General features: G+C 48.3%; 79 protein-coding genes and 2 rRNA genes (2 of these 81 only partly in view). 50 read left to right on the top strand and 31 right to left on the bottom strand.

The features are described 5' to 3' along the window. Positions 1-2,319: ribosomal RNA gene (locus ACO08K_RS15240) — 23S ribosomal RNA — on the top strand (it extends 414 nt beyond the left edge of the window). Between the two features lie 237 nt (positions 2,320-2,556). After that, a 5S ribosomal RNA gene (gene rrf, locus ACO08K_RS15235) occupies positions 2,557-2,667 on the top strand. A gap of 465 nt (positions 2,668-3,132) precedes the next feature. Here the strand turns inward: rrf and ACO08K_RS15230 are convergent. Further along, positions 3,133-3,780, bottom strand: a complete 648-nt coding sequence (locus ACO08K_RS15230; protein WP_421797265.1) for an MBL fold metallo-hydrolase — start codon at positions 3,778-3,780, stop codon at positions 3,133-3,135. Between the two features lie 159 nt (positions 3,781-3,939). Here ACO08K_RS15230 and ACO08K_RS15225 point away from each other — a divergent pair, with 159 nt between their 5' ends. Beyond that, positions 3,940-7,482: a hypothetical protein gene (locus ACO08K_RS15225; RefSeq protein WP_421797264.1), complete on the top strand. Its 3,543-nt coding sequence runs from the start codon at positions 3,940-3,942 to the stop codon at positions 7,480-7,482. 148 nt (positions 7,483-7,630) lie between these two features. Here ACO08K_RS15225 and ACO08K_RS15220 read toward each other — a convergent pair whose 3' ends face one another. Both ACO08K_RS15220 and ACO08K_RS15215 read right to left on the bottom strand, forming a co-directional pair. Beyond that, positions 7,631-8,782 (bottom strand): methionine aminotransferase, encoded by a 1,152-nt coding sequence (locus ACO08K_RS15220; RefSeq protein ID WP_421797263.1) that lies wholly within the window; start codon positions 8,780-8,782, stop codon positions 7,631-7,633. Positions 8,783-8,856: 74 nt separating this feature from the next. Next, entirely contained in the window at positions 8,857-9,099 is a 243-nt protein-coding gene (locus tag ACO08K_RS15215; RefSeq protein ID WP_421797262.1) for a 4a-hydroxytetrahydrobiopterin dehydratase, read from the bottom strand. 133 nt (positions 9,100-9,232) lie between these two features. Here ACO08K_RS15215 and mtaB point away from each other — a divergent pair, with 133 nt between their 5' ends. The 3 genes from mtaB to ACO08K_RS15200 all read left to right on the top strand — a co-directional run bounded on the left by mtaB (position 9,233) and on the right by ACO08K_RS15200 (position 12,545). Further along, positions 9,233-10,573: a tRNA (N(6)-L-threonylcarbamoyladenosine(37)-C(2))-methylthiotransferase MtaB gene (gene mtaB, locus ACO08K_RS15210; protein ID WP_421797261.1), complete on the top strand. Its 1,341-nt coding sequence runs from the start codon at positions 9,233-9,235 to the stop codon at positions 10,571-10,573. A 266-nt stretch (positions 10,574-10,839) separates the two neighbouring features. Further along, positions 10,840-11,940 (top strand): lytic transglycosylase domain-containing protein, encoded by a 1,101-nt coding sequence (locus ACO08K_RS15205; RefSeq protein ID WP_421797260.1) that lies wholly within the window; start codon positions 10,840-10,842, stop codon positions 11,938-11,940. A 101-nt stretch (positions 11,941-12,041) separates the two neighbouring features. Continuing rightward, positions 12,042-12,545, top strand: a complete 504-nt coding sequence (locus tag ACO08K_RS15200) for a DUF2911 domain-containing protein (RefSeq protein ID WP_421797259.1) — start codon at positions 12,042-12,044, stop codon at positions 12,543-12,545. A 65-nt stretch (positions 12,546-12,610) separates the two neighbouring features. On the opposite strand, the gene uvrB is transcribed toward ACO08K_RS15200, so the two are convergent. The 3 genes from uvrB to ACO08K_RS15185 all read right to left on the bottom strand — a co-directional run bounded on the left by uvrB (position 12,611) and on the right by ACO08K_RS15185 (position 17,512). Further along, positions 12,611-14,632, bottom strand: coding sequence for an excinuclease ABC subunit UvrB (uvrB, locus tag ACO08K_RS15195; RefSeq protein WP_421797258.1), 2,022 nt, complete (start codon positions 14,630-14,632; stop codon positions 12,611-12,613). Between the two features lie 82 nt (positions 14,633-14,714). Further along, positions 14,715-16,373: an adenylate/guanylate cyclase domain-containing protein gene (locus tag ACO08K_RS15190; protein ID WP_421797257.1), complete on the bottom strand. Its 1,659-nt coding sequence runs from the start codon at positions 16,371-16,373 to the stop codon at positions 14,715-14,717. A gap of 140 nt (positions 16,374-16,513) precedes the next feature. Continuing rightward, positions 16,514-17,512 (bottom strand): glycosyltransferase family 2 protein, encoded by a 999-nt coding sequence (locus ACO08K_RS15185; protein WP_421797256.1) that lies wholly within the window; start codon positions 17,510-17,512, stop codon positions 16,514-16,516. Between the two features lie 272 nt (positions 17,513-17,784). Here ACO08K_RS15185 and atpD point away from each other — a divergent pair, with 272 nt between their 5' ends. The 4 genes from atpD (at position 17,785) to ACO08K_RS15165 (ending at position 20,958) form a co-directional block, all read left to right on the top strand. Then, positions 17,785-19,290 carry a F0F1 ATP synthase subunit beta gene (gene atpD, locus ACO08K_RS15180; protein ID WP_421797255.1) on the top strand — a complete coding sequence of 502 codons (1,506 nt, stop codon included), beginning with the start codon at positions 17,785-17,787 and terminating at the stop codon, positions 19,288-19,290. Positions 19,291-19,409: 119 nt separating this feature from the next. Beyond that, positions 19,410-19,715, top strand: coding sequence for a FoF1 ATP synthase subunit delta/epsilon (locus ACO08K_RS15175; protein WP_421797254.1), 306 nt, complete (start codon positions 19,410-19,412; stop codon positions 19,713-19,715). A 172-nt stretch (positions 19,716-19,887) separates the two neighbouring features. Further along, complete coding sequence (locus ACO08K_RS15170; protein WP_421797253.1) at positions 19,888-20,511, top strand: GyrI-like domain-containing protein; 624 nt, start codon at positions 19,888-19,890, stop codon at positions 20,509-20,511. A gap of 9 nt (positions 20,512-20,520) precedes the next feature. Beyond that, entirely contained in the window at positions 20,521-20,958 is a 438-nt protein-coding gene (locus tag ACO08K_RS15165) for a DUF1801 domain-containing protein (RefSeq protein ID WP_421797252.1), read from the top strand. Here ACO08K_RS15165 and ACO08K_RS15160 read toward each other — a convergent pair whose 3' ends face one another. Beyond that, a complete protein-coding gene (locus ACO08K_RS15160; RefSeq protein ID WP_421797251.1) occupies positions 20,959-21,969 on the bottom strand; it encodes a helix-turn-helix domain-containing protein in 1,011 nt (336 codons plus the stop codon). It lies immediately after the preceding gene. An 87-nt stretch (positions 21,970-22,056) separates the two neighbouring features. Between ACO08K_RS15160 and ACO08K_RS15155 the strand changes: the two genes are divergently transcribed. Continuing rightward, on the top strand, positions 22,057-22,782 hold the full coding sequence (locus ACO08K_RS15155; protein WP_421797250.1) for a hypothetical protein: 726 nt from the start codon (positions 22,057-22,059) through the stop codon (positions 22,780-22,782). Positions 22,783-22,790: 8 nt separating this feature from the next. Here ACO08K_RS15155 and ACO08K_RS15150 read toward each other — a convergent pair whose 3' ends face one another. Beyond that, a complete protein-coding gene (locus ACO08K_RS15150) occupies positions 22,791-23,753 on the bottom strand; it encodes a PQQ-dependent sugar dehydrogenase (protein ID WP_421797249.1) in 963 nt (320 codons plus the stop codon). Then, positions 23,720-23,944 carry a hypothetical protein gene (locus ACO08K_RS15145; protein ID WP_421797248.1) on the bottom strand — a complete coding sequence of 75 codons (225 nt, stop codon included), beginning with the start codon at positions 23,942-23,944 and terminating at the stop codon, positions 23,720-23,722. The genes ACO08K_RS15150 and ACO08K_RS15145 overlap by 34 nt, the downstream gene beginning before the upstream one ends. 228 nt (positions 23,945-24,172) lie before the next feature. Between ACO08K_RS15145 and scpA the strand changes: the two genes are divergently transcribed. The 10 genes from scpA to ACO08K_RS15095 all read left to right on the top strand — a co-directional run bounded on the left by scpA (position 24,173) and on the right by ACO08K_RS15095 (position 40,451). After that, on the top strand, positions 24,173-26,311 hold the full coding sequence (scpA, locus tag ACO08K_RS15140) for a methylmalonyl-CoA mutase (protein ID WP_421797247.1): 2,139 nt from the start codon (positions 24,173-24,175) through the stop codon (positions 26,309-26,311). 147 nt (positions 26,312-26,458) lie between these two features. Further along, positions 26,459-27,736: an erythromycin esterase family protein gene (locus ACO08K_RS15135; RefSeq protein WP_421797246.1), complete on the top strand. Its 1,278-nt coding sequence runs from the start codon at positions 26,459-26,461 to the stop codon at positions 27,734-27,736. A 45-nt stretch (positions 27,737-27,781) separates the two neighbouring features. After that, positions 27,782-29,677 carry a heparinase II/III domain-containing protein gene (locus ACO08K_RS15130; RefSeq protein ID WP_421797245.1) on the top strand — a complete coding sequence of 632 codons (1,896 nt, stop codon included), beginning with the start codon at positions 27,782-27,784 and terminating at the stop codon, positions 29,675-29,677. A gap of 272 nt (positions 29,678-29,949) precedes the next feature. Continuing rightward, a complete protein-coding gene (locus ACO08K_RS15125; protein ID WP_421797244.1) occupies positions 29,950-32,799 on the top strand; it encodes a glycosyl hydrolase in 2,850 nt (949 codons plus the stop codon). 66 nt (positions 32,800-32,865) lie between these two features. Next, complete coding sequence (gene madL / locus ACO08K_RS15120) at positions 32,866-33,228, top strand: malonate transporter subunit MadL (RefSeq protein ID WP_421797243.1); 363 nt, start codon at positions 32,866-32,868, stop codon at positions 33,226-33,228. Between the two features lie 3 nt (positions 33,229-33,231). After that, positions 33,232-33,993 (top strand): malonate transporter subunit MadM, encoded by a 762-nt coding sequence (gene madM / locus ACO08K_RS15115; RefSeq protein WP_421797242.1) that lies wholly within the window; start codon positions 33,232-33,234, stop codon positions 33,991-33,993. Between the two features lie 174 nt (positions 33,994-34,167). Then, entirely contained in the window at positions 34,168-35,748 is a 1,581-nt protein-coding gene (locus ACO08K_RS15110) for a peptide chain release factor 3 (RefSeq protein ID WP_421797241.1), read from the top strand. Between the two features lie 81 nt (positions 35,749-35,829). Beyond that, positions 35,830-37,182, top strand: coding sequence for an alpha-L-fucosidase (locus ACO08K_RS15105; RefSeq protein ID WP_421797240.1), 1,353 nt, complete (start codon positions 35,830-35,832; stop codon positions 37,180-37,182). Positions 37,183-37,265: 83 nt separating this feature from the next. After that, positions 37,266-38,897: a M28 family peptidase gene (locus tag ACO08K_RS15100; protein ID WP_421797239.1), complete on the top strand. Its 1,632-nt coding sequence runs from the start codon at positions 37,266-37,268 to the stop codon at positions 38,895-38,897. A 27-nt stretch (positions 38,898-38,924) separates the two neighbouring features. Then, entirely contained in the window at positions 38,925-40,451 is a 1,527-nt protein-coding gene (locus ACO08K_RS15095; RefSeq protein WP_421797238.1) for a serine hydrolase, read from the top strand. Between the two features lie 67 nt (positions 40,452-40,518). On the opposite strand, the gene ACO08K_RS15090 is transcribed toward ACO08K_RS15095, so the two are convergent. Together ACO08K_RS15090 and xerD are read right to left on the bottom strand one after the other, a co-directional pair. Beyond that, positions 40,519-40,770: a GlsB/YeaQ/YmgE family stress response membrane protein gene (locus ACO08K_RS15090; protein WP_421797237.1), complete on the bottom strand. Its 252-nt coding sequence runs from the start codon at positions 40,768-40,770 to the stop codon at positions 40,519-40,521. A gap of 132 nt (positions 40,771-40,902) precedes the next feature. Next, positions 40,903-41,823 carry a site-specific tyrosine recombinase XerD gene (xerD, locus tag ACO08K_RS15085; RefSeq protein WP_421797236.1) on the bottom strand — a complete coding sequence of 307 codons (921 nt, stop codon included), beginning with the start codon at positions 41,821-41,823 and terminating at the stop codon, positions 40,903-40,905. Positions 41,824-42,029: 206 nt separating this feature from the next. On the opposite strand from xerD, the gene ACO08K_RS15080 reads away from it, so the two are divergent. The 15 genes from ACO08K_RS15080 (at position 42,030) to ACO08K_RS15010 (ending at position 62,673) form a co-directional block, all read left to right on the top strand. After that, positions 42,030-42,563 (top strand): RNA polymerase sigma factor, encoded by a 534-nt coding sequence (locus tag ACO08K_RS15080; protein WP_421797235.1) that lies wholly within the window; start codon positions 42,030-42,032, stop codon positions 42,561-42,563. A 240-nt stretch (positions 42,564-42,803) separates the two neighbouring features. Continuing rightward, entirely contained in the window at positions 42,804-44,555 is a 1,752-nt protein-coding gene (locus ACO08K_RS15075) for a peptidase domain-containing ABC transporter (RefSeq protein WP_421797234.1), read from the top strand. 99 nt (positions 44,556-44,654) lie between these two features. Then, positions 44,655-46,034, top strand: a complete 1,380-nt coding sequence (locus ACO08K_RS15070) for an HlyD family secretion protein (protein ID WP_421797233.1) — start codon at positions 44,655-44,657, stop codon at positions 46,032-46,034. Between the two features lies 1 nt (position 46,035). Beyond that, a complete protein-coding gene (locus ACO08K_RS15065) occupies positions 46,036-47,475 on the top strand; it encodes a TolC family protein (RefSeq protein ID WP_421797232.1) in 1,440 nt (479 codons plus the stop codon). A gap of 93 nt (positions 47,476-47,568) precedes the next feature. Beyond that, a complete protein-coding gene (locus ACO08K_RS15060; RefSeq protein WP_421797231.1) occupies positions 47,569-47,940 on the top strand; it encodes a BlaI/MecI/CopY family transcriptional regulator in 372 nt (123 codons plus the stop codon). A 202-nt stretch (positions 47,941-48,142) separates the two neighbouring features. After that, positions 48,143-50,401 carry a TonB family protein gene (locus tag ACO08K_RS15055; protein ID WP_421797230.1) on the top strand — a complete coding sequence of 753 codons (2,259 nt, stop codon included), beginning with the start codon at positions 48,143-48,145 and terminating at the stop codon, positions 50,399-50,401. 187 nt (positions 50,402-50,588) lie between these two features. Continuing rightward, positions 50,589-51,362 carry an alpha/beta fold hydrolase gene (locus ACO08K_RS15050; RefSeq protein ID WP_421798315.1) on the top strand — a complete coding sequence of 258 codons (774 nt, stop codon included), beginning with the start codon at positions 50,589-50,591 and terminating at the stop codon, positions 51,360-51,362. Between the two features lie 40 nt (positions 51,363-51,402). Beyond that, positions 51,403-52,518, top strand: coding sequence for a TonB family protein (locus ACO08K_RS15045; protein WP_421797229.1), 1,116 nt, complete (start codon positions 51,403-51,405; stop codon positions 52,516-52,518). Positions 52,519-52,569: 51 nt separating this feature from the next. Next, positions 52,570-53,373: an energy transducer TonB gene (locus ACO08K_RS15040; RefSeq protein ID WP_421797228.1), complete on the top strand. Its 804-nt coding sequence runs from the start codon at positions 52,570-52,572 to the stop codon at positions 53,371-53,373. A gap of 101 nt (positions 53,374-53,474) precedes the next feature. Continuing rightward, complete coding sequence (locus ACO08K_RS15035) at positions 53,475-55,100, top strand: glycerol-3-phosphate dehydrogenase/oxidase (RefSeq protein WP_421797227.1); 1,626 nt, start codon at positions 53,475-53,477, stop codon at positions 55,098-55,100. 215 nt (positions 55,101-55,315) lie between these two features. Continuing rightward, positions 55,316-55,804 carry a (2Fe-2S)-binding protein gene (locus ACO08K_RS15030; RefSeq protein ID WP_421797226.1) on the top strand — a complete coding sequence of 163 codons (489 nt, stop codon included), beginning with the start codon at positions 55,316-55,318 and terminating at the stop codon, positions 55,802-55,804. After that, complete coding sequence (locus ACO08K_RS15025) at positions 55,801-58,170, top strand: xanthine dehydrogenase family protein molybdopterin-binding subunit (protein WP_421797225.1); 2,370 nt, start codon at positions 55,801-55,803, stop codon at positions 58,168-58,170. The genes ACO08K_RS15030 and ACO08K_RS15025 overlap by 4 nt, the downstream gene beginning before the upstream one ends. 10 nt (positions 58,171-58,180) lie before the next feature. Beyond that, entirely contained in the window at positions 58,181-59,035 is an 855-nt protein-coding gene (locus ACO08K_RS15020; protein ID WP_421797224.1) for an FAD binding domain-containing protein, read from the top strand. A gap of 181 nt (positions 59,036-59,216) precedes the next feature. Further along, complete coding sequence (locus tag ACO08K_RS15015; RefSeq protein ID WP_421797223.1) at positions 59,217-61,919, top strand: histidine kinase; 2,703 nt, start codon at positions 59,217-59,219, stop codon at positions 61,917-61,919. Positions 61,920-61,926: 7 nt separating this feature from the next. Further along, positions 61,927-62,673 (top strand): LytR/AlgR family response regulator transcription factor, encoded by a 747-nt coding sequence (locus ACO08K_RS15010; protein ID WP_421797222.1) that lies wholly within the window; start codon positions 61,927-61,929, stop codon positions 62,671-62,673. 111 nt (positions 62,674-62,784) lie between these two features. Here ACO08K_RS15010 and ACO08K_RS15005 read toward each other — a convergent pair whose 3' ends face one another. The 11 genes from ACO08K_RS15005 to ACO08K_RS14955 all read right to left on the bottom strand — a co-directional run bounded on the left by ACO08K_RS15005 (position 62,785) and on the right by ACO08K_RS14955 (position 72,771). Continuing rightward, on the bottom strand, positions 62,785-63,672 hold the full coding sequence (locus ACO08K_RS15005; protein ID WP_421797221.1) for a hypothetical protein: 888 nt from the start codon (positions 63,670-63,672) through the stop codon (positions 62,785-62,787). 59 nt (positions 63,673-63,731) lie between these two features. After that, positions 63,732-64,127 carry an ACT domain-containing protein gene (locus tag ACO08K_RS15000; RefSeq protein ID WP_421797220.1) on the bottom strand — a complete coding sequence of 132 codons (396 nt, stop codon included), beginning with the start codon at positions 64,125-64,127 and terminating at the stop codon, positions 63,732-63,734. Positions 64,128-64,188: 61 nt separating this feature from the next. Beyond that, positions 64,189-64,485, bottom strand: a complete 297-nt coding sequence (locus ACO08K_RS14995) for an SCP2 sterol-binding domain-containing protein (RefSeq protein WP_421797219.1) — start codon at positions 64,483-64,485, stop codon at positions 64,189-64,191. Positions 64,486-64,551: 66 nt separating this feature from the next. Beyond that, positions 64,552-66,306 carry a BatD family protein gene (locus ACO08K_RS14990; RefSeq protein WP_421797218.1) on the bottom strand — a complete coding sequence of 585 codons (1,755 nt, stop codon included), beginning with the start codon at positions 66,304-66,306 and terminating at the stop codon, positions 64,552-64,554. A 5-nt stretch (positions 66,307-66,311) separates the two neighbouring features. Continuing rightward, complete coding sequence (locus ACO08K_RS14985; RefSeq protein ID WP_421797217.1) at positions 66,312-66,863, bottom strand: BatD family protein; 552 nt, start codon at positions 66,861-66,863, stop codon at positions 66,312-66,314. Positions 66,864-66,960: 97 nt separating this feature from the next. Then, positions 66,961-67,680 carry a tetratricopeptide repeat protein gene (locus ACO08K_RS14980; RefSeq protein ID WP_421797216.1) on the bottom strand — a complete coding sequence of 240 codons (720 nt, stop codon included), beginning with the start codon at positions 67,678-67,680 and terminating at the stop codon, positions 66,961-66,963. Continuing rightward, complete coding sequence (locus ACO08K_RS14975) at positions 67,677-68,729, bottom strand: VWA domain-containing protein (protein WP_421797215.1); 1,053 nt, start codon at positions 68,727-68,729, stop codon at positions 67,677-67,679. Before ACO08K_RS14975 ends, ACO08K_RS14980 begins: the two co-directional genes overlap by 4 nt. Positions 68,730-68,820: 91 nt before the next feature. Beyond that, the gene (locus tag ACO08K_RS14970; RefSeq protein ID WP_421797214.1) at positions 68,821-69,807 is read right to left on the bottom strand and encodes a vWA domain-containing protein; all 987 of its coding nucleotides are present in this window, start codon (positions 69,805-69,807) and stop codon (positions 68,821-68,823) included. 53 nt (positions 69,808-69,860) lie between these two features. Next, entirely contained in the window at positions 69,861-70,817 is a 957-nt protein-coding gene (locus tag ACO08K_RS14965; protein ID WP_421797213.1) for a hypothetical protein, read from the bottom strand. After that, positions 70,814-71,686 carry a DUF58 domain-containing protein gene (locus ACO08K_RS14960; RefSeq protein ID WP_421797212.1) on the bottom strand — a complete coding sequence of 291 codons (873 nt, stop codon included), beginning with the start codon at positions 71,684-71,686 and terminating at the stop codon, positions 70,814-70,816. The genes ACO08K_RS14965 and ACO08K_RS14960 overlap by 4 nt, the downstream gene beginning before the upstream one ends. An 86-nt stretch (positions 71,687-71,772) precedes the next feature. Continuing rightward, positions 71,773-72,771: an AAA family ATPase gene (locus ACO08K_RS14955; RefSeq protein ID WP_421797211.1), complete on the bottom strand. Its 999-nt coding sequence runs from the start codon at positions 72,769-72,771 to the stop codon at positions 71,773-71,775. 294 nt (positions 72,772-73,065) lie between these two features. Between ACO08K_RS14955 and ACO08K_RS14950 the strand changes: the two genes are divergently transcribed. The 4 genes from ACO08K_RS14950 to ACO08K_RS14935 all read left to right on the top strand — a co-directional run bounded on the left by ACO08K_RS14950 (position 73,066) and on the right by ACO08K_RS14935 (position 77,499). Further along, the gene (locus tag ACO08K_RS14950) at positions 73,066-74,424 is read left to right on the top strand and encodes a carboxypeptidase-like regulatory domain-containing protein (protein ID WP_421797210.1); all 1,359 of its coding nucleotides are present in this window, start codon (positions 73,066-73,068) and stop codon (positions 74,422-74,424) included. Positions 74,425-74,457: 33 nt separating this feature from the next. After that, the gene (locus tag ACO08K_RS14945; RefSeq protein WP_421797209.1) at positions 74,458-75,843 is read left to right on the top strand and encodes a carboxypeptidase-like regulatory domain-containing protein; all 1,386 of its coding nucleotides are present in this window, start codon (positions 74,458-74,460) and stop codon (positions 75,841-75,843) included. Positions 75,844-75,845: 2 nt separating this feature from the next. Continuing rightward, positions 75,846-76,457, top strand: a complete 612-nt coding sequence (locus tag ACO08K_RS14940; RefSeq protein WP_421797208.1) for a hypothetical protein — start codon at positions 75,846-75,848, stop codon at positions 76,455-76,457. 106 nt (positions 76,458-76,563) lie between these two features. Then, positions 76,564-77,499 carry a hypothetical protein gene (locus ACO08K_RS14935; protein WP_421797207.1) on the top strand — a complete coding sequence of 312 codons (936 nt, stop codon included), beginning with the start codon at positions 76,564-76,566 and terminating at the stop codon, positions 77,497-77,499. 2 nt (positions 77,500-77,501) lie between these two features. On the opposite strand, the gene ACO08K_RS14930 is transcribed toward ACO08K_RS14935, so the two are convergent. After that, positions 77,502-79,211, bottom strand: coding sequence for a GMC oxidoreductase (locus ACO08K_RS14930; protein ID WP_421797206.1), 1,710 nt, complete (start codon positions 79,209-79,211; stop codon positions 77,502-77,504). A 308-nt stretch (positions 79,212-79,519) separates the two neighbouring features. On the opposite strand from ACO08K_RS14930, the gene atpB reads away from it, so the two are divergent. The 6 genes from atpB to atpG all read left to right on the top strand — a co-directional run bounded on the left by atpB (position 79,520) and on the right by atpG (position 85,188). Beyond that, the gene (gene atpB, locus ACO08K_RS14925) at positions 79,520-80,761 is read left to right on the top strand and encodes a F0F1 ATP synthase subunit A (protein ID WP_421797205.1); all 1,242 of its coding nucleotides are present in this window, start codon (positions 79,520-79,522) and stop codon (positions 80,759-80,761) included. Positions 80,762-80,855: 94 nt separating this feature from the next. Continuing rightward, positions 80,856-81,050 carry an ATP synthase F0 subunit C gene (gene atpE, locus ACO08K_RS14920; protein WP_013765656.1) on the top strand — a complete coding sequence of 65 codons (195 nt, stop codon included), beginning with the start codon at positions 80,856-80,858 and terminating at the stop codon, positions 81,048-81,050. Positions 81,051-81,359: 309 nt separating this feature from the next. Next, positions 81,360-81,881, top strand: coding sequence for a F0F1 ATP synthase subunit B (locus tag ACO08K_RS14915; protein ID WP_421797204.1), 522 nt, complete (start codon positions 81,360-81,362; stop codon positions 81,879-81,881). A 102-nt stretch (positions 81,882-81,983) separates the two neighbouring features. Then, a complete protein-coding gene (gene atpH, locus ACO08K_RS14910; protein ID WP_421797203.1) occupies positions 81,984-82,553 on the top strand; it encodes an ATP synthase F1 subunit delta in 570 nt (189 codons plus the stop codon). 130 nt (positions 82,554-82,683) lie between these two features. Then, positions 82,684-84,285 (top strand): F0F1 ATP synthase subunit alpha, encoded by a 1,602-nt coding sequence (gene atpA / locus ACO08K_RS14905; protein ID WP_421797202.1) that lies wholly within the window; start codon positions 82,684-82,686, stop codon positions 84,283-84,285. Between the two features lie 6 nt (positions 84,286-84,291). Further along, positions 84,292-85,188, top strand: coding sequence for an ATP synthase F1 subunit gamma (gene atpG / locus ACO08K_RS14900; RefSeq protein ID WP_421797201.1), 897 nt, complete (start codon positions 84,292-84,294; stop codon positions 85,186-85,188). 77 nt (positions 85,189-85,265) lie between these two features. Here atpG and ACO08K_RS14895 read toward each other — a convergent pair whose 3' ends face one another. The 7 genes from ACO08K_RS14895 to ACO08K_RS14865 all read right to left on the bottom strand — a co-directional run bounded on the left by ACO08K_RS14895 (position 85,266) and on the right by ACO08K_RS14865 (position 93,964). Next, positions 85,266-85,862: a Crp/Fnr family transcriptional regulator gene (locus ACO08K_RS14895; protein WP_421797200.1), complete on the bottom strand. Its 597-nt coding sequence runs from the start codon at positions 85,860-85,862 to the stop codon at positions 85,266-85,268. Positions 85,863-86,018: 156 nt separating this feature from the next. Continuing rightward, positions 86,019-86,984, bottom strand: coding sequence for an NAD(P)-dependent alcohol dehydrogenase (locus ACO08K_RS14890; protein WP_421797199.1), 966 nt, complete (start codon positions 86,982-86,984; stop codon positions 86,019-86,021). Positions 86,985-87,067: 83 nt separating this feature from the next. Continuing rightward, positions 87,068-89,506 carry a TonB-dependent receptor gene (locus ACO08K_RS14885; RefSeq protein WP_421797198.1) on the bottom strand — a complete coding sequence of 813 codons (2,439 nt, stop codon included), beginning with the start codon at positions 89,504-89,506 and terminating at the stop codon, positions 87,068-87,070. Positions 89,507-89,754: 248 nt separating this feature from the next. After that, positions 89,755-92,136, bottom strand: coding sequence for an ABC transporter permease (locus tag ACO08K_RS14880; protein ID WP_421797197.1), 2,382 nt, complete (start codon positions 92,134-92,136; stop codon positions 89,755-89,757). A gap of 178 nt (positions 92,137-92,314) precedes the next feature. Then, complete coding sequence (locus ACO08K_RS14875; RefSeq protein WP_421797196.1) at positions 92,315-92,764, bottom strand: hypothetical protein; 450 nt, start codon at positions 92,762-92,764, stop codon at positions 92,315-92,317. A 57-nt stretch (positions 92,765-92,821) separates the two neighbouring features. Beyond that, positions 92,822-93,625 carry an ATP-grasp domain-containing protein gene (locus tag ACO08K_RS14870; protein ID WP_421797195.1) on the bottom strand — a complete coding sequence of 268 codons (804 nt, stop codon included), beginning with the start codon at positions 93,623-93,625 and terminating at the stop codon, positions 92,822-92,824. A 156-nt stretch (positions 93,626-93,781) separates the two neighbouring features. After that, positions 93,782-93,964, bottom strand: a complete 183-nt coding sequence (locus ACO08K_RS14865; protein WP_421798331.1) for a hypothetical protein — start codon at positions 93,962-93,964, stop codon at positions 93,782-93,784. A 131-nt stretch (positions 93,965-94,095) separates the two neighbouring features. On the opposite strand from ACO08K_RS14865, the gene ACO08K_RS14860 reads away from it, so the two are divergent. From ACO08K_RS14860 to ACO08K_RS14845, 4 genes are all read left to right on the top strand, one after another. Then, positions 94,096-94,551 (top strand): type II toxin-antitoxin system VapC family toxin, encoded by a 456-nt coding sequence (locus ACO08K_RS14860; RefSeq protein ID WP_421797194.1) that lies wholly within the window; start codon positions 94,096-94,098, stop codon positions 94,549-94,551. A 124-nt stretch (positions 94,552-94,675) separates the two neighbouring features. Continuing rightward, positions 94,676-96,271 (top strand): GDSL-type esterase/lipase family protein, encoded by a 1,596-nt coding sequence (locus tag ACO08K_RS14855; protein WP_421797193.1) that lies wholly within the window; start codon positions 94,676-94,678, stop codon positions 96,269-96,271. After that, the gene (locus tag ACO08K_RS14850; protein WP_421797192.1) at positions 96,258-98,006 is read left to right on the top strand and encodes an MBOAT family O-acyltransferase; all 1,749 of its coding nucleotides are present in this window, start codon (positions 96,258-96,260) and stop codon (positions 98,004-98,006) included. The genes ACO08K_RS14855 and ACO08K_RS14850 overlap by 14 nt, the downstream gene beginning before the upstream one ends. A gap of 113 nt (positions 98,007-98,119) precedes the next feature. Further along, positions 98,120-98,677, top strand: coding sequence for a dihydrofolate reductase family protein (locus tag ACO08K_RS14845; RefSeq protein WP_421797191.1), 558 nt, complete (start codon positions 98,120-98,122; stop codon positions 98,675-98,677). Between the two features lie 121 nt (positions 98,678-98,798). Here the strand turns inward: ACO08K_RS14845 and ACO08K_RS14840 are convergent, their stop codons facing one another. After that, positions 98,799-99,072, bottom strand: the 3' portion of a protein-coding gene (locus ACO08K_RS14840) for an RNA ligase (ATP) (protein ID WP_421797190.1). Its footprint extends 728 nt past the window's final position; the window shows 274 of its 1,002 coding nt (coding positions 729-1,002); the start codon falls outside the window, past its right edge; the stop codon is at positions 98,799-98,801.

Genomic DNA, 99,072 nt, shown 5'->3' with positions numbered 1-99,072 from the left:
GATAGTGAACCAGTACCGTGAGGGAAAGGTGAAAAGAACCGCAAGCAGCGGAGTGAAAAGACCCTGAAACCGTATGTCTACAAGCGGTCGGAGCGTAAAAGCGACGGCGTGCCTTTTGCATAATGATCCTACGAGTTATTCCTTACTAGCAAGTTTAAGTGCTTAAGGCACGGAGGCGTAGCGAAAGCGAGTCTGAATAGGGCGCTCAGCTAGTAGGGATAGACGCGAAACCGAGTGATCTACCCATGGGCAGGTTGAAGGTGAGATAGTCTCTCACTGGAGGACCGAACCGGTAAACGTTGAAAAGTTTTCGGATGACCTGTGGGTAGGGGTGAAAGGCTAATCAAACTCGGAGATAGCTCGTACTCCCCGAAATGCATTTAGGTGCAGCGTTGGGAAGAGTATTGCGGAGGTAGAGCTACCAATAGGGCTAGGGGGCTTCACCGCCTACCAACCCCTGATGAACTCCGAATGCCGTAATATTGCACCAGCAGTGAGGCTACGGGTGCGAAGGTCCGTGGCCAAGAGGGGAACAACCCAGACCATCAGCTAAGGTCCCTAAATTTGAGCTAAGTTGGATAAACGAGGTGGGGATGCTATGACAGCTAGGATGTTTGCTTGGAAGCAGCAATTCATTTAAAGAGTGCGTAACAGCTCACTAGTCGAGCGTTCCTGCGCGGAAAATGAACGGGCATCAAGCTCAATACCGAAGCTATGGACTCTACGGAGTGGTAGGGGAGCATTCCAGTTGCGGCGAAGGTCAAGCGCGAGCTTGGGTGGAGCGGCTGGAAAAGAAAATGTAGGAATGAGTAACGAAAAAATGGGTGAGATACCCATTCGCCGTAAGACTAAGGGTTCCTCGTTCGATGTTAATCAGAACAGGGTTAGCCGGGTCCTAAGGAGCAGCCGAGAGGCGAATCTGATGGCAATCTGGTAAAAATTCCAGAGCTTGCATACACTAAAAAGGGGACGGGGTTGAGGAGATTGCACGTACTGACGGAATAGTGCGTTGAGCGGAAGCCTCTGGCTGAAGCGAGCGATTGAATGAGCCTCCAAGAAAAGCCGAAGTATGCAACCCGTACCGTAAACCGACACAGGTAGTCGAGGAGAGTATCCTAAGGCGCTCGAGTGAACCACGGTTAAGGAACTAGGCAAATTAGCCCCGTAACTTCGGGAGAAGGGGCACCACGAGAGTGGTCGCAGTGAAGAGGTCCAGGCGACTGTTTAGCAAAAACACAGGACTCTGCCAAATCGAAAGATGAAGTATAGGGTCTGACACCTGCCCGGTGCCGGAAGGTTAAGGAAGGGGCTTAGGGGTAACTCGAAGGTCTTGACTGAAGCCCCGGTAAACGGCGGCCGTAACTATAACGGTCCTAAGGTAGCGAAATTCCTTGTCGGGTAAGTTCCGACCTGCACGAATGGTGTAACGATCTGGACACTGTCTCAACCGTGAGCTCGGTGAAATTGAAGTATCGGTGAAGATGCCGGTTACCCGCAACGGGACGGAAAGACCCCGTGAACCTTTACTACAACTTCACGTTGGGTTTGAGCATAAGATGTGTAGGATAGGTGGGAGGCTATGAAGTGATCACGCTAGTGGTTGTGGAGCCGTCCTTGAAATACCACCCTTCTTATGCTTAGATTCTAACCGCAGGGACAGCGTGTGGTGGGTAGTTTGACTGGGGTGGTCGCCTCCAAAAGAGTAACGGAGGCTCGCAAAGGTACCCTCAGCATGGTTGGTAATCATGCGAAGAGCGTATGAGTATAAGGGTGCTTGACTGAGAGACGGACGCGTCGAACAGGGACGAAAGTCGGCTCAAGTGATCCGGTGGTTCCGCATGGAAGGGCCATCGCTCAAAGGATAAAAGGTACTCCGGGGATAACAGGCTGATCTCCCCCAAGAGCTCACATCGACGGGGAGGTTTGGCACCTCGATGTCGGCTCGTCACATCCTGGGGCTGGAGAAGGTCCCAAGGGTTGGGCTGTTCGCCCATTAAAGTGGCACGCGAGCTGGGTTCAGAACGTCGCAAGACAGTTCGGTCCCTATCTGTTGCGGGCGTTGGAATATTGAGGAGATCTGGCTCCAGTACGAGAGGACCGGGTTGGACGAACCTCTAGTGTACCAGTTGTACTGCCAAGTGCACCGCTGGGTAGCTATGTTCGGAACGGATAAGCACTGAAAGCATCTAAGTGCGAAGTCGACTCCAAGATGAGTATTCCTTATTAGGGTCGTGGGAGACTACCACGTTGATAGGCTACAGGTCGAAGTGTGGTAACATACGCAGCCGAGTAGTACTAATTACCCGAAAGCTTCTTATGTGAAGAAGAATGGATGGGAGTGGGTGTCAAAGCTCACTCCCGTGAACAACCTAGAGTGCCTATTCTAAAAGAAATTCTACTTCTACCCAATTGTCATGAAAATACAAAGGGGCTTCAACGCAGGTTGAGGTCAGCAATGATGAAAGTCTGGAAATGCATTGATGAACTATATTTTAGGGATTGTGACCTAGGATTCGTCAATCGACATTCGAAACAATCGTCATTCACCAAAGACTTGTTGGTGGTTATAGCGAGCGGGTTCCACCTCTTCCCATTCCGAACAGAGAAGTTAAGCCGCTCAGCGCTGATGGTACTGCCCTTGGGTGGGAGAGTAGGTCGCTGCCAACTCAATACAACACATACAGCCTCATTCGTTAACTCGGATGGGGCTTTTGTGTGTCTGGGACTGACCAACAACACACCCTGTCCAACACCCAACCCAACCGGAAAAGACGCACGGCCGTGCGTCTCTACAAGGCCCACAATCTCACAATCCACCTAACCACGGAGTGGTTTAATCTTGCATAGCCGCGGTCGTCCGCGGACAAAAGTCGGAGCAAGGCGTCCCAACCACGGCAGTGGTTGAACTGACTAGCAAAAATGGTTCAACCGCTCCCGCGGTTGTGGAACAAGCCCGTAACTGAAAAATCCCCGGACGACCGGGGCTATTCTGAATTCAATCGCTCCGCGATTGGCAGGGTCTTGAAAGTGAGGAAGATAGGACTGTTCTTGGGTAATGAATCTTTCCCCCAACTCATAGAATGATAACTTGATCTTTTCATTTGTCCCGCAACCTGCGGCACAATTCATCCCCTACTCCCCCACCAAAAATGGATTCCCTCCCCTCTCCGCTCCAATCGTCGTCGCCACGCCATGCCCGGAATACACCTTCACCTCATCCGGCAGTACCATCAATTTTTCCCGAATGTTTTTCATCAAGGTTTGGTAATTCCCGCCGGGTAAGTCGTAGCGCCCGATGCTGTTTTTGAACAAAACATCGCCCGAGAGTACAAAACGATCCTTTTCGCAGTAAAAAGAAAGGCTAGCTGGGGAGTGACCGGGCGTAAAAATGGCTTTGAGCTTGGTTTCCCCAAACTCAATCACATCACCCGCCGTGAGAAACTTGCCAATGGCAGGCGAAGGCTCAGGATAAGGAATTTGGTACATCGAGGCCACCTGCACCCCAGTATCGAGCACCACCTGTTCGCCCTGGTGGGCTTCTAGTACCAGGTTAAAAGTAGTCGAGATAAAGTGATTGCCCAAAATATGGTCGATGTGGCAATGCGTATTGATTAGGCGGACCGGGCGCAACTCCAGGCGGTGGATCGTTTCCAAGAGCTCGGCTTTTTCATCGGGGAACAAGCAGCCGGGATCCACTACTATACATTCCTTCGTATCATCATAGACAACGTACGTGTTTTCCTGGAAAGGATTGAACGTAAGCTGGATAACATTTGCCATCCTTTTATTAATTTAGATTGTACATTTTCACAAAAATGGCTAATTTGAGAGGTATGTTATGGAGAATCGGGTAGATTATTTTTTTTATCTGGTTTTTTCTGCTCAAAATGAACTGAATGTGGCACGATTATGTCATATTCTAAGCAAAATAAGTAGTGTATGATCAAGCGACTTTACCTCTTGTGTTTGATGGGAGTTGTGCTGTTCAGTGTGGGCGCATTGGCACAGAGTAGCAACCAAGTCAAATTTGGCAAGAACCGCGTCCAATACCATAAAGACTTCGATGAATGGTCGCAGTACGAAAGCGACAATTTCTTTGTGTACTATTACGGTAAGTCGCGCAATGCCGCCCATAAGGTCGTACAAATGGCGGAGTACGACTTCGACGAGATCCAGGCTCTCCTGGAGCATCGTATGAACGAAAAGCTCCAGATCATCGTGTACGCGGACGCGACCGACGTGAAACAGAGCAACATCGGTTCGGAGGACTTGTTTGTGAGTAGCAACAACCAAACCAAGGTTTCGGGCACTACCATCTTTGTCTATTTCGATGGCAACCACCAACACCTGCGTGAGCAAGTGCGCGAAGGCATCGCAGCGGTTTACCTCAATACCATGTTGTTTGGAGCCAACATCCAGGAGATTGTGCAAAATGCAGTAATGCTAAATTTGCCCAATTGGTTCAAAGAAGGTCTAGTAGCCTACGCTGGCCAAACCTGGAACGTAGAACGCGACAACGAACTGCGCAACATCCTACTCAGCCGCCGCTACAAAAAATTCGAACGTTTTGCCGATGATTTCCCCCGCCTGGCTGGACAATCCATGTGGTATTTCATCAGCGAAAAATATGGCCGCCCAGCGGTGTCCAACCTCTTGTACCTCACCCGCATCAACCGCAGTGTAGAAAGTGGGTTCTTGTACGTCATGGATCAATCTTTCCAGTCGGTAGTACAAGAATGGGATCAGTTTTACCGCAGCCGCTACGAAGGAGACCTCAAAGGCCGCCAAAACCCCCAGGCAACCCAAATCGTTACCCTGAAAAAACGCAAGGAACAATTACCTCTGACTCAACTCAAACTCAGTCCTGATGGCAACAAGGTCGCTTATGTGCTCAATGACATGGGGCGCGCCAACGTTTACATCTACGACTTACAACAGAAGAAAAAAACCAAAATTTTTAAGGAAGGTTACCGCAATGCTCTCCAGGCTACCGATTTTAATTACCCCTTGATCGCCTGGAATCCAACCGGGCAACAACTGACCATTTTATACGAGCGCCGGGATAACCTGAAACTGGCCAACTACGATGTCTACAAAAAGAAAATCACCACCGAGCTGCTTTCTGAGCAATACCAAAGGGTTTACAGCCTCGATTTTGTCGACAACTTTACCCTCCTCTTTTCAGCGGAAGTGAGTGGTCAATCCGATATTTTCCTCTATACCCCACGTACCCGCCAAAGCCAGCGCATCACCGCCGACATTTATGACGACCTGGATGCTGCGGTGGTCAATGTCCGGAATCGCAAAGGTATCCTCTTTACCTCCAATCGCCCAGACATCTTCCTGCGCAACATCAAGCCGGATAGTATCTTGCCCGTGGCCTCCCTGGATGTGTTTTATTATGACCTCAAGGGAGAAATCAAGGAGTTTGTACGGGTGACGAACACTCCCTTGGCCAGTGAACGTTTTCCGATGCAGGTGGATAGCACTTATTTTTCGTATCTGAGTGATCGGCACGGCATCTACAATCGTGAATCGGGTTTTTTAGAAACTTTCGTACGCGAATATCTACAGCATATTTATTTAAAAGACGGTACCGAACTGGTGTGGCCAATGGATTCATCAGTGGCTAAATTGGATTCAACCCAAATTGACTCCGTACAGGTACGTCCCGTGATCCGGGAACGTGCGATTACCCACATCGAAACCAATTACCCCTACCACATCAGCCAGCAGCACAGCGCACCACAAAGTGGAAAATTGGTGGAATCTTATGCGGCATTGGGACGTCGATCTTTTTACACCAACCGACTGACACCTACCAATTCCAGTGCTCCAGCTACCACCGCCTTCAGAGCACGGGAAAAACAAATGGAAGACTTGATTTTTGTAAAAGATACGGCTTCCACTCCAGGTATGCCAGTGTTGACAAATGGGGTGCCCGTGCGACCAATTCTGGTAGATACCCCAAAGGTAGAGATTGTGGTTAAAGCACCACCCAAAGATACAACCACCAAAACGAACCAGGAGGAATTGTACTTGTTTCAAAGCGAGTTTGGAAATCCTCCTCCCACTAATTCCGTAGCCGAGAAAAAACCGGAAGAAACGCCTGCTGTCACTACTGAACCAGCGACCACTCCCCCACCCGCAACAACTCGGCCCAGCGAAACCCTGGCGCCGGTAAACGGTATGAGTTTCCCATTGAAAATGGCCACGAACCGCAAAGTGTACATCCTCAACCCAACCCGGGCTATCCCCTATCGTTTGCAGTTCCGTTCCGATTTTGTGACCTCACAAATGGACAACTCGCTGCTCTTTGAAGGCATGGAAAGTACAGCTGCCAATCCGGATGGATACCAGTTACCTCCTCCAGGAATTTTGCTCAAGGCAAATGTCAAGGATCTTTTTGAAGACTATGAATTTGAAGGCGGTATTCGGATTCCAACTACCTTCAATGGTGCGGAATACTTCGTGACCTTCAACAATAAAAAACACCGCCTGGATCAAACCTACGCGGTCTACATGCGCAATACGCGCTTCAACGACCAGAGCCCAACTTTGGTGCCCCGTCGACGGGAGTACAATATTCTGCTGGGGCAATACGGCATCCGCTACCCACTCGATGTTTTCCGCAGCATCAGAGCCACCACTACCCTACGGCGCGACCGCATGGTACAACTGGCAACCGATCGTGCTACCTATAATGTGCCTGATCAAACCAGCCAACGCATTGGATTGCGCATGGAATACGTGTTTGACAACACCGTTGATATTGCCCTCAACTTGCGTACGGGTACCCGTTATCGAGTCTTTGCGGAAGCCCAAAAGAAATTCTCGGTTGGTGATGAATCCAATTTTGACATTAATTTCAATAAAGGCTTCATGACCGTGCTGGGTGCCGACTTTAGGCATTACCAACGCATTTTGCGCCATTCGATTTTGGCAGGGCGTTTTGCGGCGGGTACCTCCTTCGGTTCGGAGCGGATCCTTTACTTCCTGGGTGGAATGGACAACTGGCTTTTCCCTCAGCAAAACAACGATATTCCTGTACCTAGCGGCAATTTTGCTTTCCAAACCCTGGCGGCCAACCTGCGCGGGTTCCCCATCAACATCCGCAATGGTAGCTCCTTTGCACTGGTGAATACCGAATTGAGGGTGCCATTGTTCCGCTACATCTCGCGTCGCATTCAGTCACCATTGTTCAAGAATTTTCAGGTGGTTGGCTTCTTCGACATTGGTACTGCCTGGGAAGGCAAAACACCTTACCGCGAGGACAACCCATTGAATACTTCAAAATTCCCCGATGGGCCTTTCATCACAACTACGGTTAATTATTTCCGGGATCCGTTGGTGGCAGGTTATGGTTTTGGAGCGCGGACGACGCTGTTTGGGTATTTCATTCGGGCGGATTATGCCTGGGGAATTGAAACGCAGCAGATCCAGAAGCCGAAGTTGTATTTGTCCTTTGGATTGGACTTTTAATCTGAGGTGATACTATGGTTTCTAAAGTTTCTTAGGTGGTGAAAAAGAAAAAAACCTGCGTAGCAAGGGCTTCTTTCACCACCTGAGAAACCTAAGGCACTTAAGGAATCACCTAAGCTAAGAAGGGACGAAATGAATTGGATAGACCTCAAATCTTTCCGATCTCCCGCAATAGCTTTGCCGCTCTTTCCAAAGTCTCTTCTTTTTTTGCAAAACAGAAACGAATGATCTTCTCATCCCGCTTGCTGTGGTAGAATACAGAAACGGGAATTGCCGCAACACCGTACTCCATGGTCAGGCGCCGACAAAAATCCACATCGGGCTCGGTGCTGATCTGGCTATAATCACAGAGTTGGAAATAAGAACCTTCACTCAACAGTGGGCGAAACAGCGAACCCTCGATGGCGTCGAGGAAAAAATCTCTTTTATGGGTAAAAAAAGTACCTAGGCCCAGGTACTCGTGGGGGTCCTCCAGAAAATCCGCCAAGGCATATTGCATGGGGGTATTGATCGAAAAAACATTAAACTGGTGCACCTTGCGAAACTCAGCCGTAAGCGCAGGCGGGGCAACGCAGTAGCCTATTCTCCATCCAGTATTGTGGAAAGTTTTGCCAAAAGAATATACAGCTAAAGCCCGTTCACGCAAAGCTGGGTAACGCAAAACGCTTTGATGTTCGTGGCCATCGTACACCATGTGTTCGTATACCTCGTCGCTGAGAATGATGATGTCGCTGCTGCTCACCAGTTTTTCCAGGGCCTGCATATCGGCTGGCTTCAGAATTTTTCCGATTGGGTTTTGGGGCGTGTTGATGATGATCATGCGGGTCTTCATGCTGATCAAACGCATCAGGCGGTCCCAGTCGATGGTGTAGTCGGGAGCACTGAGCTCAAAGGATTTTGTCATGCCGCCGAATAGCTCAATGCTGGGGCGGTAAGAGTCATAGGCGGGTTCAAAAATGATGACTTCATCACCCGGGCTTACCAGTGCGCCAATAGCCGTGAAAATACCTTCAGTGGCCCCACAAGTAATGGTGATCTCCTTATCCGGGTCAATTTTCACCCCGTACAGGCCATCAATTTTTTCAGCAATGCGCTGGCGCAAAATCGGTACACCCGCCATAGGGGCATACTGATTGTAACCCTGACGCATGTAGTGGGCCACCAACTCGTTTAAACGTTGGGAGGACGGAAAATCCGGAAAACCCTGCGCAAGATTAATGGCCCCGTGTTCTTGCGCCAGGGCAGACATAACCGTAAAGATGGTGGTGCCTACGCCCGGTAATTTAGATGACACAATCATGGCAGTAAAGCTACTCAATGTCGGGCAATCTCAGTATGGTTTGGGCATGATTTATTCTGATTCTAATTACTATGTTATTGATAACGTGTCAAAACCCGATCAATCGCCTTTGCCAGGTCCCGATCCTTATCCGTCACAATATCGCCTGCATCGTGGGTGCTTAGATTGATCTCGACCCGATTCCAGACATTGGTCCATAACGGGTGGTGTTCGTGCTTTTCAGCTAACATTGCCACTTCAGTCATAAACGCGAAGGCTTGGCTAAAATCTTTAAAATGAAAGGTTGCTGAGAGTTGATTGTCTTTTTCTGTCCACATGATAAGGATGATTTCCTTGTATAAAGGTTTGCGCTTGAAAAAGTTCAACTCATGCAGCGCATTGTTTGTGCTATAAAGGAGAAAGGCTTATCTTTGCCCCCTGTTTTTCATCAAGTTAAAGCAAGAGTGCAGCATGGCCACGCCGAGAACAGTCGCATTTTATACATTGGGATGTAAATTGAACTACTCCGAGACTTCCTCGATTGCCCGTTTGTTTGAAGGAGCGGGTTATACCGAGGTAGAATTTGAGCAGGGTGCCGATGTGTATGTGATCAATACTTGTTCCGTGACCGATTTTGCGGATCGCAAGTGCCGCAAAGTGGTGCGCCAGGCCCTACGCCATTCCTCGCAGGCCTTTGTAGTGGTGGTGGGTTGTTATGCCCAACTCAAACCCGAGGAAATTGCTGAAATTCCCGGCGTTGATCTGGTGCTGGGGGCTGCTGAAAAATTCCGCATTCTGGATTTTATCGATACGCTTTCGAAAGCGCCCGGTAAGGGGATGGTTCACGCAGGGGAAGTCCGAGAGGCCCGTAATTTTGTCGATGCCTTTTCCTTTGGCGACCGCACCCGTTCTTTCCTCAAGGTGCAGGATGGCTGCAATTACAAATGTTCTTTTTGCACCATTCCCCAAGCACGGGGTGCCAGTCGTAGTGACAAGGTGGAAAACGTGGTTGCCAATGCCTGGAAAATTGCCGAGATGGGCGTTAAGGAAATTGTGCTCACCGGGGTGAACATCGGCGATTTTGGCAATGGAACCGAGGTGATCGAAGGAACTGCACCCAAGAAGGAAGCAATGTTCATCGACTTGATCAAGGAACTGGACAAAGTGGAAGGCATCAGCCGCTTTCGGATTTCTTCGATTGAACCCAATTTGTGCACCGACGAAATCATTGATTTTGTTGCAGGCTCACAACGTTTTGCGCCCCATTTGCACATGCCTCTCCAATCGGGCAACAACCAGCAACTGCGGCTGATGCGTCGTCGTTATACCCGGGAGTTGTACGCTGAGCGGGTTGCACGCATCAAACAACAAATGCCGCATGCCTGTATTGGGGTGGATGTCATTGTGGGCTTTCCTGGTGAAACGAACGAAGACTTCTTGGAAACCTATCATTTCCTCAACGATTTGGATATTTCCTACCTACATGTCTTCACTTATTCTGAACGGGCCAATACTCCTGCTGCAGAAATGGAAGGGGTGGTCCCGGTCAATGTACGACGGGAGCGCAATGAGATGTTGGGCATTTTGAGTGAAAAAAAGCGGCGGCATTTTTACGAGCAGCACCTTGGGCAAAATCGCCCGGTTTTGTTTGAAGTCCACAAAGACAAAAACTTGATGGCGGGTTTTACTGACAATTACATCAAGATAGAAGCACCCTTGCAAGTTGAATTGTTAAATCAGGTCTTAAGCGTTGATTTACAAAAAATTAACCGTGAAGGTATTGTGGAAATTGGACTTGAGATACTAGCCTGATTTTTCAATCATTTTTATATCGTTAAATTAACTTATTTCGACTTACATAAATCACAGGTTTCATGCACTTTTCTCGTTGCACAAAGAATTATGTGGAAAACTTTTTCCTAAGACGTTGACTACAAGAGTTTTATTTTTAAGTTAAATAGCCTATCTTTACCTTAAGCTTTTGAAATTAGACTATTTACCTACCTACGGCGCTTCTGCCATTGTTACAATTCCAAGTATTTCGAACATATTTCAAACACCAGCAAACTTTCATTCCCATGAACACCACTTGCCCCCGAGGAGTATACCAACTCCTTCTAGTACCCTGTTTGGCCATTAGTTTCACATGCCCTGCTAACGCCAATTCTGATTACGATTTTTTGAAGATTCACCCTGCCGCTGCCACAATTTTTCAGCGCGACAATTTGCCGAATCTGGCGCTTACCAACACACACTCTCTGGCCTATGTAAAAATGTACGCTGCCCATGGAAAGGCGCATACCGCTGCAATGTTAGGCCGTGGCATGTATTATTTCCCCATTTTTGAGCGGCACTTAAGCGCTCAGCAAATGCCATTGGAGTTGAAATACCTTTCTATGGTGGAATCTGAACTGCGGACTGATGTGGAATCGCCAAGTGGAGCAATAGGTCTATGGCAATTTATGTCCCCTACGGCTCGGCACTATGGTTTACGCCAGAATGATTGGCGCGACGAGCGGCGCGACCCCGAAGCGGCTACCTTGGCTGCAGTGACCTACCTCAAAGATTTGTATGCCGAATTTGGCAATTGGGAGTTGGTCATCGGCGCTTACAATTGTGGCTCTGGACGTATGCACAGGGCTATACGCCGGGCAAAATCCACCGACTTTGCCCTGGTGCGCAAACATTTGCCCGAGCAAACACAATCCTATCTGGCCAAGTTTTATGCAGCCGCCTATATCTCCAACTTTTTTGAAGATTACCAAATTGCCCCAAAAATTCCTACAGCACTGAATGGAGGCACCCGCAGCATCGAAGTGAAAGAGGTAAATTCCTTTGCTCAATTGTCGCGCATTTGCCGCTTACCCATCAGCAAAATCAAGCGCCTCAATCCGCAATACCTCCAAGGCGCCTGGCCCGATGGAGTAGGGAGCATCTGGATGGTGCTGCCGGAAGAACCTGCGCGGCGTTACCTGGCTCATTTTAACCGGATGCCTCAACGAATTGATGTTTTGCCAGAGGAAGCTTTACATGAAGATTCGGCTTATTTGCCAATTACCGAGCCATACCGCATCCTGAATTCAATTTTGGTGGATTTAGGGGGGCGTCAGCCAGCTAAGGAACAAAGCCAAGGGACTCGCAGATATTACTCAAAATATTTCTTGCGCGGAGAAGCGTAAACTTGAACAAACTTGATCGTGTTTTGATAAGGCATACCAAAAAGATTTTGTACATCTTTGTGAACAACTAGTTTTGTATCACATCAAACCAAATCAAAGACATGAAAAAGATTTTTTTGTTACTCAGCTTATCCATGATCGGTTTATTGGCCCATGCTCAGGAGAATAAACCAGCAGCCAGCCCAGCAGCTAAAGCCAGTGCAACGATTAAAGGTAAAACCGTCACCGTTGAATACAGCCAACCTTCGGTGAAAGGACGTGAAATTTGGGGCAAACTGGTGCCCTATGGCCAGGTATGGCGTACGGGGGCCAACGCCAGTACGTCTATTGAATTTTCTGCGGATGTAATGGTACAAGGAAAGGCAGTGCCTAAAGGAAAATATGCCCTATTCACCATTCCTAATGCTGATCAATGGACCATCATCATCAATAAAACCATCGCCTGGGGTGCCTATACTTACAAGGAGGCAGATGATGTGATCAGGGTAAATGTACCTGTTAAAAAATCCAAAGCTTTCACTGAACAAATGACCATTGGAGTTTCCAAAAAAGGGGTTGTTTCAGTGATGTGGGCAGATGTGCAGGTAGATTTCAAGGTGAAATAAATTATCCTGTTGGGGCGGCCCTATGTGGTCGCCCATCGTGTAGGGGCAACCACATAGGGTTGCCCCTACACGGTTTTTAATTTTTCCCGCAAGGCAAACAAATCATCCCGCAATTGCGCCGCTGTAATAAAATCCAATTCTTTGGCGGCCTGTTTCATCTTGCGTTCGGTTTCTTGAGCCAGTTTTTCCAATTGATCCCGCGTCATATAACTCACCAAGGGATCTGCAGCTATGGTTACCGTTTCGGGTTCGATGTAAGCCTGGGTCGTTTTGCCCCTTACATCGAGAATGGAACGTTGGTTGAGGATTTCTTCTTTTGATTTAAACACCGTTTTGGGTGTAATGCCTCGCTCTTCGTTGTAAGACATTTGAATGGCACGGCGGCGAACCGTTTCATCAATGGTACGTTGCATGGAATCGGTGATTTTGTCAGCATAAAAAATCACCAGCCCATTTGAATTCCGGGCAGCTCGGCCAGCAGTTTGGGTCAATGAGCGGTCGTTGCGCAAAAAACCTTCCTTGTCCGCATCCAGAATGGCTACCAGAGATACCTCGGGTAAGTCCAAACCTTCCCGCAAAAGGTTAACCCCGATCAGCACATCAAAACCGCCTAGGCGCAAGTCGCGCAAAATTTCCACCCGTTCCATGGTGTCCACTTCGGAGTGGATATAGCGTACCTTGATATTGAGTTTGGAAAGGTATTTGGTCAGTTCCTCAGCCATCCGTTTGGTCAGGGTGGTAACGAGAACCCGTTCATCTTTTTCGATGCGCTGTTGAATTTCCTCCAACAAATCATCAATTTGATTGAGGCTGGGACGCACCTCGATAGGCGGATCCAGTAAGCCTGTTGGGCGAATCAATTGCTCCACTAGTACACCGCCCGTTTGTTCCAACTCATAATCGCCAGGCGTAGCGCTGACGTAAATGACCTGGTTAATGAGGCCTTCAAATTCGGTAAAATTAAGTGGACGGTTGTCCATTGCAGAGGGGAGTCGAAAACCGTGTTCCACCAGGCTGAGCTTGCGCGCCCGGTCTCCACCATACATACCCCTTAGCTGTGGAATGGTGACGTGGCTTTCGTCAATCACCAACAAATAATCATCCGGGAAATAATCCAATAAACAGAAGGGGCGAGTGCCCACGGTACGTCCGTCAAAAAAGCGCGAATAATTTTCAACCCCGTTGCAATAGCCCAATTCCTTGATCATTTCCAGGTCAAAACTGGTGCGCTCGTGGATGCGTTTGGCTTCCAGGATGCGGCTTTCCCGTTCGAAGAATCGCTCCTGATCGTGCAATTCATCCTCAATCTGGCGGATGATCATGCCCAATCTTTCTTTGGGAGCAATGTAGAGGTTGGCGGGAAAAATGGCTGCGGTGCTCATTTTTTCAATACGTTTGCCCGTTTCCACCTCGATCATTTCGATTTCGTCGATCTCGTCGCCAAAAAACTGAATCCGATAGCCGTAATCTACGTAGGGTAAATTGATGTCCACGGTATCGCCGCGCACACGGAAAGTGGCGCGTTTGAACTCTATCTCTGTCCGGGAATAAAGGCTTTCTACCAATTTGTACAAAAAGGCATTGCGGGAAATGACCTGTCCCTTTTGGATGCGAATGATCCCTGTTTTGTAATCTTCCGGGTTGCCCATACCATAGATGCAGGAAACCGAAGCGACAATGATGATGTCGCGCCGCCCGGAAAGCAAGTTGGAGGTAGCCCGTAAGCGTAGCTTATCCACCTGCTCGTTGATTTGTAAGTCTTTTTCGATGTAGGTATCACTCACCGAGAGGTAAGCTTCGGGCTGGTAATAGTCGTAATAAGAAACAAAGTATTCCACGGCGTTGTCAGGGAAAAAGTCCTGCAATTCGCCATACAATTGCGCGGTGAGGGTTTTGTTGTGGGTCAGCACCAGCGTTGGGCGATCCACATTGGCAATCACATTGGCTATGGTGAAGGTTTTACCTGAACCCGTTACGCCTAAAAGGACCTGGGCTCTTTCACCTCTGTTCAATCTATTGGTTAATTCAGCAATGGCTACGGGCTGATCGCCAGTCGGGGAGTATTTGGAAACGAGTTGGAATGACATCTTGTAAGCTGCGTTTGAAAGAGCATAAAAATACAAAAAGTTTTGATCATTCCAAACTCGTTTTTAGTGCTTTTGCAAGCGCTTATGCAGCACCTACGGTGCTTGCTTTTTTATTCACATAGTACATGTCCAATTCTCCTTTGTTCTTGGCGGGCATTTTACCCCGATAATTGCAATCGTAGCGGTAACGGATCAGGTTATAGGTATCTTGCGAAACATTCACCTGCCCGGCTTCACTGTTGGCTTCGATGCGGGAAGCGAGGTTAACGGTATCGCCCCAGATGTCGTAGGCAAATTTTACATCCCCTACCACTCCGGCTACAACAGGCCCGGTGTGCAGCCCGATGCGGGCTTCAAAATAAGGTTTACCTTGTTTGATGCGCAACTCTTTGTATTCTTCCAGGTAAGACTGCATGTCGAGGGCCGCCTGAACTAGATTGTTCGGTAATCCTTTGCGTTCGGATAAACCAGACGCACACATATAGGCATCCCCAATGGTTTTGATTTTTTCAATGTCGGGATACTGCTTGGTGATGTGGTCAAAAGCTTTGAAACATTTGTCCAGTTCTTCTACCAATTCTTCTGGTGCCAGTTGCTCCGCTATCTTGGTAAAATTGACGAAGTCTGAAAAAAGTACAGTAACCTGGTCAAAACGGCGGGCTTTGGCTTTGCCGTTGGCTTTGAGCTCATCGGCAATGTTTTTGGGCAGGATGTTGAGCAAGAGTTCCTCGTTGCGCAATTTCTCCTGTTCAATGATTTTGTTCTTTTCGGCGAGGGTTCTTTCGCTGCGTTGCTTGGCTTTGAAGCGACCAAAAAGTAACATTGAGAGCAGCAAGAAAAATGCTGCGGCCAGCCCACTCAATTGGATGAATTTGGTTTGCGCCGCTACTTCGTTTTTGCGTTTCTCAGCTTCCAGTTTGGCAACGGTGATAATGGCTTCTTTTTCGGCCAATACCAGTTCCTGTTCCAGTTTTTCCCGCGAAAGTTGTTTTACTTCCGCTTCTTTAGCTTTTGCAGCGTCTTCAGCTTGAACTTTGGCTTTGGAGATGGTCTGAATATCTTCCTCTTTGCGGGTAATCACTTCCTCCGCCATCAGGTTTTTTTCTTCCAGCTTTTCGTTGGATTCTGCCAGTTTTTCTTTTTCGGTACTCAACTGGTTTTTTTCCGCAGAAAGATCGGCGAGGCGGCCCTGGATTTGGCTGATCTGGGCTTCCAGATTGCGTTTTTCTCGTTCGAGAGAGGAGCGCTGGGAGTTGTACTTGTTTTCCAGGTCACTCATGTTGTAGCCTTTGGAGTTCACAAACCTGAAAGCTTCGCTGGTGTGTTTAAAAGCGTCATCGTACTCACGATTTTTGGCGTAATATGCGCTCAATTTCTCGGTGCTTCTGGCTAACATATCCAGATCATTGGCTTCTTTGGCGAAATTAATAGCATATTTCATGTACACCCTGAAATTGGCCATGTCCTTCTTGCGCTCGGCAATGGTGGCGATTAAGTAGTTGCTGGCCGCTGCTTGAACCTTATTGCCGCTACTGGCGGATTCTCTAGCTGCAGCCTTGGCATAACTCAAGGCTTTTTCCACATCACTGGTCAAATAAGCATTAGCCAATTGTTGGTTGAGGGTGATTTTTTCCTGCACATTGGTCGTTTCCTGGAGCTGCTTTTCCAGTTCTGGGATCGACTGGGCCCAGATCATGTTGAGGGAAAAAAGGATGAGCAGACCTATTACACTATATTTCATGGTCAAGTGACAATTTTTTGAACTACAAGATAACTCTAAAAAGCACGATTTAGTATTTTTTTCATGCGTTTTCAGACAGCAAAGCTTATGTAATAAGGCGATATTGGTTAAAATGTTACAGTTTGAATGGCTATTTCACCCTAACAAAACCAGAAATAATCCAATCCTGGCTTAAGTCCTAATTCATCTAGCAAGGCTTTGATCGCGATTTGATCAGCGGGTGCACTTACCGAAATGATGATTTGCATCGGCCCCAACTCTTTTAACTTGGACTCCTTCTCCATGATTACCCCATAAATTTGGTGCCCCCACTTGCGGGGATTATCACATACCCAGCGGAACTTCACTTTGGCCTCGTTGAGCATGGTCGCAAAAGCTTTCCCCCTCGGCCCAGCACCCCAGAGCACCAATTCGCGAGTGGGGTCATGATCCAGGGCCAGAAACCAGGGTAGCTTCACGCGGAAGTACTTCTGCATGTCGTACGCTTCATTCATGCGGGTGGTACGGTCTTCGTGGTCACGCCAGTAGAGTAGCACTTCGGGCACGGTATGGGGTTGGAGGCCTATTTGTCGAAAGCGAAAGATCAGGTCGTAATCTTCGGGTTTGATGTTGGGTTCAAAGGCACCCGCACGTAGTAAGTCCTCGCGGTATACCAACCAGCAAGGGGCTGGAATCGGGCAATCGCGGTAAATTTCTTCCCATTGCCTGCCTTCCAAATTGACCTTGTTGATCCATTCGCCGTAGCGGGCGTAGCCTTCGCCCAATTGGGCATCGGAGAAATATTTGACCAAACCCGTAGTCAAATGCCCGGGACCATTTGCGACCAGCAAACTGTACATGCGCTCCAGTTTTTGCGGAGCCATAATGTCGTCGGCATCCATGCGGGTGATGAGGGCACCAGTACTTTGCTCCAGAGCCAGGCGTAACGCGGGGATCACGCCCTTCTCGGGATTGCGCAATGGGCGGATGCGTGCATCCCGCTCTTGGTAGGCTGCCAGAATTTGCGGAGTACTATCCGTAGATTGATCATCAATGGCGAGCAGTTCCCAATCTATATAAGTTTGAGCCAAAATGCTGTCCAAACACTCTGCCAAATAACGTTCTTCATTGAAAATCGGCAACAGGATACTGATACGCATGGTATATTGAATGGTTGAGGGAGGCACAAAAGTAATGGAGCTGGTGTAAAATGACAAAAATTATATTTTGCCAGACACCTTTGAATGAAATTTAAGTCCAACATCCATTCCTGAGGCAAAAAAAAGAACGGGAAGCAAGCCTTTTTACCATCTGAAAAAAGATTTCAATAGTATAACTGTTAAATTTTCTTTTGATTATCAGTTCTAAAGCCTAACTTTGCCGCGATTTTGAAGCATCGGAATCAATTAATCTTCAAACTGTTGATATAGTTATGGCAAATATCGGTCACGTCAAGCAGATCATTGGACCCGTAGTAGACGTATCCTTTGCCAACGAGACTCTTCCAGAGATCTTCAACGCATTGGAAATCAAGCGCTCGAATGGTGATGTACTTGTTTTGGAAGTACAACAACACTTGGGTGAAGACAGTGTTCGCGCAATTGCAATGGATTCCACGGACGGTCTTACCCGTGGCACAGAGGTAGTCGACACCGGTCGCGCTATCGCAATGCCCGTTGGTGAAGGCATCCGCGGTCGTTTGTTCAACGTAGTAGGTCAAGCAATTGATGGTATTCCTCAGCCAGACGGCAGCCAGGTTTATCCTATCCACCGCAAGCCACCTGCTTACGAAGACTTGTCTACGACCAAAGAAATCCTGTATACGGGTATCAAGGTTATCGACTTGATCGAGCCATACATGAAAGGTGGTAAAATTGGTCTCTTTGGTGGTGCGGGTGTAGGTAAAACCGTATTGATCCAGGAGTTGATCAACAACATTGCCAAGGGATACGATGGTATCTCCGTATTTGCAGGTGTGGGCGAGCGTACTCGCGAAGGGAACGACTTGATGCGTGAAATGTTGGAAGCCGGTATCATCAATTACGGCGAAAAGTTCATGCACTCCATGGAAGAAGGTGGTTGGGACCTCAGCGGCGTAAGCACTGAAGACCTGAAAAAATCCAAAGCAACCTTCGTTTTTGGTCAGATGAACGAACCACCAGGTGCACGTGCACGGGTGGCGCTTTCTGGTTTGACCATTGCAGAATACTACCGCGACGGTGACCTCAGTGATCCTACTGGTGGCCGCGATATCCTTTTCTTTATCGACAACATCTTCCGCTTTACTCAAGCTGGTTCGGAAGTATCCGCACTTTTGGGCCGGATGCCTTCAGCGGTAGGTTATCAGCCTACGCTGGCTACCGAGATGGGTTTGATGCAAGAACGGATTACTTCTACCCGCCGTGGTTCCATTACCTCCGTACAGGCGGTATACGTACCTGCGGACGACTTGACTGACCCTGCGCCAGCAACTACCTTTGCGCACTTGGATGCCACTACGGTATTGAGTCGTAAAATTGCTTCCCTGGGTATCTATCCTGCGGTGGATCCTCTCGATTCTACTTCTCGTATCCTCGACCCTCGGGTGATTGGCGACGAGCACTACAATACTGCTCAACGGGTGAAAAACCTGCTGCAGCGCTACAACGAATTGCAAGACATCATCGCCATCCTCGGGATGGAAGAATTGTCGGACGAAGACAAGTTGGTCGTATTCCGTGCGCGGAAAGTACAACGTTTCTTGTCCCAGCCATTCCACGTTGCTGAGCAATTTACAGGCTTGAAAGGTGTATTGGTTCCAATCGAAGAAACCATCCGTGGCTTCAACATGATCATGGACGGCGAAGTAGACCAATATCCTGAATCTGCTTTCAACCTCAAAGGTACCATCGATGATGCCATTGAGGCGGGTAAGAAAATGTTGGCGGAAGCCGCTTAATATTGAGTTGAGAAGTTGAGGAGTTGAGAAGTTGAGCATCCGGTCGCTGAGCGGAGCCGAAGCGCTGGGTGCTCAACTTCTCAACTTTCTCAACCCCTCAACTCCTCAACTCCTCAACTATGAATATTACCGTACTTACTCCTGATCGCGAAATTTTCGCAGGTCCGATCAAATCGGTAAAAGTGCCGGGTGTAAAAGGGGAATTTCAGATCCTGCAAAACCACGCCCCGATCGTGTCTGCTTTGTCGGCTGGCAAAGTGACGATTGTAACGGGTGCTGGCGACTACCGTTTTTACGACCTGGGCAAAAAAGAACAGGTGGAAGACAGTCAGGCTGAGCGCAAGATTGTTTTTCAGGTAGAATCCGGTTTTGTTGAAGTGCTGAACAATGAGGTTTCACTGCTGCTTGAAGGCGTGAAAGCTTAATACGATAAATAATCTGCCGAAAGGTGGGTTATTATTTTGCTGAGTTTTTTAGAGGAGGGTAGTCCGGCATTCGGGCTACCCTCTTTTGGTTTTTGGTGCTGTTTTTAGATGTAGACTGCCATAAGGTTGTCAGTAGCTTGTGTTTAATTTGTAGCATCAAATGCCTGAAGTTATGGAAAAACTGGATTTAAGCAAACAATTCAAAAGCTATTACACGGCCAAAACTCAACCAACAATCGCCCAGATCGAAGCTGCGCAATTCCTCTCCATCCCCGGTCAGGGCGATCCGGATGACGCTGATTTTAGCGCCAACATTCAAGCTTTGTACACTACTGCTTATGCCCTCAAATTTGCCTACAAACAAAAAGGGCTGGATTTCGCAGTAGCCAAACTGGAAGGTTTATGGTGGTTTGATGAAAAAAAATACGCCCGATTGTCTATGATCGAATCGGTACAAAAAGTGCCACGCAAAGCCTGGGAATACCGCTTGCTCATTCGTATGCCTGAATACGTTACAGCTGTGGAGGTGGAACAGGCCATTCAAACTACGGTAACTAAAAAACAAGTGGATAGAGCTCATAATATCAGCCTGCACCAGCTGAACGAAGGCAAAGTAGTCCAAATGTTACACGTTGGCCCTTTTGCTACAGAAATTGAGACCCTGTTGGAAATGGGGAAATTTATGGAAGCAAATCAAATGGCCCGGAATGGCTTGCACCACGAAATTTACCTTTCAGACTTTCGCAAAACTGCCCCCGAAAAACTAAAAACCATTTTGCGCGAGCCTGTTAAATAAGTACACTCTATGCCTAAACCTAGTGGGAAAACCAAAATGCAAAACGTAAACTTCCACTCCATTGAGGAGTTTTTGGCCTTTTTGCCACCAGATGAATTGGAAGTAGTGGAGTTTTTGCGCCAACTCATTTACGATTGTATTCCGGATGTGGGCGAAAAACTGAGCTACAACGTTCCGTATTTCAAGCGGCACAAAACCATCTGCTTTATTTGGCCGGGCTCGGTCTTATGGGGTAAAAAACAAAGTTATACAGGTGTAAGATTAGGCTTCGCCCAAGGGCATTTGTTGACGGATGAAATGGGTTACCTAAAATTGGAAGGGCGAAAACAAGTGGCCTGGCGGGATTTTGAGCGGATAGAAGACATTGATGTAGAGTTGTTGCAGGCGTACGTGTACGAGGCCGTAGTGCTGGATGAGGAATTGTCGAGGGTGAAGCGTAAACCATAATCAGCTCTTGGCCATCTCTCCCGGATTCACTCCCGTCCAGCGTTTAAAAGCCCGCCGAAACGCACCAGGGTCGGTATAGCCCAACATGTATGCAATTTCATTGGCTGTGAACTGTTTGCGTTTCACCAGGCCAATGGCCATTTCGGAGCGCAGCTCTTCGATGATTTGTTGAAAAGTAAAACCTTCGGTTTGTAGCTTGCGCTGTAAGGAACGCTCCGCCATCCCTAGTTTTTTAGCCACTTCTGACAAACTTGGTGCTTGCTGCTGAAAATTGTCCATGATCACTTTTCTAATCATGGCTACCACATTGGTACTGCCTTGCTGGTGGCGTTCGATGTACTCTTTGGCCAATTGTTCAAAGAGCCTAAGCAATTCTGCGTTATAGCCTACTACGGGCAATTTTACGTCAGCCCATTTTAAAACGATGCTGTTTCTGGCTTGTTTGGTCCGCAAATCTTTGCCCAGGATGCGCTGGTAAGTTGGCAAGTGTTCTGGCGCAATTGAATAGCTGAAGGTGGTATACAGCGGTGTGATTTTTCGACCAGTTAACATCTGCGCGACATGTAATAAACCGGACATGGATATCTCGATTGAATGCCGGGCAGATTCGGGGTAATGTAGCCAATACGCTTCGGTAGGTGCAAATTCTATCTCAAATTCATGCGGGTGAGGATGCATGTGGTAATAGTACATTTCAGAAAAAGCCAGATTAAAACGGGCTACATTGTTAAAAGCCATTTCTAGATTAGGGCTGCTTTGCATGAGGTGCCCAACTAAACCCAGGGCCATTTCACTGCTCAACTCTCCACACAACAGACCGATGATGGGGTTGCTACTGAGTTCCTGCGCAATATCCCATACCACCCCCCCAAGATGCCAATCTACCATCAAATCACTTTGTTCGTATTCGGCAGGACTGAGTTGTAATCTTTTCCAAAACTCCCTGGGATTCGCCCCGAAGTGCTCGGAGCAAAAAACGATGTTTCGGATAATGCTCATTCTTACACGCATGGCAGCCAAAGCCTGTTTTTTGGCGCAAAATGCACGGTGGACTTTAGCTGTATTCCTGCAACTTTGCTCCAACAAATGTGAATGAAAATGAAACCTATACAAAACTATACAAAAAACCTGGGACTATTGACCCTACTGGCTGGCATTCTTGCCTTCAATTGCAATATTCTGTTGGCCATTGGGGTCAATTTTAATTTTGACAGTTTTGCCCAACCAGCTTTGATTTTCCAGGATTTGCAAAAATGCCAGGTCACTTATTTTCGCTGGGGTATGATCGCCGATATTTGGGGGTATTATTTGTTGTTCATTCCAGCAATGCTCCATTTTTATGACAAAATTGAATCGCCTTGGCGCAAGGTGATTGTGCTTAGCGGCCTAGCTTATGCTATTGTAGGGGCCATTGGTGCGGCGATTCTGGCAGCAACGGGTACCGAAGCACTGCGCGATTTTTTAAAGGCAACAGCAGCCGATCAGGCGCTGTACAAAAACAACTTCCTTGTAGTGTACAGCATCGTGAACAACGGCATCTGGAATTTGCTGGAAATGGGGCTTTTAGGGGTGTTTATGTTGGGGATAGCCTCCTTGTTTCGTCGCCAAAATAAAGTGCTGTATGGTTTGACAATTTTATTGGGAGTAAGTGGCATCATTGACTCCATTGGCAATACCCTTGAGTTGCATTGGCTGGCCGAAATTGGGCTGAATCTTTATCTGTTGTTTTGGCCAATCTGGGCCATCTGGATCGGCTTGAACTGGGTGTGTGAGCATAAGAGAGTTATATCACACCAAGGTAATCCGGTAGGGGCAATCACGTAGGATTGCCCCTAAGGGTGGCTGATGCGGTAAATGACATCAGCATAATCGTCGGATACCAACATGGAACCATCGGGTAAAAACTCCAGGTCAACGGGCCGACCCCAAACATCCTGGGTATCCTGATTGAGCCAACCTTCGGCAAAGGGCTTGTAACTGGTGGCCTGGCCTTGGGCATTTAAAGTGACCATCATGATGCGGTAGCCATTCTTTTTGCTGCGATTCCAGGAGCCGTGCTCGGCCAGCAGGATTTGTTTTTTATAAGCTTCGGGAAACATTTTACCCGTATAAAACTCCACACCTAGCGGAGCCACGTGCGCGCCAAGCTTTTGAGCTGGAGCCGTAAAATCACTACAAGGGCGTTTGGCGCCAAATTCAGGGTCGGCTACATCACCCTGATGGCAATAAGGGTAACCAAAGTGCATGCCATCGCGATTGGCGTGGTTGAGCTCGCAGGAGGGCACATCATCGCCCAACATATCGCGGCCATTGTCCGTGAACCACAATTCTTGATTGTCGGGATGCCAGGTGAAACCCACCGTATTGCGTACGCCACGTTGCACTATTTCTACTTTTTTGGTCTCCAGATCCAGGCGGGTGATGGAATTGTAAATGTCTTCTTTTGATTCACAAATATTACAAGGTGCGCCTACAGGGACATACAATTTACCATCGGGGCCAAAGGCAATGTACTTCCAACCGTGGTGTTTTTCGGTTGGATATTGATCGTATACCACTACCGGTTGAGGCGGATTGGCCAGGAACTCTTCAATGTTTTCCAATTTCAAAATGCGGCTAACTTCGGCGATGTACAAATCGCCATCGCGCAGTGCGACCCCATTGGGCATGTTGAGGCCAGAGGCCAGGGTATACATTTTATCGACCCGGAAGTCACCATCGGTATCTTTGAGTGCGTACACATCACCTTTGTCGCGAGTGCCTACAAAAAGCGTACCATTGGGCGAAAGGCACATGGAGCGGGCGTTTTGACATTTTCGGCGTAAATCTCAATCTTAAAACCCTCGGGGAGTTTGATGCTGCTCAGTGGGAGTTTAGAAGCCGGCGTGTTGTTCAGGATTTTTGGGGGTGGTGGATTAAAATTGCCACAGGCACTAAGCATGATCAATATTAAGGCACTAAGGATGAGGTTGCGGGAGGCTTGCATGGCTGATGGATTTTGTGTAATGAAGATAGAACAAATGTGGCGGACTAAAGATCAGAGAAAATAATTTATGCTTGTTTGGAAAAACATTAGGGTAAGGCATAAAATGCCTCAGATTCTAAACAAATGTTTCCCTCGTCTGCAAAAAGTCACCCCCTCCCAATTCATTCCCTTACTTTGCTTTCCCCTTAAAATAGCTTAATTTGCCACTTGAATCATTAACCCAGCCCTATGGCGCGCCCTGACTTTCACAATATACCACTTGACCTCAACCTGGGAGGAGCCAATCCCCCTGAGGAAGGTACTGAACCCTGGCAAAGCCCGGAAAAAATAGCCGTTAAATCCGCCTATGAGCCCTCAGATTTGGCGAAGGTAGAGCACTTGCGCTACGCAGCAGGTATTCCACCCTTTTTGCGCGGCCCTTATGCCAGTATGTACACCATTCGTCCCTGGACCATCCGCCAATACGCGGGCTTTTCTACTGCCGAAGAAAGCAATGCCTTTTACCGCCGGAACCTGGCCCAAGGCCAAAAAGGACTCTCCGTAGCCTTCGACCTGGCCACTCACCGCGGCTACGATTCCGATCACGAGCGGGTACAAGGTGACGTAGGCAAAGCGGGGGTTGCCATCGATTCGGTAGAGGACATGAAAATCCTTTTTGACCAAATCCCCTTGGCAGACATGTCGGTTTCCATGACCATGAATGGCGCGGTGATTCCCATCATGGCCTTTTACATCGTGGCTGCCGAAGAACAAGGGGTTAGCCCGGCTCAACTGAGTGGTACGATCCAAAACGACATCCTGAAAGAGTTCATGGTGCGCAATACCTACATCTATCCACCTGAACCCTCCATGCGCATCATTGCAGATGTGTTTGCCTATACTGCGCAGCACATGCCCAAGTTCAACTCCATTTCCATCAGTGGTTACCACATGCAAGAGGCAGGAGCGCCCGCCGATCTGGAACTAGCCTATACCCTGGCCGACGGCTGGGAGTACCTGCGCACGGGCGTGAAGGCTGGACTTGATGTGGACGATTTTGCGCCACGTTTGTCTTTCTTTTGGGCCATCGGCATGAATCACTTTATGGAAATTGCCAAACTACGTGCCGGGCGACTGTTGTGGTCCAAAATAGTGCAACAGTTCAATCCCAAAGACCCGAAATCTATGGCCTTGCGCACGCATTGCCAAACATCCGGCTGGAGCCTCACTGAGCAAGATCCGTTCAACAACGTGGGACGCACCACCATCGAGGCCTTGGCAGCAGCCTTAGGCGGCACGCAATCATTGCATACCAACTCCCTGGACGAAGCCATCGCCTTACCTACCGATTTTTCAGCCAAAATTGCCCGCGACACCCAAATTTACCTGCAAAAAGAAACCGACATCTGCAAAGCTGTCGACCCCTGGGCAGGCAGCTACTATGTGGAATACCTCACGGATCAACTAGTGAAGCGCGCCTGGACTTTGATTGAAGAAGTAGAGGAACTGGGCGGCATGGCCAAAGCGATTGAAGAAGGCCTGCCCAAATTGCGCATCGAAGAAGCCGCCGCGCGCAAACAAGCCCGCATCGATAGTGGCAAAGACCAAATCGTCGGGATGAATGTTTTCCGTCTGGAACAGGAAGCACCTATAGATACACTGGAAATAGACAATGGAGCTGTGCGGGATGCCCAAATTCGCCGTCTGCAGGAAACAAAAAGCAAACGGGATGAAGCTGCCTGTCAAGCTGCTTTGCAAGCCTTGAAACATGGTGCAAAAACTGGCGAAGGCAATCTGCTCGCACTGGCCATCACCTGCGCCCGCCTGCGGGCTACCCTGGGCGAGATTTCGAGTGCTATGGAAGCTGTTTTTGGGCGCTACACACCTGTAACTCGAGCCATCTCCGGCGTGTACAGCAGCGAAGCCAAAAGTGACCTCGATTTCCATGAAGCCCAAGAGCTGGCCGATCAATTCGCCGAGCTGGAAGGTCGTCGACCTCGCATCATGATTGCCAAATTGGGCCAAGATGGCCACGATCGCGGCGCCAAAGTAATTGCCAGCAGTTTTGCTGACCTGGGTTTCGATGTGGACATTGGCCCCTTGTTCCAAACCCCGGCAGAAGCTGCCCGACAAGCAGTAGAAAACGACGTACACATCCTGGGCATCTCCTCCCTGGCAGCAGGTCACAAAACCCTGGTGCCTCAAACCCTCGCCGAACTGGCTAAACTAGGTCGCGACGACATCATGGTGGTGGTTGGTGGGGTAATTCCGGCACAGGATTACGCCTTTTTGTACGAACAAGGGGTGGTAGGGGTATTTGGCCCTGGTACAAAAATTTCGAAAGCAGCTGCGGCCTTGCTGAAGTTGTTGATGGAAATGGTGGCGTAAGGTTGAGGAGTTGAAAAGTTGAGGAGTTTAGATCGGTCGCTGAGCGGAGTCGAAGCGTCGATCTAAACTCCTCAACTTTTCAACTCCTCAACCTCCATCTTTCACAATTCTCCATTTTGTCCTATATTTCCGGAAAATGAACACCAAATGATGCGTCTTTTCCTCTCCCTTGGTCTGCTCTTGTTTTTTATCCTGCCCCAATTGTCTTGCCAACGCGCTGGCCAGGAGTTCAATTGGTTGAAAAAAAACAGCATTCCCATTGCCAGTGTTGATGGAAATGACTTCAGCGATTTGGCTTTTTTGAAGGAAAAACTCAAAGATGTACGCCTGGTACAAATCGGAGAAAGTTCGCACGGTGCCGCCGAATTTTACCAGCTCAAAACCCGCCTGGTTGAGTACCTGCACCAGGAAATGAGCTTCGATGTGCTGGTCATCGAAGGCGGTTTTGGTGACATCAACCTGGCCTGGTTGAATCAGGAAGAGCAGGATGCCAAGGGTTTGATGTACAACTCCGTGTTTGGAAACTTTCGTTGTGAAGAAATGTTGCCACTTTTTGAATACGCCAAAACGGAGGCCAGAGGGGATCATCCACTTGCCTTGGCCGGTCCCGACTGCCAGTCCTCCGCCAATTATTTCAACAATTTCCTGATCGATTTCCTGCGCAAGTACGACACCGAACTGTCCCGCGATGTGGAGTACAATTTTATGACTACGTCCCTCCTCTACGGCCTCATTCCCGACAGCACCCAACTCATGCCAGCGATTAAGACCAACGAGCGGGTCATCAATCGGGTTTTGGATTTTTTGGAAAACAAGGAGGCTAAAATCCGGGAAGATTTTCCTCAAAAGCCACTTCTGGTTGCCTTCACCCGTCGGACTCTGGAAAACTACCTGGAATACTGGGCACTCGACTACCGCGCCATCCGCCTCCAGCAACAGTTCGCCTTACGCGATCGCATTATGGCCGAAAACCTGATGTGGCTCGCCGATGTGGCTTACCCCAACAAAAAAATCATCTACTGGGCGCACAATGCCCATATCGGCACCGAAAGCAATTCGGTCGACATCTTTGGCAAAGCCCTCAAAATGCAGGGCAACTACGTCTCCGATCGTTTTGGCAAAGAGGTGTACAACATCGGCTTGTACGCCAGCAGTGGCGAGCTCTATCGCCACTGGATGCGCGATGTGCAGCCCTTCAAAGACGACAGCATCGGGGGAATTGGTGAACGTTTTGCCCGCTTGCCCAAAGCAATCAACTTCCTGGAGTTGCGCGGGCAGCAGCCGGGCAAGGGCAAGGATTGGTTGTTCAAACCGATTCCGGCTTTTGAGTTGGAAAGTGGGGGGAAGATTCGGTTTACGCCGACCAAGAAGTATGATGCGGTGATAGTGGTGAAGAAGGTGAAGGGGCCGAAGTATTTTGAGTGATTTTGATTCCTTATTTCTATCCTTATTTCCTATAAACAAACTGACATGAAACCATTCTTCTCGCCCTCCATTTTTTTCTCCATTATTCTGGCCAGCGTACTTTCCTTGAACACCGCCTTTTTCTGGTCGCCAAGCCCCAACACCACTACTCCTGGACCAAAGCTGGAAAACCCCATGTCTGTACAATACCTGAAAGAAAAGCTGCGCAAAAAAAGCCCCCGACTGGTGTTGAACGCAGAAATTGAAAAAGACCTCAAAAAGAAGATCGAATCTGACCCCGTTATCAAAAACATGTACCAGGCCATTCGCCTCAATGCTCAAAAGATTACCACTGCGCCCTTGCTCGAACGTGTAATGGAAGGTCGGCGTTTGTTGGCCGTTTCCCGCGAAATGTTGTACCGGATCAACATGCTAGGCATGACCTACCGCCTGGAAAAAGACCCGGCCATCCTCAAACGCATCAACGAAGAGGTACTGGCCGGGTGCAACTTCTCGGACTGGAACCCCTCACATTACCTGGATGTGGCTGAAATGTCCCTGGCCATTGCCTTTGCCCTGGATTGGGCGGGCGAAGATTTGCCCAAAACAACCGTGGCCCTGGCCAAAACAGCCCTCATCGAAAAGGGCATCAAACCCAGCTACAACAAAGAAGGCAATACCGGTTGGGTAAACGGCACCAACAACTGGAACCAAGTCTGCCATGGTGGAATGATTGCCGCGGCGATTGTGATTGCCGAACAAGATCCTGAACTCGCCGCCCAAACCATCCACCGCGCTTTGGAAGGCATGCCCCACGCCCTGGACGAATACGGCCCCGATGGCGTATACCCGGAAGGTGCAACCTATTGGGGTTATGGGACCAGTTTTAGTGTAGTCACGGCGGCCATGTTTGAAAGTGCTTTCGGTACCGATTTTGGCTTGTCAAAATACCCTGCTTTTATTGAAAGTGCCACCTACAAAGTACTCAATGTGGCACCATCTGGCTGGTATTACAACTTTGCCGATTGTGGCGATAAGCGGGGTGAGAATGGTGATGTCACCCTGGCTTGGTTTGCTGCAAAAACAGGGAACAAGGTGTTTTTTGAAAAAGAACGTTTTTTGCGCCCAGCCGAAAAAATGGGCAAATTGGGTCGCCTAGAAGGGGCTGGTTTGGTCTGGTTGTCGCAGTACAAAGAAGCCCAGGACGTCAAAGTGCCCGAGGCCTGGAGCGGCAAGGGCTCCAACCCCATCGTCATTTTTAAAAGCGGCCCAAGCGACCCCCACCAATACTATTTTGGTGGAAAAGGTGGCCGCGGTACCGTCAACCATGGTAATATGGACGGTGGTTCCTTTGTTTTTGAACTGAATGGCGTCCGTTGGGTGGTAGACCCTGGCAATCAGGAGTACCACGAATTGGAAAAAACGGGGTTTGACCTCTGGGGGCGCTGTCAAACCTGCCAACGCTGGAAGCTACTCACTAAAAACAACTACGGTCACAGCACCTTAACTGTCAACGATTCCCTACACATTACTGATGGTCTGGCGACCATTGCGGATTTCAAACCTGGAGCCAACCCTGAAGCCACCATTGAAATGAGCCCTACTTTTGCCGGGCAGCTAAAAAGTGCCCAACGCAGATTCGTAAAAGATGGCCCCCAATCTTTACTCATCCAAGACCAAATTGAAACCATTCCCGCCACCAAAATGGTCACCTGGCAATTGATGACCACCGCTGATGTTGAGCTCACCAAAGGAGGTGCCCTATTGAACCAGGATGGTAAAAAATTGAAACTGGAAAACCTTTCTCATCCTGAGATCAGTGTTTCGGTTATTTCCCTGTATCCGGCACCGTTGGAGCTTGATCGGCAGATTCCTGGATTGAAGCGGCTCGAATTGCGGATACCAGCTTATTTGTTCAAGGGGGGTAAAGGGAAAATTGGGGTTCGACTGGTAGGCCAGTGATATAAATATTTAGCGTAACATACTGAATGAGTAACTCCTAATGTGTTCCTTAGGTTTCTAAGGTGTCTGAGGTGGTGAAAAAGAAAAAAGGCCTGCGAAGCAGGGCGAAATATTATTTCAACACCTCAGACACCTTAGAAACACCAAAGAAATCCCTATCAAAAACCTTTAAAATTTAGAATGTCGAACAGTTTAAAATTGCTTCCTACTCACTCTTCCCAATTTATTTCGAACTTCGACACGATTTTTTCCAAGCACCAATTCCATCTTCTATGCGCGTCCTTTCCACTCTCCTTTGTCTGCTCTTTTTGGCAATGGGTTATGCCCAAGCCCCCCAAAGCCCCTTATCCCCTACCGACTTCCTCACTCCCCCCCAACGCTACGGCATCCGCTGCTGGTGGTGGTGGCTGAACGGTAACGTCACCAAGGCGGCCATCTCCCGCGATTTGGCTGAAATGAAAGCCAAAGGTTTCAGTGGTGCCTGCATTTTTGATGCCGGTGGTGCCGAGCAGCGCGGCAATGCCCAGGTGCCCGAAGGCCCAATGTTTGGCAGCCGGGACTGGCGCGACCTGTACCTGCACGCCATCAATGAAGCCGAAAAACATGGCCTGGTGATGTCGCTCAGCATTCAAAGTGGCTGGAATTTGGGTGGTCCCGACATCACGCCTGAAGAAGCCGCCAAACAGGTGGTTTTTTCTGAAACCAAAGTACAAGGCGGCACCCGCATCCAACAAACTTTGGCTCAGCCGCCCAGTAGGTACGATTACTACCGCGATATTGTGGTTTTGGCCATTCCCTATAAAGAAACCAAAGAGCGCCAGCCCATCCGCGATTTTGCCAATAAAGCCGCCACCAGGGAAGTAGGCTGGTCGGTACCCGAAACCCGACCCCTGTTGACCGACATTCCCGGCACTCCCGGTGAAGAAGATGCCGCCCTGAAACAAGTCCTGAACCTCAATACCTATTTCAAAGATGGCCAATTGGACTGGGTAGCTCCGCCTGGGGACTGGACGGTCATTCGCCTCGGGTACTCCCCCACCGACGCCCACGTTTCGACCTCCAGCGGCAAATGGCAGGGCCGGGTGATGGACTACATGAGTGCCAAACATTTCAACCGCTACTGGGACACCCACGTGGAACCCCTCCTGCAAATGATCGGCGATCGGGCTGGCAAAACCCTCAAATACCTGCAAACCGACAGCTTTGAAGCCGGAGGCATGAACTGGACGGATGGTTTTGAAGCTGAGTTCAAAAAACGCCGGGGTTATGATCCCATTCCATACCTACCGGTGTTGGCGGGCAAAATCATCGAAAGCCGCGAGGTCAGCAATCGCTTTTTGAACGACTTGCGCAAAACCCTGGGTGACTGCATTTCGGACAATCACTACCGCGTTTTTGCCGAACGTGCCAAAAAATACGGCATGGGCATCCAGCCCGAATCTGCAGGGCCACACGCGGGCCCATTTGACGGCCTCAAAAACTACAGCCATTCTGAAATCATGATGAGCGAATTTTGGTCGCCTTCTCCCCACCGCTCCAAACACATCGACCGCTTTTTTGTCAAACAAGCCGCCAGCGCAGCCAAAATTTTTGACAAAAAACTAGTGGGTGCCGAATCCTTTACCACCATCGGCCCACACTGGAATGACGTGATCTGGGCCGACATGAAACCCAGCGCGGATCATGAGTACTGCGCCGGATTGAACCTCGTTTACCTGCATACCTTCACCTGCTCACCACGCGCGATGGGACTACCCGGGCAGGAGTACTTCGCAGGCACCCATTTCAACCCCAATGTGACCTGGTGGCATTACTCCGGGTCATTCATTCAATACCTGAGTCGTTGCCAAATGATGTTGCAACAGGGGCGTTCGGTAGCCGATGTGTTGTACTACTACGGCGACCACATCCCCAACCTGGGGCGCTACAAGGAGGACGACCCCGCTGGTGCCCTGCCCGACTACGATTACGACCTCATCAACGAGGATAAACTCTTGGCCCTGGCCGTAAAAAATGGGCGGATCATCCTACCCCATGGGGTGAGTTACCGGGTGCTGGTATTGCCCAATCACCAGATTTTGTCCCTGGTAGCTTTGAAAAAAGTGCAGGCGTTGGTCTTGGCTGGGGCTACAGTGATTGGCACACCGCCATTGAGCACCGCCAGTTTAATGGGTGGGGCGACTGCCGAAAAAGAACGGGCGCTGATTGTGCTCAACCTGTGGGGCAAGGCTCCGGCAGCGGTAGGAATGCGCAGCGTAGGCAGCGGCAAAGTGATTTGGGGCAAAACGGCAAAAGAGGTTTTGAATGTTACCCTCGCACCCGATTGCGCCTTTGTGCAAAAACCCGAGGGCAAAATTTACGATTACATCCACAGGCAAGTTGGAGCGGAAGATGTTTATTTCATCAGCAGCCAAAATCCAGTGAGTACTCAAGTGACCGCTGCCTTCCGTATGCAGGGCAAACAACCCGAACTGTGGGACGCGGTGACAGGAGAAGTCCGACCAGCCAGCACTTTTTACCAAAAGGAAGGCAAAACCTTTGTACCACTGGATTTTGGACCCAATGGTTCCATTTTTGTTGTTTTCCGCAAAGCGCTACCTGCGGGAAGCACCGCCGCTTCCAAATCTCCAAACTACCTCAATTACCGCGCAATCGACACCCTGAAAACCCGCTGGCGAGTACTCTTCGACCCCGAATACGGCCCACAGGAAATGCAACTGGATTCCCTGATCAGCTGGACCGCGCGCCCCGAACCGGGCATCAAATATTTCTCTGGTGCCGCCATGTACCGCACCAATTTTGATGTGGCGGACCTGAATGGGCAGTTGTTTCTCGATCTGGGTGCGGTAAAAGATGTGGGCATTGCCCATGTCAAAGTGAATGGGAAGGATATGGGGGTCTTGTGGTGCCCTCCTTTCCGGGTTCCGGTAACGGGTTTGTTGAAGGCCAAAGGCAATGAACTGGAAGTAATGGTGGTGAATTCCTGGCGCAATCGCCTGGTGGGCGACCGCGGCAAACCCCAAAATGAACGCATCACCAAAACGAATGTAACGATCCGGCCGGAGTGGCAGCTGTTGGACTCCGGTTTATTGGGGCCGGTACGCCTGATGAAAGGTGAATAAAATAATGGATGGGAATAGGGCAATTTCAAGGGTTTAGTCCTATTTTCCCATCCAAATTTCATCGTCATGCTCATTAGAGGAGTTGCACTACTTGCAGCCTGTTATGTCATCGGACAACTAATCGGAGAAACCCTGGGGCGCTTGCTCCGCATCGATGCCAATGTCGGCGGCGTTGGTTTCGCAATGCTCTTGCTCATTTTATCTCAAAACTGGCTGGAACAACGCGGGCGTTTTCACCTGGAAATGCAGGAAGGTGTGGTGTTTTGGAGTAAAATGTACTTGCCTGTCATCGTGGCCATGTCGGCTACGCAGAACGCCAAACTTGCCTTGTCGAGTGGATTGGTGGCGCTATTGGCCGGAATCGTGCCCGTACTTGTATGTCTGGCTACCATGCCTCTGATCTCCAAACTCAACCCCAAACCCGAATAAACGATGGAATACATTACTACAGTTTTGGTCAAAAATAGCCTCATTGTGGCGTTTTTGCTGACGGGTTTGCTGATGATTGCGGCAGAGTATTTGTCCAAAATTTTGACGAATAAAAAAATCCCTGGCTCGGCCATTGCCATTTTTAGTGGGCTGGTCCTGGCTTATTTTGCCGGAGTAGCAACGGGTGGCAGCAAAGGGATTGCCGATATCAAAGTTTTGTCGGGTTTTGAACTGATGGGTGGGGCGATGTTCCGCGACTTTACCATTGTTTCTACGGCGATGGGGGTTAGTTTTGGCATCATCAAAAAAACGGGTTTGGCAGGGGTGGTTTCGCTTCTGATTGGAGTGATATTGTCCTTTTTTGCGGGGGCACTGATTGCTATTGCGATGGGGTATCAGGATGCTGCGAGCATCACCACCATTGGCGCCGGAGCCTGTACATTTGTGGTGGGGCCGGTGACTGGTACGGCGGTTGGAGCGGCTTCGGATGTGGTCGCAATCAGCATTGCCGCAGGAGTAGTGAAGTCTATTTTGGTAACGATTGGTACCCCTTTGATCGCTCGTTTCATTGGACTGAATTCGCCCCAGGCAGCGATGATTTACGGTGGTTTGATGGGTACGACGAGTGGAGTAGCCGCCGGACTAGGTGCTACAGATCCAAAACTGGTGCCTTATGGGGCGATGACGGCCACGTTTTATACGGGATTGGGGTGTTTGTTATGCCCTTCGGCACTGTTTTTATTGGTAAAAGTGTTTTTCCCTTAACTCCACAATACTTTGACGCAAAAAATTACTTCCCGATTTTTTTAGAGGCTTTTGAATAGGAAGCTCACTTGAAATGAAGCGTTCGACTTCCTAATCAAAAGCCAAATCGGGAAGTTAATTTTTCTGCGGTACTCGCCTATTTTTATTACTTTTGCGCTCCGAAAATCGTTGTGCATGAGTTTTGTAGAAGAATTAAAAAAGCGCCGCACTTTTGGCATCATCAGTCACCCGGATGCCGGTAAAACTACGCTGACCGAAAAATTGCTGCTCTTCGGGGGAGCCATTCAGGTAGCTGGTGCGGTGAAGTCCAACAAAATCAAAAAAGCGGCCACTTCCGACTTCATGGAAATTGAGCGGCAACGGGGTATCTCCGTGGCCACTTCTGTGATGGCCTTCGATTATCGCGGCCTTAAAATCAACATTCTGGATACCCCCGGTCACGAAGACTTTGCGGAAGACACCTACCGCACCCTTACTGCCGTGGATAGCGTGATTGTGGTCATCGACGTGGCCAAAGGTGTGGAGCCCCAAACCGAAAAACTCGTGCGGGTCTGCCGCATGCGTAACACCCCCATCATCGTGTTCATCAACAAGTTGGACCGCGAAGGGAAAGAAGCTTTTGACCTGCTGGACGAGGTGGAGTCCAAACTCGGTCTGAGTGTAACCCCCTTGAGCTGGCCCATTGGCATGGGTAGCCGCTTCAAAGGGGTGTACAGCATTTACGAAAAAAACCTGATTCTCTTTCAGCCCCACGGCAAGCAGGAGGAAGAAGAAGTCATCAGCATCACCAATCTAGATGACCAAAGACTGGACAAAGAAGTAGGCGCGGATATGGCCAAAACCTTGCGCGAAGAAACCGAAGTCATTCAGGATTTGTACCCTGAATTTGACCAGGAGTACTACCTCGCCGGAGAACTTTCACCGGTATTTTTTGGCTCGGCGGTCAACAACTTTGGGGTGCGTGAATTGCTGGATTGTTTTGTAGAAATTGCTCCCGAGCCGCTGCCCCGCGAAACCGAAGAGCGCCCCGTCAACCCAGCCGAAGATCAATTCAGTGGATTTATTTTTAAAATCCACGCCAATATGGACCCCAACCACCGCGACCGGATTGCCTTTTTGCGCATCTGTTCCGGCAAGTTTGAGCGCAATACCAACTACCTGCATGTTCGCCAGAACAAAAAGATGAAGTTTGCGAACCCCACTTCCTTTATGGCAGCCAAAAAAACGGTCATCGACGAGGCTTTCCCCGGCGACGTGATTGGGTTGTACGATTCCGGGAACTTCAAAATTGGCGATGCACTGACCAATGGCGAAGTGCTACACTTCAAGGGTATTCCCAGTTTTTCTCCCGAGCAATTCCGCTTTGTCAACAACGCCGACCCACTCAAAACCAAACAATTGGCAAAAGGACTGGATCAGCTCATGGACGAAGGGGTGGCGCAAATGTTCACCCGTGATACCGACGGGCGACGCATCATTGGCACGGTAGGCGCCCTACAATTTGAAGTCATCCAGTACCGTCTGGAACATGAATATGGGGCCAAAGTGACCTATGAACCCGCCTCGCTGCGCAAAGCTTGCTGGATTTCCTGTCCCGATGAAGTGGCCTTGAAAGAATTTATCGCCCGCCGCAAAAAAGACCTGGCTCACGATACCGAAGGTAAATTGGTCTTTATGGCCGAGTCGGAATGGTCCTTGAAGATGGTACAGGAGAACCACCCGAAGGTGCAATTTCACTTTACGAGTGAGTTTTAGAATTGCTTTAGGTTTAAGCGCTTGTTGAAATGTTTATTTTGCAGCCCAAACACTTCAACAAACGTTTAAACCAAATTATTCATGGTCCACAAGTTTCTTTGTTTCGCTCTGATGCTGTTGGGCAGCCAGGCCTTCGCCCAAAACCTGCCCAAACCCAGCCCGGCCCAGCTCGCCTGGCAACAACTGGAAACCACCGCTTTCCTGCACTTTACCGTCAACACCTACACCGACAAGGAATGGGGTGATGGCACCGAAAGCCCCAGCATTTTCAACCCAGTCAAATTTGACGCCAATCAATGGGTCAGTGCGCTCAAAGCTGGGGGCTTCAAAATGTGCATCATCACCGCCAAGCACCACGATGGTTTCTGCCTTTGGCCTTCCAAATACACGGACCACTCTGTCAAAAACAGCCCCTGGAAAAACGGCCAGGGCGACATCGTCAAAGAAGTGGCCGACGCCTGTCGAGCCCAAGGCCTCAAGTTTGGTTTTTACCTCTCCCCCTGGGACCAGCATGAAAAAACCTACGGCACGAATCAATACAATGATTTTTATAAAAACCAGTTGCGCGAATTGTTGAGCAATTATGGTGTAGTACATGAGGTGTGGTTTGACGGCGCCAGGGGGCCAAATGCCAAAGACATGCAATACGATTTCAAAGGCTTTTGGAGTCTGGTAAAAGAACTTCAACCTCAGGCCGTGTGTTTCTCGGATGCAGGTCCTGGTGTACGATGGGTAGGCAATGAGTCGGGCAATGCGGGCGAAACTTGCTGGTCGACCATCAGCACCACGGGCATGGCACCTGGCGTAGCAGACTCCAAATACCTCAACACTGGTGATGAAAAAGGCACAGAATGGATCCCTGCTGAAACAGATGTATCCATTCGTCCAGGTTGGTTTTATCACCCCAAAGAAGATGATAAAGTGCGTTCACCCCAAAACCTGGTGAACCTGTACTACCAATCCGTTGGCCGCAACAGCCTGTTGCTCCTCAACGTGCCACCCAACCGCGAAGGGCTGCTTTGCCCGCAGGATGTAGCTGCCATCGCGGAATTTCGCAACATCCTGAACGAGACCTTCAAAACCAATCTCGCCAAATCCGGCAAAAACAAAAAACTGGTCGACAACAAACTCAGCACCTGGATCAACGCTCCGGAAAAAGCGGTCATCGAAATCAATTTGCCCAAAGCAGTTGCTTTCGACCGTTTTATGGTGCAAGAAAACATCGCCGAAGGCCAGCGCATCGCCGAAGCTCAACTGGAATATTGGGATGGCAGCAGCTGGAAGTTGATCAAAAACTTCACGACGGTGGGGTACAAACGGCTCTTGCGTTTTGAAGTGGTTACTGCCTCCAAATTGCGGCTGACGGTATTGCGGGCTCTTGCGCCTGCACAAATTGCGGAGGTAGGCGTGTACAAGGCCTCGATGAAGGAATAGTAAAAAGCCCCATATTAGGCACTAGTCAGTCGATTCATTCGGCATTTTTCGTTACCTTACCCTCGCTCAAAACCACATAAAACATGATTCACCGTAGCCTGAGTATTTTACTGAGTAGCCTGCTGGTTACCGCCTGTTTGGGCCAAAGCAGTTTGCCCAAACACTTGAAAAAACCGCTGGACAAAGTATCCGCAGAGGCCCTCAAAAGCCACATCGCCTACTTGGCCGACAACCGCATGAAGGGCCGTTTGCCGGGTACCCCTGAATTTGATTTGGCTGGCCAATACGTGGAGGCTGAATTCAAAAAACTGGGTCTGGAACCCGCTGGCGAAAATGGTACTTACCGCCAAAAAGTAGTCATCCGTACCGCCAAAACCATCCCGGAGCAAAACAGCATCCATTACCATTCTGCCACCCAGCATATGGATTTGGAATATGGCAAGGACTACACCGTGCAAGCTGATTTCAATGTGGCTCGGAATCAGATCGAAGCCCCCTTGGTTTTTGCTGGCTATGGCATTTCAGCTCCCAAACTCAAGCACGATGACTATGCAGGCCTGGATGTAAAAGGTAAAATTGTGATCCTGCTCAGTCGGGTGCCAGAAAACAAGTTTGGCAGCACTGAAACCGCCCACCTGGCTACTAATCGTGCTAAAGTTGATATGGCCTACAAGCAAGGCGCAGTGGGTGTTTTTGTCCTTCCTTCACCCACGGTAGGTGGCCCGCAAGGTGGCCCTGGATCGGTGCGTGGGGTGGTATTGCCCAACGGAAAAGCCGAAGGCAGGGGAGTCAATCCCTACCCTTCAATCAAAGTGGTAGGGACTTTGACCTGGACGGGTTTGGGTAAATTGATGGGTAAACCCGAATTGAGCAGCCGTGAATTGGCCGCTTTGTTGTACAACCCCAGCGCACCAGTGGTCATTCCTGGTACCGCCCGCATCCAAACAGGTACGGTATACGAACACCTGGAAAGTTTTAACGTAGTAGGCAAAATTCCAGGCTCCGATCCGGTACTCAAGGACGAATACGTGGTGCACACCGCTCATCTCGATCACGTCGGGATTGGCCGTCCGGTCAATGGGGACTCCATTTACAACGGCGCCCACGACAACGCATCGGGAGTAGCCAGTTTGCTGGAAATTGCCAAAACCTACCAGAACCTGAAAAAAGAACGCCCCAAACGTTCGGTACTGATTGTAATGGTTACTGGTGAAGAAATGGGCTTGCTGGGTTCCACCTATTTTGCCAATAACCCAACAGTGCCGAAGGAAAAAATCGTGGCGGATGTGAATACCGATATGCCGACTATCCTGGCCCCCTTGTTGGGCGTAGTGCCACTTGGTGCAGAACATTCCACATTGATGGCTACAGTGCAAAAGGCGGCAGGCTATCTGGGTCTGGAAGTGATGCAGGATCATATGCCAACTGAAGTACGTTTTGTGCGCAGCGACCAGTACAGTTTTGTCTTGCAAGGTATTCCAGCGCTGCACATCAAATATGGCCTCAAAACCAGTGACCCTAATTTTGATCTGGATGGTTTGATCAAGGATTTTACCAAAAACAACTACCACAAACCATCGGATGAGCTCAATGAGTCTTTCAATTTTGAAGCGGGCCGCACCTATGTTAAACTCAATTTTTTGATCAGTTACCTGGTTGCCAATGCAACAGAACGTCCGACTTGGAAGCCTGAGAGTATTTTTGCCACCAATTAATTGCTATCCTTATAAAGTATAGAAGCCATGCATAAAATCACTATGCTGCTCCTGGTGCTTTTCCACACCTTGCTGGCTTGCGCCCAAGTGGATGTAACTGCACTGGATCAATATTTTCAACAAGCCCAAAAAGACTGGAACGTACCTGGATTGTCAATTGCTGTAGTAAAAGATGGCAAAGTGGTGCTGGCCAAAGGTTATGGCGTTTTGGAGAAAGGCAAAACCACCAAAGCGGACGAAAACAGCCTGTATGCCATTGCCTCCAATACCAAAGCTTTTGTCTCAGCCTCCATCGGCATCCTGGTCGAAGAAGGAAAACTCAATTGGGATGACCCTGTGCAAAAATACCTGCCCTATTTTGAACTCTATGACCCTTACGTCAGCAAACGTACTACTGTGCGTGACCTGCTCTGCCACCGGGTGGGTTTGGGCACTTACAGCGGCGATGCCATTTGGTACAAAACGAATTACAACGCTGAGGGGGTAGTCAAACGAGTCAAATATTTGCCCTCTGCTTACGAATTTCGGGCGGGTTACGGATATACGAACCTGATGTTTATTGCTGCGGGTGAAGTGATCCGGGCCGCGAGTGGTCAGCCTTGGGATGTGTTTGTGAAAGAACGCATTTTCAAGCCCCTTGGCATGGCGCGTAGCCAAACCAGCACCAGCGCTCTGAGTAACCTGAGCAATGTAGCCATGCCGCACAAGAGCATCTATGGCCCCGCTGAGCCGATTCCGTATGCAGGTTGGGACAACATGGGCGCCGCCGGAGGCATCATCTCCAGCGTGAGCGACATGGCCAAATGGCTGAACTTACAACTCAATCAAGGGAAATACGAAGGCAAAACCATCTTCAGCGCCCAAACGCAGGAAACCTTCTGGACGATGCACAATAGCTTTCGGGTTTCGGCAGCCCAAAAACAACGCTATTTCAAACGGCATTTTTCGGGCTATGCTCTGGGCTGGAGCATTGCCGACTATGGCGGCAGGGTAGTATTGTCACACGGTGGCGGCTACGATGGCATGTACTCTCAGGTGATGATGGTGCCCGAAGAAAAGCTGGGCATCGTGGTGCTCACCAATAGTATGACCGGGATCAGCCCCAATCTCTGTCAATACGTGGTGGATCGTTACCTGAACTTGCCGCTGAAAGACTGGAGCAAGGAGGGTATTCCCGGTGAATTGCAACACCAAGCCGAGCGTCGCAAAATGGTAGAAACCCGCAAAGCAGCGCAGGTTAAAAACACTTCACCTGGCTTGCCCGCGAGCGCACTGATTGGCCAATACCATGACCCCTTGTACGGTACGCTTGAAGTGAAATTGGGGGCCAATCAACAGTTGGAATTACACTTCCCGCACGGCCCACAATTGGATGCGGTACTCAGCCATTGGCACTACGATACTTACGAAATCAAATGGAAGCAGAACCACGCCTGGTACGATTTTGGCACGCTGCAATTTGTGACGGATAACAATCGGAAGGTGGTCGGCATTGAATTTGATGTGCCGAATGAGGATATCTTTTTTGAGGAGATACACGCGAAAAAACAATGACATCGTACGGGCGGCCCTACGTGGCCGCCCATTTTGCGGGGGCGATCACTTAGGATCGCCCCTACCATTATCGTCCTCTAAACAATCCTGCCACAAAAAGCAGCACAACTGCCCCAATGACCGATTGAATGATGGTATTCACGGTAGCGCTACCGACATTTAAAGAAATGTTGAGCAAGCCCAATACCCAGCCGCCAACAAAAGAACCGACAATACCCAGAATAATGTTCCATAAAAGGCCGAAGCCGCCGCCTTTCATGATTTGGCCAGCCAACCAGCCAGAAACGGCACCGATAATGAGAATGTAAATGATGGTCATAAGGAATTGGTTTTTTTGATGATTGAAATCTAAGTGCGACAAAAAAAGAACATTTATTTTTGCCTCACTACTAAGGACTGAATTGTGCTTCAAGATAATAGAATTCTCTTTACCACCAATAATGAAGTGCTTTTAATGTTGTTTGTTCCTCGGATGGTACCTCAATACTGTCTCCCGTAAATAATCCGTATCCAGATGTGTATAAATCTCCGTTGTCAAAATCGACTCGTGCCCCAGCATATCCTGGATCGCCTTCAAGTCTGCCCCGCCTTCCAATAAATGCGTCGCAAAGGAATGCCGAAAAGTATGTGGGCTCACTTCCTGCGCAATTTCCGCCAGGGCGGCCGCTTCTTTGACAATCAAAAAAACCATCACCCGACTCAGCCTGGCCCCACGTCGATTGAGGAAAACGTAGTTTTCGTGCCCTTTTTTAATGCTGGGCATTTGCAGGCGCACACTATCCAGGTAAAAGCGCAGGTGTTTGATGGCATCGGCGCCGATGGGAATGATCCGTTCCTTGTTGCCTTTACCGATGATGCGAATGAACTCAATATCCAGAAACAGGTTGGACAGGCGCAAATCACACAACTCGCTCACCCGCAGTCCGCAGGCGTATAAGAGTTCCAGGATGGCGCGATTGCGCAAGCCAAGGGGCGTACTCAAATCAATGGTAGCCAGCATGGCCTGTATTTCTTCGTAACTCAATACGGATGGAATCGCACGTTGCAGTCTTGGCCCTTCCAATAAAGCGGTAGGGTCATTCAGAACACCCCCTTCCAACAGGAGGTATTTGTAAAAAGTTTTGAGCGCCGAAATCAAGCGTGCCTGCGAGGGGGCACTGAGCCCCAGGTCGTTCAGCGACATCAGAAACTGAAACAAATCCTCCGTTTGTATTTCGCTGGGGGGCACCTTCCGATCCTGCAAAAGCAAGTATTCCGCCAATTTCCCCAGATCGCGTTTATAGGCTTCAATGGTATTGGGCGATAAACTTCGTTCCAACAGCAAGAAGGCTTCAAAGCCACGAATCCAGGGAGACCATAATTTATTTTCCATTGGGATAAAGGTAAAACGAGTGTGGTGAAAACGACTACTCCAATGGCTCTTTTTTATTTGGCTCAAAATCAGCTCTTTGTAATTACAGTAATGTTTTTGTTTAATTTTTTTCTAAAAAAACTTCCACAAAGACTTGCACAATGAACAAGGAGCAGCTATCTTTGTTGATAGTAATACTATTATTTAAAGTAGTAAAAACTCAAGCCATGTCCACGATCGAATTTTCAACTCAGTTTGACCGTTTGCGCAGAACGTTGTTCTCCTTTGCCCTTAACCTGACCAAGGACGAAGAATCCGCCCGTGATTTGGTGCAAGAAACTGCATTTAAAGCTTTTAAATATCGGGATCGGTACGAACCCCAGACCAATTTGCGCGCCTGGCTGATGACCATTATGCGCAATTCTTTCATCAACGAGTACCGCAAGCGCAAGCGCCGCCAAACGCTCAATGACAATACATCCAACGATTACCTCCTGGATTCAGGCCATCAATCAGTGAGCAATCAGGGTGAATCTACTGTAATGCAGGAGGAAATCATTAAGGTGGTAAACACCCTGGAGGACTGGGTGCGCATTCCCTTCCTGATGCATTTCCAAGGATTTAAGTACGAGGAAATTGCCGATGAACTGGAGGTGCCGCTGGGTACCATCAAAAGTAGGATTTTCTTTGCCCGCCAAAAATTGCAGGCGCAAATGCGGAGATTGTATACTGCTAAACAAATTGAGGATATTTTGAGTTAAGTAACGCAGCTAAATTAACTCCCTGTTTTGAGTTTTGAATAGGAAATCGAGTGGTTCATCTCAAGTGAGCTTTCTATTCAAAACCCAAAACCGGGAAGCAATTTTTTGCGTTATAATCAAGGGGCGATAAAAAATAAGTGCTCATTTTGCCCCACTGCTAAATAAAAAAATAATCAAGTTTTTTTGCTCGATCACACGCGTGGTAAGCATTGTGACCTTAATCTAAAAATTTAAATGTGAATGGCTGGTAACTCCAATATCCATCCTCTAAAGCGTTTTTTCCAATTGTTACGGCTAGACCGCAAAGACATCTACTACATTTACCTCAATTCCATCTTTGCTGGTCTGATTGGCCTGATTCTCCCCCTGGGGGTACAGGCGATCATTGGGTTCATCAGCGGTGGAGATTTTTCGGCGGCGCTTTGGATTTTGATCGCCGTAGTCACCATGGGCACCGCCCTGACAGGCATCATCAAAATAATGCAAATTACCATCACCGAAACCCTACAACGACGGGTTTTTGTGCGCAGTTCTTTTGATTTTTCATTCCGTTTGCCCCGCTTGAAGGTGGATTCGCTGACGCGTTTTTATCCCCCGGAGCTAGTGAATCGATTTTTTGATACCTTAAATTTACAGAAGGGCCTCCCTAAAATATTGATTGACTTTTCAGAAGCGATTTTGAACATCATTTTTGGAGTCATTCTAATGGCCTTTTATCATTCATTCTTTGCTTTTTTTGGGGTATTTCTTGCCCTCCTGCTTTTTTTGGTCTATCGTTTTACGGGGCCAAGGGGCTTGTCTACCAGTTTGAGCGAATCCAAGTACAAATATGAGGTGGTATATTGGTTGGAGGAGATGGCTCGTTCCCTGAGTACCTTCAAAATGGCGGGTTATTCGCCCTATCCGCTGCGCCGTACCGATGGACTGGTCACCAAATACCTCGACAATCGTGCCGAGCACTTCAAAATTTTACGCTTTCAATACGGGGTCATCGTTGGATTCAAGGTAATCATTACTTTTGCCCTCCTGGCTTTGGGCAGTTACTTGGTCATCAACAACCAAATGACCATTGGCCAATTCGTAGCTGCTGAAATTGTGGTCATCATTGTAATTAGCAACGTAGAAAAACTGATCCTCACGATGGAGGTAATTTACGACGTGCTGACCGCATTAGACAAATTGGGCTTTGTGACCGATTTGCCAGTAGAAAAACCGGATGGCCTGCGGTTTCATCAAATTGACCGCCACAACCAACCTCTACACTTGCAGGTTGAAAACCTCAGTTTCAGGTTTGAAGATTCTGATAAACAAACCCTCTCCGGCGTAACCTTCGAAGTAAAGCCCGGCGAAAGGGTCTGTATTGCTGGCACGCAGAGTTCAGGAAAAAGCACCCTGTTGCAACTCATTGCAGGACTTTATTCCGAGTTTGAAGGGAGCCTTGCCTACAATGGCTTTCCCCTCAAAAGCCTGGACTTGTGTAGCCTGCGTGGCAGCATCGGGGACTACATCAACGAATCCAATATTTTTAAGGGTTCAATCCTCGAAAACATCAACCTGGGTAACCCCGATACTCCACTCGAAGACATCGTTGGGTTGGCAGAAGAGCTGGGCATTGCGGCTTACATCCGCAACCTCCCTCATGGTTATGACACGCAGTTGTTGCCCGAAGGGCGCAACATTCCACATACCATACGCACCAAGCTCATTCTACTTCGCTCGGTGGTTACCAAGCCCAAATTGCTCCTTGCCGAAGACTTTTTCAAAAGCTTGGAATCAAAAGACCGCGACTTCATCGCTTCCTTCATCACACGCCGCGATGCGCCCTGGACGCTGTTGGCTGTATCCACCGATCCGGTAGTCGCCACACAATGCGACCGCATCCTACTGATGGAGAATGGTCAGATTGTCGCTGAAGGCACCTGGAATTCGCTGCAGGGCCATCCGCTGTTTGAATCGACTTTCCGGAGTAAAGAAATTGAATTATTGGGTTGAGAAGGTTGAGGCTTCCGCGGTGATCTGGTCACTGAGCGAAGCCGAAGTGCACAGATCACTGCGGAAGCCTCAACCTTCTCAACCCCTCAACTAAAGACCATGCTCAACATATCACCAGATTCAATCTCTCATCAAATTCCTCAGGACAAGTACAAGTCCTTTGAAAAAACTTCACTCTCCAGTGCCAACGTGATGTTTGCGCGTTGGATGGGCGGACTTTTTATTGCGGCCATAATCTTTTTATTCTTACCCTGGACCCAAAACATCCAATCCAAAGGTAAGGTCACTACTCTGCGGCCAGAACACCGCCCTCAAACCGTACAATCCACCATTGCCGGGCAAATTGAACGCTGGTATGTGCGAGAGGGGGATACCATCAGCAAAGGGGACACTATCTTGCACTTAACGGAAATCAAATCCGACTATTTCGACCCACAAATTGTGGAACGCACCCAAAAGCAGGTCAATGCCAAAACAGGCTCCATTGGCGCTTACCAACGCAAGGCCAATGCCCTTAGTGAGCAAATCAGCGCTTATCAGGAAGAACTGATCCAAAAGCGCAACCAACTGCAGAACAAGGTGCAGCAATCCCGACTCAAAATCATCACCGATAGCATCGCCTTTCGACGGGCTATACTGGATGACTCCATTGCAAGGGTGCAACTCGCCCGTACCGATGCCTTGTACAGGGAGGGCATCAAGCCGCGCACCGAGGTAGAAGACAAACGCTTCAAAGTACAAGAAACCGAGGCCAAAGTGGTGGATGCGCGCAACAAGGTGAACATCGCCCGCCAGGAGCTGCAAATCGTGCGCACAGAATTACGGCAGGTGATGGCTGAAACTGCCCAAAAAATTGCCAAAGCCGAGTCGGACATTGCCAGCGCACTATCCGAACAATTCTCTACCGAAGCAGACGTCAGCAAACTCTCGATCCAGGTAGAAAACTACCGCCAGCGCAATGCCTTTTACTATGTGCTGGCACCTCAGGATGGGGTGGTAGCGAAAGCGCTGCAGGCCGGGATTGGTGAAAACATCAAAGAAGGCGAAGCCATCCTCAGTATTTTACCCAAACAGTATACCCTGGCGGTGGAAATGTATGTCAAACCCTTGGATTATCCTCTGGTCAACCTGGGCCAGGAAGTACGCTTTTTGTTTGATGGCTGGCCCGCCATCGTTTTTTCAGGTTGGCCGGGTTTTTCTTTCGGGACGTTTAAAGGTAAGATCGTTGCCATTGACAACATCATTAGTGACAATGGTAAGTACCGCATTTTAATCGCTCCCGACGAGAGGGATGGAAAAAAATGGCCCACAGCCTTGCGCCCAGGCTCGGGTGCTCAAGGCATTGCCCTTTTGCAAAATGTACCTTTGTGGTACGAATTGTGGCGTCAGCTCAATGGTTTCCCGCCCAATTATTACCAAAAGGAAGAAGGGAAATCGGAAGAACCCAAATTGAAGGCACCTGTTAAGAGCTTAAAATAAAATGAGACCTTATTTGACTTTGTGTGTTTTGTTGGTGGTTATGGGACCATTGTATGGAGCTCAAAATGATACGGTTCCTGTATTGCCCTTTAGCCAATTTTTAGGCAATATCAAACAAGAGCACCCCATTGCCCGGAATGCTGACTTGTTGCTTCGCCAGGCGGAAGCCCAAGTTCGCCAGGCGCGTGGAGCTTTTGATCCCAAGCTGTTTTCTGACTGGCAGCAAAAATCCTTTGACGGAACCCGATACTACCGAATTGGAGAGGTGGGTGCCAAAGTTACCACTCAATGGGGCGTGGAATTCAAAGGTGCTTTTAACAGTGCCGGGGGCACTTATTTGAATGCTGAAAATAGACTCCCTGACCCTGGTCAGGCTGTGTTGGGGCTCACCGTGCCTCTACTAAATGGCCTGTTGTTTGATGGCAATCGGGCTGGTCTGCAAAATGCGCAATTGGATCGGGAGGGCCTGGCCGCAGAGCGACAGGGTTTGTTCAACGACTTACTTCTGCAAGCGGGTATTACCTACATAAATTGGGCCATTGCCTACAACCAGTGGCGCGTTACGGAGCAAGCGTACCAACTATCGCTGACCCGCTTTCGGGGGATTCGAGCCAGTTATTTTTTGGGAGACAAACCAGGCGTGGATACCATCGAAACCTTTACCCAGGTGCAAAACTGGCAGCTGGAACTCAATGATGCCTTGGTTACTTACCGCAACGCCACTTTGAGCATGCAGGCTTTGCAGTGGAATCAGGGGCGAGCTCCCGCGATCGGTGAAAGCTGGAATTGGCAGCCCGTTCCTTTGCAGGATGTGGTGCAATTGCCCAGCCTGCCACTTGATTCTTTCACTCAACAACTGGCCCTTCAACACCCAGATTTACGGGTTCTCCAGGTTGATTTGCGCCAACTGGAGGTCGACCGCCGCCTGGCCGCTGAGCAATTCAAGCCGCGTTTGGATGTGAGTTACAATTTCCTTGGCCGGGGTTTTGACTTTACTGCTCCTACCAAAGAAGATCCGAGCTTGACGCTGACTGAAGCGCTGGGAACCAACTTCAAGTGGGGGCTCAATTTTTCTTTTCCCCTTTTCCTGCGCAAAGAGCGGGGTAAAATGGAATTGGTACAAATCAAACAACAACAAACCAGCAATAAACTGGAGCAAAAACGGATTGAAATCGAAAATAAAGTCCGTGGGTATTACAACGACTTGGAAAACAGCCGCAATCAAATCCAACGCTACCAGGTACTGCTGCGCAATTTGCAAACCTTGCTCCAGGCCGAACAACGCAAGTTTGAAGTAGGGGAGAGTTCGATTTTTTTGATCAATAGCCGCGAGCAAAAATTGATTGAAACCCAATTGAAATTCAACAAATTACAAGGAGAGTTTGCGAAAGATTTACTGTCGGTATATTGGTCAGCCGGGCAATTGAACCGTGTATTTTAATCTATAACTAAAAAATACGTCAAAAAAGTAGACCTAATAGTTGTTTAACTAAAAAATACGTTATACATTTGAACCAACAAGTTTATTATCGATATGAAACAGTTGACCAAAGCCGAAGAAGAATTGATGCAGATCATGTGGGATTTGGGCCCTTGCACCGTTGCCGCCATGCGTGACTATATTGCCGGGCAGGAAGGCCAGGAAAAACCCCCCCACAGTACTGTTTCGACCATCGTGCGCATTTTGGAAGAAAAAGGATTTGTGGGCCACAAGGCTTATGGTCGCACCTATGAGTATTTCCCCTTGGTTTCCAAAGATCAATACGGCAAACAAAGTTTGAACAAGTTGGTCAATGACTATTTCGCTGGCTCTACCCTGGATCTCGTTTCGTTTTTGGTCAAAGAAAAGAATCTGGGCATCAAAGATTTATCCGACTTAATGGAGGTGTTGGATACCGACGAATAATCGTACACCAAAATACATGCCTTGTGCATCTATTCATTTGGCTGCGATTGCAAGCCCAGGATAACTATGTCCCTTAGGAATTGAACCGGGAAATTTTTTGTTGATCTTTTAGGGCGAAAAAATAAGTGTTCATTTTGCCAAAGGATTAGATAAGTAAACGCTTCATTTAAAGTGTCTTATCTAATCCTTTGGCTCAAGAAAAATGAACACTTATTTTGCCCAATATACACCGATCATCGCGATGAACTACCTACTCAAAGTCGCCATTTGCTGGCTGGTATTTTATGTGTTGTACCGCTTGATTTTGGAAAAAACGACCTTTTTCAAACTCAATCGAGCCTATTTATTGATCACCCTACTGTTGGGGCTGGTGGTGCCCATGGTGCGCATTTCCCTGGGTGCCCCAGCCGACCCAATTGAGGACAGCAATTGGCTACCTGAAGTGGTAGTCCGGGCCAACAACCTGGTCAACCAGCCCTACACCCTGCCCGAAATCACCATCCAGGTGCCGACCAGCGCGGCCTGGGACATCTGGCCCTGGTTGTATTGGGGGGGCGTAGCTTACTGTTTATTGCGCTTTTTGGTGGGGCTGTTTCAATTGTACCGCATTTATCGTTGGGGAAACAAACAAGCGATGGGCAAGTATACCCTGGTGTACAGTGAGGAGGTGAAAGCACCGTTTTCCTTTATGCGTTGCCTGTTTTGGCCCGCCGAACTTGAAGATGAAAACCTCGAACGCGAGTACATGTTGCGCCACGAGGAAACCCATATCCTGCAATACCACACGCTGGACGTACTGTTCAGCGAAATCATCAAAGCCATTTGTTGGTTCAACCCATTGGCTTACCGCTATTCCCAGGCATTAAGAGACGTGCACGAATATTTGGCCGATGCGGCGGTGCTTCAAAACGCCAACCGCAAACAATACGGCCACCTCTTGATCAGGCAATCCTTGTCCGGACCTTCGATTGCCCTCGTAAACCATTTTTCTACATCTCAACTCAAAAAACGTATTCACATGATGATGCGCAAAAAAACAGAGGGCCGGGCACAATTGCGCTATGCGCTAAGCTTGCCGCTGCTGGTTGGACTGGGCTTTTTGTTTGCCCAAATCAACATTGAGGCCCAAGTGCCCACCACTTCGCAAAATTCCACCCTGCCACCGCCGCCGCCCATGATGGTGCCAACTGTGGTTGAAAAAGGTAAGGTAGAACAACCCATTCACAGCAACCTGTCCAAGGAAGTGGTGATTCGTAGAGACACCATACCCAACTCGGTCAAAGAAGTGGTAGTAACGGGTTATCCATTCAAAGCCATTCCTGAGAAAGCAATTGTAGTGGAAGGTTTTCCCTTGCAACCCAATCAGGTGAAAGAAGTAGTGGTTCAAGGATATGCCTTAAATCCCCAAGCTCCTCAAGAAGTTGTAGTTGCTGGCTATCCATCCAGAGCCAATACTGCGAAAGAGCTCGTAGTCGTAGGTTACCCTTCCCGGCGAGACTCCGTCCCAGCTACCGTTTTTAAAATAGTAGAAAAAATGCCAGAGTATCCCGGTGGTATGGATGATTTGATTAAGTTTTTATCACAAAACGTGCGTTACCCGGAAGCAGCTAAGAAAGAAAACATCCAGGGCATGGTCGTGGTACAATTCATCATCGATAAGGATGGTACGATCAGAGATCCTCATGTTGTACAGGGTATCGGTGGTGGTGCCAATGAAGAAGCACTGCGGGTAGTGAAGATGATGCCCAAATGGAAGCCCGGCCTGCAGAAAGGACAGGCCGTAAATGTACAGTTCAACCTGCCGATCCGCTTTATGTTGGAAGGTGAAGCCGCTGATAAAAAGGGTGAAGCAACCAAAGAGGTTTTCAAGGTAGTGGATCGGATGCCTGCTTATGAGGATGGCCAGGAAGGCTTACTTCAATTTCTGGCAAAAAACATCAAATACCCCACAGTTGCCAAAGAAAATGGCGTAGAAGGGATGGTCGTTGTACAATTTATCATTGAAACAGATGGCCGAGTAAGCGGAGCAAAGGTGGTAAAGGGCATTGGAGCTGGTTGTGATGAGGAAGCCCTGCGTGTTGTCCAACTTACCCGCTGGACACCTGGTATGCAGAACAATAAGGTCGTCCCTGTCCAATTCAACCTCCCCATTCGTTTTAAATTGGAGGATAAGAAGCCTACCTTATTGCCTACCAACACAAATCTCCTCAAAGTGCAGGATTTCAAAGCCTCGCCCAACCCCAGCAAAGGGCTCTTCAACCTGAGCTTCCGTGCGGAGGGTAAGGCAACCAACATTGAAGTATACAATATGGCCGGACAGCGGGTTTACCAGCAGTCGCTCACCAAGTTTGACGGTACCTACAATGGTCAAATCGACCTGAGCAAAGAGCCCAAAGGGGAGTACCTGCTGCGGATTACTCAAGGTAGCGAGCAATACAGCCAGAAGGTGTTGAAGCAATAAATAAAGCTTTCAGAAATAGCGAAATGAGGCAATTATTTTCCCTCCAATCAAAGCAAATGTAGTATGAAAATAGTTGCCTCATTTTTACTCTGCCTGTTGGCGCTGGCGACCCAGACACAAACAAAATTGGTCCGAGTTAAGGGGCACCAATACCAGGTTTATACCAAAGGTTTTGAATTAAAAAAAAATATCGGTACCCACCATCATTTTTGAAAACGGCATGGGAATGGGGCTGGGTACCTGGGATACGGTGATTGACGAAATCGCAAAATACGCCCCCGTTTTTGCCTATGATCGTGCAGGCATCGGCCAATCCGACAAAGTTTACCAACTGCCTACCGCTCAGTTGGTTTCCCAAAATTTAAAAGCCATTCTGGATACCTTACACATTGACCCGCCTTACCTGTTGGTCGGGCATTCGATGGGGGGCTTGTACAGCCGCGCATTTGCCGGGTATTATCCACAGTACGTAGTGGGCCTGGTGATGTTGGACCCGGCAGATTTTACCGAAACCAAAGCCGATTGGAACAACATTTTTCGAAGCATCGGGGTGCCTGAAAAGAAGATTGATGAAATGTTGTATGCGCGTTTGTACAAACCCGCCACCACTGTCGATTCCGTACGCTACGGCCCCTGGAGTGAAGCGCAGGTTCTGGGCGAGTTGAGGCGAACAGATTTTGCAGAAATCAAAAACTTGCCCCTGCCCAATGTCCCTATTTATTTTTTCATGGGCGGCAAATTTGAAGTCCCTTTAGATCGGCGCAGTAAGGATTTTGATCAGGAGGCCTTCTTCCATGCACGCACCAATGTGAACATGGAGCGTTGGCGAAAATTCATCTATCAATCCAGCAAAGGTGGTTCGCTCATCTACTTATCACAATGTGGGCACTTTATTCATCGCGACGATCCTAAAGCATTTATTGCGCATATAAAATTTTTACTGGACAGTTTGAAGGGTTAAAAAATCGTTTATCTTTGGGTTAATAACAAAACTGTGCCCAATGAAAAATAATGCTAACCCACAGCGTAAACCTTGGTTTCTTTTAACCCTAAGCCTGTTTGTTTTTCAGCTAAGTCTCGCTTTGGCGCAAACTGATCCTTTGGCCACAGTAGACGAAATACCCACTTTCCCAGGTGGAATACCTGCCTTAAAAAAATACCTTGATACAAATCTTGATTTTCCCCTGGTTGCTGATCTTGCCGAAGAGCGCCTGGTTATTGTGGAGTTTGTCGTCAACGCAGATGGTAAAGTCCTTGAACCCAAAATAATCTGGGGACAAAATGACACTGCAAGCATAGCAGCGAAAAAGTTGATCAATGCCATGCCAAAATGGTTCCCAGGTCTAAATGATGATTTGCCTGTCTCGACCTGGGTTCGATTGCCAATCACTTATTATCGCCCGGTAATTAAGGGTAGAATCCAGAGCGATCACGCTCAAATCAGTAGCGAAATCCGCCAATCCCTCTATTTCGATATCGATTTTCCGGGAGCCGTAACAAAGGCTACTTTCCCAGGAGGCGCTTCAGGGCTAAAGGCCTATCTGGCTGAAAACTTGGAATATCCAAAAATTGCTAAAGAAAATGGCGTGTTTGGTTCAGTTTTGGTTCGGTTTACGGTTAGCAAGAATGGAACACCAGAAAACTTTTTAGTGGAGCGAGGGATAGGAGCAGGTTGTGATGAAGAAGCCATCCGCCTCTTAAAAATGATGCCTAAATGGAAACCTGCCACTTTGGATGGGGAGCCGATTGCGGCCAAACAAATGATCTACGTACCATTTAAGTTGGAAGAAGATGAATTTGCTGATGTGTATAAAGTGGTTGATGAAATGCCTTCTTTTCCAGATGGGCAAGCAGCATTGTTGCGCTATTTAGCAGAAAACATCAACTACCCTACAGATGCTAAGGAAAAGGAGGTTCAAGGCATGGTAGTGATTGGTTTCATTGTTGAAAAAGATGGGAGCCTTTCACATTTTAAAGTGATCAGAGGATTCAACAAATCTTGTGATGAAGAAGCCTTACGCGTAATGTCGCTCATGCCGGCGTGGATACCTGGCAAATTAAAAGGACAAGCAGTTCGTGTCTTTTTCAACTTGCCCATTCGGTTTAAATTGGAATAAGAGAAGATCAGCGGACCATAATTGATTTTGAAACTAAATAACTGTTACAATATGGAACACCTAATGCAACCACAGCAGCCAAATTCAGGCATATTTGCCAACTGGAAACGCAAAGCCTTTCAGGTTTGTTTGTTGCTGTTTTTTGTGCCGTTCAATCTAAGCGCAAAAGCAAGTCCTTATCAAGATTCCATTCCTGGAGAAATTTACCGCAAAGTGGATCAACTTCCCGAATTCTCGGGGGGAAAGGAAGCGCTTTTGAAATTTTTAGCCCAGAACCTGAAGATGCCATACACTGACGCTGATCGCAAAGTCTTTGGGCAGGTAATGGTGAAATTTGTAGTCTTTAAAGATGGCACAGTTGGGAATGTCGGCATCATAAAAGGCCTGGCACCAGCCGCAGATGAGGAAGCTACACGCGTAGTTAAAGCCATGCCAAAATGGGTCCCCGGCAAGCTCAAAGGAACAGACGTCAATGTAGAGATGGGCTTGCCCATTCGTTTTGATTATGTAGCCATAGCAACCCTAGAGAAAGACAAACTCATTTGTGATGGAGTAGAAAAAGCAGCCAGATTTCCAGGGGAGGACCAAGCTTTATTTCGCTACATGGCCCAGAATATCAAATACCCAGAATTGGCTAAATACCATAAGACCCAAGGAAATGTAATGGTTCAATTTTTTATTGAAAAAGATGGCAGCATTACACACCCAGAGATCACCAGCGGACTTGCAGATGGTTTAAACGAAGAGGTGATTCGGATGCTCAATAAGATGCCCAAATGGGAGCCATCTTTGCTCAATGGAGAACCAGTGAGAACTTTTGTTCGAGAGTTTGCCGTGATTTTCCGCATTATGTGATGGAGTTATACCGTTGATTTTTCTTATGGAATTAAGCTCTTTGCACTGAAGAACCAGATTTTCCAGAATAATCCCTAACTTCGGCCAAACTGCCGAACCAAGTGAATCGCGTTCAACATCTGCACAAACTCCAAACGGAATCATTCGACATCTGCATCATTGGCGCGGGCGCTTCGGGCGCTGGATGTGCGCTGGATGCAGCCCTGCGTGGCTTCAAAGTCGCCTTGATTGAAAAAGACGACTTTGCTGCCGCCACATCTTCCAAGTCGACCAAACTCATCCATGGTGGCGTTCGTTACCTGGAGCAAGCCGTCAATAATTTTGATCTGGCCCAACTCAAACAAGTGCGCCACGGATTGGAGGAGCGTCATATCGTGATCCAGAACGCCCCCTTCTTGGCTCATCCTCTACCCCTACTCACCCCTTGTTATTCCTGGGTGGAAGGCTGTTATTACGCCATTGGCCTGCGCGTATACGATGCCTTTGCCAAAGGCGACAGCATGCCCAAAAGTCGCTGGATCAGCAAAAAGGAGGTTTTGCAACGCGCCAAAGGCCTTAGCCCAAAATTGCACAGTGCAGTTTTGTACTACGATGGCCAACTAGACGACGCCCGCTATTGCATGCTCCTCGCCAAAACAGCGGCAGAAAAAGGAACCACCCTAGCCAACCACCTGCCTCTGCTCGGTTTTGAAAAAGACGAGCAAGGCAAACTCCTGGCTGCCCGGGTGCAGGATGAGTTGAGCGGCGAGCAATTTTCCATTCGCGCCCGTTTGTTCATCAATTGTACCGGGGCCCACGCCGATTTTGTACGCCAACAGGCCAATTTAGACCTGTCCGCTCGGATTATTCCCAGCAAAGGAGTCCACGCCGTTTTGCCACTTGAAACCTTGGGCAGCGCGGAAACGGCATTACTGATCCCTAAAACCACCGATGGCCGGGTCATTTTTGCCATCCCCTGGGAAAACAAACTTCTGTTGGGCACAACGGACACGCCTTACCAAAGTGAAGAAGAACCCCTTCTGGAGCGAGATGAAAGCGAGTTTTTAATCGAGAACCTGAATCGTTACCTAGATAAACCAATTGGTGTAGAGCAGGTTAAAGCAGGTTTTGGAGGCCTTCGCCCCTTGATCGCCTCTGACCCCAGCCGCTCCACCAAAGCCCTGGTGCGCGACCACGAAGTGGAATGGGACGCCCAGTCTGGATTACTCAGCCTCCTGGGCGGGAAATGGACCACTTACCGCCTGATGGCCGCCGATACGATTGATGAGGCTTGCCAACATTTGGCCAGCGAAGCAACTTGCCGCACCGCAGAACAACGGCTTGCTGGCGCGGAAGGTTACGACCCCCACGCCTGGCCAAACTGGGCCAGCCAGTTTGGTCTTGATGCTGATGTTTGTGAACACCTTTCCCTCAAATACGGCAGCCGCGCCATCCAGGTTCTGGAACTGTTGAGTGAAAATACTGCCTGGCGCAGCCGCTTGCACCCCGCTTATCCTTTTATCCAGGCAGAAGTAATTTACCAGGCTCGCGCCGAAATGGCCGTGAATCCCCGGGACGTGCTGGCCCGACGCCTGCGCCTGGAAGTATTGGATTGGGCAGCAACGAAAGAAGTGACTCCGCAGGTTGCACAATTGTTGGGTCGGGAATTCGGCTGGACGGAGGGTCAGGTTCAAAATTTGGCGAAGGAATACATTGATTTGATAACTGGTTTTCAGGCGAAAATTTAAATAACGGTTTATAACCTCTCTCCACCTTAGACCCATTCTAAATAACTCCCAAATATTCCGCCTTTCTTGCATTTTCCCAAAAAAATCACTTGATTTGGCAACCCGACGAAATAAAATTCTCGTATCTCCTTTTTGTTAAAGAGATACTCTTCTTTTGACAGGATCTTCTGTAGACTGAGATTACCATTTTCGCAAGACACAAATTACCATAACCTATGTCAGTAAAAATTTCAGTAAGCATTAACGGGAAAAAATACACCAGTGAGGTTGAACCTCGCCAGTTGCTGGTGTACCACCTCCGTGAAGCTTTGGGACTTACCGGATCGCACGTAGGCTGCGATACCAGTAGTTGCGGAGCTTGTACGGTACTGGTGGACGGCCAGGCCGTAAAATCCTGTACCACCCTGGCCGCACAGGTCGACGGGTGTAGTGTGACGACGGTGGAGGGCCTGGCCAAAAACGGCAGCCTGCACCCCATTCAGGAAGGTTTTAAAGAAGAACATGGTTTGCAGTGTGGGTTTTGTACCCCGGGCATGATCATGGCCGCCGCCGATTTGTTGCAAAACAATCCCGATCCATCCGAAACCGAAATCCGGCACGCACTCGAAGGCAATTTCTGCCGTTGCACCGGGTACCACAACATTGTCCGCTCGATTCAGTGGGCCGCTAAAAAATTAAAAGAAACCAACGCAGCAGTACTATGACATACATCGGTCAATCCGTAAAGCGCGTTGAAGACAAGCGCTTTACCACGGGCAAAGGCAAATACACCGACGACATCAAACTCGTTGGCATGACCCACGCCCATATCGTGCGCAGCCCTTATGCCCACGCCATCATCAAAAGCATCGATATTGACACGGCCTTGGCTCACCCTGGGGTAGTTGCGATCTTTACAGGCAAAGACATTGCCGCCGCTGGCATCAACGGGGTTCCCGCTGGTTGGCAGGTCAATTTCAAAGACGGCACCACCATGAAGGAGCCGCCCCACCCCCTCTTGGTGGCCGATCGGGTCAAACACGTGGGTGACGGGGTTGCCGTGGTGATCGCGGAAGACCTGGCTACTGCCCGCGACGCCGCCGACCTCATCGAAATCGACTACGAGGTACTACCAGCCGTGACCAACCCAGCCGAGGCTGTCAAGGCCGGAGCACCACAGGTACACGACAATGCCCCCAATAACATTTGTTTTGACTGGGAATTGGGCAACCCCAAGGCGGAAGTGGATGCTGCCATTGCTGCATCGCACCACGTAACCCGCCTGGATTTGATCAACCAACGGATGGCCCCCAACGCCATCGAACCGCGCTCAGCAATCGGACACTACGATGACTCCAAGGATAAGTTCACCTTGTATACCACTTCACAAAACCCACACTTGACGCGCTTGCTTATGTGCGCCTTTGTGCTCGGCATTCCTGAGCATAAGGTGCAGGTTGTCGCACCCGACGTAGGTGGAGGTTTTGGTAGCAAAATTTTCCACTACATCGAAGAGGCACTGGTGATTTGGGCTTCCAAACAAATTGGCCGTCCCATCAAATGGACTTCCACTCGTAGTGAAGCCTTCCTCACCGACGCGCATGGTCGCGATCACGTGACTACCGCAGAGATGGGTTTTGACAAGGAAGGCAACATCACCGCCCTGCGCGTGAGTACCTTTGCCAACCTTGGGGCTTACCTTTCTACTTTTGCACCTGCGGTGCCTACCTACCTGCATGGTACCTTGTTGCAAGGTTTGTACACCACGCCTAAAATCCATGTAGATGTCACTGCCGTGTTTACGCACACCAACGCGGTGGATGCTTACCGTGGTGCTGGTCGTCCGGAAGCAACTTACCTGCTGGAGCGCCTGATGGATACTGCTGCCCTGGAAATGGGCATGGATCCCGCGGAGCTGCGCTTCAAAAACTTCATTCCGGCCTTCGACGGGGTGACCCAACCCGGTTACCAAACTCAGGTGGCCCTGCAATACGACAGTGGCAACTACGAGCCCGTGCTGGAGCGCGGTCTGGAAATGGTTGGCTACGAGAATTTCCGCAAAGAACAGGCCGAAGCCCGCAAAAATGGCAAACTCCTGGGCATTGGTTTTTCCACCTATATCGAGGCTTGTGGTATTGCGCCATCGGCGGTAGTAGGTGCGCTGGGCGCACGAGCTGGTTTGTACGAATCGGCTCAGGTGCGCGTGCAACCTACGGGCAAAGTGAGCGTATTTACGGGCTCTCACTCGCACGGGCAGGGGCACGAGACTACTTTTGCACAAGTGGTGGCCGATCGTTTGGGCATTGCCATGGAGGACATCGACATTGTGCATGGCGATTCTGATTCCGTCGCTTTCGGGATGGGGACTTATGGTTCGCGCTCCTTGGCGGTAGGCGGGAGTGCCATCGTGAAGAGCATCGATAAGGTGTTGGAAAAAGGGGCCAAAATTGCTGCACACAAACTCGAAGCGGCTGAGGAAGACCTCGAATACGCAGGTGGAAGATGGACGGTGAAAGGTACCGACAAGAGCATTGGTTTCGGCGACATTGCGCTCACTGCCTACGTGCCCCACGATTATCCGTCAGGCTTGGAACCAGGGCTGGATTTCTCCAGCTTCTATGACCCAACCAACTTTACCTATCCCTTCGGTTGCCACATTGCCATTGTGGAAGTGGATGCTGACACGGGTAAGGTAACGCTCAAACGGTTCATCGCCGTTGACGACGTAGGCAACGTGATCAACCCGATGATTGTGGATGGTCAAATCCACGGCGGTTTGGCGCAAGGGATTGGTCAGGCCATGCTCGAAGGTATTGCTTACGATGCGGAAGGCCAATTGCTGACGGGCTCCTTTATGGATTACGCCATGCCACGTGCGGATGATTTACCCTCTTTTGAAATTGATCGCAAAGTGACTCCTTGCCCCCACAACCCACTGGGTGTAAAAGGCGCCGGGGAAGCAGGTTGTATAGGTTCTACCCCAGCGGTAGTAAATGCTGTGATGGACGCGCTGACGCCCTTCGGCATCATCAAAAACCTGGAAATGCCAATGACTCCGCAACGGGTTTGGCGAGCAATGCATCAAAAATAAATTTAAAAAGATGATTCCTGCAAATTTCGAATACCACCGCGCTGGATCAGTTGATGAAGCATTGAGCTTGTTGAACCAGCCGGACGTTTATGCCAAAGTTTTGTCGGGAGGCCATAGTCTGATTCCTGCGCTCAAACTGCGCTTGAACCAGCCGGGAGCACTCGTCGACATTGCACGCATCGCTGAATTGCGCTACATCCGCCAGGATGGCAATTCCATCGCGATTGGCGCAACCAGCACGCACAAGGACATTGCCAACTCAACGCTCCTGGCTCAGCACATTGCGATGTTGCCCCAGGCAGCTGGCTTGATTGGCGATCCCCAGGTGCGCAACGTAGGCACCATCGGCGGCAGTATTGCGCACGCTGATCCCGCTGCGGATTGGCCAGGTGTGTTGCTTGCTGCCGATGCTGAGATCGTTTTGCGCAGCAAAGCGGGTAGCCGTACTTTGGCTGCTCAGGATTTTTTCCTGGGTTTTTACACCACTGCGCTGCAAGAGGGAGAAATCGTGACCGAAATCCGGGTGCCGATTCCTGCCGCAGGCACCAAATCGACCTACCAGAAGTTTATGCAACCAGCTTCTCGCTTCGCCATTGTGGGGTGTGCCGCCGTAGTACAAATCAGCAATGGTACTTGCAGTAAAGTTCGGGTAGCGTTCAACGGTGTAGCCGATGCGTGTTTCCGCGATGGAAACGTGGAAAAGGCGCTGGAAGGCAAGGCACCAACGGCTGAAAACATCGCTGCTGCAGCTGCTCAGGCGGCACAAGGAGTGTCTATCCTAAGTGACCACTACGCAGCAGAGGACTACCGCAAACACCTAGCTGAGGTGTATGCCAAACGGGCTTTGACGGCGGTAGCTGGATGATTTATTTGATTTAAGAATCTTTATTGCCAATACGGACGGCGGCGGGGAGTTCTCGTCGCCGTTTTTTATTTTGTAATTTATCTTTGTAAAAAAAGCAAACGCCTCAGTCAAAATGCCGGATTAATAGGTCGAGGTTTGAGAGAGCATGGAAAAAGATAAACTTGACGAAAAATTAGAAAAAATGCTTACCCAGAAATTGTTAACTACCTACGGCTTCAAAGCGGTTTTACTCCTTTGCTTATCCTGCTGTTGCTTAAATACATGGGCACAAAATAAGCCCATCCTAAATCTCGCACTAAATCAAACCTATCGCATCAACTGCCGCAATGTTTACAATCAAGATTATCAAGCTTCCAACTACAATGGCAACATCAAACACGTTGAAAAGACCTTTTGGGAACTAAAAGTCATTCAAAAAACCAGCCAAAGCCATTTACTGGAGGTACGTTGTGTAAGGAGGTACATCCACATTCCTAGTCTCAACGACGCCATAGATTCGGAATATTTGACCCAACAAGATCGACAAAGTAATTGGTATAGCTACGGAGCCCAGATTTCGAATAGCAAGATGTATTGGCGGGTGAACACTGCAGGGCGAATCACCTACAGTTACCTTAAAAACCCATTGGTCGAAAAAACAAATGAAACGCTCAAGCAGCGCAAAGACTCGGTGTGGATATTTCCTTACTTTGAACCTGCCCAAAAGACTAAACACTCCTACGTCGTAAATTGGGAACAACCTATCAATGAATATGCTCACGTGGTGCCCATCGCTTATCTCCACTTTGGACGTGAGGCTTTTTATTATGAATACGGAAAACACCTACCCAAGGGCTGGGAGGAAACCAAAGCTTACGTTATTCGGCAACAACCTTTGGATTTTTCCTATCGAGATTACCCGTCATTAAAAACAAAATTTGAGTTTCAAGTGGACACGGGGAGCTTTACGGCTGCCAATACCATCAAGTTCTTTTTCGATCGCAAAACGGGGTGGCCATTGAATGGTAAAAGCCACTTGTTTGGCAATATGCTGGATTATACAAACCCAGATCAAGAAGCCAAATCCCCGCAGGAAGAAGGATGGCGCAACTACATCAATAACGCTGGGTGGGGTTACAATGCTAAAACACCTCGTTTTAAAGACTTTGCAAAAGTTCAAGCGGATGAGTTTTTAATCGCTTTGCAAAACCTAAAAAAGGATCAGCCTGCTTTAGGCAATGAGCTTTACCAGCAATTTTATTGGGGCCTACATTATCGATATGCTCATGTTTTGCTCCGAACCTGGGGCGTTTACGATAATGTGGGTGATGTACCTCTAGTGGGTGCCCCTCCATTTATGGCTTTGATTGACTCTTTGTCTACGGTCAATGACGTTGCCATGCAACAACCCATCTTTGTGGAGTATTTGTTGAGCCTGCTTGAGTACCGCATCGGCAGCCTTGCTGGAGGGGCCAATACTGAGAAAGTTGCAAAAAACCAAAAAAGCCTCAACGAGCGGTTTACGCTGGCGGGTTTGATGTACAAAGGTATGCCCAGGTTTTTGGCTCAATCCGCACTGCTCCAGGAGGCTTTTGAACAGGGCTTTGATTTGGGGGCAATCAAACCCGTATATGAAGCTTTCATCAAGCAATATGGACAAACAAAAGAAGCGGAAAGTATAAAAAAGCTATACCAGAACAGCTTGAATACTGAGCCAGGAAAAACTTTTTTGACCTTTAGTGGGACGGACGAAAAGGGCCAAATCATAACAAGCGCTGTTTTCAAGGGAAAAAAGGTATTGCTGAACCTCTTTGACGAAACCTTTAATTCCTGGATCAGCCCGAATGACATTGATCTGTGGAAACTCAAAAAGGCCTACCCGCAGCTTCAGGTTATTCACCTTGGCCTTGTTCCAGATTTTAAAAAACAGCAGGAATTTTACAAGGCCTTAAAACACCACAACAATGGTAAATTTGTTTTTGTCAACAATACTCAAGTGATAGACCAAATCAGGGCACAACTCAACTGGAACATACGAACCGGCAAATGCAATCGCATCTACCTCATTGATGAAGATTGGAAAATTTATGACTATTTATTGCGAATTGATGAAAACATGCAATCTGTATTCAATGAGGAATTTGTGGAAAAAGTACCAAAGTTTCTCAAACAAGCACCACCTGATCCTTACAAAGCCATCAAAAAATGGGCCTGGAATAGCCTTCGGGTGCTGGCAACCGTTTTCCTGAGTTGGTGGCTTACCGGTCTGTATATTCGGCGCAGGGAACGCATCCGTCGTCAGCGGCTTGAAATCCAGCTGCAGGCCATTCGCGCCCAGCTCAACCCTCATTTTGTATTCAATACCATGAATGCCATTCAACACTTGATGTTGTCTAATAAAACGGAAAAAGCCCAGGAGTACCTGGCTGAACTGGGTGGTTTGATGCGCAGTGTGCTGAACTTGACCAAAGATGAATTGGTCAGCATCCATGAAGAATTGAACATCGTCCAGCAGTATTGTAAGCTTGAGGCTTTGCGGAAGGATTTTGAACTGAGTATAAAAATTGACCCACAAATTGACCCTTACAATACCTTGATTCCACCAATGCTGTTGCAGCCTCTGGTAGAAAATAGCATTGTGCACGGCTTTTTACCCTTAACCGAAAAGGGTCAATTGGAAATCGAAGTACAAAAAAATGATCAATTTATCGAAATTTGGGTGAGAGACAATGGCGTTGGGTTGGAGTTGGCACAAGACCGTGGATCAAAGGGTTTGCAAAAAAGCCTGGAACTCAATCGCCAACGCCTGCAGTTGATGTACAAAGGTAAAGCACGGTTCAGCCTCAAAACTCGGCCATCAGGCCAAGGCACCGAGGCCTTGATTCAATTGCCCATCGAAAGTTGAATAAATTATGTATAGCGCCATAATTATTGAAGATGAGTACCACAACCGGGAATTATTGCGCAATCTTTTGCAGCAGTACGCCCCGGATGTGAACATATTGGCAGAGGCGGACAGCATCCAAACCGCTCAACAATTGCTCCAGGAAAATCAACCAGATTTGATTTTTCTGGACATCGAATTGCCTGATGGGAAAGGATTTGATTTGTTAAAAGCGACGCCCAATCTAGACTTTGAGGTCATCTTTACTACGGCCTACGATCACTATGCTTTACATGCCATTCGTTTTTGTGCCTTGGATTATTTGTTGAAGCCCCTTAAAATCAACGAACTACAAGAGGCGCTTCAAAAAGCACGGCGCATGCTGGAACAGAAAAATGAGAACCTGCGGCTAAAAGAACTCATCCAAAACCTCAACAAGCCGCTGCAACCTAAACGGCTTGCTTTGGCAACGGGTGAAAAATTGGAATTTGTATCTTCGGATCAAATCATTCGTTGCCAGGGCGAAAACAATTATACCCGATTTTTCTTGTTGGATGGTCATCAGATTTTGGTTTGCCAGACCCTGCGTGAATACGAAGATTTGCTCAAGCCTCAAGGTTTTGTTCGGGTACACCAATCCAATTTAGTCAATATCAATCAGGTGAAATCTTTCATCCGTTCAGATGGTGGCTATCTGGAGCTGGTTGATGGAAGTAAAGTGCAGGTAGCAAGGACACGAAAAGAAGAACTGCTGCGCGCTTTGATGAGGAATTAGGTGTTCATATTATGCAGCGAAGCTGTCAACTCAGTAATGTGAGTTGAGTAAAATATTTTTAATTGCAATACGGATTGGAGTAGGTGTGCTCGTCGCTATTTTTTTGTCTGATCAATCACAAGCAATCCCAAATAAGTCAATCCCACTTGCCCAGCGCATTTTGACTTTGTTTCCTTCCTCCAGTTTAAAAATCCGCCGAGTGGGAAATAGGCAAGTCGAGTTTTTATCATAATACCAACGGAAATCATCATCGTACACCAAAAAATAGTCCTCGTTGTAAGCAAATTGACGAGGAAGGGTTTCATCCTGATAATCCGATCGTGAAACCCAATAGGCATCGTCGATCAGCAGGTCTTTTTGAAAAGCAGGAACAGTAGCATATTTCAACTCGAGTAATTGTTTGCTGGCAATTAAGGGCTGCCCAAATTGAGCGGTATCTATTGGTGTCAGTCCGACCGAGAGTAGAACATAACAATCATCATAACTGTACAAAACCTCGGTTATGGAGCTCCTGGTGACGCCTTTGCTGCAATAGACATAAAAAGAGGTAGTGGTGTCGGTTTTTAGTAAAGCTGCTTCAAGACTTTTTGATTTTTTAAATGTAAAAGGGTCGTTGTCCACCTCACTTTGTTCAGCTTTGATGAACTTCCAAAAAATACTGTCAATAAAAGGGTAGTGTCCACCATCTTCAATTTCAATGGCAATCCCTAAATGCTCTTTTGAAAACCTGAAAACGGGAAAAAACTCGTCGACCTCAGACCAACGCCTGACCCGCTTCGATTTATCTTCATAAGGATTGGAGGCATAAAAGGTGGTATCAAACTGGTAAAACTCGAATTGTACTTTTATACCAGGTTTGAGGGGCTCTTCAGGTTGTTCATCCAATTCTTCTTCTACTTCGCTAAAGTATTCCTTGGGCGGGGGCTTTGATCCTGGTTGATTGGAACAGGCCAAAATGCTGCAGAAGCACAAAATGATGAGATAAGATTTTTGGGGCATGGTAGAGGGATTTAACTGGTTATTGTAAATTCAGCATTATTTAGTCATCAGTAATTCCTTCATTGTCTAGACAACTCCCACAACACCTCCATCGCCCGCTCCGCATCCTTTTTATCTACAAAAATATGATCGTGGTAAAAGGCTGCCACTACATTACAACTAATGCCTGCGGAGCCGAGCGCATTGGAAAAAGCAGCAGTAAGTCCAACGGCGTCGAGTGCAGAATGCACAGTGAGCGCAATCCAGGCCGCTACGAAAGAATAGTCGAGTCGCCACTGATCGGCTTGTGATTTGGCAAGAATGATGGTAAAACCTTCGGTTTCTTTAAAAAAGGAGATGATTTGATCGGTCGGGATATCGTTCAGATTGGCAACAGTACAAAATACATATTCCCCCTCGTTCAGGCAGGGCTGCATGGTTTTTAGGAGTTGAACGAGGTTTTTTTCTCCGGGCATAGGTTTGGATTCGGTATTCCAAGCCATCCAGCCAGGAATACCGAATTTTAATTTTTATCAATCAACTAAACAAAGACTGCAGCTTCATCGCCACACCCATGTCACCTTTGATTTTTACTTTACCACCCATGACCGCCATCATCGGGTTCAGTTCACCACTGCGCAACTTGTTGAGGGTTTCCAGGCTGGTGATAATGGTACAATCGGCCTCTTTGTCCTCGTTGCTGATGTTGGCGGTGGGGCCACTTAGGTCTACAAAAACGGTGCCTTCATCAAATGAAAACTTGAGGGTTTTACCGATGGAAGGAGCCTTGTCGGCAAGCGCTTTGAATTGGCCAGTGATTTCTTCTAGCGTCATGATGATTTTTTTATTGAGAATTGGCGAATTTTCGCTGCAATATACAGGAAAAAACTCAAATAAGCCCTAATTATTGTCTTCTACAGTGGTCAAAATTTCCAGCGCATTGGCATAGGTTTCCTGCATTGCAGTGGCATTTGCTTGTCCGGCAAAGAGGGCCATTTCACAGTTTTGCAGGAGTTTTTGCAAGCGTTCCACCAGTTCAGGTTGTACGTTCAGTTGTGCCAATGCTGCGGTAATTTTTTCTTTGGACCAGTCTGCTTTAGGAATTTTCAGCTTATCGCCCAAATACCCCAGGATGGCTTTTGAAACTGCATCGTAAAAATCGCGGCTTTGATTGGCCTTGAGGTGTTGTTCGGCTTGATTGAGGTGGCCCAGGGCAATTTTGCGGGCGTTTTTTTGCAAACGTACTTCATCGCGGCGCTCTTTGCCGAGCAATCGCAAGTATTGGTACAAACTACCGCCACCCCAAACGAGGAAGGGGGCCAGTGCCAGTATCCAAAAAAGCGGCTTGTCAAATAATGGTTCGTGGCCTTTGCTCAAACTGGTCATTGCCTTGAGTGGCTGTAGATCGCCGCCTTCCTCCAGCCCCGAACTATTGTTTTTGGCTCCATTACCTGTACCTTTCCGTACGGTAATCGAGTAGGAGTAGTCCTTGAGCGTTTCGTACTGTCGGGATTCGGCGTTGAAAAAAGAAAACTCTGGTTGGATGGTGAATTTCCCAGCCTTTTTGGGCATGATCAGGTATTCGATGGTTTTGCGCGATACCCGCAGGCCCACGGTTTCGCTCGCTTCTTCACTGATCGTTTTAGGGTTGTACACGTCAAAAGCCTCACCTAGGTTGAGTTGTGGGGCACGGACCCGTTTCATATCGCCATCACCCGTGAGGGTCAGGCGCAGGGTCAGGGCATCGTCGGTCGTCACTTCGGTGCGGTTGATGACGCTGCTCATGTTGAAGATGCCAACGCCCCCGCTGAAGCTGCTCGGGGCACCAGGAGGAAGTGGCTTGACCAGTAATGAAACCGCCTCAGTGCGCAAGGGTACCCGTCGGATTTCGGCACCAAAAGTGAGCCCGGTCAGTGGGTCAGGACTTCCACCTGCTACCACTGCCACCTGCAAGGTAGCGGGCTCTATATTGAGTTTGCCTTCTTTTTGTGGATACAAGGCAATGCTGCGCAAAATGCGGGTATTGTAGCGTACACCGCCCACAATTTCTTCTTCCATGTGGGAATCGGGATGCTGAATGTCTTCTACATAAAAACCTACGTAATCAGATTCTTCAACAAAATTGAAATTTTCCAGATCCACCCGGGTATACACCTTGTAATCTAGCCGGACCTGCTGACCCAAATAGGCTTCACGAGCGTTCAGAATGGCTTTAACGAACAGTTCCTCACCTTTTTGGGCCTTGCTGGTTTTTCCTACATTTTCGTTTTTTACTACATCTATGGTTACGCTGTTGCTGCGCAGGACTTTTCCATTGACCTCCATGCTGGCAGGGCCGAAAGTAAAAGTGCCTACTTTTTTAGCCTGCAAGGCATAAGAAAAAGACATTTCACTGGACATGCGCCCATTGACGATGGTGGTACTGGCACTGCGGGAAGGGCCTGAAACAAGGGTGAAAGCGGTACCAAAAGATGGGGCTTTAAAATTGGTGCCTTCGGCATTGCTCAGTGCAAAGGTGACTTCAAAAAAACTACCTTCGAGTACCTGTTTCGCATCGGCAAAGGCCCGAAATTCTGGTTTATCGCGTTGAGCCCAGCTTAAAGTAGTACAAAGCAGGAAACCGAATAAAAGGCTAATCGTTCTAAGTAGGCTCATGGATCTTACAACTTGTAGGTTTTGCGCTTTTTCTTGGGGTCTTCAGTCGGTTGAGGGACGGGGTTGCCCCAATAATCGCGAAGACCGGGGAGGTCGCGAAGGGAGGGGAAATTGCGGTCAAGGCCAAAAAAGTCCTCTCTTGCTTCTTTTTCGCGAGGATTGATTTTGATGCCTTCAGGATTGGGCCATACCTGAACTTCAAGCGGCTTGGTTTCCAAGGCCTTGCCATTGACCTCAATACTGGCTGGTGGAATATAAAACGATCCTGTTTCTTTGGGTTGGATGTAAAAACTATACTCGGTGGTATGACTGACTTGCCCATTGGTCATCGACATGCTGGAAAAAGTATTCGGCCCGCTGACCAATACAAAATGGGGCTCAAAATCTGGCGCAGTGAACTTGCGCCCCTCCCCATTTTCGAGTTTAAAACTCACTTTGATTTCATTGCCCAACAGGATCGAGTCGCTGCTCACCTTGACGCTGAATTTAGCATCTTTCTGGGCCATCATTGCAGTGCTGAAAAGCAGTGCGAGCGTGTAGAAGATCAGATTGCGCATATGAGTGTGTTTTTATAGCTTTCAGCAATGAGCAATCAGCTGTCAGCTAGTAGCGTTCAGCAAGCTGATTGCTGACGGCTCACAGCTGATAGCTGTTTTACCAATCCTTTCCTGACTTCGGCCTTCCCTGAGCCCTCTTCATTTTTCCCTGCACTTTACGTTCTTCCTCATCCATGATTTTCAGCAGGTTTTGGGCTTCTTTTTGACTGAGGTTGGGCGGTGGGGCCTGCTCCTGGCGTTCCTGAGGCTGGCCCTGGCTTTGTTGTTGATTTTGGTTCTGTTTGGGGTCCTGATTGGGCTTTTGGCCTTGATTGGATTGGGGTTGTTGTTGGTTTTGATTCTGGTTTTTATCGTCGTTAGAAGAAGAACGTTGTTTTTGTTGTTCTTCTTGCTTTTTGCGTTGTTGCGCCAAGGCCAGGTTGAACTTGGTTTCTTTGTCGTTGGGGTTCAGACGCAGGGCTTGTTTGAAGGCGTTGATGCTTTTGTCCAGCTCATTCAGCTGGAAATAAGTGTTGCCCAGGTTGTGGTAGGCTGCAGCTTTGTCTTCAGGATTTGTCGCTTTTTTTGCCGCGTTTTCATAGCGGGTGAGGGCTTCCTGGTAGCGTTTTTGCTGATAAATGGAATTCCCGAGGTTGTACTGGCCCTGGGGGCTATTTTTGCGTTCCAGGGCTTTGCGGTAATTGCTTTCCGAGTCGGCATAGCGCTGCTCCTGGTATTCCTGATCTCCTTTGCGCAACCATTGGTGAGCCGTTTGAGCCAGCAAGCCATTCGCCAATCCCAAAAATAAGCTGCACAACAACAAGCCGGTGGTTTTCATGAATCTGCTTTTAACTTTCCTTTTAACAAGCTCTTGGTCAAAGTAGTTTTTGACCGTCGCCGGTAATGCACCAAAAACTCGCCCAACAAAAAGCCGATGCCCAGCAATAAAAACAGCTGAAAATGGCTGCGGTATTCCGAAACGACGCGTTGTTCGTACTCGCGCTTTTCTACTTTTTGCAATTTGTCCATCAAGGCATCGATCAATGCATCGCTTTGGGTATTCAAGCGGAAAAAACTGCCTCCACCCAGGCTGGCCAATTTGCGCAGTACCCCGGCATTGATTTTGGACAATACGGGTTTGCCGCTGATATCGCGTTTGTAATCAGCCATGCCATTTTCATCCACAAAAGGTACAAAACCTCCCGCTTCGCTACCAATGCCGATGGTGAAAATTTTCATGCCCGCCCGGGCTGCTTGCCGGGCCTGGCTTTCGGCCCGGGCTTCGTGGTCTTCTCCATCGGTAATAACCAGTACGACGCGGTTGCCGTTGCTTTTGTTGGTGCTTTGTTGTGCAATTGCCAAGGCCTCGCCGATTGAAGTACCCTGGCTACTGATCATATCAGGATTGGCGCTTTGCAAGAGCAGGCTTACCGCTTCATAATCGGTGGTAAGCGGAACCTGCATATAGGCTTCTCCAGCAAAAAGGATGACCCCCAGGCGATTGCCACTGAGTTTTTCAATCAGTTGTTGGCACAAACGTTGAGCCTGGATCAGCCGGCTGGGAGCAATGTCCTGACACATCATGCTCTGGGAGATGTCCAAGGCAAAAATGATGTCGATGCTTTGTCGGCGTACCGCCTGGGTTTTGGTGCCCCATTGTGGATTGGCCAGGGCAATGATGATGAAAAACAGCCCAATGAGAAAGAGGATGTTTTTGTTGCGCAGGCGTACGGGCGAACGTTCGGGCATCAGGCGTTGAACCAGCTCAGGATTCCCCAGGCGGCTCAGGGCTTTTTTGCGCGCATACGAGGCCCCCAGCATCAGCAAGACCAAAAGCGGCAGGATGGCTAAGGCGTACAAATAAATGGGATGCTCGAAGCGAAACATAAGTTAAAAGTTGAGGAGTTGAGGAGTTGAGGAGTTGAGAAAGTCGCTGCGGTAGCCTCAACTTCTCAACTCCTCAACCTCCTCAACTATCTTATGGCAAACTCCTCAACCAAGTCTGGCGCAATACAAACTCGGCGAGCAGAAAAAGCAATCCAATAAATACCCAACGGTGAAATTCCTCGCTGTATTTTTTGATGCGGGTAACCTGGATTTCGGTTTTTTCCAATTGGTCGATGGTTTTGTAAATTTCGCGCAAATCCTGGTTGTTTTTAGCGCGAAAATACTTTCCACCCGTCATTTTGGCGATTTCGCGCAGCAACTCTTCGTCAATTTCTACCTGGGCGTAATCCAAAAAGAAACTGCCATCGCTAAGCCGGCTGACTGGCGTGAGTGCTTCGCCAATGGTACCCACGCCGATGGAATACACTTTGATGCCCAGTTCTTTGGCTAGTTCACCCGCAGTAAGGGGTTTGAAGTACCCCACATTGTTGACCCCATCGGTGAGCAGGATGATGACTTTACTTTTGGCTTTGCTGCTTTTAAGTCGGTTCACTGCTCCGGCCAAACCCATCCCGATAGCGGTGCCATCCTCCAGGTTGCCACATTCCAATTGTTCCAAAAAACCTTCCACAATTTTGTGGTCGGTGGTGAGGGGGCATTGGGTAAACGCTTCGCCAGCAAAAACGACCAGGCCAATGCGGTCGTGGGGGCGACCCTTGACAAATTCGATCGCCATTTTTTTACTAACCGCCAGGCGATTGGGCTCAAAATCCTGGGCCAGCATACTACTCGATAAATCCATCGAAAGCATGATATCGATGCCTTCGGCTTTGATTTTTTCTTCTTTCAATACCAACTGCGGACGAGCCAGGGCAATTACCAAAGCAATAAAACCGAGGGCGCGAAAAATGGGCAACCAGCGCCGCAGCTTAGCCTTGATGGTTTCTACACCCGCCACTCCTTGCAAGCTGGGCAGGGTCACTGCAGCATGCCGTTGCTTGTGTTGTTGCCAATACCACCTGGCCAGCAGGGGCAGCAACAGCAGCAGGAGAAAAAAATACGGGTGTAAAAATTTCATCTTGAAAAAGTCGTAATGATTTTAAAATAACTGAAAACAACACCTACCAAACTTTACGGTAGGTCATCCATTTGCTCTTGCGTTTGTTCCACAAAAGTTTTGACGCTGTACAAAGCCTCCACATGAAAGCTCAAGGGTGGTTGTGCTTTGGCAAATTTGACCAAATCCGCCGTCTGTAACATCTGGCGCAATTGTACCCGCCAATCGTCGGGCACCCCAATGTTGCGGAGGGATGTGAGAATATCATCCGTGGTTGACTCCAGGGCATGGATGCCATAACGGCCTTCCAGATACTCCCGCAGGATATAGGTCAGTTGGGTTTGGAAGGCGTTTACCTCTCCGCTATCCAACAGGTCGGATTGCTCCAGTTCCAACAACTTTTGCAAAGCCGTTTCGTGGGCAGGGGGTGGCGGTGGTGGTGGCAGTACCACGGCAGGTTGCTGCTTCCGTTTGCGGCGCAACAAATAATAAATGCTAAAACCCAGCAGGGCCAGCAAAACCAGGACGATCAAAGCCGGGAAAATAAAATCCGAAACCCGAATTTCTTCGCGGTTGATGTCTTTGATGGCGCGCAGGGTGTCCCGTTCGGCATTCACCGGGATGGAACCTACTTTCAGAGGTAAGGCAGCGCTGGCGCTGGCACTTTTGGTCAGACCACCCTCTTCAAAATCGATGGTAATTGGAGGAATTTCGTAGCTCCCGGCTTCAAAACTGGTGAGTACAAACTGTTGCTCGAGGATTTGCTGCGGTTCCTGGGCGACGGTGAGCAAGGAGCCTTGTTCGACCAATTCTACCTTGGGCACCTGTTTTAGCGCCTCCTTGATTTTGACTGATTTAAAAGTTGGACCACTGGGCAAACTGATGCGCACCGTCAAACGAACCTGGTCACCAATGAGGATTTCCTGGGTTTTGAGCTGCGCGGTTACGCTGACTTGTGCTCCCAGGCCAGTCAGGGCAAAAAAACAGAGCAGGCAGCTCGCCAAAACCAAACGAATTCCGGGTGTCCTCATACGCCTGAACGTTTTTTGAAAAATTGATGCAGTGCAGTGGTATAGGACTCGGTAGTGAGAATGTCCAGGTTGTCAGCGCCACATTTTAAAAAGGCACTGCGGTAGTATTGGTAATTGCGCTCGTACCAGTCAGCGTAAGTGGCCCGTACTTTGGCTGAAGAGGTATCCACCCAATTGAGGGCACCCGATTCAGCGTCGAGGGCGTGTACCAGGCCGATGTTGGGCAATTGTGCTTCAGCGGGATCGGCAATGCGTACGCCCACCAGGTCATGCTTACGCGAGGCGACGCGCAATGGCTCTTCGTATCCTTGCCCCAGAAAATCGCTGACCAAAAAGCAGATGCTGCGTTTTTTGATGATGCGCTGGAAGTATTCCAGGGCTTTGTCGATGCGGGTACCCACACCTTTGGGCTGAAAATCGAGCAACTCGCGGATGATGCGCAGGATGTGCTGTTTGCCCTTTTGAGCGGGGATGAACAATTCGATTTGATCGGTGAAAAGGATCAATCCTACTTTGTCATTGTTCGTGATGGCTGAAAAAGCCACAAGGGCACTGATTTCGGTGATGATTTCGGATTTGAATTGCTCCACGGTGCCAAAAAGCGCCGAACGACTGATGTCGACCAGCAGGATCACGGTCAGTTCGCGTTCTTCCTCAAAAATTTTGATGTGTGGCTCTCCCGTACGGGCTGTTACGTTCCAGTCGATGTTGCGCACATCGTCGCCGTACTGGTAGTTGCGTACCTCACTGAACGACATGCCCCGCCCCTTGAAGGCACTGTGGTATTCACCCGAAAAGAGGTGTTTACTCAGGCCCTTCATTTTGATCTCGATCTTGCGGACTTTTTTGAGCAATTCGCTGGTCTCCATAGGGAAAGTTGAGGAGTTGAGGAGTTGAGGAGTTGAGTAAGTCGCTGCGGTAGCCTAAACTTCTCAACTCCTCAACTCCTCAACTTTTACGGTACTTCTACGGTATTCAAAATCCGATTGACGATGTCTTCCTGCGTGGTATTCTCTGCTTCAGCTTCGTAGGTCAGGCCCATGCGGTGGCGCAGTACATCCATACAAATGTTGCGCACATCTTCGGGAATGACGTAGCCCCGGCGTTTGAGGAAAGCGTAGGCTTTGGCAGCCAGGGCCAGGTTGATGCTTGCCCGGGGTGATGCGCCGTAGCTGATGAGGGGTTGCAAATTTTTCAAGCCATAATCAGCTGGGTTGCGGGTAGCAAACACGATATCGAGGATGTAGCGCTCAATTTTTTCGTCCATGTACACCTTGCGTACCGAGTTGCGGGCGCGCAGGATGTCGTCGGGATGCACTACGGGTTTGATTTCCTGACCAAAACTCTCGTCGTTGAGGTTGCGGCGCATGATCTCTCGCTCTTCTTCTTTGCTGGGATAGCCAATTTTGACTTTGAGCATGAAGCGGTCGACTTGTGCTTCGGGCAAGGGGTAGGTTCCTTCCTGCTCAATGGGGTTTTGGGTAGCCAAGACGAGGAAAGGCTCCTGCAACTTGAAGGTATCCGTGCCGATGGTGACCTGGCGCTCTTGCATGGCTTCCAGCAAGGCACTTTGTACCTTGGCCGGGGCGCGGTTGATCTCGTCGGCCAGGATGAAGTTGGCAAAAATGGGCCCTTTGCGCACGGTGAATTCGTTTTGCGCCGGGTTGTAGATCATGGTACCGATGATGTCGGCAGGCAAGAGGTCAGGCGTAAACTGGATGCGACTGAAATTGGCGTCAATGGCCTGAGAGAGGGTTTTGATGGCCAGCGTTTTGGCCAGGCCGGGCAGACCCTCCAACAACACATGTCCCCTGCTGAGCAGACCCAACATGAGGCGTTCAATCATTTTTTCTTGCCCAACGATCACTTTGGCCGTTTCGGCGTGTAGTTTTTCTACAAAGGCGCTGTCGATGTAGATTTGTTGGTTTAGTGCTTCTATGTCCACGTGGTGCATCAGCCGGATGAATTAATTTGGAGTGCAAATTTGGAGAAAAAACTTGATAAACGGATGCAAGTGAGCTGGGAAAAGTTGGGACGGCCATGTATAAAGACCAAAAAGTACAACTTTTTACAAAAATCAAAAGGAATCCAGATAATGGATTAAAGTTAAGCAAAAATAAAATTGAAAATTATAGTAAATACATTACGAAAATTCGACAAAATAATGTTGTATAAAATAAATATTTGAAATACCTTTGTTAATATAAAGAGATAAGAGAGAAAAGCTTGAGCCATCAATAGTTAGCATATGAAACACAAGCTGTTTTTAGGCGTCTTCATTTTGCAAGGCATTTTTTCGCTGGCCATGGCTCAGCAGCATTATCAACTGAATGGAATAGTGCTTACTGTCAAGGGGTCTATACCCGTTGCATATGCGCATGTGGGCATTCCCGCTCGAGGCATGGGGGTAGTCAGCAACGAAGTGGGGGCTTTTACCCTGAATTATCCCGCTGCCTATGCCAAAGACAGCCTCAAGGTGAGTTGCCTGGGTTTTAAAACCTACACCGTAGCGCTAGCCAAACTGCGACTGGAAGATACGTTAATCATTCGCCTCAAACCCGAAGTGTTGGAACTGGCTGAAGCGATGGTCAAACCCCATTCCGACTCTGGGCGGATGATTGTGCGCGAAGCGCTCAAACGCCTGAAGAAAAATTACCCCACCAAAATGCACCAGCTCAATGCTTTTTACCGGGAAAAGGTGCAAAGCCAAGATAACCACAGCTACACCCGCCTGATGGAGGGCATGGTGGACATCCAGGACGGGGGCATTGACTCAGACCCTAAAAGTATCCGTATCCGCGTCAACGAATACCGCAAAAGCAATAATCTGGCCAAGCAAACCTTGGGGCAACGCGCTTGGGGCATGATGTTTAACAGAGACAATTTTTTGTATGATATTTTAACACGCGATCCAGTCAGAATACAGTATCACAATGAGCGACGCGCTGAAAAATTTGGTAGCACAAAGTTTTATGTCAACTCTCGACGCTATTGGTTAGGAGAGATTCTTAAAAACCCTAAATCCTCTGTTCGCCTATTAAATAGTACTACCTATGATGGGGAGCAGGTTTACCATATAAAATTCAGGTTTCCATCGCAGTACGGAGACTTGTACATCAATAGTCGGGATTATGGTATACTCCACATTGATTACTATACAACCATAGGTCTTCGCGAAGATGGCGGGGCGATTGATGAAAAGCTGTACCAAACTGTTGTCCAAAAGATAACAGTTGATGGTAAACACATTGACAAAATCAGAGTAGATTATCAAAAAAATGCTGGAAAATATTATTTGTCCTACATCGAATGGATGACCATGGGCGATTTCCGCAAAAGCAAAGTCCATGAAGGCAAAACTACGGGGAGTTACAATTTTTGCAGTTTGATGGTCAATGAAGTTCAAACGGACAAAAAGGAAATGGAAAAAGTAAAACCCCGCCAAACGCTCAATAGAAAAGGAGATACCGATGACATCCGCAAAGAATACAACGAACGCTTTTGGAGAAATTACAATGTGCTGCTGGCTACACCTCTGGAAAACAAGGTAATTCGAGATTTGACTTTTGAAGAATCATTGGAACAACAATTCAAAAAAAATCAGTGAGCTAGAATTAAGCTATCCAAAACACCTATAAACATGCGCAACACAATACTTTTTTTGGCTTGCATACTTTTATGCGGCATATCAGTCATGAATGCCCAATACCATCAACTCACAGGGGTGGTGACCACTGCAAAGGATCATCGCCCCATTGCTTATGCGCATGTGGGGATTCCCGCCCGAGGTATGGGCGTAGTCAGCAACGAAGTAGGGGCTTTTACCCTTAATTATCCTGCTGCCTATGCCAAAGACAGCCTCAAGGTGAGTTGCCTGGGTTTTAAAACCTACACCATTGCCCTGTCAAAAGTGCAGCAGGAAGATACCCTGCGCATTTACCTGAAACCTGAAGTGCTGGAACTGGCCGAAGCGATGGTCAAACCCCATTCCGACTCAGGACGTGCCATTTTACGGGAGGCCCTCAAACGTTTGAAGAAAAACTACCCCAGCAAAATGCACCAGCTCAATGCCTTTTACCGGGAAAAAGCACAAAGCCGGGATGATTACGGCTATACCCGCCTCATGGAGGGTATGGTGGACATTCAGGATTGGGGGATTGATGCCAACCCTGATCGCATGCGCATCCGGCTCAATGAATACCGCAAAAGCAACGACCTGGCAAAGCAGAGCTTGGGGCAGCGTGCCTTGGGCCTCATGTTTGGCAAAAAAAATAACCTTTATCTCATTTTGACACAAGATCCCGTGAGGATACATAAACACAATGAGCGGACTGTCAATGAGGATGGTTATGTCCATAATTCCCGCCGCTATTGGCTGGGCGAAATACTCAAAAGTCCCAGGTCTTCTGTTCGTTTGGTAGATATGACTTCTTATGATGGCGAATGGGTTTACCACATCAAATTCCGTTTTCCAGGTCATTATGGTGCGCTTTACATCAACAGCGAAGATTATGGTATTCATCACATCGATTTCTATGATGCTGTTGACTACCAGGAAATTTTATCCTATCAGAAAATTGACACCAGTAGGGTTTCTGAACTGAGAAAAGCTTCTCTTAAGGATATGAAGGAGCTTATAGAAGATATTCACCATGAAGGAAAATTTGCCAATAAATTGAATGTGACCTATCAAAAAATAGGAGGCAAATATTACCTATCGCACATCGAATGGATGACCATGGGCAGTTTGCGTAAAAGCAAAGTTGAGGAAGGAAAAACCACCTTCAGTTATAATTTTTGCAGTTTGATGGTCAATGAAGTTCAACCCGACAAAAAGGAAATGGAAAAAGTAAAACCCCGCCAAACCCTGAGCCGGCAAGAAGATACGAATGACCTCCGCAAACAATACAACGAGCGCTTTTGGCGAAATTACAACGTACTACTGGCCACACCATTGGAAAACAAGGTAATTCGCGATTTGACTTTTGAAGAATCCTTGGAACAACAATTCAAAAAAAATCAATAGCCATGGAAGCGCTCACGAACCTCAAAAACAGGTATTGGTTGCTCATTTTGCCTGTCTTGCTTTTTTTGACCAGGTACTACTACCATTTTGGGCTTAGAATACCTGCATTGGAACGTGCGGGGCGAGAACATCCAATGACTTTTCAGTCCTTTTTGGTGTTCAATTACCTGCTGGGAGTTATTCTTATGTTCTTGTTTTTATTTTTCAATTTTTTATTGCTCAAAGGGATTTCATACTTGTGGCAAAACCTGGAAAGCAAAAAATTGCTCAAAGCCATTCTGATCAGTTATTGTGTATTTTTTATTCCAGGCATCATTTCCAGTTTGTACTTCACTTTGTTTAATGCGGATTTCCAGTCCGGTGAACTAGGCGCATTCGACCGTGCTTTTTATTTGAAGGCTGAAACCAGCATGGATGACCCGTTTGCTAGCAATACCATGGATTCCATTTTGTTGTCGGTGAGTTTGATGGAGTTTGCCTATTTCGCAGTGATGGTCGTTGCACTCCAGTTTCTTTTTGAGGATTTGTCAATGAAAAAAATTGTACCGATTGTACTGATTTTGGCTTGTGTACATTTTGGGTCAAAAACGATTATTCCCTTGATGATGGCATAACTACAATCCCTTTGTTGACGCGCTAAAAACCCCACATTTAGGGGGATTATTTTAGGGGTTTTATGCATTAATTTTACTTGCTAATCAATGCATAAAACCCAAAAGAATGAGATACGCTGCTCTACTCCTATTTTACCTCTTTGCAGGTTCTATTTTGTTTGCACAGCAAGATGCTTATGCCTATTACACGGTCAAAATTGATAAGGCCAGTCTGAATAATCCTGAGGCTCTAAGCACCATTGAAGGTGACTATCTGACCTACACCCTGGCTATCGATCGATACAAAACGACAGGTGACATAAAAGAAGCGTTACTAGCAGCTTTGCGAAAAAAATGGACAAAAACCTACAGCGGACTAAAAGCCGAAAACCTGCAAGGGCAGATCCAAATCATCGAGCAAAACCGGTATTCTTTTGACCCCCTTAAAAACGAATGGCTGCCCGATTCCTGCTGTGTATTCCGCATGGAGTACAACGACCAGGGCAATATGCAGAAACGGGAAACTTTGACCCTGCTTGGGATTTTGAACGATTACGTCGTGTGCAGTTATCACGACAATGGCTTGCTCAAAGAACAGGTATTCTACAACAAAAACCACCAGGTAACTTATCGGGAAATGTTCAACCTGGATGCGAATGGAAATTATGTCGATGGCCTGATGTACAATGAAGCCGAAGACCTGCATCGAAAGGTTAAAATCGAAGGGCAAAATGCCTATGGGCAATGGACCAAAGTGGTGTTGTACACCGCCAGCGGGGAGCTCTACCGCACCGAAGAATACACCTATGAGGGCCGGCAACTCCTCCGAACCCTATGGACCAACAAAGAGGGAAAAGTCATTCGGGATGACCAGAGCACCTACAACGATAAAGGGGAACTGGAATACACCAAAATGTTCAACGCTCAGTTCCCTGTTGCCAATGGCGAAACCTTCAGAAGGACAGATGAGTACGATGAACACGGCAACTGGACGCAGGCCTTTATACTGAATGCCAGTGGTAAGCCTACCCGGCTGATCAAGCGGAAATATACTTATCGATAAACTTATAAATTTCGTTTTTTCAGTTCTTCCACGGCATGGTTGACCGCCCTCGCCGTCAACGCCATATACGTCAACGACGGATTCTGCGTCGACGTCGAAGTCATACAAGCCCCATCCGTAACCAACACATTTTTGCAAGCATGCAACTGATTGTAGGCGTTCAACATGGAAGTCTTCGGGTCTTTACCCATGCGCGCCCCGCCCATTTCGTGGTTGGCGTGGCCGGGTACCCGTTGGGTATCAATTTTTTGGATGTTTTTAAAACCCGCAGCGTCGAGCATTTCCCCAAAGGTGTTGTAGAAATCCTTGATCATTTTTAACTCATTGTCGCTGAAGTCTACCGAAAAGCGCATTTGAGGAAGGCCGTATTTGTCTTTCAGCTCCGGGTCGAGCCGGACAAAGTTCGTTTCCCGGGGAATCACCTCGCCTACCATACCGGCATTGATGGTCCAGGGGCCCAGTTTTTTAAGCAGATTGTCCTTCAGTTCCGCACCCAAGCCATCCCGCAGGATATCGCGCGAAGAGCCCATTTGTGCAGCATAGCCGCGCAGGAAGTCCGTTTCTTGTTTGTACAGATTGCGGAAACGCGGAACGTAGGCCCCATTGGGACGATTGCCCTCGGTGGTGCTATCCAAAAAGCCATCGTACTGGGCGGAGATGCGGCCCCGGTAATTGTGAAAACCAATGAATTTGCCCAATACCCCACTGTCGTTGCCCAGGCCATTGGGGAAACGGGAGGAGGTGGAGTTCAGCAGCACCAGATTGCTGTTCATGGCACTCGCGTTCAGGAAAATAATTTTGGCGTAAAACTCCAGCGTTTCGAGGGTTTGGGTATCGATAACCCTTACCCCTACAGCCTTTTGTTTTTTCTCATCATAAATAATGGAGTGCACCAGGGAATGTGGGCGCAGGGTCATCTTGCCCGTTTTGGCCGCCCAGGGCAGGGTGGAGGAGTTGGTGCTGAAATAGCCACCCAGCGGGCAACCGCGTTCGCAGAGGGTGCGGTTGGCACATTTGCCGCGGCCTTGCTGGCGGTGAATCTCATTGACCTGGGTCAAATTGGCACAACGGCCAATAATGACGTGGCGATCGGGGAATTTTTGAGCAACCTGCTGACTAAAATATTTTTCCACACAAGAAAGTTCATGTGGGGGCAAAAACTCTCCATCCGGCAAACTGGGCACCCCATCGCGGTTGCCGCTGATGCCCGCAAATTTTTCCACGTGGCTGTACCAGGGCGCAATGTCTTTGTACCGGATCGGCCAATCCACAGCGTAACCATCGCGCGCTGGGCCTTCAAAGTCAAAGTCGCTCCAGCGCTGGGTTTGGCGGGCCCACAGCAAGGAACGCCCTCCCACCTGATAAGCCCGAATCCAGCCAAAGGGTTTGTCCTGGATGTACTCCTGCTCGCTATCCTTTACCAAAAAATGGGTGGTAGCTTCAGAAAAGATATAGTGGCTACTAGTTCTGGATTTTTGGTACTCCGCAGCAATGGCACTGGGCACGGTACCCAGGTGTTCGAGTTCCCAGGGCATTTTATTGGCGGTAGGGTAATCCACGATGTGTTGAACATCGCGGCCCCGCTCAAGAACCAGTGTTTTGAGTCCTTTTTCGGTCAATTCCTTGGCAGCCCAGCCACCGCTGATGCCAGTGCCGATGACGATGGCATCGAAACTGCGTTTTTTGATGCTATCTAAATTGAGATTTGCCATTGATGCAGGTCGTATTTTAAGGCGACAATTTACACATTAGACGAAGTGAAACCCTCCTGCCCCTGGCAAAAATTTAATTTTGTCAAGCTAAAATCACACCAAATGCCATTCCACGTCATCTGACCACTACCACTTTCTGTATGTGAAAAAGATGGGAAATGGTCTAAGTGTTTGTCCCTCAGTCTTCCTTTATGTTTCTTAATTGTAAAAAAAGATAATTTTCGCTTCTTTAAGCGAGATAGAGATACTACCTTTGCACCGATTTAAGCGAAAGCATAATTCACTCTTAAAGACAAACGAAGGTGAAAGTGAGCAATAAGCCGATCATCAGAATAGCTTTGACGTTGTTTATCAGTATTTTGGGCATGAATCTTGCCTGGGCGAACGAAGAAGAGACCCCGGGTAAGTACGACCCAGTTGGTACCGTGATGAACCACATTTCTGATGCCAATGAATTCCATGTTTGGAAAGGAGTACACATTCCCCTCCCCTGTTTCCTGTATGCTCCGGGCGAGCCTACCAAAAAATGGACCATCCTCTCTTCTGGCAAATTTGAACACGGACATAAAGCCATCGATCGCTACGTGATCAACCATGGCCGGGTAAACCGCATTGCTGATCCTTCCTTCCCGATGGGTGAAGTACACATCGAAGGCGTACACGGCAAAGAAGAAATGCAACTCGTAAAGGGCAAAGAAAAAGAAGTTGAAGTTTTTTATGCTCATTACGAGGGCAAAGAATACAAGCTGGAAAAACCCAGCACCCTGGACGGTGGCATGATGGGCGGTGGCATCACTTCCTTTTATGACTTTTCCATCACCAAGAACGTGTTCACGATGATGTTGGCAGCCTTGCTGCTGATCCTCATTTTTACCTCGGTACGCAATGGCTACCGCAAAAACGAAGGCAAAGCACCAAGTGGCATTCAATCTTTCTTCGAACCCTTCTTTGTGTTCATCCGCGACGAAGTTGCCAAACCAAATATTGGGCTAAAACACTACGAGCGTTTTATGCCTTTCATTTTGACTTTGTTCTTCTTTATCTTGTTTTGTAACCTCTTGGGCTTGATGCCTTTCTTTCCCGGTGGTGCCAACGTAACAGGTAACCTGGCTGTAACATTTGTACTGGCCGTTTTTGCCTTTATCATCACCAATATCAATGGCAATCGCCACTACTGGCAGCACATCTTCTGGATGCCTGGCATTCCAGCTTGGGTCAAAACGATCCTGACGCCAGTAGAAGTACTCGGTTTGGTTATCAAACCTTTCTCCTTGATGATTCGTCTTTTCGCCAACATATCTGCTGGTCACATCATTATCCTGAGTTTGATCGGGTTGATCTTTGTATTCGGTGGCAACGGCACCAACTTTGGTGGTGGTGTTGTAGGCGCAATTGTTGGTGGCGCGTTTACCGCGTTTATGAACCTGATCGAATTGTTGGTGGCATTCCTGCAAGCCTTCGTGTTTTCAATGCTGACAGCGTCTTACATTGGCGCAGCAGTAGAAGATGGCCATCACGATCACCACGATGAGGCGCATCACGCACACTAAAAATAGGTTTCAAGGATCTTGAGTCGATTAATTTTGAACTTAGGAACCCTGAAGTTTTTGAATAGAACTTTTTAACTTTTAAATAAATCTCACAATGGGAGCAATTGGAGCTGGAATTGCAGCGCTTGGCGCTGGTATCGGTGTAGGTTTGATCGGTAGCAAAGCAATGGACGCTATCGCACGTCAGCCTGAAGCAGTTAACGACATCCGTGCAAACATGATCTTGACCGCTGCCTTGGTAGAAGGTGCTGCTCTGTTTGCTATCGTAGTTGGTCTGTTGGCAGGTTAATTCCTACCCGTAGTAAAAGCTACAACAAAAAGAGGAAGACCGGACAACAGCGGTTGGCTTTTGGCCGGTCTTCATACCTTAAGCAGAGGGCAAAAATAAGTATTCATTTTTTTTGAGCCAAAGAATTAGATAAGGCACTTGAAATGAAGCGTTTTCTTATCTAATTCTTTGGCAAAATGAATACTTATTTTTTACTGCCCCGACCCTCATTGTAGCACATGTTCCCGTTGGAACCTGTGCAAACGTGTTTTGGAAAGTCATCATTTTTAATATACTCGCCGATGTACTCGGCGCTACAATGTATAAAACATGACGCAGTTTGTTTTTTTAGGCGGCTTTTCAGTCATGCAACCGGATCCAGGTTTGATTTTCTGGACGACGGTCATTTTCCTTTTGGTATGGGTCGTTTTGGGTCGTACCGCTTTCCGTCCGATTCAAGAGTCCTTGAAAAAGCGCGACTCAGACATCCAAAACGCACTGGATGAAGCCAAACGTGCCCGGGAAGAAATTGGCAAAATGCAATCGCAGAATGAACTTTTGTTGAAAGAAGCGCAGGAACAACGTGCAACGATCATCAAAGAAGCAAAAGAAATTCGTGAAGCGACCATCAAACGCGCCGAGGAAGAAGCTAAGGTGAAGGTGCAAGCCATGATTGCAGAGGCCAAAACCGACGTAGAGCACATGCGCCTTGAACTTAAAACCAGCATCAAAAATGAACTGGGCAATATGGCCCTGGACATTGCTGAAAAGCTGGTCCGCAAGGAACTCAAGAGCAACACCGAAAATATGGAGCTCGCGCAGAAACTGGTGGAAGAGATCAAATTTAACTAACAGAGGTAAGGGCTTTGGGAAACCCTAGGCTACAGCCCACGAATTCATTCGTGGGAGATGTCGAGGACACACCCACACCCACAACCACACTCACACCTCTTTATGTCCGTTAACAGAATTGCATCTCGCTACGCCAAATCACTCATCGATCTGGCTGTAGAGCAAAATAACCTGGAGAAAATTCACGGGGATGTAGAGCATTTGCGTCGGATGATCCGCAGCAGCAAGGATTTTAATGCCTTCCTGCGTAGCCCAGTCATCCAGTATTCGCGCAAGAAGAAGGCTTTGGAGGCACTGCTCAAAGATAGATTTGAAGACTTGACCTTCAAGTTCGTTGACTTGCTGGCGTCCAAAAAACGGGAGGCTTATTTGCCGGAAATTGTGGAAGAGTTCATCATCCAATACCGGACCCTGAATAAGATTTCTCAAGCCGTGATCATCACTGCTGGCGAAATCACTCCTGCACTGGAAGCCCAAATCAAGGCAAAATTACAAGATGCTACAATAGGTTACGCCAATGTAGAGGTGGTAACCAAAGTTGACCCAAGCCTGATTGGCGGTTTCATCATCGAGTTCGAAGGCCACGTTTACGACGTAAGTGTGAAGTACGAACTGGATCAAATGCGCAAAGAGTTCAAAGGCAACTTGTTTGAATCTGCAATTGGAAGATAAATTTTTAGAGATGAAAGATGAGAGATGAAAGATGCCACAAATTTCAAGCAATCTTTCCTCTCTCATCTTTCCTCTCTCATCTTTAAATAACTTCATCTGCTCTCACCGGCAGGTGCAAATTCGATAAACAATGGTTGATGTAAGACCAGAAGAAATTTCTCAGATACTCAAGCAGCAGATCTCTGGATTTGGATCTGCTTCCGAATTGGAGGAGTTTGGTACCGTACTACAGGTAGGCGACGGTATTGCTCGTGTTTATGGTCTGAATAGTGCTCAGGCCGGTGAATTGGTAGAGTTCGAATCAGGCGTACAAGCCATCGTTTTGAACCTGGAAGAAGACAACGTAGGGGTTGTATTGATGGGTGCTGGTGACGGCATCAAAGAAGGCTCCCGCGTAAAACGCACCAGCCGCATTGCTTCGATTGAAGTAGGCGATGGTTACCTCGGCCGGGTAGTAAACCCACTGGGTCAGCCCATCGACGGTCGTGGCCCAATCGCAGGTGTGAAGTACGAAATGCCACTGGAACGCAAAGCTCCTGGGGTAATCTTCCGTCAGCCTGTAACCGAACCACTGCAAACGGGTATCAAGTCTATCGACGCGATGATTCCAATCGGTCGTGGCCAGCGCGAATTGATCATTGGTGACCGCCAAACGGGTAAAACCGCCATCGCGATCGACACCATCATCAACCAACGCGAATTTTACGATCGGGGTGAGCCTGTATACTGTATCTATGTAGCTTCTGGCCAAAAGGCCTCTACCGTAGCCAACGTGGCCAAAACGCTGGAAGATGCGGGTGCCCTGGCTTATACCGTAATCGTATCTGCTTCTGCGTCTGATCCTGCTCCATTGCAGTTCTACGCACCATTTGCGGGTGCCGCAATCGGGGAATTCTTCCGCGATACAGGTCGTCCTGCACTGATCATTTACGATGACCTTTCCAAGCAGGCTGTAGCCTATCGCGAGGTATCGCTGCTGCTGCGTCGTCCTCCAGGTCGCGAAGCTTATCCTGGGGACGTATTTTACCTGCACAGCCGTTTGTTGGAGCGTGCTGCCAAAATCATCGCCAACGATGAGATTGCCCGCAACATGAACGACTTGCCGGACTCTCTGCGCAACGGAAAAGACGCCAACGGCCAACCCATCGTAAAAGGTGGTGGTTCTTTGACGGCCCTGCCGATCATCGAAACCCAAGCTGGTGACGTTTCTGCATACATCCCGACCAACGTAATTTCGATTACGGACGGTCAGATCTTCCTCGAATCCAACTTGTTCAACGCGGGTATCCGCCCAGCCATCAACGTAGGTATCTCCGTGAGCCGGGTAGGGGGTAACGCGCAGATCAAGTCGATGAAGAAAGTATCTGGTACGTTGAAACTCGACCAGGCGCAATACCGCGAATTGGAAGCTTTTGCCAAATTCGGTTCTGACCTCGATCCAGCTACCCTCGCGGTATTGGAAAAAGGAAAGCGCAACGTGGAGATCCTCAAACAACCACAGTACTCTCCAGTATCGGTAGAGAAGCAGGTAGCCATCATTTACCTGGGTACCAATGGTTTGTTGAAGGACGTTGCGGTAAATAAAGTTCGTGAATTCGAAGATTTGTTCCTGACTACCCTGGAAGGACGCTACCCAGCAGTACTGGATGCGTTCAGAGCAGGTAAACTGGAAAACGACGACTTGGCAAAAGTGAAAGAAGTTGCCGCTGAGCTGACCAATCAATTCAAGTAATCTGCCATGGGTGCAAACTTAAAAGAGGTTCGCGAGCGGATCAAGTCGGTAATGAATACGCAACAGATCACCAAAGCCATGAAAATGGTTTCGGCGGCGAAGTTGCGCAGAGCCCAGACTGCGATCCAACAATTGCGGCCTTATGCTGATAAATTGAACGCGATGCTGCGCAACATCCTCTCCAACCTGGAGGGCGATGCCAGCACAACCTACGGCCAGGAACGCCCGGTGGAACGTGCCTGCATTGTAGTGGTGACTTCCAATCGTGGCCTTTGTGGTGCCTTCAACGCCAACGTATGTAAGGCGGCGGTTGCAACCATTGAAGCCAAGTACGCTGGAGTACGGGCCAAAGGCAATCTGGATATCCTCTGCGTAGGCAAACGGGGAGCAGAATTTTTCAAAAAGCGCTACCCGGATTGTCGGGTGATCGTGGATCACATGATGCTTTTTGAAGACCTGAGCTCCAATAACGTAGGAACGGTATCGGGCAAACTGATGGAGGCTTTCGTGAGCAAGGAGTACGACGCAGTAGAAGTAGCTTATGGCCGCTTCCGCAATGCTGCCATGCAATACGCCGAAGTTGAACGTTGGTTGCCAGTAGCCAAACTGGAGGTACAAGCTGGTGCCAGCACTAAAAAAGCGGACTACATCTTCGAACCAACTAAAGAAGGTTTGTTGGAATACCTGGTGCCCAGCATCCTGAAGACACAGTTCCAGAAATACTTGCTGGATACCCACGCTTCAGAACACGGTGCCCGGATGACTTCGATGGACAAGGCGACCGAAAACGCCAACGACCTACTCCGCGACTTGCGCATCAACTACAACAAAGCCCGCCAGGAAACGATTACCAATGAAATTTTGGAAATCGTGGGTGGTGCTGCAGCGCTGTCGGGGAATTAAGGAAATACAGAGAAACAAAACGAAAGATAAAAAGGGGTGTGGCACTGAGAGGTGTTGCACCCTTTTTGGTTTTTGTGTTATCGCTGCGCCCTCGACGCATGTATCCTCCCCCGGATTCGACTCAAAGACTCAGGCTTGATCCCCAAATAACTCGCCAATTGATACTGCGGCACCCGGTTTACCAAATTGGGGCGGGTTTGTAGCAAATTCAGGTAACGCTCCTCAGGGCTGGAAGCCAGATAAAAGGCCATCAACTCGCGGAATTGCCCCAATTTTTTCTCCGTTTCAATGCGGCAAAGGGATTCGATGCTGGGAAAAAGGCGGTACATTTTTTCTTCCTGCGCCTGTGTGAAAACCGACAAGGTGGTGTCTTCCAGGCATTCCCAGTATTTTCGGCTGGGTCTCCGCTCTATTTTACTCAAATCATCGGAAATGGAATCCCCTTCCAGGTAAAATTCGCTGGTTTTTTCCTCCCCATCCACCAGGTAATATTCCCGAACGCAGCCTTTGAATACATAATAACAAACCTGTGAAATTTGTCCTTCGCGCAAGAGCAAGCTACCTTTTTTCAGGGTTTTTATGGCCGTTTCGGCTACAATGCGCTGGATTTCTTCCGCCTGCAAAGAGGTATAAAAATTCAGATTCTGGATCAATTTGTCGGTGCATTGATCCATGCTATAGCAGGGTCTGGAAATAACAACTTCGTTAGCGGATTGCATGGGCAGCTCATTTGGTGGAATCACCCAAAATACCCTTAGCCCTGCGAACCTGCGTTTAATTTTCGATTAAACCGGAACTTGTTTCGACTCAATGCAGAAAGTGTAATGTGTTTAATCCCCCAAGTCGATGATCACGTTCCCGATTTTTTGCCCACTTCCTACGTATTCGAACGCTTCGCTGATTTTTTCCAGAGGGTAAGTTCGATCAATGAGGGGCTTGAACTTGCTGGCTTCTATCAACTTTTTCATGTATTCCAAACTGGCTTTGATGTTAAAGGGAATGGGAAAAACCACTTTTTTGCTGCCGAAAATTCGAGTAAGCAAAGGCAGGTAGAGGTTTTGCCACCAAGGCCCCAATTCAGACGACAGGTAGATGCCTCCTGGTTTCAAGAGTCGTTTGCATTTAAAAAAAGTACTTTTTCCTACGGCGTCAAATACATAATCGTAGATTTCTCCGTGCTGTGTAAAATCCTCTTTTTCAAAATCAATAACCTTTTCAACTCCAAAGGCCTGAATACGCTCCACGTTTTTAGTGCCACACACCGCAGTGACCTGTACGCCTAAATCGTGTAGAATTTGTATTGACGCTGAACCAATAGCACCACTTCCTCCATTGACCAATACTTTTTGGCCGGGAGTGACCTTTAGTTTGTTCACAAAATTAATGGCGTAATGGGCGGCTTCGGCGCTGGCCGCAGCTACTTCATAGCTGGCGTTTTCAGGCATTTTTATCACATTCCTATTCGTGGCGATGCAAAGGTATTGGGCATGCGACTCCAGTCCGGTGTCATCAAAACCCCATACTCGATCACCAATTTTAAAGTCCTTTACCTCCGGGCCAATCCCTTCGACCTGCCCGGCAAAATCCGTGCCCGTAATCGGCAATTTGGGCTTACTCAAACCTGTAAACGCCCGGATAGCCAGGGGCCAACCCGTCAGTACCGCACAATCGGTACGATTGACGGTAGCTGCATACACCCTGACCAAAATTTCGTTCGCTTTTGGCTGGGGTTGGGGTACTTCCCCTACACTCAATTGTTGAGGGGGTACATATTGATAACGAAGAGCTGCTTTCATGATGAAATGGTTTTGTAGGGTTGAGGGAGCTTGAGTCTACCGCGATCGGATCGCTGCGGTAGCTTCAACTTCCCTCAACTTTTTTAAAAATATACCCGGTACATCAAGTTGGGAAACACCCCAAATTGAGTAAGGTAACCAATGTTATTGGGTTTTGATTCATCGTAAAATTCCGAAATTTTTCCTTTATTGTTGGTCACGTTGTCGAGGTTGAGGAAAAGTTCGTGGGTGGCGCGAAGTAGATTCCATTTGTAACTGGCAGACAGAATGACCTGGTAGGTATCACCCAAGCTGCGTTCATAAGCTTTGCTGTAATCCCAGAAGCGGTTGGCGCCGGGGTCAACGGCCAATTGACCACTGTTGTCGCGCAACAGCGGAATGATTTTGCGGCCCCCGCCGAAAAATACCTTGGCGTTGAATCCCAGGGTGCGGTTCTGTTTGGGACCCAGTTTGGGAATCTCTTTGCCAAAAAGGACATTAACCAGGTAGTTGCCATTGTAGGGGGTGTTGCGCTCCACGCCTTCCAGCGAGCGGTATTTGGATTGGTACAAAGAGGTATTGAACAAAAAATAGTAATTGCGGTGGAAAAAACGCTCCAGCGTGAACTCAATGCCGTAGTTTTTGCCAGTACCCCGATTGACCAAATCCACGTAACGGAACTCCAGGCCTTCATTGATGGTGGCGTAGTAACTCGTATCCAGGTTTTCAACGGGCAAGTTGAAGAGGTCCTGGTAGTACAGTTCAACTTTTGCCATGAGGTGTTGACCAAAGCGTTTTTCGTAACCCAGCACAAAATGATGGGCTTTGAGCAAGTCCAGATCGCGGTTCACTTCCGCAATGCTGCCATCGGCTTGTTTGACCCGGGCGAAATAATTGTGGATGCTTTCCATGGTGCTGTGCAGGCCATAACCCGCGTGAATGGCACTGCCGGGGCTGAGTTGCCAGTTCAGGGCGAGGCGGGGCTCCAGGGTGCTTTTTTTATTCAGGAGTACATTCAGGTTGTGCACTCCTGCTACGATGCTCAGATCGTTGTTGAGCAGGTGTTTCCAGTTGACGAAGTTGCGCAGGGTAGCTACATTTTCATTAAAATCGATCAGCTTAAAGCGGGTAGATCCTCCTTCGATGATTTGACTTTGCTCAAATTCATAGGCAAACAAGCTGTATTTGCTGCCGATCTGGATTTTGTTTTTGGCATTGAACTTGTGGTGAAAGGTGAGTTCAGCCCGGTAGGTGGGTTTTGCCAAACGGCCGCTGAAGTTCAAATTGCGACCTTGGGCAGAATCCCGCAAATACTCGCCGTTGGGGCCGTAAATTTTGATGAGTTGTGACTCAAACACATCGTCCTTGATGCCCTCGTTGGAATAGGCCAGGCTGGTTTTAAGGTAACTGCGCTGGCTGAGGTTCAGGGTATGATTCAGGCCGAGGTTGAGTAGATGGCTGCGTTTTTGGTAGTCTTCGCGGATTTCACCGCGCATGCCATTGCTGCCCGGCGTTTCCCAAAGGGCGGGAGTGACATCGTCGAACAAAAAACTGCTGCTGCCACCCAAACCAAATAATGAAAACACGCCTATTTTTTTGGTGGGCAGCACTACTTTGAAGGCGGCATCCTGAAAATTCAGGGCCCCGTTGACGTTGTCGACCAGGCCAATGTCCTGGATCAGTGAAACGGTGGAATAGCGGTAGTTGACGAGGTAAGAGCCGCCATAGCCTTTTTTGAAGGGGCCTTCCAGGGTCAGGTCGGTGCCAATCAGGCCAAAGCCAAACACGGATTCAAATTTTTCATTGTTACCCGCCCGGAGTTTTACATCGTACACGCCGGATAACACATCCCCAAATTCAGCAGAGAAGGCGCCAGTATGGAAATCGGAAGTGGCCAGGATGTTGTTGTTCAACGTACTCACCGAGCCGCCTACGGAACTTTGGTCGGCAAAATGGTTGGGGTTGCTGATCTGGATGCCTTCCAGCCGCCATTGTACGTATTTGGGAGAGTTGCCCCGCACGATGATGTCGTTGCTGCCATCCTGGGTGCTGGTGATGCCTGCAAAATTGGAGAGGATGCGCGAGGGGTCGTTGAAGCCGCCGGCGTAACGGTTGGTTTGTTCGGGCGAGATGGAACGGGCGCTGATCATGGCCATGTCGTTGAGGGCAGTGCCTTTGTTTTTGTCCTCAGTAATGACCACTTCTTGCATTTTGATGGCGGATTCCTGCATGCTGAGGTTGAGCAGGGTTTCTTTGCCGGAATTGACGACGATGTTGGGGATGATCGCGTTTTTGTAGCCCAGATAAGAAACTTGTATGCTGATCCGGCCAATTGGGACCTTGTCTAGCCTGAAATTGCCCTCGGTATCGCTGGCCGTTCCCAGCAAAGGGTCACTTCCCAAAATGATCACTTGTGCGCCAATGAGTGGCATTTTACTGTCTTCGTCGAGGATGGTACCGCGGACGATTTGGGTCAGGTTTTGGCTGAATAAAACGGCAACAAAAAGAAAAAGGAAGATTGTCGTTGCACCGATTCGCTTCATTGTAGTCGAGTTTTGAGTGAATTGATGGTGCAAAGGACGGAGGAGTGGAAGTTTAGTTCATTGACTTTGGTTAAGAAGTGAAAATGTAAGGTGAATGTGGCTCCGTGTGTTTGTGGCTCCGCTAGGGGCCTGATGTGGGTAGAAACCGGATACCAGCTATTTCTTTGACTCGAAACAAGCAGAAATAAAAAAACCTGTAGCCTTTTGTTGGCTACAGGTGATTTCTTTTAGGTTTACCAGTCAACTACCTATTCCGACCGCAGCGACTTTACCGGATTTGCCAGCGCTGCCCTCACACTTTGCCAACCTACCGTTATCGCAGCAATCACAAAGGTGCTCAACAGGGAGAGTGCAAAGACGCTCAGTCCGATGCTGATGCGGTACACGTAATCCTCCAGCCAGGCATTCATGGCCCACCAGGCTACTGGAGCAGCCACCACAAAAGCAATCACAATCAGACGCAGGTATTCTTTGCCAAACAGCCACAATATGCCCGCGATGCTGGCCCCCAGCGTTTTGCGAATGCCCACTTCCTTGCGTTTTTGAGCGACCATAAATGCCGCCAAACCGTACAAGCCCAGACATCCAATCAAAATGGCAATCCCGGCAAAAATGCGGATCAGGCGCAGGAGCATGGTTTCGGTTTCCAGGAATTCACCCAGTTGTTCATCCATGAAGCTTTGCTCGTAGTAGTGATCCGGGTACAAACTTTCCCAGGTTTGTTGAATTTGAGCCAGGGCAGGAGCGGGGTTGCCCGGGCTGAGTTGTACTGCACAAGTGTAATAACCCTGGGCGTAGGTACTAAAGGCGATTGCCGAAATTTCCTGCTCCAGCGACCAGTTGTGAAAATCGCGCACCACGCCCACCACGGGCGCTTTGAAATCGCCCACCTGGATGGTTTTGTTCAAAATTTCCTCGGGTGAGGCCAGGTTGAGTTTTTTGACAAAGGTTTCATTGACCAAAAATTCGCGTACGGTATCGCTGGCTTGCAGGTTGCGACCAGCGGCCAGTTTCAGATCAAAAGTTTCGAGATATCGGGTGTCGATGGGTTTGTCGTTGACTACCCACTCTTCAGGTTTAGGTCGATTGTTGTAAACGATTCCGGTTTGGTTGTTGGAACTGGCGGCGGGTGCCTGGTAGCAGAGAGACACATTTTTTACCCCGGCAATTTGCAATAACTGCGTTTGTAGGGTTTTCATGTTGGCTTGATCGGGAATTTGCAGGTTTACGATCGCCCCGGGTCGGAAGCCCCAGTCTACATTTTGAGCATAATGAATTTGGCCTGTGATCACCGCCGCGCTGATGATGAGCACCTGTGAAATGCCAAATTGGGTGGTCACTAGGATGCGTCGCAAGGAGTAAGAGCCACTCTTGGGCATTTCGCCCATGCCTTTCATCGAAATGATGGGATTGAATCTTGCCTGCATGAGCCCCGGGTAAAATCCAGCCAGGAAGGTGAGCAGAATTGCCAAAATCAACGTGAAAGCACCCAATAACAAATACAAACGATTGTCAAAAACGACGTCTTGTTTGAGCCAGGTGTTCAGATAGGGTTGCACCAGAACGGCCATCAATATGCCGACCAGGATGGAAACGCCTACGATCAGGCCCGTCTCGGCAATAAACTGCCAAAACAATTGCCCTCTGGTGCTGCCCAGCGCCTTGCGTACGCCTACTTCACGCCCCCGGGTGAGGGCTTGCGCGGTGGCCATGTTGACAAAATTGAAACAAGCGGTAAAAATCAAAAACAAACCAATCATGCCGAGCGCCCAGAGGAATTTTTTGTCCACCCCGAAGCCGTAAGCTTTGTCAAAGTGCAAGCCGAGCATGGGCTTGGCCTTATAGGTAAACAGGTCTTTCATTTCCGGGTGTGGATGGTCTTTGCAAAAACGCGCCATCACCGGATTCATTTCTGCAAAAGCATGCCCCTCTTTCAACAGGACAAAACAATGGGTGCCTCCGCGAGCTCCTCCCCAGGAATCCAGACCAATGCCAGAAATGGAATCATTTTTTAAAGTTGCCCAGGATGCCAGAATTTCGTGTTTGTAGTCGGTGTTGTGGGGCAAATCCCGTACAATGCCCACTACCCGCAGGTCGGTACGGTTGTCTTGGCGGATTATTTTGCCTAGGGCTGGGTTGTTACCGAAGTACTTGAGTGCCAGTTTTTCGGTGATCAGTACCGTGTTGGGTTGTTCTAGCGCCTTCAGGTCACCCTGCACCAGGGGCAGATCGAGGATGTCAAAATAGGCGGGTTGCACCCAGGCAAATTTTTCTTGCTCCTTGTATTTGTCTTTGCCACCCTTGGCATTGTTGATGCTGATGAGTACGTCATCTCCGCCGGAAATCATCGCCGCTTTTTCCACAAAAGCGCATTCTTCTTGGAGGGTACTGGCCATGGGATTGGGCGCACCCGGGAAAGGGAAATAACCATCCGTTTTGACATCCATCACGATGCGCATGATGCGATCGGCTTTGGTGTGGTAGGTGTCAAAATTGGTATGGTGCTGGATGAGGGCAAAAATGAGGATGCTGCAGCCAATACTCAAGCCCAGGCCGAGAATGTTGAGCAGGGCGTAGTCGCGGTGTTTGGCGAGTTTGCGGGTGATGAGTTTGAAATAGTTTTGAAGCATGTTGGTTTACTTTAGAGCATTGGGAGGAGGAGATCAATTTTTATACCAAGTATGTAGGTTGTTGATTTTTAAATTTTTATGAGTTTTGAGAGAATGGCGAAGTGTTCGATTTTGAACAGTGTGGTGTCCGTATCTTTAAGGACAGTTGGTTGCCACGCAGAGCTACCTGCTTTCCATATTACATTGGACTTAAACACATGTACTCGACCTCATAATCTTCAGTTAGATAAATCCTTCCAGGTTCACTGTAACTATAGTTGAAGAATTCAAGCCTTATGCCATATTTGTCCTTGACTAGTTGCATTTCTGAAAGGCTATTGTATGGAATATCCACATTCAAATCCTCCCTAAATTCCACGGCCCACATTAGTTTGCCATGCGCGTCAAATCTGATCAGCTTGGGAGGGAGAGAATCCGAGAGATTCATCAGGCCAAACTTTCCGTTAGGGATTTTAATTTGTTGCTCCAATTTTAAATCCTTCACATTAATCGTAATTGGCTCTCCATAAATTGGGCCAGCAGACATTCCACATTCGCCCCAGCTTTTCACCTGGAAAACCAGACAAGCAAAACATATAACTATTCCTGCAATTAGGGTAAGGGCTCCTACTATTATAGCTTTCTTCATTTCTTTCTTTTAAGTGTAGATAAGGATCCTATAAGCGACGACTCATTAGCCACAAGTTTATTTTCTCATTTTCTGTTTTATGAATTTGTTGACCGATTGAATAACCCTTTCAATATCATGCTTGTAAAACCCTGTTCCATTGAAGCAATTACATTCAATCAATTTGTATTCATTTTCAATTTCGGCAATATCCATCACGTAAATATCCTCTATCCGATATTCAAAAATTCGCTCGGTAGCAAATTGCATCATCCCTTCGGGAATATCCTCCTCACTTTCATTTAATTCACCCTCATTCATGTATCTTGATGCTGAAATGATTTGATTGTCAACTACGAACAACCTCCATTCTTTCTTGATTTCTTTTGGTTCTGAAATCCAAACTTCTGTTTCCTTATTCAATTCAGGCAATTCCAATTCACAAACTTTACCGCACCATTCTTTCAAATCTATAAATGTGTCAACTCTTCCGCTAAATTCTTTGCCGTCATCATTTGGTCTTAAAAACCATTTCTTTTTTGGGTCGCTTTCTAATTTCTTCAATTCTCCAAACTTCATTAATCTCCCATCAGAATTGAGCACATTTCCATTCCATTTGTCGACATAGTTCCTCATCTGGAATTTTGTTGGCTCGAAAAAAACTCCTTCTTTCAATTCATTATCTTTAAAAGCATTGAGCATAAAAGTTGTCGAGCCGTAAATGATTTTGAAGCTATCTTTATTGCTTATTGCTGGAATTTCATCCGAAAACGGGATTACTTCAACTTCTTCCCAAATTTCATCTTTACCATTTAGAGCCGATTTTATCCGTTCCAAAATTTCGGGCTTGGTCAGATTTTTTTGGAGTATCCAATTTATCATTGATGGCTTTTTTTATTTTATTAGTGGCAAACTGGTCTTATCACCAACCACCTTACCTCTATCCCGCGCCTTGCCACAATTTTAACTAACTGAAAGGCGCTTAAAGCTACAAGAAAGTAACAAAATCTTAATGTTATGTAACCTGTATTTTCCCTCTCATTCACTCCGCAGCGACTTCACCGGATTTAACAAACCCGCTTTGATGACCTGATAACTGACCGTCAACAAGGCAATGGCTTTAGACCAACCAACTACAAAACATATTTTGACAAGACAATGAAATTCCTGTAATTTGCACAAAAGATAAAACATGATCGTCACCATCGAAACTTCGGGCATTCAAGAGGTTGAGCAACTGTTATTGATGCTTAAGTCATTGAATATCAAGAGTGTGAAAATACAGGAATCGCCAACAAACCCAAAGCCTATCATCACCAGAGGGAATAAAAAATTAGACCCAAAAGAACTTTTTGGCATTTGGCAAGGCAAACCAAGGACAATTGAGCAAATACGCTCAAATGCTTGGACCCGCAACTGGAACATTTGATATGGTGCTCTGCGATACAAATATCTTCATTAGTGCCTTCAACGGGAGGGCTGATACAATCTACCAGCTGGGTGAAATTGGCTTGGAGGAGATTGCTTTGTCTGCCGTTACCGTTATGGAACTCTTACAAGGTATGGGCAACAAGAAAGAACTTGCCAAAATGAAAAAGAAGATAAAATATTATGACATCGTGCAAATTGATGAAACGATATCGCAAAAAGCAATTGAGTTTATTGAAGCCTATAAACTAAGTCATGGTTTGCAAATACCCGACGCAATCATCGGAGCAACAGCCGTTGTACATCAGATTCCGCTGTATACATACAATTTAAAGGATTTTGATTTTTTGCCAGGAATCATCTTGTATCAACCTGCATGAAAATTCCCCATTCCCAATTTTTTTCCTACCTTTACCCCCATCAGAGTAAAACCCTCGTATTCTTTCCAGCCACCCATGAACCTGAGACGCCCCTACATCCTCGAAACCTTATCACATTCAGGTCATGTTACAATTTCCCCTTAAGATTTGCCTGAGCCTGGTACTGGCATTCTTGGGTTGTGCCCCTGCGGCCGAAAAACCCAAAGCAGCTGTAGCAGCCAAGGTAGTGGTGGCCAAGCCCATCACACCCGCCCCAAAAGACACCATCCCTAGGCCAGCGGATTTGGACCCGGCCCAATACCCCTACATCGACTTTGGCGCCAATGTTATTGAGCGCAAAGAAAGTTTGGAACCCTTTTTCAAACATTTGGACGACCTGCGTGCGGGTAAGTCCAACCAGGTGCGCATTCTGCACATTGGCGATTCGCACATCCAGGGCGACTATTTCACCGGGTGGATGCGGGCGTTTTTCCAGTACGAATACGGCGCAGCCGGGCGAGGTTTGGTTTTTCCTTACCGCCAGGCCGGAAGTTACAATGCCCGCGATGTAAAGAGTAGCGCCACGGGCAGCTGGTTGGGCCGCAGAAGTACCTTTCAAAATACCGAAGTGCCCATTGGCATCAGCGCAATGGGAATGCGTACCTACTCTGAAAACTTTGAACTCGACCTTTTTCCTCAGGATCGCTACGGACTGGACCAACGCTTCAATTCGGTGACCATTTTTCACGAAAAAGGCCCGGAAATATTTGACATGTTGCTCGAAACGGGCAATACCCCCCAGGCCAATCCACCCAAACCCACGGGCAGCAAAGCCATTGCCGCCAGCGTGGTCAGCAAACCGATTATTCCCCCCACCACGACCAAGCACAAAGTGCGTCCCGGGGAGTCCCTGTACAGCATTTCGCACAAATACCGCTGCAACATCGTGGAACTCCGCAAACTCAACAACTTGAACAGCAACCTGATCCACCCCGGCGACAACCTGACCATCCCCGCTTCAAAACTGGTAACACCTCCACCTGCTCCAGGCCCGGTTCCCGACCTGGCTACTTTTGTTACTGCTGGTTCAAAAGTGGTATCGGGTGCAGCTGATGCCAATCAACCCTTCCATACCATTGTGAACCTCGATACCCTCACCAATTTGTTGCGCTTGAAGGGACTGAAACGCCAGCCCCGGCAAGAGCGGACGACCCTGTTTGGATTCGTGCTGGAGAACAACACCCGTTCAGGTGTATTGTATTGCGCGGCAGGGGCCAATGGAGTGACGTATTACCACTACAACCACGCCGAATATTTTGTAGATCAGGCGAGCATGTTGTACCCTGACCTCATCATCATTACCCTGGGCACCAACGAATGTTTTTTGCCAGCTGGCAAGATGGCGGAAGTAGATCGCGAAGTAGGCGCTTTTTTGGACAAATTGAAAGCCAAAATGCCTCAAGTGCCTATTTTAGTGACCATTAACCCCGATGTACTAAAAAATAAATCGGTGGAGAATACCATAGGTTTGCAGGTTCGCGATATCTTGCGCAGGCAAACGCAAGAACACAATGTAGCCATGTGGGATTTGCACCAAATCATGGGTGGACTGGGCTCGATGCGCCGCTGGCGTTCCGAGAATCTTGCGCAAGCGGACGGAATTCATTTTACCGAACGAGGATATTTAGTGAAGGCGCAATTGCTGTACGATGCGCTGAAAAAAGCCTATGCCGCCAATTAACTGGACCGACTTTTCAGGATTGTGGACTTATGTAGCATCCAGACCTCTGCTGTTTAGCAACCTGGAGTTCTTCATTCTGTTTTTCATTTTTTACACCTTGTACTTGTTGTTGCTGCGCAGCTTCAACCTGCGTTTGCTGCTTACCACGATTTTTTCCCTGTTTTTTTACTACAAATGCACCGGAGGGCCAGTGAATCTGTGGGTGTTGTACACCTATCCTTTCATGCTCCTGATATTTTCTACGGTGGTGGACTTTTTCCTGGGGCACTTCATTTACAAGGCCAATGGCAAGGGCGGTAAATTGTTCTTTTTGATCCTCAGCCTGGTCTTCAACTTAGGCATGTTGGTTTATTTCAAATACACCAACTTTTTCATCGGCATCTTCAATTATTCTTTTCATACCGATTGGGCGCTGCAAAACATCTATTTGCCCGCCGGGATTTCATTTTTTGTGTTCCAAACCTTGAGTTACAGCCTGGATGTGTACCGGGGCTTGATCAAACCGGTTAGTGCAGAAATGAAAGACTTCCGTTCTTTTTTGCGCAGCTTTTTTGACTTCGGTTTTTTTGTTACTTTTTTCCCGCAGTTACTGGCCGGGCCAATCGTTCGCGCCCACGACTTTTTGCCACAAATCCGCCGCAAGCCCATCTTGAGCAATGAACAAATGAGTAGGGCGCTCATCCTGATTATGGGCGGTTTATTGAAAAAAACGATCATTTCCGATTACATCAGTATTAATTTTGTAGACCGGATTTTTGAAAATCCATCCCTGTATTCCGGACTGGAAAACTTGATGGCGACTTATGGCTACGCCATCCAGATTTATTGCGATTTTTCGGGTTATTCAGATATGGCCATTGGTTTAGCCTTGTTGTTGGGCTTCACCTTGCCTGACAACTTTCATACCCCTTATCGGTCGAGCAGCATTCAGGAGTTTTGGCGGCGCTGGCACATTTCCTTGTCCAGTTGGCTGCGCGACTATTTGTACATTTCCCTGGGGGGCAACCGCAAGGGAAAGTTTTTTACCTATTTCAACCTGATGATCACTATGGTGCTGGGTGGTTTGTGGCACGGCGCCAGCTGGGTCTTCATTGCCTGGGGCGCCCTGCACGGCATTGCGCTGGCCATTGATCGGGCCATGTCGGGCAAAAGCCGTTTTTGGGGCAATCCCGCCATGCGCGCTTTTATCATCGTGGTCATGGTGCAGGGGACGTTGCAGTTTATTCTCTACACCCTGTCTTCCAGTGGAGGAATCACGCCTGAACAATTGTCGAGTTTGACCTGGGCCAACCTCGCCTTTTTCAGTTTATCCCTCTTGCTCACGTTATTGGCTACTGCGGTGGATGTGATGAGCAATCGTTTGATCATCGGCCCCTGGGTAGGTACTTTTTTGACCTTCCATTTTGTTACTTTCTGCTGGATTTTGTTCCGTGCCGGGGCTTTGAACAACCCTAATCCGCCCTTGGATACCACCGCGGCGGTGTTGACTCAAATTGGATCGTCCTTGCACCCAGAATTGTGGGGACAGTTGTGGGATGGCTATAAGCAGGTCTTGTTGTTGATTGGCCTGGGCTATTTGTTGCACTTCTTGCCTACGCGCTGGTACACTTTTTGGGATGGCTTGTTTGAACGCAGCCCGGCTCCGGTGAAGTCACTGGTATTGGCTTTTGTGGTTTGGCTGGTCATACAAACGGCAAGTGCAGATGTGGTGCCCTTTATTTATTTCCAGTTCTAAGGCTTGTCCAATTTTTTTGGCGGAATCAACCCTTCAAGTTGTCATTTTTACTCCTTACATGGCATTGCAATGTCCCCTACCTTTGTAGCATTAAATGACAAAATAACTTTACCATGCGTACCTTGAAATTACAAGTACAAATGTCGGTAGACGGCTACATGGCTGGCCCCAATGGCGAAATGGATTGGATGAGTTTTGACTGGGGTGAGGATTTGATCAAATTTGTCACCGAGCTTACGGACCCGGTGGATACGATTGTACTGGGCCGGAAACTGGCCGAAGGGTTCATCCCGGTTTGGAAAGCGCGCCTGGAAGATCCGAACGGGGAGGATCATGCTTCCGCCCGAAAATTTGTTGAAACGCCCAAAGTAGTGTTTACCAAAACCATGGAAACGCACAGCTGGGAATATACCGACCTGGCCAAAGGAGAATTGAGTGAGGAGATCAATGCGCTAAAAAATAAGGAAGGAGGAGATATCATTGCCTACGGAGGCGGCACTTTTGTGTCGGGGCTCATTGAGGCAGGTTTGATCGACGACTTGTATTTGTTTGTTAACCCGATAGCCATAGGGGCGGGGATGCCGGTTTTTAAAGGGAAGACGGTGTTGAAACTGGCGGCTTCACATGTGTTTGAATGTGGAATTGTGGTGCTACACTACCAAAAAGGGTAAAGGTTTCGTGAGTGCTTACCTGGGGTGATTCCTTTAGTGCCTTCGGTTTCTTAGGTGGTGAAGATTTTTCTTTTTCACCACCTAAGAAACCAAAGACACCTAAGGGCCACCTCAAAAAGGCTCAATCCTCCGCTTCCAAAAAAGCATTCGAGATCGCCTTGAACGAAATCTTCCGATCCGCGCTGCGCAGCACTAAACCTTCCCGTTTCGCCTGCTCATTCAAGATCGAAGGTCCATCCGCCATCCGCAGCAAGTCCTCCACTTTGGCAGGTAACTGAAAATCAGCACTGATCAGTGGCACAATCTGTAAACCATTCTTGAGGCAAAAATCTACCGTTTCTTCGTAGGAGTAAAAACGGTGCTGATCAATGTCAAACACGTGGAAAACAAACAAG

It is taken from the genome of Haliscomenobacter sp. (genome assembly GCF_965225875.1).
GTDB lineage: Bacteria > Bacteroidota > Bacteroidia > Chitinophagales > Saprospiraceae > Haliscomenobacter.
This window is presented reverse-complemented; position numbering and strand designations above follow the sequence as displayed.

Excerpts from the sequence above, each read along its gene's own strand:
- ACO08K_RS15230 (WP_421797265.1), bottom strand. The coding sequence starts at position 3,780 with ATGGCAAATGTTATCCAGCTTACGTTCAATCCTTTCCAGGAAAACACG.
- ACO08K_RS15225 (WP_421797264.1), top strand. The coding sequence starts at position 3,940 with ATGATCAAGCGACTTTACCTCTTGTGTTTGATGGGAGTTGTGCTGTTC.
- ACO08K_RS15220 (WP_421797263.1), bottom strand. The coding sequence starts at position 8,782 with ATGATTGTGTCATCTAAATTACCGGGCGTAGGCACCACCATCTTTACG.
- ACO08K_RS15215 (WP_421797262.1), bottom strand. The coding sequence starts at position 9,099 with ATGTGGACAGAAAAAGACAATCAACTCTCAGCAACCTTTCATTTTAAA.
- mtaB (WP_421797261.1), top strand. The coding sequence starts at position 9,233 with ATGGCCACGCCGAGAACAGTCGCATTTTATACATTGGGATGTAAATTG.
- ACO08K_RS15205 (WP_421797260.1), top strand. The coding sequence starts at position 10,840 with ATGAACACCACTTGCCCCCGAGGAGTATACCAACTCCTTCTAGTACCC.
- ACO08K_RS15200 (WP_421797259.1), top strand. The coding sequence starts at position 12,042 with ATGAAAAAGATTTTTTTGTTACTCAGCTTATCCATGATCGGTTTATTG.
- uvrB (WP_421797258.1), bottom strand. The coding sequence starts at position 14,632 with ATGTCATTCCAACTCGTTTCCAAATACTCCCCGACTGGCGATCAGCCC.
- ACO08K_RS15190 (WP_421797257.1), bottom strand. The coding sequence starts at position 16,373 with ATGAAATATAGTGTAATAGGTCTGCTCATCCTTTTTTCCCTCAACATG.
- ACO08K_RS15185 (WP_421797256.1), bottom strand. The coding sequence starts at position 17,512 with ATGCGTATCAGTATCCTGTTGCCGATTTTCAATGAAGAACGTTATTTG.
- atpD (WP_421797255.1), top strand. The coding sequence starts at position 17,785 with ATGGCAAATATCGGTCACGTCAAGCAGATCATTGGACCCGTAGTAGAC.
- ACO08K_RS15175 (WP_421797254.1), top strand. The coding sequence starts at position 19,410 with ATGAATATTACCGTACTTACTCCTGATCGCGAAATTTTCGCAGGTCCG.
- ACO08K_RS15170 (WP_421797253.1), top strand. The coding sequence starts at position 19,888 with ATGGAAAAACTGGATTTAAGCAAACAATTCAAAAGCTATTACACGGCC.
- ACO08K_RS15165 (WP_421797252.1), top strand. The coding sequence starts at position 20,521 with ATGCCTAAACCTAGTGGGAAAACCAAAATGCAAAACGTAAACTTCCAC.
- ACO08K_RS15160 (WP_421797251.1), bottom strand. The coding sequence starts at position 21,969 with ATGCGTGTAAGAATGAGCATTATCCGAAACATCGTTTTTTGCTCCGAG.
- ACO08K_RS15155 (WP_421797250.1), top strand. The coding sequence starts at position 22,057 with ATGAAACCTATACAAAACTATACAAAAAACCTGGGACTATTGACCCTA.
- ACO08K_RS15150 (WP_421797249.1), bottom strand. The coding sequence starts at position 23,753 with ATGTGCCTTTCGCCCAATGGTACGCTTTTTGTAGGCACTCGCGACAAA.
- ACO08K_RS15145 (WP_421797248.1), bottom strand. The coding sequence starts at position 23,944 with ATGCAAGCCTCCCGCAACCTCATCCTTAGTGCCTTAATATTGATCATG.
- scpA (WP_421797247.1), top strand. The coding sequence starts at position 24,173 with ATGGCGCGCCCTGACTTTCACAATATACCACTTGACCTCAACCTGGGA.
- ACO08K_RS15135 (WP_421797246.1), top strand. The coding sequence starts at position 26,459 with ATGATGCGTCTTTTCCTCTCCCTTGGTCTGCTCTTGTTTTTTATCCTG.
- ACO08K_RS15130 (WP_421797245.1), top strand. The coding sequence starts at position 27,782 with ATGAAACCATTCTTCTCGCCCTCCATTTTTTTCTCCATTATTCTGGCC.
- ACO08K_RS15125 (WP_421797244.1), top strand. The coding sequence starts at position 29,950 with ATGCGCGTCCTTTCCACTCTCCTTTGTCTGCTCTTTTTGGCAATGGGT.
- madL (WP_421797243.1), top strand. The coding sequence starts at position 32,866 with ATGCTCATTAGAGGAGTTGCACTACTTGCAGCCTGTTATGTCATCGGA.
- madM (WP_421797242.1), top strand. The coding sequence starts at position 33,232 with ATGGAATACATTACTACAGTTTTGGTCAAAAATAGCCTCATTGTGGCG.
- ACO08K_RS15110 (WP_421797241.1), top strand. The coding sequence starts at position 34,168 with ATGAGTTTTGTAGAAGAATTAAAAAAGCGCCGCACTTTTGGCATCATC.
- ACO08K_RS15105 (WP_421797240.1), top strand. The coding sequence starts at position 35,830 with ATGGTCCACAAGTTTCTTTGTTTCGCTCTGATGCTGTTGGGCAGCCAG.
- ACO08K_RS15100 (WP_421797239.1), top strand. The coding sequence starts at position 37,266 with ATGATTCACCGTAGCCTGAGTATTTTACTGAGTAGCCTGCTGGTTACC.
- ACO08K_RS15095 (WP_421797238.1), top strand. The coding sequence starts at position 38,925 with ATGCATAAAATCACTATGCTGCTCCTGGTGCTTTTCCACACCTTGCTG.
- ACO08K_RS15090 (WP_421797237.1), bottom strand. The coding sequence starts at position 40,770 with ATGACCATCATTTACATTCTCATTATCGGTGCCGTTTCTGGCTGGTTG.
- xerD (WP_421797236.1), bottom strand. The coding sequence starts at position 41,823 with ATGGAAAATAAATTATGGTCTCCCTGGATTCGTGGCTTTGAAGCCTTC.
- ACO08K_RS15080 (WP_421797235.1), top strand. The coding sequence starts at position 42,030 with ATGTCCACGATCGAATTTTCAACTCAGTTTGACCGTTTGCGCAGAACG.
- ACO08K_RS15075 (WP_421797234.1), top strand. The coding sequence starts at position 42,804 with ATGGCTGGTAACTCCAATATCCATCCTCTAAAGCGTTTTTTCCAATTG.
- ACO08K_RS15070 (WP_421797233.1), top strand. The coding sequence starts at position 44,655 with ATGCTCAACATATCACCAGATTCAATCTCTCATCAAATTCCTCAGGAC.
- ACO08K_RS15065 (WP_421797232.1), top strand. The coding sequence starts at position 46,036 with ATGAGACCTTATTTGACTTTGTGTGTTTTGTTGGTGGTTATGGGACCA.
- ACO08K_RS15060 (WP_421797231.1), top strand. The coding sequence starts at position 47,569 with ATGAAACAGTTGACCAAAGCCGAAGAAGAATTGATGCAGATCATGTGG.
- ACO08K_RS15055 (WP_421797230.1), top strand. The coding sequence starts at position 48,143 with ATGAACACTTATTTTGCCCAATATACACCGATCATCGCGATGAACTAC.
- ACO08K_RS15045 (WP_421797229.1), top strand. The coding sequence starts at position 51,403 with ATGAAAAATAATGCTAACCCACAGCGTAAACCTTGGTTTCTTTTAACC.
- ACO08K_RS15040 (WP_421797228.1), top strand. The coding sequence starts at position 52,570 with ATGGAACACCTAATGCAACCACAGCAGCCAAATTCAGGCATATTTGCC.
- ACO08K_RS15030 (WP_421797226.1), top strand. The coding sequence starts at position 55,316 with ATGTCAGTAAAAATTTCAGTAAGCATTAACGGGAAAAAATACACCAGT.
- ACO08K_RS15025 (WP_421797225.1), top strand. The coding sequence starts at position 55,801 with ATGACATACATCGGTCAATCCGTAAAGCGCGTTGAAGACAAGCGCTTT.
- ACO08K_RS15020 (WP_421797224.1), top strand. The coding sequence starts at position 58,181 with ATGATTCCTGCAAATTTCGAATACCACCGCGCTGGATCAGTTGATGAA.
- ACO08K_RS15015 (WP_421797223.1), top strand. The coding sequence starts at position 59,217 with ATGCTTACCCAGAAATTGTTAACTACCTACGGCTTCAAAGCGGTTTTA.
- ACO08K_RS15010 (WP_421797222.1), top strand. The coding sequence starts at position 61,927 with ATGTATAGCGCCATAATTATTGAAGATGAGTACCACAACCGGGAATTA.
- ACO08K_RS15005 (WP_421797221.1), bottom strand. The coding sequence starts at position 63,672 with ATGCCCCAAAAATCTTATCTCATCATTTTGTGCTTCTGCAGCATTTTG.
- ACO08K_RS15000 (WP_421797220.1), bottom strand. The coding sequence starts at position 64,127 with ATGCCCGGAGAAAAAAACCTCGTTCAACTCCTAAAAACCATGCAGCCC.
- ACO08K_RS14995 (WP_421797219.1), bottom strand. The coding sequence starts at position 64,485 with ATGACGCTAGAAGAAATCACTGGCCAATTCAAAGCGCTTGCCGACAAG.
- ACO08K_RS14990 (WP_421797218.1), bottom strand. The coding sequence starts at position 66,306 with ATGAGCCTACTTAGAACGATTAGCCTTTTATTCGGTTTCCTGCTTTGT.
- ACO08K_RS14985 (WP_421797217.1), bottom strand. The coding sequence starts at position 66,863 with ATGCGCAATCTGATCTTCTACACGCTCGCACTGCTTTTCAGCACTGCA.
- ACO08K_RS14980 (WP_421797216.1), bottom strand. The coding sequence starts at position 67,680 with ATGAAAACCACCGGCTTGTTGTTGTGCAGCTTATTTTTGGGATTGGCG.
- ACO08K_RS14975 (WP_421797215.1), bottom strand. The coding sequence starts at position 68,729 with ATGTTTCGCTTCGAGCATCCCATTTATTTGTACGCCTTAGCCATCCTG.
- ACO08K_RS14970 (WP_421797214.1), bottom strand. The coding sequence starts at position 69,807 with ATGAAATTTTTACACCCGTATTTTTTTCTCCTGCTGCTGTTGCTGCCC.
- ACO08K_RS14965 (WP_421797213.1), bottom strand. The coding sequence starts at position 70,817 with ATGAGGACACCCGGAATTCGTTTGGTTTTGGCGAGCTGCCTGCTCTGT.
- ACO08K_RS14960 (WP_421797212.1), bottom strand. The coding sequence starts at position 71,686 with ATGGAGACCAGCGAATTGCTCAAAAAAGTCCGCAAGATCGAGATCAAA.
- ACO08K_RS14955 (WP_421797211.1), bottom strand. The coding sequence starts at position 72,771 with ATGCACCACGTGGACATAGAAGCACTAAACCAACAAATCTACATCGAC.
- ACO08K_RS14950 (WP_421797210.1), top strand. The coding sequence starts at position 73,066 with ATGAAACACAAGCTGTTTTTAGGCGTCTTCATTTTGCAAGGCATTTTT.
- ACO08K_RS14945 (WP_421797209.1), top strand. The coding sequence starts at position 74,458 with ATGCGCAACACAATACTTTTTTTGGCTTGCATACTTTTATGCGGCATA.
- ACO08K_RS14940 (WP_421797208.1), top strand. The coding sequence starts at position 75,846 with ATGGAAGCGCTCACGAACCTCAAAAACAGGTATTGGTTGCTCATTTTG.
- ACO08K_RS14935 (WP_421797207.1), top strand. The coding sequence starts at position 76,564 with ATGAGATACGCTGCTCTACTCCTATTTTACCTCTTTGCAGGTTCTATT.
- ACO08K_RS14930 (WP_421797206.1), bottom strand. The coding sequence starts at position 79,211 with ATGGCAAATCTCAATTTAGATAGCATCAAAAAACGCAGTTTCGATGCC.
- atpE (WP_013765656.1), top strand. The coding sequence starts at position 80,856 with ATGGGAGCAATTGGAGCTGGAATTGCAGCGCTTGGCGCTGGTATCGGT.
- ACO08K_RS14915 (WP_421797204.1), top strand. The coding sequence starts at position 81,360 with ATGACGCAGTTTGTTTTTTTAGGCGGCTTTTCAGTCATGCAACCGGAT.
- atpH (WP_421797203.1), top strand. The coding sequence starts at position 81,984 with ATGTCCGTTAACAGAATTGCATCTCGCTACGCCAAATCACTCATCGAT.
- atpA (WP_421797202.1), top strand. The coding sequence starts at position 82,684 with ATGGTTGATGTAAGACCAGAAGAAATTTCTCAGATACTCAAGCAGCAG.
- atpG (WP_421797201.1), top strand. The coding sequence starts at position 84,292 with ATGGGTGCAAACTTAAAAGAGGTTCGCGAGCGGATCAAGTCGGTAATG.
- ACO08K_RS14895 (WP_421797200.1), bottom strand. The coding sequence starts at position 85,862 with ATGGATCAATGCACCGACAAATTGATCCAGAATCTGAATTTTTATACC.
- ACO08K_RS14890 (WP_421797199.1), bottom strand. The coding sequence starts at position 86,984 with ATGAAAGCAGCTCTTCGTTATCAATATGTACCCCCTCAACAATTGAGT.
- ACO08K_RS14885 (WP_421797198.1), bottom strand. The coding sequence starts at position 89,506 with ATGAAGCGAATCGGTGCAACGACAATCTTCCTTTTTCTTTTTGTTGCC.
- ACO08K_RS14880 (WP_421797197.1), bottom strand. The coding sequence starts at position 92,136 with ATGCTTCAAAACTATTTCAAACTCATCACCCGCAAACTCGCCAAACAC.
- ACO08K_RS14875 (WP_421797196.1), bottom strand. The coding sequence starts at position 92,764 with ATGAAGAAAGCTATAATAGTAGGAGCCCTTACCCTAATTGCAGGAATA.
- ACO08K_RS14870 (WP_421797195.1), bottom strand. The coding sequence starts at position 93,625 with ATGATAAATTGGATACTCCAAAAAAATCTGACCAAGCCCGAAATTTTG.
- ACO08K_RS14865 (WP_421798331.1), bottom strand. The coding sequence starts at position 93,964 with ATGCCCGAAGTTTCGATGGTGACGATCATGTTTTATCTTTTGTGCAAA.
- ACO08K_RS14855 (WP_421797193.1), top strand. The coding sequence starts at position 94,676 with ATGTTACAATTTCCCCTTAAGATTTGCCTGAGCCTGGTACTGGCATTC.
- ACO08K_RS14850 (WP_421797192.1), top strand. The coding sequence starts at position 96,258 with ATGCCGCCAATTAACTGGACCGACTTTTCAGGATTGTGGACTTATGTA.
- ACO08K_RS14845 (WP_421797191.1), top strand. The coding sequence starts at position 98,120 with ATGCGTACCTTGAAATTACAAGTACAAATGTCGGTAGACGGCTACATG.